Below are 115,343 nucleotides of genomic sequence, written 5' to 3' on the forward strand. Positions count from 1 at the left end.
TAATAATGCTTTCCCCAAAATGTTTCATTCCACGTTTTCCGGACATAACAAAACCTCCTATTGCAGTTTCTAATTCTACAATAGGAGGTCTTTTTCTTTCAATGTCCGTATTTAGGGGTTCAGTTCAGCACAAAGGCGACTTTTTTTTCTAGACTCTTTTCCAAGACGTCTCTGGCATTAACGTTCGCGGGCAGCTCTACCCAAGCAAATAATCCCCCTTGAGGTCTCGTAAAGGTTACACCATCTGGAAATTCCTTTTCCATAGCTTGAACCATTATAGTTTTCCGTCTCTTATAGACTTCACGTATTATAGCAATATGCTCGTCAATATCATACAACTCAAGGTATTTGGCAATTTCCCTTTGGGCAAGGGTATTGCTTTGCAAATCTGTCCCTTGTTTTACAAGGACATACTTCTCAATAACCGACTTTTCACCTGCAACCCAACCAATTCTATAGCCTGGGCAAAATGTTTTGGAAAATGTTCCATAACAAAGCACACTACCTGCCTGGTCGAAGGATTTAACAGATGGTAAATTTTCACCTTCAAACCTCAGTTCTCCATAAGGATTGTCTTCAATAATCATAACATTGTGCTTTGTTGCCGCTTCAACTAGATATTTTCTTCTCTCAAGACTCCAGGTTCTTCCCGTTGGATTTTGAAAGTCAGGAATGATGTAAATTAATTTCACTCGTTTAGTGTTTTCCAGAATCCGATCCAATTCTTCCGGTACCATTCCCTCATCATCTGTAGGAACCTCTACAAACTCGCAGCCATAAGCTCTGAAGGCACTTATAGCAGCAAGGTATGTCGGGCTTTCACATAATACAATATCTCCTTCATCAAGAAAGACTTTACCCGTAAGGTCAAGAGCCTGCTGAGAACCGTGGGTTATAAGTATATTTTCGGAATCGAAGCTAGTTCCTAATCGTTGATTCATTCTTTGCGCTATCCATTGCCTGAGCGGGTCATATCCTTCCGTGGCTGAATATTGTAACGCTTTTGCACCTTCTTCCTCAAGCACAATTCTGCATACTTCTTTGATTTCTTCTACAGGGAAAAGCTCTGGTGCAGGCAAACCGCCGGCAAATGAAATATACTCCGGTCTCTCAGCAACCTTTAAAATCTCTCTGATCTCGGACGCCTTTATGTATTCCATTCTCTTTGCATACTTAAAATCCATACTAACTCCTCCTTCATCTCGCCTAAAATGAAAACCATCTATCTTAAACGATAGGATTGATCTCCAGTGCGGGATATACGTCGCAATGATTTTGCTCATCTATCAACTCTTTCATAGCCGCACACAATCTTTGAATCCCATCCGTGATATCTTTAAGTTCTTCAAAGGTAAAATTTAAACGTATAAAATCGTCACCCTGCCCCGAGGTAAAAAAAGGAGTTCCCGGGACGAAAACTACCTTGCGTTCTGCTGCCCTGATAATTAGTTTTGATGCTGAAACTCCACACGGAAGCTTACACCAAATGTAGTAGCCTCCTCTAGGCATATTCCATAGTAAATCTGCCGGAGCATTTTTGGTCAGCGCATCATACATTGCATTTCTTTTTTCCCGATAGTCTTTACAAAGCCTGGGAATATGCGCTTCAAGTCCCCCGCTTCTAATAAACTGTTCAATAATCCACTGTGATAAACTGCTGGAATGTAGATCCATGATTTGTTTCGCAGCTGCAAACTTTTTTATGACCTTTTTATGCGCCGTCATCCAGCCCAATCTCAAACCTGAATAAACAGTTTTGGAAAAGGTACTTAAGTAAATTACATATCCGTCATTATCCATTGCTTTCAGCAAAGGAAGTGAATGACCTTCATAACAAAGGCCCCCATAGGCATCGTCCTCAATAATCAGAACCTTGTATTTATAGGCCAGTTCAATCAGTCGTTTTCTCCGTTCCAGCTCCATTTCAGTCCCTGTAGGATTGTGAAATGTTGGTATTGTATAAATCAATTTGGGCCTGTACCTTTGTAATAGCTGTTCAAGTAAGTCAACTCTCATACCCTTTTCGTCCATCGGAATTCCCATAACTCTGGCACCGATAGATTTGAAAACTTGTATCGCGGGGAAAAATGATGGTTCTTCCACGACAACGATATCCCCTGGATCAAGTATTATCCTTGCTGCCACATCCAGACCTTGTTGTGAACCCGAAAGAAGCATGATTTCATCATAGCTGCAATATACTCCTCGTTTATGCATCAAACCAGAAATGGCTTCACGCAAGGATGTGAAGCCTTCTGTGGGAGAATGCTGCAAAGGCTTATTATTTCTGCTTACAATTAATTCTTTCTCGATACCGAGAAAAGCATTTAAAGGACCATTTTCCGGAGAAGCCATTCCTGTCGCAAAAGAAATCACGTCTTTTCTGCTTGCTAAGGTTAACAAGTCCTTTAGAAAGTAGGAATCAAAATCATTTGCATGATGGCTAAAAATTTGGTTCCAAGCAGGTTCCTGTGAAGTGAAGTTACGCAAATCCGACTCATCCTGAAGACAGGAAAGTACTACAGTTCCATTCCCAACATGAGAACCAACCAGACCTTCAGCTTTTAACTCGCGATAAGCGTTCAAGATTGTCGTTCTATTGACGCCAAGACTTTGAGCCAACTTCCTTTCAGGAGGAAGTCTGAAACCGGGTGAAAGCTCCCCGGATATAATCATCCGACGTATTTGCTCAAAAATTTGAATATAAACAGGTGTATGATTTCCTCTATCAACGACAAGCCTCATACCAAATCACCTCATTGGATTCATCCAATTAAATTATTAACCCAAAACGCGCCCAAATCAACTACCAATACCTTAGTTTTTTATTCAGCCAATTGATAATAATGCACTTCGATGGTTCTGCATCGAAGTGCCAAGGTTGGAAATATTTAAAAATATAATTGTTTATAGAAAAACTTAGGCCTTAAATAAAAGTTTAAGTTAGGACTGGATCTCCTAATTCTTAATACACTTTCATCTATGTCCTAAGCTTTGATCTATTCTGCGTCATCATCATTCTTTAATGTATCGAACAGAATACATAGATAATTACGCCTTCGATATAACACTCGGTCATGTATGTGCCTCGATTGACTTGTCAAGATAGGACAAAGCATAGATAGCTATTTAAGTCAGAAAGTTTTCCTACTCAAATTCAATCTTATCTTTCTTTCTGTATACAATACCATTAAACCTAGCAATAATTTCCTTATTCTCATCAAATACATCAACATTATAATTCCCGATTTTCTTACTTGATGAAACCTCTTTGGCTTCAGCGATAATTATACATCCTTTGGGTGGCCGAAAATATGATATAGTAGCATTTATTCCAAGGGAAACTTGACCATATGAATTAGACGCAGCCGCAAATGCAAAATCTGCAAGTGTAAATATCGCTCCTCCATGGACAATATTAACAGCGTTTAAGTGCTTATCGGTGATCTCCATGTTAGCTTTTGCATATCCAGGTTTCACTTCGACTAGTTTGATTCCTGCCAGAGCTGCAAACCGGTCATGTTCTAGGTAACTCATAATGTTTTCGTTCATTACGTCCTCCTGACAATACATATTTATGACCTCTATTTCCCTTTTTTGAGGCTTAAATCATGAAATTTCCGAAGTGTGACTAGGGAGAAAACCGAGCCGCATAAAGCGAAGAACATATCCCACTGGGTATCCCATACATCTCCTTGAGTTCCGAGAAAAGCATCCGCCGCAGTTCCTGTAACCTCTGCTACACCCCACTCAATTAGCTCATATGAAGCACTAATCGCAAGACAAATACAAATTACCAGGAAAGACAAAAGTTTACCTCTCCTTATTGGTGACTTTCGCAGCAATATTTCCCTGGAAATAATTGCAGGAACAAAACCCTGGGCAAAATGGCCTAAGCGGTCATAATAATTCCTTGCCAAGTGAAAATGATCCCGCACCCAATTGAAAAATGGCATTTCAGCATACGTGTAATGTCCACCAATAACGAGAATTAAAGAGTGCAATAATATTAATACATAGACTAAATTAGTCAGCCGAAACCGAGGATATGTAATAACGATAACTGCCAACCCTATGATGGCTGGTAATACCTCTAAAAACCAAGTAAAAAGATCCTTTGGTTTGATGACAGACCAAATGAGGGCAAATAGAAAAATCAATAACAAACCGACATGAAGCGGTTCAATAGTCTTTAATCTTTGTACAAGACTCACCTAACTTCCCCCCAATACTCCCAGTAAGTAATTAGTCAACTCGTTCAGTTAAAGCTGAAGATCGGGACTTCGGTGACGAAAGCGCCTAGCCCATAACAAATGCTATCGCGCTGAAGGATTGACTCTACCCCTACCGAAGAAATCAATAAATTCAGAGCTGGCCTTTGTAAGACGCTCAAGTTTTAGTTCCAAGTGTCTTCCCTCCTACTTATTCCATCATTATCTTATATTTCCTGCATAAAGTCAGCAATAAAAGTAATAGGAGTGCTCATTTGCTCTGGTATCGATTGTTCATTTAAACATCTTCTCTGAAAAATCTACGTTTTCAATCTGACAAATGGCTAGATACTTTTTTAGCAAAAAAAGAACACTTAGATTCCGGAAAATTGGTCCCGGAGTCTAAGTGATTCTATTTCTTTTCCCCTCTCCTCGCCTAGAGAAATTTAGCAAATTTAACTAACCGTTATACAGCAATACGCTGACAAAATTCTTTGCATTTTGATCTGTTACCTCATTTTACATCAATAAACACTGGATTAGAATAAAACCAAAGATCACTATAGGCTTTAGTAGAGTCATTAGTTCCTACCAAAGAATCACTTAAGGGGTTGCCGTCATGATCCGTCTGATTTTGTACATCTACGCCTAAATTGGTACCTCTTAGGCGAAAATATTGATTACTGTCTATGTTCTTAAGGGTATACTGAATTGTATACCACCCATCTGCATATTTCCAGTCGTTACTGGTAAATTGGGCAATTACCTTTGTACTGTTGTTATTATCATTATTGAATTCTTGAGTACCTGGTTCAGCTTTAGCTGTCACGTCACCAGCAATTAGATCAATATGATTCACTGAAACCAGATCACCATTGTTATTTGTTTTTGGACTTTTAAATTTGATAGTAATTTGAGCATCCTTGCCTTTATTGATCACAAGAGTTTGACCCATCGTAGCAGTGTTGCCACTTTTTATTTTAAAATCCAGACCATTTATTAAGTCACCTAAAGCTATAAACGAATTTCCAGAACGCATGCCATCAATAAGATATTGGTAATTATTATTATTGACATCTAAGCTTTTGCCTTTTCCAGCTTCTTGGACGTTACTATTAATCCACGTATAAGATTTTGAGTATTCTCCAGGCCAGAAGTCGCCAGCGGTTGAATGAAAATCAGAATTAGCAAACATCCAAATTTTTCGACCTTCACCAAGTAAAGAATCCCACAAGCCACCAACTTTGGCCAGCATGTAATCTGCCCCTCCGTAAGTTTGTGCTTTAGGATCAGTGGACTCATATCCACCACGGGATGATTCTTTCTGATGACCAGGGATACCTTCGAGACCAATGAAGACATTCGGTGCCGCATTGTTAAAGTCACGGATGTCCGCAGCTGTGAATTTCAGTTGTCTGGATGGGTGATTAAGTAGCAAATAACTGGTCGTAGGATAATTTTTCTCCAACCATTTAGCACCATCAATAGCACCGGTATGACTTGTATTGTCCTTAACAACTCCTTCGGCCGCTCGGCTGCTATCTGTATCACTAGCGTCAAACTTGTATTCAAAATCGCTGATGGAGTTTGGTTCATCGCTTACAATTCCAACGCTGGCATGCTCATGGGTCGGAACATTCCATTCGACTCCCTGCACCAATAATTTACTCGGGTATTGCGCGCGTAAATTTTGGATAATCGGATATGACAAATCTCTTAAAGTAATCCAGCGCCAAGTTGGATAGGTAAGATTGTTTCCTAAAGGGTCGCGTTTTGAGGTCCCACCATGTTCGGAATTTGCCATCCAATCCAAGCCATACTTTGTGAAAGCATTGTTGAGTACATCTACCTCAGTATTACTTCCGTCTGTCAAGTAGGTATGGGTATGAAAATCTCCGGTTACCCACCGCCCATTGTTGGTTTGCTCCCTCGCTATTGCTGGAAGAGCAATACTGCTCAAAATTAGAGATGATGTCAGAACTATTGCTGCAATCTTGCTTTTGTTTTTAGTTCTCATTCTACAACCTCCCTCTTTCGATTAAAAATTACTACTGACAGATTATAGCATTGTATTGTAAATTTGGATTTAATTGGTTATTAATTATTGGTAAAAAAAAACAGCATTGAAATGCTGCAGTGGAAAAAGGCTTAACCTTGACCAAGGTCATCGATCAGCCATGGACCTTTGCTATATAGAGAATTATTTTTAATTTAACTCACATTTTCAAGCAAGTCTTCTTTATGGATAGCATTTTTCTTTTCCTTCAATAGTCCAAAACCGTATACCAATATAAAAAGAACCATAAAGATATCAGAAAATCGATACATTAGAGCATAACTCTTAATTCCCGCAACGAGGCTTAATACTATTGAACCAATTGTAAAGCTTAAGTCCATTGAGGATAGGAACGTTCCATTTGCCGCACCTATACGCTCAACTGGTGATCTGTTTATTGCCCAAGCCTGTAATGATGGCTGAACAGCACCATATCCAAACCCATAAAATAGTGACGAAATGACCAAAGTAGTAACAGAATGTACGTAGGAGAGTATTATGAGCCCTATGATCATTGATATTGCTCCGGGTATAATTACTACAGCATGACCTTTTCTATCAAATAACTTTCCAACAAAAGACCTTGTCACTAAAATCATTGAGACATGCCCAATAAAATATACCCAAATGTTAGATAGCTTTATTTCTTGACCATATAACATTATATAACTCATAATTCCACACAATGGAATTACCAATAAAAAACAAAGAAACGATGGGAACAACGCTCTCTTTTCAAATAAATCTCTCAATACAATGACATTTCCTTTTTTATGCCCTAACCTTTGGACCTTATTGTGAGGAACTGTTAATAATTGTAATACTAGTATTGCTACACCAACTAGTATTATAGAAAACACAGCTACTACATTGAACTTATAATTATTCATAACCATAATTGCTATAATTGGGGCTAAAGACATCGAAATTATCATAGATAGTGAATAATATCCCATTCCTTCGCCTCGAAGTTTACCAGGAACCATTTCCGAAACTACGGCAGCAATAGCTGTAGATGACATTCCCCAACCAACCCCTTGAAGGATGCGTACTACTATAACTGCCGATATTGGAAGGAACATGTAAGAAAGAGTACATAAAGCTAAAATAAAGAGTCCAATTACTAAAAGCGGCTTCCTATCAACTTTATCAGCTAGATATCCGGTAACTGCCCTACATATAAGTGAAGATATAGAAAATCCACTAACTACTAAACTGGCTTGTAAATTACTCCCGCCGATCTGTTTTGCAAACGCAGGTAAAGTTGGTACCAATAAATAAAAAGCTATATAAACAAATAAATTTATGATTAAAATCAATGTATAACTCTTTGTCCAAAGTCTGTCCGAATAATTCAAATTTAGTCCTTTCAATTATTTCTCCACCTTTTCTTGTATATTTATATTTCTTTTTATTTTCAAGAGAACACGTTTATAAGTTTCTATTTCCTCACCTGAAATTCCCACGACTATTGTTTCAAACAAATTTTCAAGAAGAGGTGTCACTTGTTTCTTTAGGTATATTCCTTTCTCAGTCATATGTACTTTAAATGCTCTTCTATCCTTTTCATTAGGTTTTCGTTCAACAAGTTTTTTCCTTTCTAAAATATCCAATATCCTTGCCAAAGTAGGTTGATCCTTATCTACATTTTCAGCTAACTGCTTCTGTGTGATTTTATCTTGCTGTGATAGTTTCGATAATACAATCCACTGCTCAAGAGTAATATCATACAATTCAAGTTTTGAGTTTAAATAGCGCATTATTATTTTATTAGTTTGATTTGTCAATTGTCCTATCGATTCATCGTACGATGTATACATGTGCCTATACCCTCGCTTACTTGTTTAAACAATTATTGTTATGCTAATTATATTTTCGAGAATAAGAAATGTCAACAAACATATACAGACAGATTTGATATGTTTTCAATCTAGAAGTGATCTCGTTCAGCTAAAGCTGAACACCGGGCTTCAGATACAATAATGTCCAGTGGACATTATTGCCGAGCCGCCTTTCCCAATAGGAATACTTAGCGGCGAAGGAGGACTCTTCCCCACCTGAAGTTAACGGAGGGCCCACCCCCACTTATTGAAGTGGGGGTCTAAAAACTGGATAAATCATGGCCCTGCTTTAAGGTATAAGTTTCCTCAAAAGCAGGGCCGTTTTTTTGGGGTGCACCAATTTAGTTCGTTCAATAATCATACCACAACCTAGCCAAGACAAAATTGAAAAATATTGTAACACCCGAAGCTGCTCATGTGTATATTTTTGGCTTCTTCTGCCCGAAGAAGTGAATTATCCTATAGGTAGACATTTTAAGCAGTTATCTGACTCATTTACAATTTCCCATAGATTAGAATTTACAACTATTCCTTTTACATCATCTGGAATCATATGCATCATATCAATGAATAAAGTGCCATTCTTTTTGATGAGTCTGTGTAATTCTTTTAAGACTACATTTGGATCCTGAACCATATGAAACATATCTATCGCAATTATTATATCTGCAATGTTGGCATCTATTCTATTTATATTCTTAACAAGGACAGGCTCAACATTTTTTAGTTGATACTTATCGATTTTCCTTTTAACAGCTTCAAGTGCCATATCATAAATATCAACAGCATAAACTTTTCCATTATCTCCAATCAATTCAGAGACTTTTTTCGTATAACCTCCAGAACCACATCCATAATCGATGACAATGTCTCCCTTTTTTATGCCGAATTTATCACATTCTTCATTAATAGGCGAAGTGATGTCTCTTTCTTCTAACATGGATATCATACGCTCAACAGTGAACTCTTTATTATTCATAAATTCAACCCCCAATATATATATTTAAGATATATAATATCTATAATATACTCAGCAAAAAATAGTTAAAGGCGATTTCTTAAAAATTATCTTCTTTTGCAATTTCGTAGAGCTTCTTATCTTCTAAGTATTTTTCCATCAAACTCTCGGCTTCGATCATAACTTTATGAATTGAGCAATTGCTTTCTTGAAATTCGCATTTGAAAAAAGCGCTATTTCCTTCAATTGCCAAGATTATGTCCAAAAAAGAAATATCTTCTCTTTTTTTACTTAGGATATAGCCGCCCTTTACACCTGAAGATGACTCAATTAAATCTGCCTTAACTAACTGAGTTAAGATTTTCGAAAGATATGTAGTTGATACTTTAAAGTGATCAGCAAGCTTTTGTACACTTAGTTTTTCACTTTGTTTATGCTCCATCATGTAAACAATCGTATGTAAAGCGTAGTTTGTTGCTTTCGAATATTTCAAAAGGCAGCCTCCCTATATCGCAGATATAACATATCCATAATATAGGTCTTTTTTACATAATTGTCAACCTATCAATTTATATTTAATTCCCTCACCCAATTGTTTCCGCAACTTATGTACTCCCCCATGAGTACTGCCATACATAGAACGATTAATGACAATACCGGAATGAGTTGTCCAGATTGGACAATGTACCTAACTTACAAATCCACCGGGATTGGCTGATGTCCAGTATAAGGCAAAAACTTTGTGAGAAGGTCTGACGTCTTAATCTTTAAACTAGAAGTATTAACACAAGGATGACATCCCACATATTCGCTCTGCAAAACATCCTTATCAATAAGCAATTGTACAGATTGACTTATGTCATTCACAAGGCCTAATACACTAACTGATCCCGGTTTGATATTCAATAGTTTTTCCATATCTTCCGCCTCGGCAAACGATAATCTGGATGAATCAATCTGTCTGGATAAATCCTTTGTCCTAAACTTCTTTCGGCCTGGCATCATTAGCAGATAAAAGCTTGTTCTTTGTGAGTTGCAAAGAAACAAATTTTTACATATTTCAATACCCAATAGTTTTTCAACCTCATCACACAACTCAATGGATGGGGTTTCATCATGGTCGAGCCTGAAATATGGAATATCGAGTATTTCCAATAAATCGTAAATATCCATTTCCTTTTTTGCCCGGTTTGCTTTGTCCGGTTTGGTCTTATAAATCGTGTGATCTATATTAATATTTTGCATGGTTTACCTCCTGTTTTCTATCTACGCCTAACCAGCAGAAAGGAGTGCGCATAGGTATATAACATCTATGATAATGTCGGGATGCTGAAGCATCCCGACATTACTTACCGATCATATCCTAATATTTCCGCTGCTAACTGCTTTGGCTGCCCAAAAGCTTATCTTGCCTTGCCGTTGAAGGAGATGATTTTTTTACCATATTATAACACATTATCAGCGGAGCTATAAAGAGCAAGATGTCTGCCTTAATGCAGATTTATAGTTTTGCAAGCCATAGCGCCAATTTGTATGATCTGTATTTAACTCTTTTAGGCCTGCCGATACCCATCCAGAAAATCGCCTAGGCGGTCACAGGCAATTTTTAATTCCTCAATTTTGGGCAAATATACGATACGGAAATGATCAGGCATGAGCCAGTTGAATCCACGCCCATGAACCATGAGGATGTGTTTTTCATGAAGAAAGTCCAGGACAAATTTTTCATCATCAGTGATATGGAACCGTTTGGTATCAATCCGGGGGAAGACATAGAAAGCAGCTTTAGGTTTTACCGCCTGAAGACCAGGAATATTGTTTAAAGCATTGACTATATATTCACGCTGCTCATAGATCCGTCCTCCGGGCAAAAGAGTGTCGTCGCATTTATGGATGTCAGAAAGGGCTGACTTAATGACGTACTGCGATTGTACGTTTGAACACAACCGCATTGATGACAGAATGTTTAACCCGGCAATATAACCGCGGGCATGTGACTTGTCTCCGCTTAAGCACATCCATCCGCAGCGGAATCCGGCGATCTTATGGGATTTTGAAAGGCCGTTCAGAGTTACAACAAATAAATCCGGAGCCAATGAAGCAATAGATGTGTGCTGAAAGCCGTCCATCATAAGACGGTCATATATTTCGTCAGAGAAAATAATAAGACCATGCTGCCGGGCAAGTTCTACAATCTGTTCCAATATTTCGGCTGGATAGACCGCACCGGTCGGATTGTTCGGATTGATAATAACAATGCCTTTCGTTTTAGGGGTTATTTTTCTGCTTAAATCTTGTATATCCGGATACCATTCGGATTGCTCATCACAGATGTAATGGACGGCTTTTCCGCCCGCCAATGTGACGGCCGCCGTCCACAGCGGATAATCGGGCGCAGGAACGAGAATCTCATCTCCGTTATCGAGAAGGCCCTGCATAGCCATCACAATTAATTCGCTGACACCATTGCCGGTATAGACATCATCTACCCCAACATGGGGTATTTTTTTAAATTCACAGTAATTTACAATTGCTTCGCGAGCTGAGAGAATACCCTTTGAGTCCGAATATCCTTCAGCATTATGCAGATTTTCAGTCATCTCATAAATTATTTCTCCCGGAGCATCAAACCCAAATGGAGCAGGGTTGCCGATATTTAAACGCAAAATATCGATACCTTGACTACGCATGCGCTCCGCTTCCTCAAGCACAGGCCCACGGACATCATAACAGACATAATCTAGTTTCTTTGACATATTGAATGTTCTCATAACAAATCACTCTTTCACAATATTTTTCGCAATCACCTAATGGATCGATGCATTTACGTTTATGATACTAAAGCCCAAAATAAAAAGCCCTAAGCTGTTTTAATCAGCTTAGGGCGAAATAGCATATCCGTGTTACCACCTAAATTCAGAGGTTACTCTGCACTCTGTCGGCACAAAATGCCGCTTCCGTTATAACGGTCGGAACTCCGGTAAAGCTTACTGGATAAATATCATTCGGCTAAACAGCTCGGAAATGGCTTCCCCGTTTTCTTCACGAAGATTTTCACCAACCATCTTCTCTCTGCGCATATTTAAACAGGTACTATTTTTCGTCACAGCTTTGTGTATTTAATTTTTGCCATTATAGTTCATGCGTTTAAAAAAGTCAATACAATCAATAGTTTTTATCAGCGTAACCGACCCAGCCCTCTTCTTTAACTAGGGTTTTGTCAAACTCGCCTACTTTAAAATCTATTTCTTCTGACTGGTCTGATGAAGTTACAATAATCTTATCGTTATCAATGTCAATGGTTATTGAAGTGTCTTTGCCTGCATAGTTCTCAAAAAGATATTCGATCTTATCCTTTGGTAATTCGATAGCAAACATGCCGCAATTGTACATGTTCTGTCTGAATATCCTTGCAAAATTTTCAGCAATCACTACATTGATTCCATTGACTTCAAAAGCCCAAGGAGCATGTTCTCTGGAAGAGCCACAACCAAAATTAGCCCTTGACACAATGACTGCTTTGTCCTTGACATCTTCTTTATTTTTAAATCCGGTAAGAGACAAATCCTCTAATAAATAAGGTTTTAAGGCCTCTTTAGTGATTTCAGTAAGGTACTTTGCTGGAATTATTTCATCGGTATTGATATCACATCGATCCAAGAATAGGACTTTTCCGCTAAATTGTTTCATTGTTCCCTCCATTACTCACGCTTTACATAATTGTGAATTTGTTATTTTTCCTTCGAGCGCTGAAGCCGCAGCTGTAGCAGGGCTCATTAGATGAACGGTACCGCCCTTGCCCATTCTGCCATTAAAGTTTCGATTGGTCGTCGAAGCACAGACCTCACCATCAGCAAGAACCCCATTGCTCATGCCAAGACATGCACCACAGGTTGGGTTTGTAACACAAAAACCAGCGTTTTGGAAAATCTCAATTAATCCTTCTTTTAAGGCCATCGAATAAATAGCCGGAGTTGCAGGGCTTACAACGGCACGCACGTCATCACTGATTTTTTTGTCCTTAAGAATACTTGCAGCAATTCTCAGATCTTCGATACGGCCATTGGTGCAGCTTCCTATATAAACCTGATCAATTTTCGTCTCTGACATTTCCTTAACGGTTTTTACTTGGTCCGGTTTGTAACCAAACGTAACCATCGGTTCTAAAGTCGTAACATCATATTCATAGATTTTTTCATAAGAAGCATCCTCATCAGAAACCCATTTGGTGTATTCTTTCAAGGCGTCTTCCTTCGTTTTAAATTCGTCTTTTATGAATTCCCACAAATACTCGACAGTTGTCATATCCGGGTAACAAATGCCACAAGTGCCTCCGGCTTCAATGGCCATATTACAGAGGGTCATACGTGATTCCATGGACATGGCATTGATGACCGGTCCTGTAAATTCTATGACCATGTTTGTAGCACCGTTTACGGTCAATTCTTTAATAAGAAAAAGTATTAAGTCTTTGGCATAAACGCCGGGCTTTAAAGTACCCTTAAGCACAAATTTAATGGTCTTCGGAAAGTGGAATGCACAAACACCCTTAAGAATTCCTACTTCCAAGTCGGTCGTACCGACACCTGCAGCAAAAGCTCCAAAGGCCCCATGAGTACAGGTGTGTGAATCCCCCATAATCACAGTATAACCAGGTCTTACGAATCCCTTTTCCGGAAATATGGCATGACAAACACCATTTCTTCCGATGTCAAAAAAGTCTTTGATACCATGCCTTTTAGCCCAATCCCGCAGTATCTTTCCCTGTTCAGCCGTTTTAGAATCTTTGGCGGGTGTTACATGGTCTATGACTGCTTTAATTTTTGTTGGGTCAAAGACTCTGTCCATTCCCCTTGCCATAAGATCCGTGATGGCAATCGGCGTGGTAATTTCATGACAAAACACCCTATCCAATTTTAAAACATGCGTATCTGGAAAAGGCATGTTTACCCTGTGTGCATCAAATATTTTCTCTGCTATTGTTTTACCCATTTTCTTCTCCTTGTTTTTCATAATCTAAAATTGACTGGTTGTATCAAATTCATATACTCATTTTACAACAAATTGTTATAGTATAAAAGTCAAATTTTGCTTTCTGTTTATAAAGAACTATTTTACAATTGTACATTTCATAGAAGTCCACTACTCGATATTTTCAATAGGCAACGGTTACTGTCACATTAAAGACCAAATACAGCAATGTATAATGTTAGTATTGCCGTAGTAATCTGAGAACAATCTCCCAAACTCCTGGAAAAGAAATGGGGAGCATCGCTCACTACTTTAAAAAGTAGTTTTGCTACACTCCCGCGCCACACAAGACTCGGCACTTAACCTCATGGATATCGTCAACATTGAGCGTTTTAGCCGATTTTTCATTCAGTCAACCTAGTTAACTGATTCTAAACTTTCAGCTCAACCAGCCCATCAAGCTTCGAAAATGCCATCTATTGTGTCTGCTATTTTTTGTCCTTTGCCTGTTCATCGACAACGTTCTGTATTTCCTCTGTTGGGAATGCGCTAGCACTTCCCCAGAAGTAGAAAATAACTGCTCCTATCATCGCGACAACTTGATCCATGGGATATTTTATTATGTCTTTGCCTCCGAACTTAGAGCTCCCAAGGTAGCTGATGGCGATCATGAATAACATATAAACCACAAGCCAGATGCCAGCTTTAATATGCTTACTAATATTTATCCGTAAATCAGGCCGAACTACCAGAAAACCGACAAATAGTATGAGACCAAAGAGATTGGCAAGCATTACAACAGAATCGGTTGACCAACCACTCCAATAGATGATCATAGTGCTAACGATAAAAGCAATACCAGCCACAAAGCTGAAGCCTTTAAGAACAAAAGGACGGTGAAGTCCGGGAGCAGTTCGACGAAGGGCTACGAGGCTAATTGGGCCAATCATATACGTGAAGACAACTGCTCCAGATACAACTCCGACTAATTTTCCCCACGAAGGGAAAGGGGCTGTCCAAACCAAGGCTAGCACAATAGTCAGCCAGAGAGCAGGCCGTGGAACCCCTGATTTAGCATGTACTTTCTTAAATACTTTCCACCAGAAACCATTTTCCGACTGAGCCATGATCAAGCGTGAGGTGGTCCCCATGTAAATGTTACCAGTCCCGGCAGGAGAGATAACCGCATCTGCAAAGAGGATTGCGGCGAGCCAGTTAAAGTTAAGAAGCATAGCTAACTGGGCAAAAGGAGAACGAAAATTAATATGCCCCCAACCTTTAGCCAGTTCACTCGCAGGTAAAGCCCCAATAAAGACAGTTTGTAAAAGAATGTATAAAATGATACCTAAGCCAATCGCGAGACCAATCGCTAAAGGGACATCACGCTGAGGATTTTTAGCTTCTCCAGCCATTACAACTGCTTGCCGAAAGCCAAAATACGAGAAAATAATCCCACCGGAAGAAATAGCTGTAAACACTCCTGGTACGCCAAAGGGAGCAAAACCACCCGCTGCCATATTCCCAGCATGGAACTGGGTTAAAAGGACAATGACAGTTAAAGCAGGAGTTAGGAATTTTAAAGCGGTTATGATGGTATTACTTTTAGCAAAAGCCTTTGCACTAAGATAATTGAGGAAGAAAAATATGACGATTAAAATTGCTGCTAAACACCATCCGACAGCCGTCATCGCACCTGCAGTATTATTATAAAGAGATGGCACATAATAACTAGCATACTGAACAACCGCTTCTGCTTCGATGGCAATAACCGTTGAATCTGCAAGTATGAGGGCAAAAGCCATCATGTAGCTGACGAAACTTCCATGGGAGTACTGGCAATAACGTACAAGTCCCCCGGATTCGGGAAGCATGGCACCTAATTCGGCATACACTAAGGCGATAAACATAACCGCGATACCACCGCCAAGCCAAGCGAAAATTGCGGATGGGCCAGCGAGATTACCCGCCTTCTGCGCAGCGTACAACCATCCGGAACCGATTATGGCCCCCAATCCCATCATTGTTAAATCAAGCAAACCAAGTTCTCGTTTTAGCCCTTGCCTCATACAGCCGCTTTGTCCTGATTTTTACGGACAAAGCAATTCACCTCTTTTCTCTCTACTTTAATTTCAATAAAAGTTTAATTATGATGAAATACTTTTAATGATTTAAAACTATTATACAACTGAAATCAAAAACAAAGAAATATGTTCGTAATTATATTTTTTTATAGTTATTAATAGTTTAAATTTTAATTATAATTCAAATGATGGCAATTAATATTCCATACAATGGGTTTATATCAAATTTTAGCAAAGACATAGTTCGAAATAGATTATAATTTTAAGAATCTTATATATAACACGATGTGTTTTGCAATTTTAATTACAATACAAAGTAATTATTTGGATATATTTAGATTGGACACCTACAAAAGATATCATTAGTTATTTAATAATTAAATTGACTATCAAAAAAAACCTAAACTATAGAACAATTGTCGCCACAAAATACATGTATTTGCCTGAATTAACAATCCCTTTTGCTCAAGAAATTTTACATATTTCTTTCTGTGAATATCTCGCCCATTTTTTTCTCCCTCTTCTAATTCAAAGAAATATAGATATCTATTTCGGTATTCTCCATATCACCATCACCTTGATATTCTTGTTTGGGTACAGCAAAGAAACCTCGATACAATCGTACCAGGGATCAGGCATCAAAAAATAACTTAGAATTAAGTAAATGAAAGAACAATGCAGATTTAATACGCATAACTAATTATGATAAAAGTACGCCTGAAAAATAAGCTTGTTAGGAGTATTTTCACTGTATTTACTCCAATATGGTGCTATATATTCTGGAATTAAAGGATTAATATTATTAACAGTTGAATAAACAATCGCTGAATTCTCAGGAAGCGGGGGAACCATAAACGGGCTATTGATTAGCCCAATGGGGTGAATCACAGAATGTGACGGGTTATTTCTTTCGACCCGAACCCGGCAGCTAACCTCGTAGGCGTTGAAAGGGGGATGAAAAACAAACCATACGAATTGGTTTGTTTAAAACTTTTAACACTAACCCCAAACAGGGGTTTTTCTTTTGTTAAGGAGCAGGCTAATGTTCCGCAATATTAATTTGTAAAATATAGCTAAACTATAAAGTGATATGAAGGGATACATAATGGAAAAGGGATTGAATTTCTGTAAAGAACGACCATTAACCACAGCAGGTATGCTCGTGACCCTCGGTGTTGTTTATGGTGATATTGGGACATCACCATTATATGTAATGAAAGCGTTAGTTGAAGGAAATGGACAATTAAGCTCAATTACCAACGAGTTTATATACGGTTCCATTTCCCTTATATTCTGGACCATTACATTACTTACCACGATTAAGTACGTCCTCATCACACTCAAAGCAGACAATCATGGGGAAGGCGGCATCCTTGCTCTATATTCGCTAATTCGAAGAAAGGGTGCCTGGTTTATTGTTCCGGCTATGATCGGGGCGGCAACCCTTTTAGCGGACGGTATTTTAACTCCGGCAGTTACCGTCACAAGTGCCGTAGAAGGATTAAAATGGATTCCCGCCTATATCAATAATTTCGGTTCAAATCAATCCACTGTGATTATAATTACCATTGTTATTCTTTGTGTTTTATTCCTCCTGCAACGTTCCGGAACTGAGATATTAGGACGATTATTCGGCCCGATTATGCTTTTATGGTTTCTCATGTTAGCCTTTCTAGGCATAATTCATATTTTTGGGAACCTGAATATACTGAACTCACTATCTCCATACTATGGAATTAAATTGTTGTTTAGTGATCAAAATAAAGCTGGTTTTGCGATCTTGGGCAGTGTATTCTTGGCCACAACAGGTGCTGAAGCATTATATTCCGATTTAGGACATGTCGGACGAAAAAACATTTACGGCACTTGGCCGTTCGTTAAAATCTGCCTGCTTCTAAACTATTTCGGTCAAGGGGCTTGGGTGCTGCAGATTAAGGATAATCCCGGAATACAACATATGGCCGATTTTAATCCATTTTTCGAACTAATTCCTGGTAACTTCCGTATTTTTGGTGTCATATTAGCGACTCTTGCAGCAATTATTGCTTCTCAAGCCTTAATTAGTGGGTCCTATACACTCGTTTCAGAAGCAATTAAATTAGATTTATTGCCAAGATTAAAAATTTACTATCCAGCTATGTCCAAAGGCCAAATGTACATTCCAATCGTCAATCACCTTTTGATGTTTTCTTGTATCGGAGTAGTTCTCTACTTCAAAACTTCATCGCACATGGAAGCAGCTTATGGATTAGCTATTACAATTACGATGTTGATGACTACAATCTTGTTGTTCAATTGGCTTATTAAGAAAAGGGTGTCGAGGCTACTCTCACTTCTCGTGCCTATCATTTTTGGGACTTTGGAAATTGGTTTTTTCATTTCAAGTGCAGCGAAATTTTTTCGCGGCGGATTTATAACAGTGTTTATTGCTGCTCTGATTTTAATACTAATGATGTTATGGTATAAAGCAACAATTTTTGAACAAATCGTGACAAAAGAGGTATCATTGGAAGATTATATTGATACGCTTGGGCTGCTTAGAAATGATGAACATCTTCCGGTATACGCTACAAATTTAGTTTATTTAACAAGCAAATCTAAACCTGGAAAAGTAGACAAGGAAATTATTTATTCGATTTTAGATAAACGGCCAAAAAGAGCGGAAGTTTATTGGTTTATCAATGTTCAGGTAACCGATGAACCAAGGTCTATGTCCTATACTGTTGAAAATTTCGGAACTGATTATGTTTTTAAGATTCAACTTCGTTTGGGATTTAGGGTTGAACAAAAAGTCAGTAGATATTTAAGGCAAATTGTGACCGACCTTATGAAGTCCAACGAAATAAAAGAACAATTCCAATTATATGCTACAAATAATATCAATCGTAACATTGGGGATTTTTGTTTTGTTTTAGTACGTGAAGAACTGGCTAATGATACCAACCTCGCTTTATATAAACAACTAATTATGCAATTTAAACTTCGCTTAAAGAAAATTACTGTTTCTCCAATAAGTTGGTTTGGACTTGAACATACTGATGTTAAAGTTGAGCATGTTCCTTTGCGTTTAGGGACCCCCGGGCAAATTAAGCTTAAAAGAGAACCCATCTAAGACAAAGTTATAGTTCAACCAAGCAGTTACGTTTCTATCCTGTCAGTAAAACTATTATCTTAAGAAAAAACTAAAGCACAGGCAGAACTGGCCTGTGCTTTTAGAGTGGTTAACTCTTCCATCAGAAAGCTTATGCAAACTTCGTTAATTAAAGTATTTTACTTAAAAACAGTTTTGTTCTTTCTTCCTTAGGGTTGTTGAAAATTTCATCCGGGGTATTTTCTTCAACTATTATTCCATCATCCATAAATAAAACTCTATCACCCACTTCGCGAGCAAAGCCCATTTCGTGTGTAACCACTGCCATAGTCATTCCCTCTCTAGCTAAATCCTTCATGACAGCGAGCACTTCTCCGACCATTTCCGGGTCTAACGCTGAGGTGGGTTCATCAAATAACATGACTATTGGATTCATAGCTAGAGCCCTTGCAATAGCCACTCTCTGTTGTTGACCTCCTGAGAGTTGATCTGGATAAGCTCCTGCTTTCTCACGTAAACCCACTTTTTCCAATAATGCAAAGGCTCTTTTCTCAGCTTCTTCCTGAGAAACTTTCAAAACTTTGCGCGGTCCAATCGTTATATTTTCCAGTACAGATAAATGATGAAATAGGTTAAATCTCTGGAATACCATGCCAACTTCTTTACGAACATGACTTAAATTTGTTTTGCTATGCGTTATTTCTTTATTATTTACAAAGATTTGCCCATCAGAAACTTTTTCCAAACCATTCAGACAACGTAAAAAAGTACTTTTACCTGATCCTGAAGGGCCAATGATCACGACTACTTCTTGTGGCTTGATCTCTAAAGAAATATTATTTAGAACCCTATGTTGACCAAAATGTTTGGTAATATTTTTAACGCTTATCAATTTGCCACCTTCTTTCTAAGTATCCTGAGAGACCTGTTAACAGAAGGATGATGGCTAAATAGACGACGGCAATTGCTGTCCAAATCTGTAAAGAGGCAAAGTTTGTGGAAATAATAATCTGTCCGCTTCGTGTCAATTCAGTCACGGATATAGCTGATAATAAAGACGTATCTTTTATTGTTTGGATAAATTGATTGACCAAAGGCGGTACCATGCGTTTAAATGCTTGAGGCAAAATTATAAATCTCATCGTCTGAGGACCTGTCATACCAATACTTAAAGCAGCCTCTGATTGGCCGCGGTCTACTGCTAAAATTCCTGCACGAATAATTTCTGTAATATAGGCACCTTCATTTAATGCTAAGGCTATAATCCCAGCAATTGGTGTAAAATAGGGATCAAACCATTTATGCAAAGGTAAAATCATAGGGATAGCGAAATAAATATAAAAAATTTCCACTAAAAGAGGCAAACCGCGGAAAATATGCACATACACTTCACCAATTCGGCGTGAAATCTTATAATGAGATAATTTAAGCAAGGCAAAAACAAGGCCCAAAACAGTAGCCAAAATAATTGACGCTATTGAAAACCAAACAGTTAATTTAGCCCCCTGTAACAACTGGGGCATAGCTGCTGATACTATTTGAAAAAAGTTCACTTATGCCTCATTTCCTCCCTGATGATTTTAAATGAGCGCAGCACTAGCTGCGCTCAACGCATTTGATTCTTCAACTAAGCCATTTTGGAGTCGTTTTATTTATTAACTAAGCCATTGTTATCTGATTTGAAATATTGTCTGTAAAGTTTTTCGTACTGTCCGTTGGCTTTCAATTTATCCAGTCCATCATTAATCTTTTGCAGGAGTTGAGAATTTTGTTTGGTAACTGCTATGCCATAATCTTCTCCTGTCAGAAGGCTGCCCACTACTTTAACATTGTTGTGTCCAGTGTTGATATAATTTAAGTTAACAGGATTATCGAAGACAACCGCTTGGGCTCCGCCATTTTGTAATTCATTATATGCATCATCAATATTATTAAATCGCTTCATGTTAATTCCTTGATCTTTAGAAAGCATGATATCAGCCGTTGTACCTAATTTAACAGCCACCGTCTTGCCTTTGAGATCGGCAACGCCATTGATCGTACTATCATTCTTAACTAAAATTGACAAGCCCGAATGATAATAGGGTTTAGAAAAGTTGACTTGCTGCTCACGAGCTGATGTAATAGTGATGCCGGCTACAGCAACATCAATCGTTCCGGTTTGAATTGCAGGTATCAGGCCTTGGAAATCCATGGTTTGAATAGGATCAGCAATTTTTAAATTTTCTTGAGCTGCAATAGCTTTGATCAAGTCGATATCAAAGCCAGTCACCTTACCATCTTTCATCATCTCAAACGGGGGAAACGTAACATCAGCACCTAACTTAATGACTTCCTGTTGACTCGCGTTATTCCCTGCTGAACTTGATGAACCAGTCGTGCCAGATGTACCACAACCAACAAGTAATGCCCCCGCCATGATAGCGGCCATTAATACCTTTACTTTGCGCAAAAATAACTCCTCCTTAATGATTCCCCATAATTTATAATATGTTTCTTATTCGCCACTCTTTTTAGACTATCTTTGAAAATTTCTACATCTTTTTGATAGCTTAAAGAATAGCAACTTTTATATATAGTATTTCGTTATGCCTTTTCGATTCCCTTCTGTTTTTTATCAATTAAGCATGTATACATGCAATATAACTTGTATAATGTATACATGTTATATTTTATTTACAAATCGTTAATATCATTGAAGGGATTTTTTTAGCAAGCGCAAATAATTGTGGCATAAAATTGAATGAGCCGTTAATGATAATAATTTACAATTAAGGTATTCAAAAATTGCTCCTTTTGCAAATTAATTTTTATATGAAGCAACTCAAATTCAGCAAACTTTCAGGAGATCTTCAATTTAACCTCAGGTTATACCCCCAGACTTATGCATGAACGTATCCAACGCTGGACAGCCTCATTATATACAGTAATATAATTTTAACTTATAACACTAAAGGGACATGCTGAATAGTTCTTGTGACTATGTATTCCACTTCTCAACGTAATTCCTGAGCTTTAATGACTGACCGGATCGCGTCTACAAACCGGTTCCTACATTCTGCATCTTTAACAATTCTGCTTCTCAAAGCATAACTAATTTCTAACTGTACGCCTTTTCCAGTACGTCCTCTATTACAAATATTAGTTGCCCGCTCCCCACGATATTTCTGTTCACAGTCTTTAACAATAAAACCTCGATTTTGTATTTCTATCCGTAACAAAGTTGTAAATCCTGAATCTAACCCGCCAATCATTAGGAATTCCTCGGTTGAGTTTTTAAGGCCATGAATTGTTAACACGATATACGCTTCATGAAGGGCTTGAAGCAAAGTTGGTTCATCAAAATTGTGGCTCGTAATATGCAGCTTCCTGACTTCTATATCTCTTATTCCCTCAAATAAATACCATGCAAAATCTTCTTTTGCTATCCACTGTGCAATTTCAGAAGTATAAGGCTCAATATTTCCTCCATGTGGAGCAACGACTAACACTTGATGCCAATTTGCGCTAACCTTTATCCGATAGTCCCGATCTTTTTGCTCATGCAGCTTTAACTCCCGGAAATTCGAATAAGTATCTAACATTGTTTCCCTCCGGCGTTTTATTTCTAGTATTAGACATATAAGGGATAACTTTCCCAAGCCAAAGTAATTAATCTATTGAAAATTCCTTATTGTCAACATGATGCTCAATATCTATTCAAGTTGATTATAGCTAGACCTTTTACTCGCTTAACAAATTCCCTTTACGAAAAAAGGTTCCTGTACCCTTGGCGATGATCTGACCTTTTTCGTCTTCCAAACTTGCTTCAGCAAAAAAAGTCGTTTTACCTGACCTAATAACCTGGCCAACAGCAATGATCTTATTGCTGGCTCTTCCAGGAGATAGGTAGGATATATTGATGTTACCAGTTACAACTGTAACTCCCTTTGTAAAACAAGCCATTCCCATACACACATCGATCAGGGTGGCAGTTGCACCACCATGTAAAGTTCCAATCACGTTTGAATTATTTTTATCCACGACCATTTCGGCAATAAATTTTCCTTGTCCAATGGCTACGATTTTAATACCTGTTAAACGCGCATAATGGTTATCCTGATATAACTCTAAGATTTTAGCAAAAATGTCCGGATCTAATCCCAAGTTTTCAACCTTTAAGTTCATTCGCGTTTGTGAAATGCTCATTTATTTACCTCTCTCAATCTATTCTTCCTTGAAAACTTTACAACCTGAATAATCCGAAGAGTATTTGTCACCTTTTACAAACCTAGTATTTAGTTTTTTGACATTATTTCTTGATCAAGCAAAGCTTTAATAGCCCATTCCGCTAATTGTTCTCTGTTTTCCAAAACATCAACAGGAACTTCCCGGTACATTGAGCGCCTTTGGATAGGTAAGGACACTCGAACCCTCACACAATTATCCCATACCATCCAAAAATAAGGAACAATCTGGCGATTACTGTTTTCTATATCGTCACAGTCTTAAGGCCCCCTCGACACTGTGGTACTTTTTTCAGACACTTTACCACAAAAACGTCCATTTCACCTCGAACATGTACCCCTGAATGTTGCTAGAAACATTGCGCCTGTTTTTGGTTCAATTCCGAATATTTTCGAACCATACAACCGGCCTGTGATGCGGGTTTGGATTGTCTGTTTTCTTAATCGAACCACGGTCTCAACGTGGGTTGACTGTGTACAAAGTCTTAATATGTCTCGACAAAAACAAAAAGCCAGATCTCAAACATCTGGCCGAAAACTACTCATAGTTGATTTCATTCATAATAAGCTATTGTTCAAATCACTATATATTTGTTATTTGTTAAAAACCATAAATCTGCCGCTGGCAACAGTCATGCCATTCTTATTTTTCCAGCTCCTCAGCTATGGTTCTTAAGTTTTCAATAATACCAATATGCTGAGGACAGACCCGCTCGCAGTTTCCGCAGGCAACACAGTCCGAGGCTTTACCGTTAAACCTGGTTTCAAGTCCATAGCGGCTCTTCGCGCTGGCCAAATCATTATAAACCAACTTGCGGTTATATGTTGCAAATACATTGGGAATAAGTATACCCTGCGGACAGCCCTTTACACAGTATTGACAGGCCGTACAGGGAATACTGGGAATTTCACTGATCGCTTTCCGCGCCTTCTCAATTACAGCTAGCTCGTCTTGATCAAGCGGTTTAAACTGTTCCATAAAAGATACGTTGTCCCGCACCTGGTCTATTGTCGACATTCCACTCAGCACCGTGATGATATTATCCAAAGAGGCCGCATATCGTATAGCCCATGATGCCAGCGAAACACTTGGATTGGCTTCTTCAAATATTTTTCGGACGCTTGTAGCAGGGTTCGCCAAAAGGCCGCCCTTAACCGGTTCCATCACGATGATCGGCTTGTGATGCTTGAGGGCCACTTCATAGCATTTTCGAGCCTGAATGGTGGGGCTCTCCCAGTCATCGTAATTCAGCTGGAATTGGACAAACTCCATCTCCGGATGCTCGGTCAAAATTTTATCCAGCGCGTCAGCATTGTCATGGATTGAAAACCCGATATGCCGCACCAGGCCTTTTTCTTTAAGTTTATGGACAAAATCCCACATCTCAAAATCATCAAAGCTTTGGGTGCGGCTGTCTCCCAGATTATGCAGCAAATAGAAATCGATATATCCCGCCCCAGTGCGCTTTAATGAAGTCCAGATCATATTCTCGGCTTCTTCTTTCGTTTTCACAATCCAAACGGGGCACTTTGTCGCAATTTGAAAGCTCTCGCGTGGATAACGGTCAACGATTGCGGCTTTCATCGCCTCTTCAGATTTTCCGCCATTATAGGCCCAGGAGGAATCAAAATAGCTGAAACCTTTGGACATAAACAGATCGACCATTTCCTTTGTCTGCTCGATATCAATTTTCTCACCGTTCATCGGAAGCCGCATAAACCCAAAACCAAGTTTCGGGATGTTTTCACCTAAATATGACATACGATACCATCCTCCAGTACTTAACATCTCTGACTACAGATTTGTACTTTTTACCAAACACATTATATTGGTAAGATTATTTTAAAACTTCGAGTATACTCTATGTCAACAACAAATTGATGATCAAAAGTGTAAAATGAAAGACAAAGGCATCAGGATTTCAATGTTCCTCTACCTTTGTCTATATCTAAGAAGTGAGCAGCAAGCGCCAAAGACAACGGTGGCCTTATCGGTTATCAGCCTTGCACCGCCCTTGGCACATGCTGTGTTGAGCTTCTTTCTATTATGAAAATGTATTGTAGAATACGGTTTCTTCAATCGGTTTTCTATGGCAATGCATCTGTTCGTTTGGAGCCGCATCCTCTGCCGGGTAACCTAGCGGCAACAGGGCAACCGGGACATAATGTTCCGGTAGTGAAAATTCTTGTCTGATAGTGGCTGGATTAAAATGTGCAACCCAAGTGCTCCCCAGCCCAAGTTCGGCTATTTGCAGCATCAGATGTGTTGCGACAATACTAGCGTCTGCTTCTCCGGTATTATAGTTGTCATAGTTGCGTTTAGCGGAGGCAGTCTCATCATAACAGACAAGCATAGCCATGGGAGCATTAAAGTGGCAAGGTGTGCATCTCTTTAATTTTTCCAATGCCTCGCTGCTTTCGATGACAAGGATACGCTGCGGCTGAAAATTTGCGGCAGTCGGTGCAAGCTGGCCTGCTCTGAGTACAAGATCAACCTTTTCTTTTTCCACCGGTCTTGAACTGAATTTACGAAGGGAATACCGGTCTTCTGCAAGTTTTACAAAGTTCATTTTAATCTTTCCAGCTTTCTCAATTCAAATTCATTTCATTATTCGGGCCAATTTCAACAAATTCGAGGAAATATATCTTCTAATTAAGTTTTGCTAACTTGAATTTATAAGCTTGCCTACTAGGCTGTTCATTGGCGATTTTTCAAAATCGATCCTAATATTTTGCCAATTCGTTCGGCATGGTATTTTTCTGTTGCATGTTCTTGGAAATCCTGAGGAATCTGTTCAGGTTCTATCTTATCGAGAAAACCATGTTTTCTAACAACATAACCAACTCCACATTCATGACCGTAACCACAGGTATAACATTGGGAATATCCATGTCCCTCCATAGAGTCGACTATGGCCATTTTATTTCTTAACATAAGATCTTCTATTTCCGGCCTTACAAAATCATTGTTTTCGTATTCCACACTAACAATGACTCCCAGCTTACCTGCCAAACTAAAAACTTCTCTATGCCTGAAACTAAAGGTCCTCTCCCAACATGCATGTCCTAATGCGTTCATCCTTCCGAAATAATTGGGCGCTCCGAAAACAATTGCATCTGCTTCAAGCATCTTTTCTCCTATAGCATTCCAATCATCCTGCACTTTACATTTGTTATCAGAAGCACAGAGCGTACAGCCAATACAACCATTGATTCGTTTTCCTGCAAGCAAAATATACTCGTTTTCTGGCCCTGCAGCTTCTAAAATCGCTTTAATAATCTTACTTGTCACACCGTCTTTTCTACCGCTTGCACTAATTCCTAAAATCATATAGTACCCCTTTCTAAATTGCCAAGAGCAACTATGTTAAAGGCCTATAAAAATATCTATGATTCAGAGACTAGTTTACCTGCTTTAGCCAGATCGGTTTTCTGAATGTCGTTAAATATTACGGACACAGCCTCTGGCTGACAGTTTGTAATCTTAACGAAAGCTTCTGTGATAGCTTTAGCAAGTGCTGCTTTTTGTTCAACCGTTCTTCCCGCCAGCATCTGAACATTAACGAAGGGCATACTTTTCACTCCCTCTTCTCGTTTACTTATTCTTCCAGCAAGATATTTACTCTCACCCGCTGTGAACATTTCTTTCGCGTTAAAATTTAATCATTTAGAACTTCAAAATATAGATCTCTAGTTTTATAAAATTTGATGATAACTGAACTTCTTCTTGATCCTCAAATTAGAAAAACTTCCATGCTCATCATGTTTTATAGAGAATCCTTTTTTCTATACTCGTCACGCATACAATATACGATCACTGGTTTAGCACGGTGAAACTGAACGCATTCGTAACATTTCCCATGCCTTTCACAGTTGGTTTTTGGGCAAGGACAATTCGTCGCTTCTTGGGAGCTTTTTATCATGATAATTCCTCTTTCTTTTAACAACTGTTATTTTCTCAAAAATCGTCATTCAAGTTCATTTACGACCTCGTTCTTATGATGGGAATTCCTATACGCCCGTCAACAAGTCAGCCATCGCAGTGAAATTTGGTCTGACAACGACACTGACAGTAAGTCGCTTGGAAATTGTTTATTGCAGTATTTCCATGACTCTTACCCGAAGTATCATGATAGTTGAAATAAGCTCACTTATCCAAATAATTCTCTCCATAGATTTCTTTTTCGGAAAACAGGCTTTTTAAAAAGTAATCAATTTGGCGTCCCGTTTTAATATTTGAGTAAGCGGTTGCCCCATATATTTCACTTCAATGCCCAGTTTCTCTAAGGTATCGGTAATCCCATAACTGTCCGTACAAGCCTTACAAGCAACAACCTCTACGCCAGCTTCGAGCATCTTGGCCATATAAGCCTGAAGTTCTTGGTCTTCAGATAAAAGTTTGCTTGAAGGACCCCAAACTATCAGACAGACATCTTCCCACCATCCTTTAGTTTTTGCATTAAATGTATACATAAATACCATTTTCAATGCAACTTCACGGTCCGCACTGGTCCAGAGCACAACCAGTTCGTTTGCTTCCTGTGGATTTACTGTTGAATTTTCCACAATAGATTACTCCTTTCTTTCTTGGCAATCACCGGATTTTCCATAGATACTAACTAACTCGACAGATGGCAATATCCTTCATGCAGCAGAGTGATCTTGTACAAAAGAATTAACCAAATACCTAACCAAATCCGTCACGTCAATTAGAACTTTGATATCTTGCTGACTTTTCATCATAAGAATTCCGCCTTCGAGCATAGCTACAATCCCATGTGCCAACTTGTCAAGCTCTTCGGGCTTTGGTTGAGACGACTCTTTAATCATTCCTGCCAGCACCGGTTTCAATTTATCCACCCAAGTATCAAAAACTGCTTTTATTTTTAGCCGGAACTTTTCATCATGTTCACTCATTTCAATAGCAAGGTTTCCAAACACACATCCGCATTTAGCCTGGTTAGATATATGATTCTGAACCACCCATTCCAGCATCTCATCGAACTTAATTTTCGGATCTTTTTCAGAGCCTAGGATTTCTCCCAACAGGCGCCGATTCCAATTATCAAAAAAATAATCAATAACTGCCAGACCAAACTCGTGTTTCGAGGAAAAATAGTGGTAAAACTGACCTTTACCAATCTGGGCCGCCTCTAGAATATCGCTGAGTTTAGTGTTTTCATACCCTTTTGAGTGCATCAGAGCTGCCGTTGCTTCAACAATCTCTTGACGTTTGCCTATCAACTTCATCGCCTCCTGTACCTACCAGTTGGTACAGGATTTATGATACAATATCACTAGTGCTGAGTCAAGATTTCGTCAAAATCTTATTTCCAAAATCATTGGCGAAATCAAAAATGAACTATTCGTTAAAGTTATCGAAAAACAGTTGCGGTTACTGTTCCAAGTCAAATTTATCCTTTCTATCCAATGCAAAGATCATAACTTTTCATAGGTTTTCTTAAGCAACAATGCATCCTTCTCAACCATAGGACCTTCCGATATTATACAGCCTCTTACGTTAAAGTCCTTAATAGCTTTAAGACAATCCACGTAATTGAAGTCACTTTGCTGTAACGGGAGGTGATTTCGCTCTCCTTTTTCATTATAATTCACCCCTCCCATGTGAATATGCATGTCTTCCAGAGCCGATTTCCCGAGCTCGTCAGTAATATACTGAAGTATTTTTGCAAAATCATTGTACCCTTTTAATTTGCCGTTATATCTCGCGTGGATATGAGAAAAATCAACACACAATTTACACTTGCTTATTTCTTTACATAAGGATACTAACTCCTCAAGGGTGCCAAATTGTGTTCCCTTGCCTGTAGTCTCTAGTCTAAAATCCACCTCATTTAATGGAAGGTGCAATAAATTGTCCCTTATAGTATTATAAGCTTTTTTTTTGGAGTCTCCCAAATAATAGCCGGGATGAAAGATAAGGCTGCGGCCCTCAACTTTGGACAATGCTTCCCGAGCCTTAATAATTCTTTCGATAGACTGTTTCTGTTTATCCAACTCGTTTGCATTTAAGTTTATATAGTGCGAACCATGTGCAGACAAGTAGAAATTATTCCTCAACTTAGCTTCAAGTATAATTTCTTTGTTATTATCCGTAACATTTACGCTCCTGACAAAAAGAAGCTCCATTGCATCTAGCCCAATTGATTTAGCATAATCTATCCCTTTCGCATAATTAAATTTTATAGAATCATTCCCCAGTGGTAGGCCGGATATTCCAAATAAAAGTCCATCCATAAGTATCATCCTTCTTGATTATATCCCAATTAACTTAAAAGCCCGATATTCGAAGCTATAGTTCTTCAACTTGCTCTCCCTTAGTCACCACATCACACGTTACAAATCCAATATTATCTCTTTTACAGCAAAACACCTGTCATTTCGCGGTGCGAATATCGAGAGGATAGTTCGTTTTATAGTTGCTACCAGCTTTCACGGTGGATTATTTCTTCAATTTTCTTTCTAGGACGATCTTTCGGTGATTCACTCGCATAACCAAGAGTAAGGATACATACAACATATTTGTCAGAAGGAATATTCAAAATGGGCCGGATTTCTTCTTGAGTAAACCATGCTACCCAGCAAGTCCCTAAACCTAAATTATTTGCTTCGAGCACAATATGTTCTATTGCAATCGATGTATCTCTTATAATTTGTTTAAGTTCTAACTGAGGACTAGTTTCATTTAACGATAATTCGATATTATTAGCTACTCTAGAGCGAATATCTGCAACACAGACAATAAAAACCGGTGCCGAGAGCATCCATTTTTGTTTATTAGATACTTCGGTTAATTTTTGTCTAATTTCCTCAGATTTTACTATAATAAAATGCCAAGGTTGTGTATTATCACCAGATGGAGCTAGTCTTGCGCTCCCAAGTAATTGAATAATTTTATTATCCTCCACTGGTATATCGAGATATCTTCTTATACTTCTACGATTTTTTATCTGCTCAATCATTACTAGCACTCCTTATATAGTAATATTCACTAACTAAACATCTCATCTAGTTAAGTCAAAGCGCAATAATATCTTTACCATTTCCTCGTCTTTCCTTCCCAGATCGTAAAGTTTAAACCGTTCCAAAATAAATTGAAATACCCTTCCAAAGAGAATCTGAAGGGTATTTCAAAAATCATAAGACTTAACAATTAATTTCTAAAAACTCAAGAGCTAGATTGTCAAATTCTCTGCTATTACTGAACATGGCCGGATGTGAACCAGTTGGGTAGAAAACCAATTTCGAATTTTTCAACCTATTAGAAAGTGTTTCCATACGAAATTCCATATCCTTAATTAATTCATCTTTAAGACTTCCGGTTATTAATACCGGCACAGTTATTTCAGATAAATCACCACAATAGAATCCCTTTCTGGTTAAACTCGACAGTTCAATCATTTTTGTATCAGCATCTACTACTTTCTTCCACCTCAAACCATGCATCAGAAACCAAAATAGTACTGAACTAATACTACCCTTCGCTTTTTTACGCTGGTCTCTCAGGGTAACAATATCTTCACAGTTTTGAGACTCACCCGGAAAGCTATCCGCAATGATTTTGCCGACGAGCAATGGTTCTATTAGAACCATGTTTAAGGCGACAATGGCTCCACCACTCGTACCGATTAAGTTTACTTTATTACATTTCAACGTTTGACATAACTTAATAGCAACCCTGGCATTATAGCACCAATAATCTACTGGAAACTCCTGCAACATTTCAGATTTACCATGCCCAGGATAATCTATTAAAATAACCCGGAATCGTTCGGCGTAGAATTTAACTTTTGGTTTAAACATTTTCGAAGAAGCAGTATTACCGTGCAAGAACAGCAAAGGTGTGTTACCCTTCCCAACTACTTTGTAATAAACATTGACACCCTCGTATCTAAAAAAGGGCATAAGTATCCCCTCTTCACTATCAAATTTAAAAAAATCCATTTTTACCAGTGAAGACGGTTTACCAAATCCCCATTCCGAAGCCTCCTTCATTATCTGCTATCCATATTGGATAAGGCAAATTATCACATAACAGTCTAATTTAAGTATTCCACATGTTTTTGATAATTCCTCTTAATATTCTTAAACCCAGCCTCAACGCTCCTTAGTAGCTTTTAGGGCTTGGCGGCATAGACATTGCCGGCAGAAACGTCGGATAATTATTGCCGGATGAGAAACAGACGAATAGAGTAGATTTCTTAATCAAACCCTGCATTGAATCTACACCTTAAACTGGTTTAATTAAGAGGACGGTTTGAGCAATCAAATCTGTTAATTCAATTAGAGGTGTAAAAAATCAATGTAAAATTCTAAAATACCTATGTTATGTATAGAAGGAAAAACAAACAAAATTCTAGAATAAAAGGAGAATGATAACTCTATGAAATTAATCCGCAATAAACTCTTGCTAATTACTGGAACAGCAATTCTTACAGGCACTTTGTTTGCAAGTACCGCCCTGGCCTCAAGCGGCATGGTCAATGCTCAGACTACGAGTAATCCTAATGGGCCTCAAAAAATGATCCGTTTGCAATTGAAAAATGGAACAGACAGCCCTCTCAAACTGACTGCTGCTTCTCCGGAAGATCTGACAGCACAAGTCAACTCCTTATTAGAAACAGGCTTTGACGCTGACAAGCAGGAAATTCAAATCATCTTGAAGGATAACGGCAAGGGGATACCTGAAGAAGAGTTACCTTTTATCTTTGATCGATTCCGCCGGGGAATTGACACCCAAGCAATACCGGGTTCCGGCCTGGGACTGGCAATTGTTCATGAAACTCTGAAACGGATAAACGGAACGATTTCAGTTGAAAGCAAGGTAGATATAGGCACCCGGTTCATTATTCGACTGCAGCCAATTCAACGTTAGCTTTAATGGCAAAAGCCTGCGGCGTCAGTCATGCGGTCTTACAGGTTTTTAAGAACAAATACGATCTTAGTTATAGAGCTCAAGGCTAATTGATCGTGCCATCTCACGAATTTTTTCATTTTCATCATCACAGGCAGCTGTGATGTAAGGTTTATATGCTTCTTGGTAGTTATTTCTCATAAAACACAATGTATTAACTTTCCATTTCCAAAGCTCATCGGGCGACAAGTAAAAAAACTTCGGTTGTACTCGCTCCCTATAAAAATCCAAATGCATATTCATGATGTTTTCAGGCGTAAGTTTAGGAGCAAGATTAGACAAGCCTGGAAAATCCTCATTCTCCTGCCATTTTCCTTTGTTCATGGGACAGACATCTTGACAAATATCACAGCCGTAAATGCAATTTGCCAAATGTTTATTGAGAGGTTCATGAGGCAGATCGCGGCCGCCAAAGGTCGTCAAAAAAGAAATACAGGCAGTTGGAAGCATAGTATAGTCTGCAGACAGCGAATGAGTTGGGCACGACTCCATACATCGTTTACAACCCTTGGGGCACTGGGGAAGACTGGGAGTTTCGATCAACTCCATTTCCTTGTCCGTTAGCCATGCTTTCAAACCCACCCACGAACCAGACTGAGTGTAAAAAAAATTGTTACGGCGTATGATTCCAAGTCCTGCTTGCATGGCAGCCCACCGCATCCCAACAATACCAAATTTCGAGTTAGTTTCGATTCGCAGGCCCAGTTCCTGCATGTATTTTTCTATGTCCTGATTAGCCTGATACTCTTTTGTATTGGTGTCAACACGAGCATCAAATAAAAACGATTTTGCGATATGACCTTTCACCGACGGTGGTATTTTATACTTACCATAACGTGACACAACAACTACTACTGACTTAGCCCACGGATATTCAGCACGAGGATCAACCAGACGGCGTTGTCTTTGGTAAAATGGCTCTGAAGCTGGAACTTTCTGAATGCGTTCCTCAAACCTTTCAGCATATCCCTCCATCGCCTTGAGTGGAATAATACCATACTTTTCATAACCTAATTCGTAAGCCTTACTTTGAATCATTTGTTCCATTTTACCTAACATCTGATCACCCCTACTCAATATTTTCCGCATGTTTTCCTCTCCTTCAGGCAAAATAAATAATTTTTGTCAAACCTTAAATTAGTTAATTAATATGTGTATATGCACATATTAATTAACTAATTTTTCAAATCTGACCACTTTTCATCGATCTTACTAAACTAATGATTCTAGTTTTGATAGTAATTGTTCAAAATAATCTAATTCCGCCGCTCCAAAATATTCCTCCAGTGATGCTTGGGCTTCTCTCCATAATACCATAGCGTCAGTCAGTGCAGCTTTGCCAGCTTCGGTGAGTGTTACCAACCTAGAGCGCGAATCTTTACCGATGGTAACCTTTATTAAGCCGACATTAATCAGAGGTTTCATATTCCTATTCAAAGTAGTTCTGTCAATGTTCATGTTCCGAGCTAGCTCGCTAATAGTCAAAGCCTCAGCCATTTTCAAATTTTGCAATAGTGAATACTGGGTAACTTTAAGCCCGCTTGGTTCCAATACCTTGTCATAAAATTGGGTTACAGCCCGGGACGCTCGTCTTAAGTTCAAACAGTGACAAGGACTTTTAGCTTTGGGCATGCGTTTATCAATTTGATTCATTTGACCTATCGCCTTTCAGAATTGAGAATTTTCAAAGAGTGTATATGCACGTAAATTATTATAATAATATACCGAACCTCAAATCCTGTCAATGTTCAGCATGAATAGGCAGCTTTCTTCTAAACCTGCATTTGGATTGGCTTCTTCAAATATTTTTCGGACGCTTGTAGCTGGGGCCATCGCATAACGAATATCTATCCGTTTTTATAAATAAAGCCCTGCATATTAGTGGATTTGTGAATTGAACCACTATTTATGCAGGGCTTTGTTTAATGAGGGGCTTTTTGCACTTTGCAACACCCCCTTCGTTAACCTTTCGCAGTAAATAAACAGTTTTATATCTTAGGACTGGTTTGCTTTAGCAGAAGCATTCTGATAACCAGAACCGGCCCGGTTCTTAATTGCAGAATCCAGGTTCGGCCCTTGAAGGACGGTCCAGTAATATTTTGCTGCAATTGCGTAGGAAGTAGCATTATTCTCTAACACCAAAGCATCCGCTGAGTCTAAGAGTTTGTTATAGGTGTTAAGGATTTTCTGAGAGACCGTCGTCTTATCCTCTGACGAGACCAATGGGCTCTCATAAAGAGTATTGTAAAATGCTAAAGCCTGTACATAGTAATCGCCCCTGGGCTGCTGAGGAATTACATAATTATACCAGTAATCTCCGTTCGTCATCAATGATTGAGGATCAAACGCCAGGTCCCCGCTGTGCATAGGAGTGGGAGTACTCCAGCAGCTGGAGAGAGTCGGTGGATCGGTAAGCGGTAACAGAGATTTGGGAAGAATTGTGGCACCTGGAGCGAAGGTAATAGCACTGTTGTATTTTTGACCGAGAAGGCCAAATACTTTATCCTGATAGGCGTCTTGACCCGTATAGTAATTCGGGTTATTTTCTTTAGTCCAAGCATTATAGGCCCATACGGCAAAGTACCAATTTTCTAAGACATTGCGATTCCCGTCTCCAATCTTGGGGTATGCCCGGAACTTGTTATTGAGGATTTTGCAGCCCACGTCAATATTATAATCGAGATCACTTTTCAGCCTGGCCACATCGTATTCGGGATAATTAGCCGGAGAAATCTGCATAATTCCTATGCCGCCGTCGGCAGATATGAACGGTTGATCGGTTAAAGGCTGTCCCGTTGCTGGGTCTAATTTGTATTGTTTCCATCCACTCTCCATCCAAGCAATGGCTTTAACCAGCGCGGGCGGAATATCATTTTGATTAGCTATTTCCTCTATTTTTTGGGCAATTATTGCGTTTTGTACACTTGTATCTGTTGTATTTACAAGATTACGTTGACTCTCTGTAACTACTGCTTCACCTCCAAGTGCAGTGACAACACTGTTAAGGGACATCTTGCTCTTCACGAAAACACCCGCCGCGGGAGACTTAACGCCGTCAGTAAGGACTATCGCAGACTTAGTTTGAGCAGCCAGCGGTGCACCGGAAAGAGCATCAATCCCTGTAACTCCATTGGCCAGATATACCCGGTCAAACAAGAGGGAACCGACGAAGTCTTTAATGACTTGATCATTCGTATCATAAGCTGTGATTCCTGAATGGCGAGTAGGCTTTGGCAGTTGATTTAATACCGTACTATTAATGACACCGGTTCCGCCAATGACATCTGAAGTCGTGATACCAGGATTTTCTTTCAGGAATTCTTGGACAATATCAGGAAGTCTAGCGCTGTTCGTTAAAAGAATCGGTTGACCCGCCTGGGAAGCAATAGCAGCAATTGAGAGCGCGTCTTGGGTTAACCAGCCGTAGGCAACCGCAACCTTCGTTACCGGTGCGCCGAGGGTAACCATCAGTTGAGCGATCTTAACCGAGGTTTCAAAACGGTCAACTCCACCTAGGAGCACAACCGTAATATTCATTGCTTTCAACTCATCGAGGACTCCTTGCCTGATCACCGCCGTTCCGCTGGTCACATAAACCTTCGTAACGGCGAGTTTAACAAGTTCGTCTTTGGTAGCAGAGTCAAGAGAATTTCCAGCTCCGGTCAGAAGGATAGGCGCCTTTAAATAGTAGGCCAGCGGGCCCGAGGTTAGAGCATCAACCATACCATACGAAGTTGAGGAAGCAAGGATTGCGGTTCCGGTCCAAACTGTTTGATCCGCAATCCTGACTGCGGTTTGTTCAGCATTTGTACCTGCCAATCGGGTTGGAACCGTGTCTGAAGCAAATACGTTAAGAGGGACCATTGTCAATACCATACCGGCCATAACTAGAGCAGCTAAGGCTTTTTTAATTTTACTCACGTTATTGTTTTTTCTCCTCACGTCTCTTTAGATTTCTTTTTACCCATCGCTTTTGAAACATCTTACTGCCTCAATTTTAGACTTAAGTAAATTTGACCGGATGATCAATATTAAGGCTTCCTTATTAGTATTCGCCTGCGTGACGAACTTTCCTTCTGGTAATATTTGTGAGTATTTGAACTGCGTTTATCCAGTTCTTAAGACCCCCACTTCTATAAGTGGGGGTGGGTCCTTCGTTAACTTCAGGTAGGGTAGAGTCCTCCTTCGCCGCTAAGTATTCCTTTCGGAAAAGGCGGCTCGGTAATAATGTCCGCTGGACATTATTGTATCTGAAGCCCCGATGTTCAGCTTTAGCTGAACGAGTTCACTCCCTCCTCATATAGCGTAATTTTTCTGTTTGCTCTTGATCAATGCCCTTATCTGTTAAGATTACTCCATAATCTTGTCTGGCCTTAAGTAAGGAAATAATTCCATCTTGAACATCCTGTCGAACCAACTCAGGATCTCTCTGATAAGGGTCTCCCCACCCGCCGCCACCTGAAGAAATAATTGTGAGAACTTCCCCATTTGGCAACGAACGAGCTCCTTCTTTGCTTTTTAGGTAAATAGTTTGTTCCTCTATTGAGGTTAATTCAACCTGATTCAAACTTCCCGGTTTACCCGTAGAAGAGCCAAAAGGTGGTATTTTCATTCCATCGCCAAACATGACGATATTTGTATTATCGCCATAAAATTTGAGGCTATATCGGATACCTGGTCCTCCGCGCCACATTCCTGAACCTGCGCTATCCATTTCAAGTTCATGACACAAGGTCAGATGGGGATATTGGATCTCATTGACCTCAATATTGGGCGCGCGCACACCTCCATAGTTTGAAAGCGGCGCCATGTAAGGATTGCCGTCCCGGCCTTCTATTCCTCCTCCGGAACCCAACGCACAGAAAGCAAAACCTACGTAGAATTCATGATTCCTCGGATCGATGCCATAGAAAGACGGACCGCAATAACGTCCAAAGCCAGCTGGCAGTTGTTCACAGGCTACAGATTGCAAGGCTTGAAAAATAGCGCTGATGATCTCACTTGCGGGAGTCAACGTACTCAAGGTCACCGGAGCCGGATCAGCGGGATTTAGGAGGCTTCCCTTAGGCAAGAATACATGTATTGCTCTAAAAGCCCCGCTATTCCGTGGAATATGAGAACCCAAGGCCCATAGAGCACCAATCCAAGCGGCAGATGTACTTGTCACCAAGGCAGAGTTGACGAAACCCAGGACTTGGGAATCAGTTCCGGAAAAGTCGAGAGTCATCTTTTCCTCTACAACCTTAACCGTAACCTTAATTTTAATCGGATCAGCTTGAAAGCCGTCGTCGTCTACCCATTCTTCGCCAAAATATTCTCCATCCGGGATTCGTTTTATAGCTTGGAGCGTGAGTTCCTCCGCATGATTCAAAAGGTATTCCACCGTTTCTTTGATTCGATCCCCAGAGTAGTGGTTCAATAATTCTCTTAAACGAGCAATTCCGATATTGTTTGCGCCAATTTGCGACCACAAATCACTTTGAAGCATTTGCGGATTTCTGACATTGCGCAGGATCAACTCCTGAACCTCAGTGATTATCTGGCCCTGACTTATTAATTTGATAGGTGGTATGCGTAAACCTTCCTGGAAAATCTCAGTTGCTTTAGGATTATAACTACCGGCGACAGAACCTCCGATATCCCCATGGTGAGCTCTGCTGACACAATAAAAGAGAATCTCTCCATTTTCAATTAACGGTGTAATAATTCCTATATCCGGCAGATGGTTTCCACCTTGATAAGGATCATTGATAATAAAGACATCACCGTCATGAATCTGCCCAGAGTACTTCTTAATGACTTCCTGGACACTAAAAGTTCCTGCTGCGGCCAAAATTGGGATGCCGTTGATCTGGGAAACTAACTCTCCTTTGCCATTGCATATACCACAGGCAAAATCGCATGCCTCAGCAAAAATCGGGGATCTTGATGACTTTTCCAACGCATAGCCCATTTCTTTAGTGATCGTATCCAAGCGATTCGCAATTACAGAACGCTCAATAACCTCATCCACTTTGGCATTCATTTCGAGCATCCCTTCCTAAATAAATTAACAAGTTTCCGAACTGATCGATATAAGCCTGACAATCATGCTCTAATATAACAGTTGTGTACTCTTTTTTAATGACTGCAGGTCCCTTTAAGCACATCCCTGGCTTTAAGTTTTTCCAACGATAACTCTTGAGGGATTGAAACTTCCCGTTTAGATACACTGAACACATGCCATCGTTTGGCGTTTCCAAAATTATACAACGCTCTGTTTGGACCGACGGAATTTTTTCTATCTCTTTGACAAGCAGTTTCAAATTCACCAAGGTTAATGATTTCTCAGTCTGACAATAACCGTAAAGCCTTTGATGTTGGGCGTGGAATTCCTGACCCAACTTTTGCCAAACCGGAAAGTCCGCTCCGTCGCAAGGCAATTCGATACTGATTTCATGATGCTGATCAGAATATTTTAAATCTGCTGACCAGACATAATTACGCTGATCCTGAGTAATACCAAGACGAGACATTTCCTGATCCGCCTGATCCTTAAGTTTACGCTGGGTTTGCTGCAAATTAGAGTTAACGCATTCACCTAAAGGTTCAAAGATGGCACTCGATACCTCAACTTGAAAAGGAGCATAATGTAACCCTTGAGCACAAAAAACCGGAGCCATTTCGGGGACCACGACCTTGTTTATGCCAATCCCAGCCGCCAATGCTGTTGCAAATAAGGGCAGAGCACCTCCAACTGCTGCCAAAGAGAACAAACGGGGATCATATCCTTTTTTGACAGTCATGAGATAGACCGCATCAATCATGAGCGAGAGGGCTACTTTATAAATGGCGTAGGCTGCTTCGGGGACTGATAACCCTAACGGAGAAGCAATTTTTGTTTCAATGGCCTTAAACGCTTGCTCCACATCTAATATCATTCGTCCACCCAAGAAATCATGAGCATCAATTAAACCCATCACGAGGGCAGCATCAGTAATCGTCGGTTCTGCCCCTCCTAAACCATAACAAGCCGGTCCGGGATTAGCCCCTGCAGAATGGGGGCCAACTCGAAGCATCCCTCCTTGATCCAGCCAGGCAACACTTCCCCCGCCCGCACCTATAGTATGAATATCTAACATTGGTAATTGAAGCGGGTATCCGGCAACCTCTGACTGAGGGGTTATTTCCATTTTACCCCGGCGGATGAGGGAAACATCAAAACTGGTTCCCCCCATATCTGTTACGACCAATTCTGAGAGTGACAACTCATGGGCTAAGGCCCAGCCCCCTTTTACTCCCCCGGCCGGGCCGGAAAAAAGGGTAGAAACTGCTTTCTTTCTTGCTTGGAACAGATCTGTCAGCCCGCCATTATTCTGGGCGATTGATATAGGTACTTGCAGGCCGAAATCCCGCAGATGATTACTTATTTCCAGTAAATAATTGCTTAACAACGGGCTGAGCCGGGCATTTAAGACTGTTGTAGAGGTTCGTTCATATTCCCCTACCTGTGAGGAAAGTTCTGATGACAATGATATAAAAACGTCAGGCAGGAGAGCCTGTAATAGACACTTAAATTCTTTTTCATGTGCAGGATTACGGCAGGCAAACGGCAAACATACGGCAACAGATTCTATCTTTTCTTGTGTTAAAAACTCTGCGATTTCCGCTATTTGCGCTTGATCAATACTGATTAGCGGCACTCCTCGATAATCCATCCTCTCCCGCAAACCAATCCGCAGATACCTGGGAATTAAAACGGGAGGTAATGGCAGGCCGAAATCCCATTGTTCCGATAGTTGGGAGCGCCGTAATTCTATGGCATCGCGAAAACCTTCAGTAGTAATCAAAGCAGTCTTTGCTCCCTGCCCCTGAAGCAACGCGTTAACTCCCACAGTTGTACCATGAACAAATTTATCAATTTGCGGCATGAATTCTTTGAGTTGAAGGCCTAATTTTTGAGCCAAGTCATTTAATCCTGAGATTATGGTTTCTTTGGGGTCTTCCCGCTTAGAAGGAATCTTTGCTGTCAACGCGCACCCTTGTTTGTCCCTCGCAACAAAATCAGCAAATGTCCCTCCGATGTCTACAGCGATTTCGTACATTCCCTGCCTCCTCTATAAACCAAAAGATCCCATGAACCGACGAATCTGTTGTTGAACTTCTGCTGACATTTCAACGGTCGGTGCAAACCCTGAGAGAGGTTTCGTCGCATCTATACCCATTTTTGAGGTGCGGCTTAACTCATCGGATGACGGATCCAGGGTACAGCCCATACCCATATGCTGTGGTACAATCGTCACACCCCGATCGGCTTGCAGTCGGGTAGCCATGGCCCAGAGAACCTGACGTTCATCAAAGACATCCACATCCTCATCGACAACAACCACCATTTTCAGATTATGATCAACCGAAAAGGCCGTAAAAATTGCTTGCTGGGCTTGCCCCTCGGCGATCTTTTTCAGGGAAATATAGCAGTGAAATAACCCGCAGGCCGAAACCGGAGCATGGACATTTTTGACATTAGGAAGAGTCCTGTTCAGTGCATTTAAGACGTCTCCTTCTCTTTGGACCGCAACAATGGTAATATGTTCAGAACTCATTCCCGGTGTAATGTCTTGAAAGAGAGGTTTCGTTCGATATTGGATTGCCTTTACCCGGAAAACATTTTCCGTACTGCGATAACAAGCATAATTCGTAAACTCTGCAAATGGCCCTTCCGATTCCCGCTCTCCGGCGACAATTTCTCCCTCAATGACGATCTCAGCAAATGCAGGAACCATTAGATCGACGGTTTGGCAGCGGGCGACTTTCAAAGGAGCGCCGAATAATCCTCCCATCGCCGCATATTTACCGAGATGATAAGGGACTAAGGCCATAGAACCCATCGATATGTTGGGATGGATGCCCAGAACTACCGCTGCTTCGAGAGATTTCCCCAGTTCTTCCGAACGACGGAAATACTCCCAAAGACGTTGACGGGAATGAAGACTTATCCCTAATTTATCCTTCCCTTTTAGCTGCATCCGATGATATCCGGCCGTTTCAACTCCTGTTTCCGGATCTTTGGCAATGACTAAGCCCGCAGTGATATAAGGTCCGGCATCAATCGGAAAGTGAGTTAAAATTGGTAATTTAGATAGGTCTGCCTCGGAACCAATCAAGACATTCTCCCGGAAAGATGCTTCATCTACCTCCACAGGGTCAATTCGCTGATTAATACGTTTGGAATATTCAGCTGCCAGTTCATGAGGTGCAACCTCCAGCGCTAAAGCCAGACGTTCACGAGGAGCCAGAACATTGGCAACCACAGAAATATCATGACCTTTTATGTTATCAAAAATCGTTAACGGGTTGCGGCGGGCTTTCTCCAGTTCCATGATCAACGTACTTATCTCATACTTAGGGTCTATCTCCTCTTGAACGTGGATAACCTCCGACGGAATCTGAGATTTAACCCGTTCAATGAACCCTCTCAAATCCTGTTCCAACTAAAATGCCTCCTTTAGTTTCGAATGTTTGTTGACCTTTTTCTCTTCGAAATCTACTTTGAATTAGTTTTTAGAGTAATGCTGATTTCTGTAAAGAACCATAAACACTCTTGGTCAGGCTTCCTGCGACGATGGTTCCTACTAAAGCTGTCAGCGCAGAAGACAAAAAGGCAATTTTCCAATCAAGATGGATAACATAAATCAAGCCGATCGTAACGCATAAGTTGCCGATAACATTACAGCCCAACATAGCTACAAGGTGGTGGCTTAATTTCGTCATCGATAACTTAACAGCAATCAAGGAGTAAACAATGGAACCGATCGTATTGGCAAATAAGAAGAAAAAGGCTAAAGGGGAATAGGCTGTTGCCATGGCTACAATAGCTTCCACTAATCCTGCAATAATACCCGCTGGTTGTTTGTACATTAAAACAATAAGGCCCGTAAAGAATGCCCAACATGTACCATTAAGCAGTAAAAGAGTGGGATCTAAAATACCGTCGATTCGTCCCGTTATCTGCTCCATGATTACAAATACAATCCCGATAATGACAGCTCCTACAAGTGCTTTGGTGTCAGTCCTAAACAATTTTTCTTTCACGTTATTCTCCTCCTAAATCATTAATTATGGTCTTATATTAATGGCAACAGCCTTGTTGTTATGCTGAGGCTTATTACCAAGAACATCGAGGCAATTATTACAACATCATAAGACTTCAGGGCTATATCCGATGAAAACGTTCGATTTTTACTCCGCCCGTAACCTCTTAACTCCATAGCTAAGGCTATTTCCGTTGAGCGACGAACTGCACGATATAAAAAAGGCAGGAAGGTTGGAATAATTGCTTTCAGATCATCCCAAACGCTATCCATTTTGAGGCCCCTGGTTCGCTGGCTGTCGATGATCGACTGATATTCTTCTTTCATAAGGGGTAAAAAACGTACGCCTAGACCCACCAGCATGGCAAAACGATAGGGAATTTTAAATTTTACAAGCATCAGGGTAAAGTCTTGAGCTGAGGCGGAGGTAAAGAACTGTAGACTGGCATAGAAAATAAGTGTCGCTTTCAGTATGCCGGTAATCGCCAGCGGCAGAGCGTCGCTGTAGATTTTAATGATGCCCCATTGATAAATCAAAGTACCCTCCCGGCAAAACAGTAACTGAATAATCAAGATCTGAAGCCCCAAAAGCAAAAGAATGATTACCATAGCCTTAGAGTGTTTAAATGAACCACTTAGAATTAACGAGGACGTAATACACACCAGTAACGTAATTCCTAATTGAGCAGCAGTTTGACTGAGCAGTGCAAAGTAAATCATCAAAATATACCAGACAAGCTTAGTGCGGGGATCAAATTTCGGAAGTGCCAGTGTCATCATAACCCTCCTTGAAAGTATCAGTGTTTGGGAAATCCAGACCAATCGCCTTCAGTTCCTCACGATGCCGCTCTATGTCTTTTGTCTCAATATCCAGCCTGATGCGATGCTTATATAGGGCAACTAAGCGGTTTGAATAGTCTTTTGCCATGGCCAGATCATGGGTAATCAACAGAATGGTTTTGCCGTTGTTCGATAAGTCATAGAGTTTCTCCATAATCATATAGCCTTGGTTCTCATCCAGGCCAGAGGTGGGCTCATCAGCAATAATGAACTCCGGATCACCGGCAAGTATCGATGCTAATGCCAGAAGTTGACGCTGACCACGGCTTAGACGCTGGGGATGCATTTCCTTGTAATCCGCCAGTCCTACGAATTGCAAACATTCATCAACTTTCTGATTTAGAAAATCATTTCGTTCACCCCTTAGCTTTAAGGAAAAACCCACCTCTTCCTCCAAAGTGCTAGCAAAAATCTGATGGTCTGGGTTTTGAAATAAAAATCCGACACGAGCCAATATCGTTCTCAGGTTTCCTTTTTTAATGATCTGATCAAACAAGCGAATTTCACCCTTGGCAGGCTTGAGTAAACCAATAAGTAATTTCGCCAAGGTTGATTTTCCTGAACCATTCAAACCGACAACTGACAAAAAATCACCTTTAAATACTTCTAAATTAATATTTTCACAACCCGGTAATTGATTATTATATTGATAGGAAACATCACTGATTTTAGCTATGCTCTCCCTGGGTTTATTACTGTCAACATAAAAATGCCTGCCATTTCTGAGCATTTCTTTCCGGTACTTGATTTGGTACCAGTAATATTCCCTGGGTGAGTATTCCTTTTTAAGTTCACCGTCTTCAAGAATCAAAACTCTGTTAGCGTAGTTAAGCACTTCTTCAATTCGGTCCATAACCAAAACTATCGTGAGATTCTGAGTTTGATTTAACTCCCCAAGCCGCTTATAGATCTCCTGGCGGCCTTGTGGGTCCAGTTCGGCAGTGGGTTGATCAAGAATTAGAATCGGAACTTTGAGGGCTAATACTCCTGCTAAAACAACGCGCTGGGCCTGCCCACCTGAAAGAGACGAAGTTTGTCTCTTTTCGTAACCACGCAAACCCACAAACTCCAGCGTATTTTTAACAACCTGATCAATTTGTTCATAAGGAAGCTCTTGATTTTCGAGTCCGAAGGCAACGTTCTCATAGACATTTAAACTAATGATTTGATTATCGGGTTCCTGCATCATGTATCCCATATAATCCAACATTCTATTGAGAGGTATTTCTTTAATGTCTTGTCCCATAATTGTTACTGTTCCTGTTAATTCTGCGTTATGGTAATGAGGAATCGCACCTGTTAGGACATGTAATAATGCTGATTTTCCCGAGGCCACCCCCCCGGTAATGACGATGAAATCTCCTTGATTAATTTCTAAATTGATGTTTTTAAGTACCGTCTTCTCATTATTCGGGAACTTGAGTTTTTCAATTCTAATTTTGGCAATTACATTCATGGCAATCTCCCTGTAATGTTGACTAAGAACAAAAAAGTTCTAGCTTAAAAAAAGCTAGAACTTTACCTTTGTCCTCTTTGCATTATTTTATAGGCAGGTCTCCTGACTTATAGACTCCAATGAACGCCTTCCCAGTTACCCAGTGGCATATGTACATTTTCAACGTCTAACTACAGTGGTGGGTCCGTCCAGGATTTTTACCTGGTTCCCTATTATCCCCAATTAGGGGCACCTATAAAAAATTGTATTTAATTTGTTAACTACTAAAATAATAGAATAGTTTGTTTAGTTTGTCAAATAAATTTCTACATCATACGCCTGACTTCCAGATGCCTCAATTAGACAATTCACTTCGCAAAAAGAATGATTTATTATCAATCGCTCTCATCGTAGCCAAGATCCCGTCGAGGTGGTCATACTCATGTTGTAACAGTTCCGACAAATCTCCTTCCAACATCATTTTTTGAGGTTTCCATTGCAGGTCTAAATAGTTGATCGTACATCTTCTATACCTCTTTACCCTAACCAGGAGTTGCGGAAAGCTCATACAATCGTCAATAATCTCCATCATTTCAGCATCGATAAACTCTAACGTTGGATTGATGAAAATGACAGGTTCATCAATATACATATATAAAAGTCGTTTAAATATGCCTATCTGAGGAGACGCAATAGCTCTACCTGCGCCATATTTATTTCTAAAATCGATCAGTGTATCATGCAAATCATTAACAATCGGCGCTAACTCTTCGAGTTCGCTTTCTTGTACTGTTTCACTAACTTTATATAACTTGGGATTACCGAGTAGTAGAATCTCTCTGATTGCCATCCCTAAATTTTCACCTTTCTTTCAGTCTGCCAACATTTAATCTTTGCAACGCAATCCAGGTACGAATTTCCCACTTCGAAACTAAACTACCACCAAGACTTTATCCCAGCGGTCATTCTTTCTTGAATATAAAGTCTTCTTCTGTATAAACCCTAATACCGTTTTCCAATAATAATTCAGCAGTGAATCCATAGCCATTTAACAGAGTTCCGCTAAACGTCCCATCATAAATCAGACCAGATCCACATGAGGGACTCCTTGCTTTTAAGATGGCGGTATTTATTCCGATGGTTTTGGCAATAGTTAATGTTTGCTGTGCACCACGTTTATAAACTTCAGTAAAATCTTCATTGCTTCTACTGATAACCTTTTTCTCACCATCATCAGTAACTAAAATTTCACAACTATCTCTTGGAATACATAGACCTGCAATTACTTCCGGACATATTGGGATCGCTTTGCCATCTTTAACGAGTTTTACTATCTCTTCAATTTTCGTGTTTTTGCCATCATATCTACAATTAATTCCCGCAAGGCAGGCACTAACTAAAAGCAAACTTTACCCCCCATTTTTGATAATATTTTCTAAAGCCTAAGACGATTGCCCGAGTCCCGAGACGCAAAAGCCCTCATCAAACGCCCCCCAACTTGAAAACCGCCTCCGATGCCCCTGACCCTACACAATACTCCTCACTGGAGCATCAGCTAACCTTTATCGAGACGGTTACTTCGTCTTAAAGTTAACGGTGCGCTGATATAGCATGGGGTGAGTGATAATTGAAGAAAGTATGGAAAATTTAACTACTAATTAAGCTTATGTTTTTTGCTAATCCTAAAGATAATTCGTAATCTAGTCAGACAAGCAACTGCACATTAAATTTTCAAGGGGGGCTCCATGACGACAAATAGCAAAATTAATCCTAAGGTTGAGGAATTTTTGAGTAAAGCCCAAAAGTGGCAAGATGAATATGGGAAGTTGAGAAATATCGTTCTTAGCTGTGGGTTGACCGAAGAATTTAAGTGGATGCATCCTTGTTACACATTTGAGGGAAAGAACATAGTTTTAATCCATGGATTTAAAGAATACTGTGCTCTTCTGTTTACCAAAGGTGCCTTGTTAAAAGATCCAAATGGGATCCTAATCCAACAAACGGAAAATGTTCAGCAGGGGCGCCAGATTCGCTTCAACAATGTTCAGGAAATAGTCGCCTTGGAAGCCATCTTGAAAGCCTATATTTATGAAGCTATTGAGGTGGAAAAGGCCGGTTTGAAGGTGATTAAAAAAGAGACTTCAGATTTCACTATTCCTGAAGAATTCCAAAAAAAATTAGATGAAAATCCCGCCTTAAAAACTGCTTTTGAAACATTGACCCCCGGACGGCAAAGGGCATACATTTTTTACTTTGCTCAGCCTAAACAATCTAAAACTCGGGAGTCAAGAGTTGAAAAATATATCCCCCAAATTCTCGAAGGAAAGGGATTAAATGATTAGTACTTTGAAAAGTAATGAACTAATTTGCTCAGTTATTATCCGAAATGACTTGATTTATGATTTTATGATAGCGTTTCGCCTTTTCTTCCATAAATTCAACTCTTCTTATTGCCTCCTCCAATTGCTCCCGTGCAATCTCCTTGTATTTTAAGATAATTTCATAACGGAGAGGAATTGAAGAATCTCCTTCTAGGTACAGATCAACAAAGTGTTTGATGTCCTTTATCGACATACCACAATCCTTAAGATACTTAACCCTTATTAGCCAATTAAGTGATTCTTCGTCAAAAAGGCGATTGTTATATTTATCGCGTTGTATGTTCGGTACCAAACCCTTGTCAGTATAATATCTGATGGTATGCTCTGTTAGATTTGTTTTCTGAGCAATTTCTTTGACTGTGTACATTGCTCTGCCTCCTCTATGAAAAAAGCCTTGACTTCGTGTTACTCGAAGGCACTATAGTAACCATATCAAGAAAGGGAGACGAAGTAAAGTACCCAACGACCCTCGAATATTTGAGTACTTCTACCTTATTCATTTGGTGGAGGGAAACTTTCAAAAGTCAGAGACTGTTCCCACAATAATGGGAACTAATAAGAGGAGGAAATCAATGACAATGCGTATCATTACTCTCGAAGAACATTTTGCCTTTCCGGGATTTATGGACAGAATTGGCCAACAATCCTTTCATAACAAAGGTGAAGAGCTGTGCGACCTCAACGAACGTCGGATCACCGAAATGGACGCCGCCGGTATTGACATGCAGGTGCTCTCACTGACATCTCCCGGTACGGAGTCGTTAACTGGTGAGGAAGCCGTGAAAATGGCCATCAACGCCAATGAAATCCTGGCATCGGCGATAGAACGTCATCCCAGTCGCTTCGCGGGCTTTGCTGCCCTTCCGACAGCTGCTCCCGACCTAGCCGCTACTGAACTGGAACGCATGGTTTGCCAACATGGTTTCAAGGGTGCGGTGATCAATGGTCACATTCAGGGCCGCTACCTTGACGACAGATTCTTTTGGCCCATCATGGAACGGGCAGAAGCGCTTCAAGTGCCGATCCACCTGCATCCAGCGCCACCGCCGCAGTCGGTAATCGACGCCTACTACACCGGCAACTTCTCATCGGAGGTGACCAGTATACTTTCGACGGCAGGGTGGGGATGGCACATCGAAACTGCTGTCCATATCCTGCGTCTTATTCTCAGCGGAGTATTCGACCGTTATCCCAAACTGCAGATCATTATTGGCCACTTAGGCGAAGCTTTGCCTTTCATGTTGCCAAGGATCAATCAAGTTCTGCAGCCGAATCTAACCAAATTGCAGCGCCCGATGGCATCCTACCTCAGAGAGAATATCCATTACACGTTCAGTGGCTTTAATTTTACCGCTGCTTTCCTTGATCTGTTGTTGGAAGTCGGCAGCGACCGCATTATGTTCTCAGTAGACTATCCTTACGGCTCAATGGAAAAGGGGCAAGCTTTCCTTTCTCAGTTGCCGGTCAGCAATTCTGACAGGGAAAAGATCGCTCACGGCAATGCCGAACTACTCCTACGTTTGTAAATCGGAACCGGCGTTTTATCACCATCTAGCAGAGTTTTGCCAATAACATACCTTTGAAAATTGTGACAGCATTCCCTCTTAATAATACCCGATCTTCTAACACTTCTATATTTATTTCTCCGCCACGTTCAGAACACTGGTACGCTTTGAATTTGGCTATACCTAATTTGTCACTCCAAAATGGGGCCAGAACACAATGTGCCGAGCCAGTTACTGGATCTTCAGGAACTCCAACTTCGGGCGCAAAAAATCTCGATACAAAATCATACTTACCTGAACTTTTAGCTGTTACAATGACTCCGTGCATCTCACATTCTAACAGTTTGGAAAGGTCAATTCGGATACCTCTAACTTCTTCTTCGGTTGCAACTTCAATTAAATAGTTTTCTCTCGATTTACCTTTGAACGTCGGTATTATTCCTCCTAAACCGTCTATTAGTAAACTCGGAACTTCATTCACCTCTGAATACTCTAGACGAGGAAAATCCATTTCGATTAAATCGTCATTTATAAGATTAACAGTAAGCTTTCCACTTTGAGTATTGAATATAATAGGTCTCTCTTTTTCCCAAAATCCTTCTGTCCATAAGATATGGGCTGTTGCTAAAGTAGCATGTCCGCATAGATCTATCTCAAATGAAGGAGTGAACCACCTAAGTTTAAACTCAGAGTTATCTCTTACCACAAAAGCAGTCTCAGATAAGTTCATCTCCCTAGCCATATTAACCATACTTTTAGCATCAGGAAATTTATCTAAAACGCAAACACCTGCTGGATTGCCCTTGAATCGTTCAGTAGTAAAAGAGTCTACTTGGTAAATATCAACCATAATTAACCTCCATTATTAACGAAATCGAAATATTGGTGAGGCTATGAGTTTCCTCTTGACATCATACTTCGCAACGTAGTTAGAAACTCTTCTATACCATTATTATCGGGGAATGCTCTTTTAGGAATTATGAATGCGGAAGCTACTCCAACATATATAAATATATGTTCTTCACCTTCTATGATTTTTTCAATTCCATCCCATCTAGTCTTAGATTCACTATATGAATTGGTCGTTACAATCCCATCTTCTAACAGTTTGATGCTCCAAGGCCCGAGAAAATATGCATTTTTCCCTTCATTCAGTATTTTTCCGATCCTTCTCTTCATTCGTGATCTAAATCCTTTCGGAAAAAAGAACATTATTAATGACCAGATGACAGCAAAGTAAATATATCCGATAACATTACCTTGCTTAACTAATGCTAGTGTCATGATTAGAATAATGACCGAAAGTAGTACTCTGACTGCTATTAAGGATTTTTTGATGGTAGTTGAATTATTAAGATTATATAAGTTAAAATCGATATAATCCTTACTATTTAATTCAAAATCGAATGATTTCATCCCGTCTCCTATTCAAATGATTTATATAGCGCATTTTTTATCTTTAAATACTAACGTGTAGTCGTATTCAAGGTAAAATTGCTCTTAAAAAACTCTTACGCCTTTAATTATCAGTCAAGTATATTCTAGTTAATTTCCACACATTTTCGTAAATTCCTTCCAGAATTGCATATATAGTCCACAAAACACAAAAGGGCTGCATTAAATTATTAATCAGCTGTTGTGACAGAGCCTCCTAAACCCTTCCTTTCTCCCTGGCCATTCTTATGAATTTTTCCCGTGTGTTCCGAGGGGGAACATGCAAAACCGGTCGTCGGCTCATGGTTAATGCGCCTGTTGGGCAGCCGGAGGCACATACGCCGCATCCTATACAAATCTCTTTATTTACAACTGGAATTTCCGTTCCATTTCCGTCATCCTGCATGGTAATAGCTTCAATAGGACAGCGGCTGGTGCAGGTACCGCAGCCCACACAATTTTCAGATTCTAATGCAGGAATAAAATTGCTGGGGTGCGTGACATATGTTCCGAATTCTTTAATGCCAGTCAGAATCACGCAGCAGCAGCTACAGCAGTGGCACATATAAGCAGGCTTATTCATTACATTATCGCAATTATGGACCAACCCAAGCTTTTCTGTTTCATCAAGCACCCGCAGCAAATCGTCCACTGTGGCTGGTTTTCCCATACCTCTGCGTATGACCCACTCTGCGGCGCTGCCCATGGAAGTACATACCTCCAAGGGAGCCTCACAGGCTTTACCAAGATGAGCTGCCTTATGACGGCAGGGGCATATGGAGATAGCTCCTCCACCGGACTGCCGAATAATTTCTCCGGCCCTTTCGTAGGTTAATACCTCGGTTTCCACAGCTAACGGTATAAGGCGCTCATATACTACTGTCCTCATCATCTTGGTGTCAGACCTAGAGATTTCATCCCTGACTTCCTTGTCATGAAAGTAAGATTGAAAAAGTTCCGCTAAATCCTTCATATTTACATTATCCCGCACCCGCATGAAGGTATATTCAAAGAATCCAATGACCACCGGAGCCAACATATAATACACGATGTCCTTCCGTGGGATGTCCAGCACCAATCCTTTATCAGCCATACCGTCCAGTACAGTCTTCAATTGCTCTCCCTTAATCCCGGTAATGCCTGTAATTTGTTCCAGAGTCATGGGAAGCAAAGGAAATTTACTGCCTACCTGGGCTTCGCTCTCAGTAAAGAGACGATGAAGAATTTCCATCAGGTTTTCGTTTATCGGCGCCCCTTCTGGACTCCTGCTAATGCGCTCCGCCAGCAATCTGTAAACCTCGTCTTTGTCATGAGTTAAGTGTCCCATAAAATATCCTCCTTTAAAATATTTTAGCTCCCATCATTAACTGTCATTGACGAAAAATTAAGACGACTACTCTATAATTGACATGTGAACTATATAGCCTAACAAAAACTACTTATAGTATTCCTGTATCTTCTTTACAAAGGACATGACTCCATTCCGCATCATTTAAGGTTAATTTCAGGCTATCATTGAGATCTTGAGAAATGGGAAGTATTTGTTCAGCAAGATTTCTGCCTTTTAGAGTAAGGTTTATCTAAAAAAATAGACAAAGCAAACATAAGAATTGCCGCAAGACACGATATCACAAAAATAATTTGCCATACTGAATTTATTCCCCTTGAACCAATGTATACACCCATTAGTAAAGTTCCAAGTGATCCACCTATTGCATTGCTTATGTTACTTAAAGCACTAAATCGAGCTCTATAATTTCTCGGACTATTATTAGCAACGTAAGTACCAAAATTTGTTGCCATAAGAATTTCTCCAAATGTCCATAAAATAGTAGATATGATGAAGAGGAAAAACGTATGGATTTCTCCTATCATGCCAAAGCCTATGGCATATAGAACGCCAGCTAAAACAAGATTTTTTATAGGCTTAACCCTTTTTGTCATAGTTGTAATCCACATCGTTGAGGTAATAACTGTTAAAGCATTGATACTCATAAGCCAGCCGAATTTTTCCGGGCCTTGAGCTAAAAATGTATTATCTAACATTATTGGCAGAGAAAATCTATGCTGCGTATAAACGGCACTATAGATTATATAAATCATTAAGAGAATTATAATATGCGGTCTCTTATAAAGAGCCTTAAAAATATTCTCGGACTCATCCTTTTCTTCTTCAGTTACAGCTGCTTCGGCGGAAATAGAGTTAACTTCGCTGACATACCTTACAACAAGGATAACCGCAATAAATGACGTTAGAGCATCGCCTAAAAAAAGTAAGGGCAGAGAATGGTTAAATAGAAATCCTGCCACAATCGGACCTAAAGCCACTCCAACATTAATCCCTAAATAGTTTAAGGAATAGCCTAACTGTCTCTTATAAGGCGGTAATATATCTGCAATGATCGAATTAATCGAAGGCCTTACCGCTCCATTAAAAAAAGTAGCTAATAGAATACACAGTATATTAATAGATGAATTATTTTGAAGAGCACAAGGTACAAGTAAAACACCGGCAATTGTTTGAGCTAATACATAAACTTTTTTTCTGCCCAGAAGGTCTGCAAATTTTCCGCCAAAAAGAGAACCCGGAATTCTTACTAAAGATGCAACCATAACTATTACACCGGTAACTTCAAATGACAAACCCAGCTTTTGGGTTAAATACAAGGTTAAAAACGGAAATACAAAATCTCCAAATCTGTTTACTATTTGAACTATAAAAAAAATATATATACTTTTAGGTAACCCTCTATAAGCATTTATCAAACTCTTACTGACACCTCTTTCAAGTAACGCTTCTTTAAGCATGAAAATGGCCCCGTAAGTTTTTTAACTGTTACGGCGCCATTGCCTTATAATGCAATGTTGATTTTGTATTTCCCATTTGTCAATTGATGTAGTGTTCTAGATTGTCGCTCTCTCGTAAGACATGTGAAATAGAAGGAGAACTTACGTGCTTATCGTTATTTGAACGAAATAGTCGTTTTCGTGAAAGATACCTCCGGAAATTCTGATCTCGGGAACCCAGGATTGTTGTTAGAAAGCTCTTTACGTTTTGAAAGTAATAAACAAATTTGCTCATCTATCTGGGCTAACTCTTCGCAATAATAATCAGTAGGTGGGCGAAATGGCATTCTCATCAAATTAATAACCTTCTCTCCGCTTAATTATTTGAATATTCCCCTCTCTACTATCTCCCGACGTGGCGGTTATACGAACATTGGATCATCTTACATAATTCCACAATTACCCTCTGTTTCCTGCAATATGAATGAACTAAAAGAGCGTTCTGTTTTACAGTTGCGATTAAACGGGACGCGGGTGGGCAGCGGGTATTATAGTATAAATGGAGCGATTGGAATAAGAGTCAGAATACGAATTCAGGGATGTTATTATTGAAAATGGTTGTTAGACTGCCGATGTAACTTAATCAGTTCATCCATCTTCTGTATCATCAACTTATCATTTTCACCTTTGCGTTTTATATATCGTACAATATTTACTATCAAATAAGTAATAAGTGCAAAAAACAGAATTGGAAATATTACGATAAAGAGAGCAGTATAATCAAATTGAATCGGGTTACCACCCATATAACGGTTCCTCCCATCTAAATTTAATTTAATTTAACTCACTTTATTTATCTAAGAGCCACTTCCCTGCTTGCTTTATAATATCTCATTAATATCTTATTAAGATTTCATTACGTTGATTTTTCCCGTTCTCATTAAACCCTAAAGATTTATAAACTGACATAATACAGTAAAGCCTTCAAATCCGACAAGCTTATCCTTTGGTTCGATTGGATAGCCTTCAATGATCTCCGCCCCTTGTGAAAAAGCATAATCCATTGCCCTTAGAATTAATAGTTTCATCAATCCTTTATGCCTGTGGGCATCCAAAATATTAGTTCAGAGCAGTATTCTGTTTCCAAGCTTCTAATAATTTACTATAAAGTTGATCTGTTTCTCTTGGTTCCTCAGTATTCACGATCCTTAACCCGGACTTAACATTTATGAAAATGAAGGGGGGCTTTTGTGTATCGACAAATAATTTTGCTTGCCCAATCCCCTTTATTTTGAAATAGCCTTTCAATTTGCTTCCTAAACCGGAACCATTTGTTTTAAGCTGAATTTCAGGAATCTGGTCTTTTTTCGAGATACCAACGATATCTGAGAGTTTAATCTCTTCCCCATATTCTCCACTAATCTTTATACTGCCATCCTGGATGGTATACTCAGCTGGCTTGCTGCTAAAATACAGGAGTGTACCTACACCACTCAAAGTTAAAACTGTGATAACAGTAACTAATCCAATGAACAATGTTTTTCTTGTCTTTCCTGAACCATCTCCTTTTGTGTTATTACCGTTTATTATCACTGTTGGGTACTTGCTAACTATTAAGTTTATAAATCCTTCTTTATCTTGTGGCGAAATTATTACTATTTTGCCCGCCCCGTGTTTAATCTGCAACCTGTCTAGTGAAAGGGCTGGTGACGATATTGGATTTCTTGTACCTTTTATTTCAGTTATTTCATTTAAAGCAATCGTCTGACGAATAGGACCGCATCTAATCTTTAACTCATCGTCCGTCAATCGATATCCTGTTCCAAACCAAAGCCATGCGATAAATGCTACAATTAGTATATAGATAAATGTACCAGTTGGATCATATTGACCATTTGTTAATGGTATCCATGTGGTTAGAGCAAGTCCGGTAATTATTGGTAACCATAGCAGTAAACCAAGCCACATATCACGTTTAGATGAAAAGTACATCTTTGATCTCCCTCTACTATTTCTCCAATGGATGAGCTTCCAGTTAGCGCCGAGCATAGTTTAATCCTCCAATAAGTGCAATGCGCATCCATAGAATTTTGGATAGGATAAACCATTTCTAGTAAACAATTATAGCAAATTGATAAAAATATTAGCTGTTATTAAGTTCATTTCATTTCGACTCAACATTACTTTTGAGTATTTTTTTTATTTCCTTTACATCGTCTGCAATTCGAAATACTTTATAATAAATTATGAATAAAATAATCATTGGTACAACAAAAACGGCGATGTCGTTACCCATGGGAATTCCCCCCTTCAAATACTTTAGATTATCCTAATATGGGTCACGAATAAGAATTAGGGGAACTTGACTTGTGACGTTATATTCATAATGTTGCGAACTAACTTTCTCTTTAATATAATCCCTAAATTATTATAAGAAACCAATATCTTTAATCTCATTTTATAATTTCGAATTTAATCATGCCATTTATCGAGGCAATAATAGCTTCTTCATTATTAGCAATCGGCTTCCAACCTAAAATTTTCTTAGCTTTTGTATTACTCACATTGCGGTTCACCTTCATTAGTAACGCTGTTGTTTCCGCCTGTTTGTTAGAAGAAGCGTTTGAATATATAACCGAATCAGGTAATGTCTCGACGGGAACCTTTCCTGTAATGCTTGGATATTTATTTTTCAACAATGCTGCAATTTCAGGCAAAGATATTTGACCGTCTGCCGATGCTATAAAACGTTGTCCATTTGCGTTAGGATTTGTCATGGCACGAATGTGTAAATCAGCCACGTCCCGAACATCAACAATGTTTAAAGGAATATTTGGAATAGCTTTCATCGACCCGTCTAATAAATGTTCTAGAAGCCCAAAACTACCTGAAATGTGAGCACTTAAAGAAGGTCCTAAAATAGCAACTGGGTTGATGGTGGCAAATTCTAAATTGCCACCGTCTTTCTTAATAAAATCCCAAGCTGCACGTTCTGCTAATAATTTTGATTTTTCATAAGCCGATAAACCTTTTTCATTTGGGTCAGTCCAATCTTCTTCTGTTGTAGTAGTATTCGGATTTTTATTGCTAAATCCAACTGCACCAAAATTAGAAGTCATTACAACACGTTTTACATTTGCATTTCGAGCAGCTTTTAGCACACGAATTATGCCCTCCACGGCAGGGCGCATTGCTTCAGTTTCATCTTTTTGGGACATCGCAGAAAAGATAGGTGATGCGACGCTAAATACATAGTCACAACCTTTCATGGCTTCATCCCAGTTATCATCTTTTAACAAATCTGCTTCAACAAATGTAAGGTTGTCAAAGGTGGTAATACCGTTAGATTTTAGTGTATCAATTACATTGTTTTTACTGCTAATGGAGCGAAGTGTGGTTTTTACACTGTAACCTTTTTGTAATAATTGAAGAATTATTTGCACACCGAGAAATCCTGTGCCACCAGTGACTAAAACATTATTTTGCATATTTAATGCCTCCATAAATATTTATCAATTCCTTGATAATTGATTTTCTACAATTTATACTCATGTTAACACCTAGAGTTATCTCTAGGTCAAACTTTTTTAACTTTAACGTATTAATGTAAAGGAGATTTAAAATTGATTTATTCTATCAAAGATGTTGCAAAAATAACGGGTCTTTCCATATTTACGCTTCGATTTTATGATAAAGAAGGACTACTACCATTTGCCTCAAGAAATAAGTCGGGAATCAGAGTGTTTACCGAATCAGATATAAATCAGATTAAGACTATTTGTTGTCTAAAGAATACTGGAATGCAAATTAAAGATATAAAAAAATATATTGATTTTTGTATGGAAGGTGCCGTTACTATAGATTCGAGGATAAAATTATTCGTGGAACACCGAAAGATAATTATAAACCAAATAAATGCTCTTAATGAAAATCTCAAGCTCATTGATTCAAAACTTGAAATTTATACTTCTCCCAATGCTGTCGAAATCATTAATAAACAAATAAGGAACGTAGATGACGAAAAACGTGAAAATTGTTTACTGAGTCCTTTTTCCGAAATTAAACGATAGTCATTTGAAGAATAGTCTAAGCTCTTTACATCAAAATAGAAGGCTAGCTATGGAACCTCAACTTCTAATTATCCTACTGATGCAGCAGTCAAAAATATTAGCCCGCCCCTGGTAGTATTATTTTTAAGGAATAAAATCACTTTCCTCATTAATTTGTCAACAATACTTAGAAAAAAGGAGAGTGATTTTTTATGCAATCAAACAAAACCTGTAAGCCGGTCGAACAGTATCTCGGGTATCTAGTTATTATAAAAGGCGTTCAGAAAACACGATTAAAGAATACCGTACTGACTTATTAATGTCAGCTGCCCTCTCGTGTTGAATATCTGTGGAGGACAGCTGTTTGAGTAGTTGGTAGGCTTAATAAGAATAATTAGCAGTTAATCAAAGGCTTATAAAGTAGCAACTAGAAGTTAGTTGATAATTAGGTTGTTACGGGCATTTGATAAACTCAAGCTCTATTGGGCTTGAGTTTATTACATTCTATAGATGCTTTGATTGGCCATTAAAGGTCTGTTTAGCTTGAAAGGCTTTTATGAAGGTTTCCTGTGCTAAGTCTTGAGCGATATGATAATCTCCTATCATACCGAAAATTAAGTTAATAATTTTGGCCTCGTTTTCTGAGATAATACTTTCAAATGAGAATTCGCTGCTTCTCTCATCAGGCCCATAAATATTTTCACGGATTTTCATTAATGTTCCCCCGTATTTTATTTGATCCATATATTTTTGACGATAAAAATATATAAAAGATAGTTTTTTATGCTATCTAAAATGGCATACCTTCGTCTAAAACAAAATAATAAAGGGTTTGTTTTATTATTGGAAAATGCTACAGGGTTTACAAAATCAAGTACTTTTAGAGCTTTTTCAAAAATGAATAAGGCTTGTTCTTCCGAATGTCAATGTTCATCACTGTGCCAATTATATATTACAAAAGAAATACTTAGTAGATCAGCGGATAGTGGTGAAAAAGTATCTACAGAAATCCCTAATGACATCCTGGTTATGTTTAAATCGCTACCAATAATACCAGAACGCTATAATCAAATTGATCTGCACGATGCATTTGAAGCAGTACAAAACATTTGTGATAATTGCCCAAGTGATCTACATAGTAAACACTGCGTTGTGAATGTTGTTTTAACGGGCTTGGGGGTTTTAGTTTACGGAAAGGAATTTATCACTGAAAAGGATCGACTAATTTCTTAACATTGATTATTTTTATACCTTAATTAATTAGTGTTTACAATAAAAAATTGCACACTTTACTGTGTGCAATTTTTTAATTATCGGGGAAGTATCATTAAAACCATTAGAGGTTTTCGTGAGCCCCGTCGCAATAAGGAGGGTTATTGGTATGTTTACAAGCACATAAATATGCAGTTCCATCTTTTTCGGCTGTGAATGCGGTTGGAGTAAAAGAAGTTCCTTCATGCGCTCCATTACAAAATGGCTGCTTATCGCTTTTCCCACAGGTACAGTAATAGTAAGTTTCCCCTTTCTTTAAATCAACAGGAATAGGTGATTTCTGAGCTATAACAGGTTTTTCCATCAATGCTCACTCCTTAATTGTATATACTAAAAACATATCTGCGCTCTTATCTTGTGCATATTTAAATAGATTAATGCTTTTTTATATAAAGCTTTTGGTAATTAAATAAGAACTTAATCACTAGGGGAGCTTATCACTCGGTGTGACAAGCTCCCTTACATGAAGATTTATTTTATTAAATGAGCATATAATGCTTTATTGCTTTCTACACAATTACCGCAACCCGTACCAACTTTCGTAACAGCCTGTACGTCTTCGAATGAACGAGCGCCTTTTTTTATTGCATTTATCATATCTTGAACAGTAACTTTCATACAGCCACAGATAATTTGATTTTCCTTAATTTTTTTACTTAATAATAGTTCATCCACAAGCTTTTTGTTGCTTTCAACGCAATTACCACAACCTGTACCTACTTTTGTAGCAGCTTGTACCTCATCAAATGAATTGGCACCGCTTTTAATAGCATTCTTTATATCTTGTTCAGTAACGTTCATACACCCACAAATTACTTTGGTTTGTTCTTTTGCTTTAAAAAAAGATAGTATTGAATTCAACATTTTTTACCCCTCACTTATATTTTGTTAGCATATTTTTAAATCAATTCATAGGTTAATAAAGAGTCAAGCTTTAAAGGCATTCTTTACTTCCGATCAGCTTGTTGTTCGTAAATGAGTCTATCAACCGATACCGGCCCCGCACCTTCCATTGCTAAAAAGAGAGTAATAACAAATAGAGTAAAAATATATTCAATGCCGTAATTAGCTCCATTAAGAAAGAAACCATTGGGCCAGTGGACTTTAAGCATTGCGACTAAGCTAACAATGGCAAGGCCAAGCGCTGCAGGGCGGGTTAATAATCCCAAAATGATTGCAATACTACCGAAAAACTCGATTAATATTGAAATTCCCGCTAATAATGGGGGAATATTTAATGTTTGAGAGAAGAATCCGATGGTGCCTGACCAACCATACATTATTCATATTAATATTTCCTTTCCGTTTTTAGTTAAAGTCGTGGCGCGCCAACCAACTACATACATTAAGACGGGAAACATTCATGAAGGATAGTTAAAAAGAGTTTGGGAATTAAATCCATTTATTTCAAAAAAATTTGAGTTCAAATATAAGAAGTGACAATGGCTTAAAAAGCTATTTGTCACCGTACAAAACTTCTTAACTAGAAAACACAACAAAATCACTTAAAACCACACATTAGTAAGATTTTTTTATTGTAAAAGATTGACGATGTGCATCTCTTGATGGAAAGCAATAGGGCAAACGGAAACATCATTGTTAGAATTCAACCCAGCTCTATCTTGATTTGCTTCCTGTAAACAGTGCAATATTCGGCTGTTTTGCGCCTTGCCACGGCTGTATCGACAATGCGATCCATTCGACGGCGGGTTTACAGTTGTGTCAGGAGTGTTACCAGCTAATGAAAGAGTAGGGTTTTGAAGAACCCACAGGTATTTGAGTATGTTTTTAGCCTCTTGATGATTGCTCTTTACTTGTTGGTTCGAGGGGCTGGGCCTATCTCCATTGATAAAGTAATCTATAACAAAGTGAGAAACAAATAAGATATTTCAAATCCTGTATTGCATTAAGTATTGATTAGAAAAAATAATTAAAATTAAACAAAACACACTATCCAAAACCCTCTTCGCTACGTCGTAATTATGTATCTAAAGACAAAACGAAGGGGGGGTTTTAAATGTTTGATGCAGTAAAAAAACAAACTGCGATTGAAGCACTTGCCGCATTGTGCCATCACTGTGGAGATAAACACACTGATGAATGTCCACTAGCCAAGGCAATGGCCGCTGCGAAAGCAATTCCAACCCAAGAATAAAAGTTCACTTTGAACCACATGGTTTGGACGGGCATAAAAACCTGTCCAAACCCCTCAATGTATTATTGAATTGTAAGCATGTCACCCTAGGATGTTGTTTTTATCCAAAGGTAAAACAGTTTGTTATAGACCGTCTCCTAAAATGAAATCCTTTATGAATTTTTACTTAATTTAATGATTGATATAGGTTTTAACGATTCAAAAGACATGAAACTGAAACATATAGGCGAAGCCTAGAATCATTCGAATTTGAAAGGACTGATAAAAATGAGCTATACAGCAAATTTAAGAAGACAACATGACGAATCTATATTTAGAATAAAGGAGATATTTACTTATTTAATCCCGGAATACCTAAAAGCTAATGCGCAACAAGTTAGAAACCTGCTTTCAACTTTTATAGGTAAGGCTAATATCCATCGAGCAACAGAAGATGAGTATCTTTATCCTAAATTACTCAAACATGAATCACCAGAATTAAGAAATCTTGCACAAAAATACTATGATGGATTTATTAGTAGTAAGGATGTACTTGGTAATTACTCTACTAAATGGGCAGCTTTTTCTAAAATAAAAGAAAACCCCAATGAATTTATAGATGATACCAAAATGGTTTTAACTAAAATCTTAGACAGGATTGATAAGGAAAATAACGAGCTATTCACATTAGTAGATAAACTCATGTAAAAATAAAATATGACCTATAAAACCCTGAGAAAGTCCACACGGCTTGAATTCCAGTTTATACCTTCAGTATTTCACTCATAGAGAGATTTGCCCGTTTTCCTTTATAATCTCCAAGGCTAATATCACTTTTAATTATATTGAAAATTGGTATGCTACCTTGTTTTGAAAATCAGACCTCCGAACTTTTTTCAGAATAACTAATTAAATATTCATTTGATATATAAAGAAGCTACAGCAATAATGATTGCTCCCCCCGTTAAAGCTATATTCTTCATAAAATGTTGCATTTGGTTATTTTTTTCTTTCTTATTCGGGGCGCTCCAAAATTTGTGGCCAAAATAGGTAGACGGTACTAGAAATAAAATTATTGCAATAGCTCCATATAGACAGTATGAGTGATATATGATTCCGCCACCACCGGCTAAAGCCATAATACTTGAACCCAAAGTCGAGAGTGTAGGGAAAGGGACCTTTAAAGAAGACATATATTTAACAGTTTCATTGAATTTTAGAAGTTGTGTAATGCCTGTAAATATAAATATCATTGAAAATAAAAAGCGACCAATTAGAAACAAAATAAGAATAGTCATTGTAGGAATCTCCCAAAGACTTGAGATTAACAAGCCTAAATTTATCTTTTCTATATAATTCCGCATTTTTTTAACAATATCCATATTCTCACTTTAACTTTTGATTAATAAGCCAGACTTACATATAATAACTAATTTTAGGTACAAAAAATAATCCTAATTTCACAATAAGTATAAACGGAACCTCAGACATTTAATCGATAGTAGCAAAAAATTAGCATAAAGCTAGCATGTAAATAGCATATTTTTAGCATTGGAATAGTAACACAAAAATAGCCGGATTTTAGCATTGCTCAAATCTCGGCTATTTTTTAGTCTTCTATGAACCCTAAAGGTAAATTGCCCTTCCCACAAAAATAACATGAAAATTAACTTCTAATTATCATTGAGCTAGAAATTTTCGTTTATTACCACATTATCCTGGTCATATAATCAGGGTTTAAGGATTTGAGGAAATTCTTATTTTTAGTCTATTTTGCAGTCCATCCTCCATCAACAAAAATTGTTTTACCCGTAACAAAATCTGATGCGGAAGATGCTAAATATAGAACCGTACCAATTAAATCATCTTTTGTTGCCACTCTTCCCATTGGAATCCGTTGTAGAATTTGATTCATTATTTCTTTGTCCACTATCCTTTGCCGTGAAGGGGTCATAACTGCGGTAGGCATTTCTTTCGCCAATGAAGCACCAATACCTTCGCTTGCTCTAGTGATAAGCACAATTTTGTCTTTCACACTAAATATTGCATTTTCCATAAATTCACCTTTCCTATAACCATTGAAAATAATAATTTTCAGGTTCCCATTATCCTACTAACTGTAATATATGGTAGGCTTACTATGAGATCATTAAATTGTTTGTTCCGATACAAAAATAACAAATCTCTTTGTTACCCCTTTTTGTGTTCGATAACGACTACTATGACAAGTTGAACGAACATCAACTGCTCAAAAAACACTGTCATGAGAAAATCGTACTCAATGGGTAATATTCCAGGCGATTTCATTTATATTTCGTTTTGACCTGAATTCCCTTGTAATTTGATCTTTTCATCAGTGTTGCACTATTATAACAAACAGACCGTTCATTGGAACCGATTTCTCAATGAACGGTCTGTTTAATTGTGAAGCTATAAAGAGATTATTTGCTGAAGGCTATTTTTCAGCTTCCATATTGATTTAATATTCAAAAACCTCAACCGCCACATCGAGTGCCGAGGTATCGCCGTCAATTACAATCTCTGAAACAGTCCAAACATTAGGAACGACATTATGTAAGTAGTATTTAGCTGATGCAACTTTACCTGTGTAGAAATTATAATCAAAGTGACTTGGTCCCACTTCCTTGGCCTTCTTGTCTGCCAAGATTGCCTGATCAAGAATTTGGCGACCACAAAATAGTTGTGCAGAGGCCGTAAGAATACGACGAGAATACAGAGGAATCATGCTCATATTTGTCTGTGAGTATTCGGCAACAGCCTTAAGCATAGCTTGATAAGAGTTTAGCGCCTTGCCTAGAATGGCAAACTCTTTTCTTAGAGCTTCGTTATCTTTGTTGGCTGAATAGAAATCGGCCATTTCCTTGAGCCAAGCAGCAAAGACAGAACCGCCCTTCATGTTCATCTTGCGGCCAAGCAAATCCATAGACTGGATATAGTTGGTGCCTTCCCAAATGGAGTAGATCTTTACGTCACGAGCAATTTGGGATAAAGGATATTCCTCACAGTACCCATACCCGCCATAGGATTGAAGCGCCTCTCCAATAAGCCACCAGGCTTCATCAGAAGGATAAGCCTTGCAAAGCGGAGTGCATATTTCAATGAGGTCACTGGCAGCTTTTCTTACTTCCGGATCTGGATCGCGGTGTCTCTCGTCAAAAGCAAGATAAACCCTATACATCATGGCACGCATTGCTTCAATATGAGCTTTCCCCATCATCAGAGTACGTTTAATATCTTCATGATTAATAATCGCAACCCGTCCCGCCTTGGGATTTGTCATGAGGCGCCCTTGAACTCTCTCTTTAGCATTATCACGGGCATTGGCAAAAGCGTTACTAATGCAAGAAAGGGCCATATGTCCGGTTTCCATTCGAGCCATGTTCATCATTTGGAACATTTGAGCCATACCTTCACCCTTGCCGTCATTTTCACGCGGGTCAACACCCAACAGCCAACCGCGGCAATTCCCATTTTCGCCAGCTGATAAAGCTGCCGTTACAGAACCGTGCAAACCCATCTTGTGTTCTACGCCAGTGTTAACAAAATCATTATCTTCCAGGCTGCCATCTTCGTTGAGCCAATACTTTGGCACGACAAAGAGAGAGATGCCGCTTGTGCCCGGCTTAGCACCCTCAATGCGAGCTAAATAAAGGTGAATAATATTTTCAGTAAAATCATTGTTTCCGCCGGTGATAAATATCTTATTCCCCTTGATCTTAAAGATTCTTGGATTTTCTGTTGGGTATGCCTTGGAAGTAATATCCCCTACATCAGAACCGGCACCAGGCTCGGTTAGACACATTGTTCCCGCCCAAGTTCCGTCCATCATCTTAGGAAGGAACATTGCCTTTAATTTTTCATCACCAAATGTTTGGATTAAGTTAGCTGCTCCGCTTGTCAACAGAATATAAGGCATAAAGGAAGGATTGGCAGCACAAATCAATTCCCAGGCAGCAGCATGCAGCATCTCCGGCAAAACCATGGCCTCAGATGATTCATCAATATTACTAGTCCCCCACCCCTCTTCCTGCAGCTTATGAAAAAGAGGTCCTAAGCCTGGCGGGGTCGTTACCTTGCCGTCAGCAAAGGTAACGGGATGGGTCTCGCATTCATCGTTGGTCGACTCTATGACTGCTTTACACATTTTTAAAACCGGCTCAAGAACTGATTTAATATCATCTTTGGAATAGTAGTCGGCAAACTGAGGGTAATTAAATATTTTTTCTGTTGGCAGCCATTCTTGGATGATAAATTCAAAATCTCTAATACTATTCACAGCGAAATTCGAAGACATTAAATTCCCTCCACCTCAAATTATTTATTTCTTTGACTTAGGCAATGTTATTCAAATATCTATCCTATTCGTAAAGCTAAAGGACCGGAAAATTCTATATATCTCTTGTCCACAGGGAAGCCATCGATGCTCCTCCACCTACACAAAGAGAAGCGCCTCCGCTTGTTTTCCCAAGTCTCTCTAGTTCATAGTAGAGGCTTACAATGATGCGCAATCCAGTAGCGCCTACAGGATGTCCCAAACCAATTCCAGAACCATTATTGTTAACGTTACCATCTTGTTCAAACGTACCTATGTTCACAGTGATGCCGGTATCTTCTTTGAGCTTCTTTTTAACGCCGATGACTTGAGCTGCAAAAGCCTCGTTAATTTCCCAGTAATCGACATCTTCATAGTTCATTCCGGCCTCTTTCAGGCATTTTGGTATTGCAACAGCTGGACCTAACCCCATTACACGAGCTTCCACCCCTTCATCGCAAATATTAATCAATTTCATGAGAGGTTTAATCCCCAGTTCTTGAGCTTTTTTCTTGGTCATCAATACCGCAGCGGCAGCAGCATCATTAAGCCCCGAAGAGTTACCCGCTGTGACAACTCCGTCTTTTACAAATGCTGGCCTTAGCTTTGCCAAGCTTTCCAGGCTTGCTCCCCGAATCGGATGCTCATCCTGGGTAAACACATATTCTTTTTTTCCTTTTTTAACGGGTACCGGAACAATCTCTCTCTCAAAACGGCCTTCATCAATAGCCCTTACTGCCCTCTTATGGCTGAGAAGTGCCAGCGTATCGCATTCCTCCCGTGTTATGCCATACAATTCAGCAACATTTTCGGCTGTTCCGCCCATGTGGGACCCAGCCAGTTGACATACCAACGCATCAGCAAGCAAGGCATCCTGTAATTTGACATCACCCATTCTGGCTCCCCATCTGGTTGTCGTTGAGATGTAGGGAATATTACTCATACTTTCTGTACCGGTTACCAGAGCAATATCGTATTTCCCCAGCTGCAATTTCATAGCTGCTATTTCCACGGCCCGCATTCCTGATGCGCAGTTTTGGTTGACCATAGTGGCACTCGATTTTGGATCCATACCTATTTGCATCGCCACAATTCGAGGTGGACATGAACCATTACCATGCCCTAAGCACATTCCTGCCACAATTTCATCAACTTGTTTAGGGCCAATACCCGCTCGTTTTATAGCCTCAGCAGCAGCAATCTTAGTCAACTCATTAGCCGCCACCGGTTGGAGAGAACCTCCATAATCACCAATAGGCGTTCGGCAGGCACTGACCATTACAACATCATTAAGTTCAATTGCCATCATAAATTCCCCCTCTATTATGTTAATGATATTCGATAATCGTTTCTCTTAAGATATCTTGCTCGATCTTACCCATATTTTTTGGGCATCAGCTTCTTTAATGAGTTCCTCACGCAAATCAGGATGAGCAATATTAATTAAGGCTTCAGCTCTTTGCCATGTACTTTTACCCTTAAGCATCGCTATACCGTATTCAGTAATCACATAATAATTAATACTTCTTGGTACTGTTACAGTTGATCCGGGCGTTAAAAAGGGTTTTATACGCGATTGCAGCTTGCCTTCTTTATCAACGTAGGTCGAGGTAAGACAGATCAGACCCTTACCACCTTTAGACTTATAGGACCCATAAATAAAATCCAACTGTCCTCCCGTTCCGGAAATTTGTCTCATGCCCGATGATTCTGAGGCAACTTGTCCATAGAGATCTACTTCCAGCGCATTATTAACACAAACCACCTTATCATTTTGGCAAATTGTATCAGGATCGTTTGTATAATCGACTGGATAACTTGCACAACTTGGATTGTTATTCAAGAAATCATAGAGTTTATTGGTTCCCATCGCAAAGGTGTAGACCATCTTACCTTTGTCAATCTGTTTTCGCACTCCCGTAATTCTTCCGGCATCGTACATATCCACGAAGGAGTCAACCAGCATTTCAGTGTGAACACCAAGGTTTTTTAAGTCCGATTGAGCGATCATTTCCCCAACTGCATTCGGCATAGCACCGATCCCTAACTGCAAACAGGCACCATCTTCAATTTGTTCGAGAACAATTTTGGCGATCGTTCTGTCAATATCGGATATAGGAACCTTGGGAAGTTGAAGAAGTGGACGATTATCGCCCTGAACAAAATAGTCAATTTCGGATACATGTAAGGCTTCTCTTGAGCCACCCAGACATCTTGGTACAGAATCATTGACTTCAGCGATTACTATTCTAGCCGCATCACACATGGCATGAGTCATGGAATTTGATGTTCCCAAGTTTACATAACCATGCTTATCAGGAGGAGTGACCTTAATCATAGCTACGTCAACAGGTACGTAACCGCGCTCAAAAAAACTTGGTGCCTCATGATACGTTAGAGAAATATAATTACACAAGTTTTTATCATGAAGCTTTCTGCTAGCCCCACTGAAGTGCCAATCATTATAGATAAAATGTTTTCTTTCAGGATCATTAATAACAGTTTGAGGTGTAAATGGGCAGCAAACAGTATTAATAACAACTCCGTTTAATTCATCTTTCCTCTTAGCTAAAGCTTCATCCAAAACATGAGACGCCATCATAAATTCACCGTAATGAACGACATCATCCGACCTAACAACCTTAACTGCTTCATCTACAGAGACAAATTTGCTCTCATACTCGCTCTTAATATCCAAGTCAATTCCCCCTTGTAATTTTCGAAGGTTTTGGCTATATCACTAGCGATGCAATGCTTAGCAACGGAGAATTCTGTCCCTCGAATCTCAAAGAACTATGCATCGCAAAACTCTGTTTTAGGAAATTAAGTTACATGTAATCATAAAAGCCTTTGCCTGTCTTCTTACCAAGATGCCCGGCACGTACTTTTTGTCTGAATGCCAATGAAGGACGGTATTTGGAATCTGCAAATTCTTTAAAGAAAAATTCACAGACTGCCAAGACAATATCGATCCCTACCATATCAGCCAGTGCTAAAGGGCCCATAGGCATTCCCGCGCCCAGTTTCATAGCCTTATCGATTTCCTCTGCTGAAGCAATACCTTCATAGAAAACGTTAGCAGCTTCATTCATATACGGAACTAAGATGCGGTTAACAATAAAACCGGGACTTTCTTTAGCCAGTACAGGCTCCTTGCCCATTTTCTTAGCCAATTCAATAACTGTCTGAGTAGTATCATCGGTTGTAACAACACCAGGAATTACTTCAACTAATTTCATAACAGGTACAGGATTAAAAAAATGCATTCCCAACACTTTGTCGGAGCGATTAGTAGCCGCAGCGATCTCAGTGATACTCAACGCTGAGGTATTGGTTGCTAAAATCGTATCCCCTTTACATAGTTCTCCGAGTTGTTTATGAACTTTTTTCTTAAAATCAATGTTTTCAACAATTGCTTCGATTACAATATCAACATCTCGAAACTCATTAATATCAGTGCCAAAGATTAGTCTGGCATTATAATCAGCCACATTTTCTGCCGACACTTTTCCTTTTTCCAGTGCTTTAGCCCAGGCCTTGTTTAAAGTCTTGCTTGCCCTATTCGCTATTTCTGGAACGACATCTATCAAAACTACGCTATATCCCGCTTCAACACTGACTTGAGCAATCCCGGCACCCATGATGCCAGCTCCCAATACTCCAACTTTCTTTATTTCCACGGTTATTCTCCTTTTTATCAAACTTGTAGCAAGTTACTAAATTAGAGCGACCTTTACATTGTTCTGTCGGTAATAAATTTTCTCGATCTGCATCTTCCTTAAACCAAACATAATTCATCGAAACTCCTTAAAATTCCCTCCTTTCAATAGGCTTAACATGCAAAAACAAATCCAACTTTTTCGACTTTTACAGTAAAATATTAGTAAATAAAAAAAGACTAGGAAAATCCTAGTCAGAACAACACTTCAAGGTCGCAGAAAATTCCTAACTATTATCAATTTTGAAAATATTCAGAAGTGATTTCTCTTATTCCAAAGATATTATGTCTCAAATTCAAGACATCATCTTCCAATTAATAGACACTATGTCTCAATTACAGGACAATGTATAGTTAGTATAATTCCCGTGACAAAGTCTCACGATCAAGCCCATGCTTGATTAGTTTCTTATACAGAACTGATCTGTGAATCCCAAGAATTTTGGCTGCTTTTACTTTGTTCCCCTTTGCCCGTCGCAAAGCGTCAAGCACCAAATCTTTTTCAGCCGAACTTAAGAACACATCCATCCTTTTTTGCCTTCTAACTTGATTTTCAACCGAACCCACAAAAGACTGCCTTAACTGGACAGGTAAATGTTCCGAATAAATGAATGGCTCGTCAACCACGTTCATCGTTCGTTCCAAGACACTTTCCAATTCTCGAACATTACCCGGCCAAGAATAGCTTTGAAGTATCTGTATAGCTTCACGAGAAATGCCCTTAACATTTGTCTCCAGTTTTTGGTTTAATTTGGTTACCATGAAATTAGCCAGTAATTCAATGTCATCCGGCCTTTCCCGTAAGCTTGGCAACTCAATGGCCATAACATTTAACCGATAGAAAAGGTCGTCACGAAACGTTCTTTCTTGCACCATATCATATAATTTGCGGTTAGTAGCTGTGATAATACGCACATCAATTTTGCGAGGCTGTGTTCCACCGACCCTTTCAATTTCAAGTTCTTGGATAACTCGCAGAAGCTTGGCCTGCATTGGCAGACTCATATCACCGATTTCGTCCAAAAAAATGGTACCATGATTGGCCAGTTCGAATTTACCTGGTTTGCCGCCTTTGCGAGCACCGGTAAAAGCTCCTTCGGCATAGCCAAATAATTCTGATTCTAATAGTTGTTCGGGAATTGCAGCACAATTAACCTTTATAAATGGGCCATGACATCGCGAACTACCGTTATGAATGGCATGGGCAAATAACTCTTTTCCGGTGCCGCTTTCCCCTGTTAACAGTACATTTGAGGTAGTACGAGCAGCTCGTTGCGCTAAATTAACCGTCGCAATGATTTTAGGGCCTTCACCAATAATATCTTCAAAATCATAGGAAGCCCTGTGAATTTTACGTAACTCTTCCTTGTAGAACTTCAGGTCATCTTCTAATTGGGTTAATTTTCTCGCAAAGACATGCGCCAAACCCATATCCTTGAATAGGGTTTTGCCGAGCGCACCGATGATTTTGCCATCTTTTTTAATAGGTGCACGGATAATCATGAATTCGCGGTCCCGTACTTTCCAGTGCTCTGCGAATTGGGCCTTTCCTGTCCGAACAATCTCAGGAAGTTCAGAATGTGGGGTAAGTTCATGAATATGCCGTCCTAAAGCTTCTTCTCTGGTAATCCCTAAAGCCTCCAAATAGAAATTATTAATCATAACCACATGGCTGTTTTCGTCTACGACGACAAGGCCTTCATATGGATTTTCCACGACCGTCTCTAAAGCAGCAATAAGCTTCTTAGCTTCGTTAAGTTCTTGATGAGACTCCCCCAGCATTCTTATCAGATAATCAAGCAGAGACCACAACTTTAGTACCCCAAGCATTCGTCCTTCCTCATCTGTGACTGGAACTTCATATGCTCCCTGTTTCAGAAAGAGGGAAAGCGCTTCTGCGATAGAACTCTGTAAGGCTAGGCATATAGGTACTTCGCCTATAAGTTCACCTGCGTGTTTTTGTAATGAATTGTGAACTTTTACTTGCATCATTGTTGCTTGATCTAAAATACCTAATAATTTACCATCGGAGCTTAAAACATAGATATAGTTATTCGCTTGACCGAATTCCAAATAAACCTCAGAGATTTTTTGATCCTTAAAAACCTTTGGAAAATTGAGTGTTATGATACTTTCTACTGTGTCTATCTCAGACCTGCAGATAATATTTGAGAAACTACCCAACCCAAATCCTCCTTTGTGTGTTCAAGTTAGTAAAAAGACATACTGATGATTGATTTTGTCTATGATTTTCTACTTTTTATAATTATAATCCTCTTAAGCACAAAAGGTCAGTATTAAAGATAATCAGATTCTAACTTAAAATTAAGCAAATGTACGTTTCTCCCAGATCGTTCGATCTGAAGCACAGTTAACTTTTTAACCAGTTTGTTGTCTTCACCTTTCACCATGTTCTAGAAAAAGAATCCCCTCTATGATTAATCAGAGCATAATCACAGGAGGGGATTTATACTTTATTGTTGGATTGAACAATATCACTTTAATCAATTTTTTCACATATAATATCCAAAAATCGAGGAGAATACATATGCAAATCCATGTTGTCCGACAGGGTGAAACATTAACTCAAATAGCGAGCACTTATGGCCTGAGCGCCTCGACTATTATGCAGCTTAACGGCCTCCCAAATCAGAACCTTACGACAGGTCTAGCTGTAGTTATCCCTTCCTCTTCCCAAAGCTACACAGTAAAATCCGGTGATACCCTATGGAAAATCGCTCAGCAATATGGGACAACGATTTCCGCCTTGGTTAACGCTAATAATATAACAAATCCATCCCTCATAAATCCCGGACAGGTTTTATTGGTTCCCACAATAACTCATACGGTCAAATCAGGCGAAACTCTCTGGCAAATCGCCCAGACTTATAGTGTCACCGTCCAAAGCATCATCAACGCCAACAACATTGCTAATCCAAATCTTATTTATCCGGGTACTGTTTTGCTAGTCCCGCATAGCATCTCGACGAGCAAAACAACCATTGAAGTAAATGCTTATACTTACCAGACCGGCGCAGCAGCAGTACAATCTGTGCAAAGCCATGGCCAATATCTCACCTATTTTAGCCCTTTCGCTTACGGCGTCCAAGCGAACGGCAGTCTGATTAATCTTGATGACACTTCCTCGGTTCAAGCGGCAATCTCCACAAAAACCGTGCCCATGATGTCCATTAACAATTTTACCGCCCAAACATTAGGGTCTGATATCGCCCATGCTATCCTTTCCAACACCGGAGTTCAAAATACCCTCCTGACCAATATAGCCAGTATCATGAAAGCGAAAGGCTATCGAGTGCTGAACATTGACTTCGAAGACGTGCTGCCCGCTGACCGGGATTTATACAGCAATTTTGTTCAAAAAGCTGTCAATTATTTGCATCCGCAAGGTTTTTTAGTCTCCACAGCTTTAGCCCCCAAAACAAGTGCAGAGCAATCAGGACTGTTGTATGAAGCTCATGATTATGCCGCCCATGGCCGGATAGTAGATTTTGTCGTGCTAATGACTTATGAATGGGGTTATAGGTTAGGGCCTCCACAGGCTATTTCTCCCCTGAATCAAATTAAACATGTTCTTGACTATGCTGTTAGTGTTATTCCCCGTAATAAAATCTTTATGGGCTTCGAAACTTATGCCCGTGATTGGACACTTCCTCATGTTCAGGGCCAGGATGCAGAAACGTTTAGCCCGCAGACCGCTGCCCTCCGGGCCATTCAGTATGGAGCAACGATTCAATACGATCAAACCGCAGAATCTCCTTTTTATAATTATACCGATGCCCAGGGAGTCAGCCATCGAGTTTGGTTTGAAGATGCCCGCAGTGCCCAAGCCAAATTCAATACCGTTAAAGCCTACAATTTAAGAGGAATAAGCTACTGGGTATTAGATACCTCTTATCCCCAGAACTGGACCCTGCTTGCTGACAATTTTAATATCCGCAAGAATTGGTGAACCAATTGGAGTTCCGAAACTCATTGGGTTTATAGTTAAAGAATCTCGTTAATTTCCGCTTTCTGGATTATATCTTAAAGCAACTGCAGATTTGCCCTACCATTTGAGGCTTATGATAGTTTTCTTATATTACTAAACCATTCAAGTGTTGCATTTTTTATTTCCTTCGGAAGTTTGTTATTATACACCTCATCATATAACCATGCCAATGTCTTATTACTTAAATAGTTCCTCATTTCATCTTCTGCTTCTAACATTACAACTTTTATTAAACAAGGACATTTTGTATACGTATCTGGTAAATTATCTTTGTCCAATAATATGGAATTTTGTCTTATTTCTGCACATTGGAAAAATGGTTCACTACCTTCCACTGCTTCAACTACATCCCAAAAAGTTATTTCCTTCGCATTACGAGCCAGCATATAACCACCTTTTACACCCGGTATTGATTTTATAATCCCTGACTTACTTAATTTTGCAAATACTTTTGATAAATAAGTTTCCGAAATGCCCTGAAATGTCGCTAAATCCCTAATTCCCACAGATTTACCTTCTTCTGTGTTTACCATATATAATAAGCAATGTATTGCATATTCCACTCCAACTGAAAATTTCATTTTTCGGCTCTCCTTTGATATTGTCGTTTATTTATTAAAAATAACCGATTATTTATACTTATTCAAGTTTTTCATAAAGCATAAGACTATATTTCTTTAAAGTAAAACATTTTTATTGACAAAAGGGGCAAAAAATTGTACTATCAATGCGGATAGTATTTATCGACGATAGCAATTATCCATTATCTTATGAAAGTAGGAATGCAACAATGTTTACAGAAAAATTCTTTGAAGTACTAAATCATGAAGGAGTAGTTTCTATTGTAACCTGTTCAAATAATGAAGCGCATATCTGTAACACATGGAACAGTTATCTAATTATTACAGAAGGAAATAAAATCTTAATTCCCGCAGCAGCCATGATTAAAACAGAGGAAAATATTAACGCTAACCCTAAAGTTAAATTAACTCTTGGAAGTAAGGAAGTCATGGGCTACAACTATATGGGAACTGGATTCTTAATCGAAGGAACTGCCAAATTTATCAAAGATGGAGACAACTTTGAGATGATGAAAGAAAAGTGTCCATTCCTTACAAGAACATTAGAAGTTACAGTTACTTCATGTAAGCAAACACTGTAATAGATGTAAGAGAATATTATGCCTAGAAAAATTACAAAATCAGATTGTGTAGGGTGCGGAACTTGCCAACGAGTCTGTATCATTGGATGTATCACAGAAGAGAACGATAGAAAACGAGTAATCAATGAATTGGGTTGTGTTGACTGCGGTGCATGTCAACTTGCATGTCCAAAAAAATGCATTACAAGAAATTAACTAAAAAGAGGGGGCTGTTACTAACTGCTTTGTGGCAGTCGTGCAACAGCCCCTTTCCTTTTCAACACAAATTCGATAATAATACTGATTTGTTAGATGTGAGATTGCTGATGATTTGGTAACCTGTTGGTCAGTCAGAGATTATTTCAAAGATTAAGATTATCTCTATTGACAAGAACACACTCCAACTTTAATATAAATATAACTAAATATAGGTAGTGTAGTAGGACAGTAGGGAATGGGCAAAGGCACTTCCTGCGGAAGTGTTTTTTATTGTCCAAAATAGGGAGGATGAAATTTATGAAAAGGTTTATGGCATTACTCAGTATTATTTCTCTCTTAACAGTGGTGCTGGCAGGCTGTGGAAGTACTGCGGCCACAACGGCCTCCAACAGTAGTGAAAAGACGGTCAAAGTAGGAATTATACAAATTGTCGAGCACCCTGCTCTTGACGCCGCGCGCAAAGGATTCCTGGAAACGTTGGCGGCAAACGGTTACACAGAAGGTAAAAATCTGACGGTTGATTACAAGAACGCCCAAGGCGATCAATCATCTCTCAATACCATTGCCCAACAATTTGCCTCAGAGAAGCCTAATTTAGTTTTAGCGATTGCTACCCCTTCGGCACAAGCAATTGCAGCTGCCAGCAGCACCATCCCGATTTTAATTACTGCAGTAACTGACCCTGTTGCTGCTAAATTAGTGACTAGCAACGAGAAACCAGGGACCAATATCACGGGTACTACGGACATGAACCCACTCAAACAACAGTTCGAACTTCTCAAGAAACTGGTGCCACAGGCGAAAAAAATTGGCGTCATTTACAACGCCGGTGAAGTTAATTCGCAGGTGCAGGTTAAAATGGCCAAGGATGTTGCTGCTGCGATGGGACTCCAGATAGTTGAGGCAACCATTGCTAGCACTGCTGACGTACAACAGGCAGCAGAATCATTAGTCGGTAAGGTCGACGTTGTGTACGTTCCAACAGACAACATGGTTGTTTCTGCAGCTCCAACTGTTCTTCAAGTTACTAATAAGGCTAAGATACCGGTAATTTCCGGTGAAAGCAGTGTAGTTGACAAGGGGGCTCTTGGCACTATCGGAATAAACTATGAGAACTTAGGCAAACAAACTGGCGAGATGGCTCTTAAAGTTCTTAAGGGGGCAAAACCTCAAGATATGGCTATAGAGAGCCAGAAGGATTTTGATACAGTAATTAATAAAACCAGTGCCGCTCTCCTCGGTATAACCATTCCGGATGACTTAAAGAATGCTAAGTTTGTCGAGACTAAATAACATTCAAGCCTAACAAACGACATGAGAGTCGTCAGGAAAAACCGGGCAGAACAGCAGAAATACAGACCGATGAGGTGTTATTTATGTCCTGGCAAGTATTTTCTGGAACATTCGAACAAGGTTTAATGTACGCGATCATGGTTCTTGGTGTTTACCTGACCTTTCGTGTTCTTGATTATGCAGATTTGACGGTTGATGGCAGCTTCACTCTTGGAGCTGCCATTGCCGCCCGTTTAATTTTCGCTGGCCAAAATCCATGGCTGGCCTCAGGACTAGCCTTCGTTGGAGGATTGGTGGCTGGGGCCTTTACAGGTCTGTTACACACGAAATTTAAGATTACGCCTTTGCTCTCCGGTATCTTGACCATGACTGCCCTTTACTCTGTTAACTTAAGGATCATGGGCAGACCTAATATTCCTCTTTTGCGCATGCGAACTATTTTCACGGACTTTGGCAAACTCCCCTTTATGGATCAATATGGAGTGTTGGTCCTGAGTTTGATCAGCGTATTGATCCTAGGACATCTCCTGTATCTTTTTATGGAAACAGAGATTGGTGTTGCCTTACGTGCTACTGGTGATAACGAAATGATGATTCGGAGTCAGGGCGTTAATACGGATCTGATGAAGATTCTTGGTCTCTCAATATCCAACGGCCTGGTCGCCTTTTCCGGCAGCTATGTCGCTCAAAACAATCAGTTTGCCGATGCCAGCATGGGGATTGGAATGATCATCGCCGGCCTTGCCTCAGTTATCATTGGGGAGGTATTGGTGGGAACATCTTCGGTAAGACGAACGATTCTGGCCGTGATTGTCGGAGCCATAGTTTATCGAGTTATAATTGCTTTGGTTTTGCAGTTAGGACTAGCTGCGACCGACTTAAAGTTAGTAACCGCTATCATTGTCATTATCGCCCTAACAACACCCGACATCAAAAAGAAGATTGATCCGCGTTCTGGCACTCGTGACAAAAAGGGGGTTACCCATGCTTAGAGTCCAAAATATCCTCAAAACATTTAATAAAGGGACTGTCAACGAAAAGCTGGCAATTAAAGGCATCACCTTAAACCTTGCTGCCGGGGATTTTGTCACAGTTATCGGCAGCAATGGCGCAGGCAAGTCGACGTTACTCAACTCTGTAGCAGGAGACTTTCCTGTAGATAATGGTGAAATCCACATTGGAGATCGTAAAATCACAGGATGGCCGCAGTATAGACGAGCGAGTCTTGTGAGCCGCGTCTTCCAAGACCCGATGCGGGGTACAGCTTCATCCATGACGATCGAGGAAAATATGGTTATGGCTTTGCGCCGCGGCCAGTCTCGTCGCTTGCGTCGGGCTATATCAACTAAAGAGCGGGCATATTTTAGAGAAGAGCTTACTAAGCTCAATTTGGGTTTGGAGAATCGCCTCACCAATAAGGTTAGCCTTTTGTCAGGCGGTCAGCGCCAGGCATTAACTTTGCTTATGGCTACATTACAAAAGCCCCAGCTCCTTCTGCTTGATGAACATACTGCGGCTTTAGACCCCAAAACAGCTGAAAAGGTCCTGGATTTAACCTGCCAGGTCACAGCAGAAAATAACCTTACAACTCTTATGATCACGCATAATCTCGATCATGCATTAAGTGTCGGCAACCGCACTATCATGATGCATGAGGGCCAGATCATCCTCGATCTCCGTGAAGGGGAACGGGAAAATGTGACAATAAATCATTTGCTGGAAATGTTTGAAAAGGCAAGCGGCTCCCATATTCACAATGACCGCATGATCTTAGCTTAAGACTAAAGAGAGGCCATACACAGATGTGTTGACCTCTCTTTCACTATAATTTAACATCGTTATTGCTCGCCCCGTTTGATCCTTTACTATGTAGGCTATGCTATTAACTACATAGTAGTATTTAGGCCAGAAAGAGCTAGCTCAAAGTTATCAAAGTACGTTTCACTGAACTTATGCAGCTTCTTTATAACTCAAGGATAACTTTTTAGGCTCAGAGTAAAGTTTCTTTTGCTTTATATCAGATCGACCCTTAAATAAGACAATTTTACTATCGGTAACTTTAGGTTGGTCTGCTAATAATATGTACTTTTTAGTTATAAAAATAATTCTTTCATCAGAGTTTTTTATCAAATACAGCTTCCCATATTCTTCATCTTCAATAAAATAGTTTTTACCCGAACTAATATTACTCATGATCCACATTGTAGTTGAGATCATTGCTACAGTAAGCAATAAGCTCATTATAAAGGTAAAACAATAAGCATACAAGTTTTCCAGTCTCGAGTCTTTCCCAAGATAAAGAACCAGAGAAATACCAAATACAAGAATAATAGCTCTTACAAAATCAATAAAACGCCCTTTTTCTCCATTCAGAATTCTACAATCAACTGTTTCAAATCGGGACATTAGATTAATTACTTCTATGACTAGAGTGCAAAGGCCAGTTATTATTGAATAGCAAATTAATTGTCCCATTACCAACCCTCCTCTGTTCTTAAAAAAGAGTTTTCTTTATCACAGAATCTTGATTTGCATCTTAAGTCTCATCCAAATAGGACTTAAGTACCATTGAAAACATTATACAATTATACAAAATAATATTCAGTATTTTGACAACATCTTAACATTTTTATTTATATAACTACAAATTACCACAAATGACAATGGCACTAGCATTCTATTCAAAGAATACTTAGTGCCATACCTTTATCCAATCAACTATTTCTTCTTAAGCTTAGCAAGTGCCTATCCATTAATGATGATGTCCACCGCAATTCTCTGTCCCATCGAAGTTTTTGATAATTTTTAAAGAATTCTTTTCCATTAAATCGAGAGCATTTTGAACTGAACTACCGGCACTAAAAAATCTTGTTACATTAGCATCCGCTAATATATTAAATGCTAAAGATTCTATTTTGCCTGTTATTAGAGCCTCACAATCATACTTTAACACTTCACTCGCCAGGCTTTCTGCAGAAGAGCATTCCAAGGATTTATTATTTTTAATAACAGTAATACTTAAATCGTTCATATTGACAATTAGAAGATATGAGCATCGTTCAAATTGTTCAGATACCTTACTGTCCAAACTTTTACCGTCTGTGGCTACCGCAATATTCATTATTATCCCTCACTTTATCTATATGTGAGAATTCGTGGTTAAATACAGACCCCTATTTCATCAATACCCTTCTGAAATTGATCCGGTGATCATTAACATACGTAATATTTCGGCTTTTATCGTACAACAATCAACCGTAAACTACTATTTATTATCTTCTTATTATCTTCTTATTATCTTCTTATTATCTTCTTCATTTAATTGCTAAATTCCTTTGACATACCGACATTTTCTTATTATTGCGGAGCTATATCATTTCCATTATCTTATCTGGGAGGATTTCGCTCAGAGAATACACTTCCCCTTGCTCTTTAATTATGGACCTTACTTAATAGTATTAGCGGCATTTTTCATCACGGTTACTAATTCATCTCTTTTTGTACCGCTAACGCAGACATCATAAAAACCCATGTCCTTTAGGATTTTAACATCATTCGGAGGGATAACTCCACCAATGACAAAGGATATAGTTTGATCAATGCCTTGTTGTTTGGCTAATTCCAGAAGGTGTTTTCCAGTACGCAAATGGGCTCCCGAAAGTGAGCTGACACCAATAATTTGAACATCTTCTTCTGTCGCAGCCTTCAGCGCATTTTCTCCAGTGGTGTTGCCCATATAGACAACTTCCATTCCTTCTTCTTTCAAAATGGTACTCACGACGATGATCCCGCGATTATGTGTCTCGGGCCCGAGACAACACATTAATACTTTTATTTTTTTATCTTCCAACGTTGTCCACCCCATTCAATTAAAATACACTTGGCCGTTTCCAAAGGCCAAATACTTCTTTAAAGATCTTCCATTGTTCACCAACTGTACAACCCGCTCGAGCACAATTCACTGTATACTCCATGACGTTCTTACCATCTCTGCAGGCTATTCTTAATTCATTAAGGGCTTTTTCAACCTCAGCACTATCCCTATTCCTTCTGTGCTCCTCAAGGCGTAGTAATTGTCTCGCCTCACATTCCTCAGGATAATGGAAGGCTTCAAAATCTTCTCCTTCACTACTTTTTTGGAAATTATGGCCAACAATTTTAATTTCCCCTTTTTCAATGCGCATTTGTTCTTTATACATGTATTGGTATATTTTCCGGCTGAGATAACCGTTAGAAATAGCTTCTACATAGCCGCCTTGGTTCTCAATCTCTGTGATTTCTGCTAAGATTTTCTCTTCCATCTGATTGGTCAAAGCTTCTACATAATAGGAGCCTCCCAATGGATCAACAACAGCGGTAACTCCTGTTTCATGTTCAATAATTTGTTGGGTCCGTAAAGAAAGAAGTGATGCTTCCTCAGAAGGAACCGATATTGCCTCATCATAAGAATCGACATGCAAAGACTGCACCCCGCCGAGAACAGCAGCCAGCGCCTCGAAAGCGGATCGAATAGCATTGTTGTAGGGTTCTTCTCTGACCAGACTTATACCAGAAGTCTGGAGATGACATCTCATCCAGGTTGACCGATCGCTCTTAGCATGGTACTTATACTTAAGAATTCTGTACCAAAGTCTCCTCATGGCCCGTAGTCTGGCTGCCTCCTCAAAGATATCCATCCCCCCAGACCAGAAGAAAGCTAATCGCTCAGCTACCCAATCCACGTCGTAGCCGCGTCGAATCATTTCATCCAAGATCGCCATCCCGTGAGTTGCTGCTACAGCCATCTCTGTAACACCGGATGTCCCAAATTCTCGGAAATTGTATCCATTAAGCGTAATGAAATTCCATTTTGGCACATTCTTGCGGATGAATTCAATATTGTCACACTCTATCCGGAAACAATCTTTGGGCGGTATATATTCGGAAGAATTACGCACGAGTTCTTCTAGGGTCAAATCATTTTGTGAACTGCCTTTAAGCCGATCCCAAGCTACGCCTCTTTTTTCGGCCATGACCAAATACATCGGAAAGAGGCAGGCGGTGTTGGAAGGGTAGTGTGTAACGATTGAGGAGGTTTCGTTAGCAATATCAATCCCTTCATAAAGCAATTCCCAGTCACTAACATGGTTAACGCTGACTCCGCAGGATCCGACGGAACCTTGTGCCATTGGGTCGTCACAATCATACATTTGAATTGTGGGCATATCAAAAAGCAGATTAATTCCTGTAGCTCCGTGATTCAGTAAATACTTGATTCGGGCGTTCGTATCCTCCGGGCCGCCAAAACCGACCAGTTGACGTTGGGTAAAGGTGCGGCCACGATACATGTTACTATGAATCCCCCTTGTAAACGGGGCTTCGCCTGGATTCCCCAGTTGATCACAATAATCCGTATTGGCAATATTCAAGGGAGTATAGATCATTTCCCGTGGAATTTCAGAACCCAGAACTGTTAAGGGAACATTTTCCCAAGTTTCGAGATCCTTGGGTTTAACCTTTTCTTTTTTCCATTGAACAAGCACTTCTTGAACCTTTGCAAGATACGTTGGATCATAGACTTGGTAATTTTTCGTTCGCTTCATAGCCTCATTGAGCATTTCTGATGTTGTTTTCTGTTGCTCACTTGCCATATTTCATTCACCTTCCTCAATGTGTATTGGTAAAAGCAGCTGCAGAATTTCATCCGCAGCATGATAAGGATTTAAACCCTCTTCTTGAACTTTTTTTAAAATTGTTTTGACTTCCTCAACTTCTAAAAATTTTTGACGCAAGTATTTCTTCAATCCCTCTTCTAGGGCATCGCAGCATGCATGTTTGCGCTGCAGCTTGGTCTGTCGTTCTTTTAATCCCGATTGACATAAAAATGTTCTGTGTCTTTGAATAGCTTCATAAAGGTCTGAGATCCCTCGATTATTGAGTCCTTCCGTTAATAAAATTTCCGGAGTCCAATCACTTTCTTTTCTTAAATAGAGCATCATTTTCAGGTCATCGGCTACATCCTGAGCACCTGAAAGATCGGCTTTATTGACGACTAGCACATCAGCAATTTCTAAGATCCCAGCTTTTAAGGCCTGCATCTGATCGCCCAGTCCCGGTACAGAAACAACAATCTTGGTGTCAGCGTAACGAATGATATCGGCTTCCATTTGACCAACACCTACGGTTTCAACGATGATAACCTCTTTCCCAAAAGCATCCATCAATTTAATAATTTCACTTACTCTAGGGGCCAAACCGCCTAGAGCACCACGTGTGGCTAAACTTCGTAAGAATACACCGTCATCTTGATAAGCCCATTCCATTCGCACTCGATCACCAAGAAAAGCTCCCCCACTAAAAATACTGCTAGGGTCTACGCAGAGGATACCGACACTTTGACCATTACTTCTAAAATTACAGATCAACTTATCAACTAAGGTGCTTTTTCCAGCTCCGGGGGGACCAGTGACTCCGAGAACATATGCTTTGCCTGTCAGAGGATAGATTGCCTTCATGATATCAAGCAATTGAGGACTATCGTTCTCGACCATGGTGATTAGCTTACTCAAAGCTATTCGATTCTTTTGAATTAAGCGTTCAATCAGTTTTTCCATCTCTGCATCTCCATTATTATACGTGTTGAATATGCCCACCTTTGAATGATCGTTAAATATAATATCCTCCATTGATATCGATAACCGCACCTGTCATGTAGGATGCAGAATCAGCTGCAACAAAAGCAACAACATCTGCAACTTCAGTCGGTTCCGCCAAACGTCCTGCAGGAATCTTGTCAATGAGCGCCTGAAGTTGTTCTTCAGGATATTTCAGCATCATATCCGTTTTAATATAACCTGGAGCCAGTGCATTACAGGTAATTCCTTTAGAAACATTCTCAGCAGCAGTAACTTTAGTTAAACCGATTAATCCCGACTTTGTTGAGGCGTAATACCCTGTCCCGAAGATACCAAGCCTAGCTGTAAGAGATGAAATATTGACAATTCGGCCATAATTATTTTGTCTCATACTAGGCAATACAGCTTTGGTACAGATAAAAGGACCGGTAAGATTAACATTCATTACGGCATTCCAATTCTGCAAATCCCCTTTGTGGATTAAACCATCACGATTAATACCGGCATTGTTAACAAGGATATCAATACGTCCGAAACGTATTAAGATTTGCTCAACCATCTTATTGACTTCACTTTCTTGAGTTACGTCCGCGAGGAAAGCCTCAGCGTCTGTCCCCATTTTACGAAGTTCTGAGACGGTCTCATGGACTTTAACTTCATTTAGGGAGATATCGTTAATGGCAAGTTTAGCACCCTCCTTTGCCAAAGCGAAAGCAATTGCTTTCCCTAATCCTTGACCGCTGCCAGTTACTAAAGCAACTCTATCGATAGTTTTCATGGATTACCTTCCTTTCCACTCTTTCAAATTACCTCAAACAATTTAAGACCTTAATCCACAACTTGTTTTCCAGAAACAAACAATGCACACACGAAGATTCCAATAATTGATAAGATGATCGCGACACTCAATGCATAGACCCAAGATCCTGTTGCATTGACGATAAATCCTGTAACGATCGGCGCAATAATACCAGCAATGGTCCCAAAGGTATTCATAAGACCGGATATTAAGCCCGCATTTTTAGGTCCAAGATCAATAGGGAGCGCCCAGAAAGAGGAAAAATTCATAGATAAGAAGGAAACCGCGAGAGTAATCCACAAAACAGCCATTCCACCAGTTTCCGCCATTGCTCCAAGGTAAAGGAATAAGGCGCTCCCTCCAAAGGCTGCGTACATAATGTACTTACGGGCACGGGTTACACCAATTTTAGGTATCATGCGATCTGAAATATATCCAGCCAGATTTGTTATTACAAAGGCTCCAAGATAAGGCAGCATCCCGTAAATACCCATTTTTAAGATGCTAAAATGACGGGCCATAACGAGGTATCCTGGAAGCCAAGTCAAATAAAGATACCAAGAGTAATTCTGAAAAAAATAATTTATAGCTAAAGCCCAAACGGGACCCGATTTTAGAACGGCACTCATGTCGTTTAAATGCTCTTTCTTAGCCCCATGCCCCTCACCAATTAGCACTAATTCCTCCTGATTAACTTTGGGGTGATCTGAAGGACGATCTTTGGCATACCATAACCAGAAAAGGGTCCAGATCAACCCTAACAGACCGGCAAAATAAAAGGCTGCCGACCACCCAAAGGTGCTAATTATCCAGGCACTGATTGGAACCGAAACAGCTAAGCTTAAGGCCATTCCTGATAAATTCAAAGCTTGTGAACGTGCCCTTTCTTTGGAAGGCACCCAATTGGAAGCTATAGCGGTTTCCGCAGGAAATGTTACAGCTTCGCCAAGCCCCATCAATGCTCTGACTATCCATAAACTGTTTAGACTTTTTGCAAAGGGTGTAACTGCAGTAAATATTGACCACCAGGCGACACCCGCTGCTAATACCCGTTTGCCGCCAATTTTATCCGCTATCCATCCAGCAGGGATTTGCAAAATAAGATAACCTACAAAAAAGGCTGAAAGAATTGAGCCCCATTGAGCAGTATTCCAGCCATGTTCTTTCATAATCGTCACAGAAGCTACGGAAAGGTTGGCTCTATCCATATAAGCAATGACAATACTTAAAAAGGTCAGGATAACAATATTAGTACGAACTCTAGTGGGTTTTGATCTGTTAGCTTTGATCTCAATACTCTTTGGATTACTGTTAATTGGTTTAAGAGGAATCTCATTCAAGTAACTTCACCCCCCAAATTTTTAGAGCGCACTCATTAAGATTTAGTTGCAAAACCCGTGCCAATATATTTTAAATATTCTGATAACTATACGGGGTTATATCCTCATTTTTTGAGGTATTTGTAATTAGATATAAAATTAGCGATGCTCTATTGCATCGCTTTAGCTCTTTTTACAGGAAACTCCTGATGCTTTAGTTAATCAGTGATGCTTCTTGGCATCACCGACTTTCTTTTTCATAAAATTTCAGCTTTCGTACTACGGTAGATTGATTAATACCTAACATCGAAGCAGCTTTTCTTGTACTTTTAGTTAAATGATAGGCCTGTAAGATCATTTTCCTCTCTGTTTCGGCTAAGGCATCCTTTAAATGACAAAGCGGAGGCGGATTTGAAACAGCTCTTTCTTTACTGCCATTAAATAAAGAAGAATCGATCCATTCGTCAGAGCTTAAAATTACCATTCGTTCAATGGTGTTTTCGAGTTCACGAATGTTTCCTGGCCAATCGTGTTCGGTAAAAGCTTGCATAAGGCAAGGAGAAATTTTACGATTAAGGTTATATTTCTTAGAGAATTTCCGAATGAAGTACTCCACTAACATAGGAATATCAGTGACACGTTCGCGGAGAGGCGGAACATAAATATTCACAACATTCAAACGATAAAAAAGATCCTGGCGAAACGTCCCCTCTTTGACCATTTGTTCTAAATTTCGGTTTGTTGCTGTAATCAGTCGCACATCAACAGGAATACTCTGCGTCCCACCCAGGCGAGTAATCTCCTTCTCTTGAATCACTCTTAATAACTTAACTTGAAGGTCAAGAGGAAGTTCTCCCACTTCATCGAGAAATAAGGTTCCGTTTAAAGCTAGTTCAAAGATTCCAGGTTTCCCCTTCTTTGAGGCCCCAGTGAAGGCTCCTTCTTCATAGCCAAATAATTCAGACTCTATCAAACTTGGTGAGAGAGCTCCACAATTGATTTTAATAAAAGGACCAGTCGATCGTTTGCTTGATTCGCGAATCATCCGAGTTATAATTTCCTTGCCTACGCCAGATTCCCCAGTGATTAGTACATTTGTATCCACTCGCGCCACACGAATAGATAATTCCACTACTTTTCGGATTTCAGGGCTGTTAAAGATAAAGCCGTCCTCAAGTGCTTTTATCTTTAAGCGTGATAGTTCGGAACGATAACTATCCATCTCCTGAGAGAATTTATGAAGATTTCGTCTTAGGGAATTTAGTTCAGTGAGGTCTCTTATATTAGCAATTACACGTACTATCTTTCCATTAGTATTAAAAACGGGGGTTCCCGTAAACAGAATTTCTCTGCCATTAATTTCTTGAATCATAGTAGCGGAGTTAAGAGTTTGGAGTACTTTTGAGGTGACAAGTTCTGATAAGTAACCTTTTGTGACGAGTTCTGTTACAGGTTGTTCTGTAAAATTCTCTTCAAGGGGAATGCCAAGCATTAATCGGTATGCCTTGTTCATGCGGATTATGAAGCCTTTACCATCTGTAATCACTAAACCATCAGCCGAAGAATCGATCAAGGCGCTTAGTTCGCTATACAGCTCTTGAACAGAATGTAATTGGTGAGAGACCAATTCCAGATCAGTAATATCTGTAAAAGAACCTACTGCTCCGGTTATTTGCCCATTAATTATAATGGGCGTGCGATTGGTTAATACTGTTTTGTCTCCGATCTGCATCTTAACCCCATATTGGGGCTTAGCACTATGTAAAACATCTTTGATCTTAGACAAAGGAATAAGTTCATTAACATCACGCCCAATAACTTCTTCCCCGCATCCCATAAACTTCTTGCCATTTTCGTTGATAAACGTTATTTTTCCATTTATGTCAACAGCGATAATTCCAGTATGGATTGAGTCAAGCACAGCCCGAAGTTCATTGATCAGAGTTCTTAGATTCTTGCACTCTGTACTTTCACTGCTCATTAAAGGTTCCCCCAATCGCTAAATATCGCATCTTTATTTGATTCAACAACACCTAAAATAGTCTAATTTTTAAACTGTAGTTTAAAGGTTCTTAATTCTCCTTCTTCAAAGAAGTTCTTAAACCCTTCAATATGTCAGAATATTTTTTCTTATGAAAAATCAGTTTCCACTAACCTACAACTAGGCAGTCATTTTAAGGGCCCTAATTTGCCGTTATATATTAATTTTTTACTTATGACTAAAATAAAACAAAGGCCTCAAGATTGTTCTCCTGATGCCTTTGTTTTTACTCGATAAATTTGTGTTTTCAAGGCCCTTCACATCACTGGTCTGCGGGTTCTGTTCGTAAAGCGAGACTTTTGGCAATCACCGATTGCACAACAGAAGAACATCAGCTGCCTGCAGGATTTTTAGTCAGACATTCACGTCCAGTATTAGCTCCCGTATGGTTTTTAATATCTTCCAATGAAGAACAACATTTAGCTACAGCCACATGATATAAGATTTCATCCTCCGTAACATTTGCACAATAACAAACTGGAACGGGAGGAGGACCTTCCTTAAACCAGATCTTGTTAATCAATTGTTCTTGAAGGATTGTTTTCCCGTCAGGAGTATAATAGGCAACATCGCATTCGGGAGTTCTACACAAGAAAAACTGTTCACCTTCAACTGTAAAACCCTGTTTTACCTGATGCTTGACTGTTACTCTGCGAACCTTCTGCCCTATCCCACGACAAATAGGACAAACAGGAACTAGTTTTATATTCGTTGTAAGTTCAATCATAGCGTATCATTTCCTTCTTTAAGCCTAAGTCGTCTCCTTCTAACTGACTTTTTATCAAATCGTAAGACTCCCTCTGCTACAAGTGAACAAGTGGGAGCAGTTATTATGCCTTGCTTCGGTAGGTAGAGTCCATCCTTCAGCGAGATAGTATTTGTTATAGGCTAGGCGCTTTCGGCGAAAGTGGACACTTTCGCCAGCGAAGCCCCAATGTTCAGCTTTAGCTGAACGAATTCACTCTAAAGGAAAGCTGTAATTGCATTTATTGCATTGTGGAAGTAAGTTTTCATGGTCATTATTTTGATAAGCACCTGACCATTTACAAATACTTTGAAGAATCGGAACGACTGAATTCCCTTTCTTCGTCAACGAATATTCCACCCTCGGCGGTATCTCATTAAACTGCTTTCTTACAACAATTCCATCTAAAATCAATTCTTTTAATGCCGCAGCCAAAACTGCGTCCGTGATATCGGTCATTTCTTTTCGTACTTGGCTATATCGAAGTATGTTTTTTTCAGCCAAAACACATATAATTCGCGACTTCCACTTGCCCCCAAAAATATCCAGGCCATATTCCAAAGGACAGCGAATATCCTTTTCTAATTTAGGTTTATATATGTTACTTCGCCTCCTTTATTTCAGTAGCTCATTATAGATAAATTACTTTATAAATGCAAGTCACTATTTAATTTATAAGTAACAGATAAATTTAATAGTGACTTATAAATTAATTGATATATTACGATTTCAAAGTTGTTCATATATACTAAAAGCAAGTTCACAGCGTGAGCAATACTACATTCAAGGAGGAATTTTTTATGGAAGTAAAAGCGTATCTGGAAATCACGATGAAAATTAAGGATACCAATCGTCCGGCTGCTGCAAAGGTCTATGCAGATTATCGGCAACCGTTTTTGCAAGAAATCAAAGGAGCAGTTACTAAAGAGCTTCTTATCCGTGACGAAGATGTACAGGTTCTTCATGGTTTTGACAGCGTTGAGAATGCAAAAGCTTATCTTGATAGCGAGATGTTCAAAAATGACGTATTTGTCGGGCTGAAACCTTTATGGAGCGCCGACCCTGATGTAAAAATCTATAGTCGTGCTTAAGCGGTGTACCCCACAAAAACCGTTGTGGGAGGAGAGTAGCTGCTCTTAGATAAGTCAATAATGCGAAACGGCGGTTTTTGAGAGAAATTCACATCAAAGCCGCCGTTTCGCATTATTGACTCAAGATACAAGTATCGTATGCAATGATGGTGAACTTGAATTAATTATTCCAACTTTATCGAAGCAACTATATCCAGTTTTGAAGATTTCAGGGCAGGGCTTATTGAAGCAAGCAACATTAGAGCCATACCTGACAAAACATAGATAAAATAAGAACTAACAGGGAAGTGGATATCCTGGGAGTTATTCGTTCCAGCTAAAACAACGATCATTAACGTACCAGCCATAACACCTAACAACCCGCCAATTATACCGCCTGTCAACGATTCAATAAAAATCATCTTGACGATTTGAACCTTGCTCATTCCTATTGAACGAAATACAGCCAAAGAACGGCGGCGGACCAGAAAACTTATCAGAAGATTGTTCAAGACACCAAATACTCCAATGATGATGGCCAGCACTGAAAAACCGGACATGAGTATAGTACTCTGCTGATTTTCATTCATATATTCTTCCTGGATTTTAGCTTTTGTCTGTAGATAAGGCGATGACCTGATAAATTTAGATTCAATCTTTTTCAGAACAACATCAGGATTTTGAGAAGTTTTAATATAGATACTTGAGTAGTACTTATCCTGATTGTCCGCTTTTAAAAATCTCTGGGATACCAAGCCAAGATATTTGTTTGAAGCGAAATTATCAAAGAAGCCTATTACTTTGTATTCTTTTTCCCCGCCTTTCAGCTTAAGTTTAAGTAAATCCCCTTCCTTTAACTTCAGTTTTTCCTTTAAAGCATTCGTCAGTAATATGTTGCGCCCTTCATCCAGCTGATTAAACTCCTTTTGAAGGTCCCCAGACATTGGAAAATTCCAGAAGTCAAAAACCTTCGTTGTATCAACCCCCTTGATCCGTGATATTTTGTCATTTTTACTAGCAATTTCTACGCCATAAGCTTCGTAATCCCCATAGACCTCTTGAACACCTTCAATGCTCAGCAACCTGTTTTCGACCGTCCGATCGGCTTTTTGTATGCCCATTTCAATATCATACAACACATTTTTGTATTGATCCGTTATACTCATGACACTATCGTAGCTGGCTGTGTTAATTAAAAGCAAACAGGCAATACCAATAGCCAGCATTGATATATTGTTAATAATATTTTGGTTTTCTCTTAAATTCTTGGCAGCTAGAATTCCTATATTGCCAAAAGAAAAAACATACAACTTTTCCAACAACTTAGCAAAAAGTGCCGTGAAATTAGGGACAAGCATGACGACAGCCAAGAGGGATAAGATCATCCCTACACTTCCCAAAATAGGCCTCAGATCATCCGAATTAATGAGCGAAAAAGCAAAGGCTATCATCATGAAAACTATCCCCAGCACCGGCCATAGCTTTCTTCGCCTTGTATCTTTTTGTACGATGTTTAAAACAATTTCCTTTATTGGGATTTTAGATACTCTTAAAATTGGAATTAGAGAGCTGACCAGGCAAAGAATCAAGGCCATGCCAAAAGCCATCAGAAAATTTATTCCTGAAAACTGAATGGTAGTATGAAACTCCATTCCCTCGGAACCATTGACCATCTTACTTAAAGCATAGGACATCAAATATAAGATACCTACTCCCACAACACACCCTAAAAGACCACCTATAATACCGTAAAAAAGGCTTTCCCCTAACAATAAATAATTGGTCATTCGTTTGGTTGCGCCTATACTGCGGAAAGTTCCTATTATTGGAAGCTTCTCCGTAGTAATCACCTTAAATGAGGAATATATGATAAATATGCTCATAAAAAAAACAATAGATGAGAGCATAAGAAAGACTGCCGATATCATAGACGTTTCCTGTTTTATTTCCTCCAAAGGAAAAAGCTCAAATACCTTATAGCTCTTATAATCGTCTGCTAACTGATCAATCATTTTCTGTTTGTCTTCCGAGTTTAATAGTTTAATATAAATAGCCCCTACCTTACCCTGAGCATTGCTATAAGTACTTAAAAAATCCGTCGGAACAAGAGCGGTAATTGATTTGCTGTCGCCCTTAAAAAAACCTGTAGCCGAACTGATCGCGCATATTTTGAACGTTTGTCTGGATACCTTGTTCTCGTATTCTAATTCCAATTCCAGACTATCCCCTACCTTCAATTGATACTTAGCGGCATCCGCCTGGCTTAAAACAATCTTCCTGCCCTCAAAAGGATATAAATTGGACTCCTGTTCGATAGTAAATGGGTTCATTTTTTGGATATCTTCAAGCTCAGCTCCCGTCAAGTTTACGGGAATCTTTTTATGTACCCCAGGTTGATAAATTGCATTATTCTGCAGCTCACCGATGATATATTCCGTACGATCGCGATACTTTTCTGCTCTTTGCATATAGAAAAAAGGAGATACCGATTTTTCAGTGGAAACGATTGTAATATCCGCATTTCCGACCGAAGCTTGAATTCCTTGGATAATCATTTCATTCAGGCTTCCGGAAATAGCTATTGAAGCAAAAAACACCCCGGAAGAAAGAACAATGGCTAGAATAATCAGAAATGTACGCAGCTTTTTTTCACCCATACTTTTAAAGATATACTTAGTGATCACACCCATCAAAACACTCCCTAAGCAGCTTCCCGGCCTTATAAGGACATGCTGCTTTGATTCTTATTTCTAATCCTGCTTCTTATTTTCTGCACTAATCGAAACATCGACGTTAAATTCAGGGAGCAAAAAACTATCTTTTTTTTCAATTGCTATTCGTACAGGAATAATGGTTTCATTGTCCTTTTGAACTGCTTTCTCGGCAATGGTAAGAACTTTTCCTTTATATGTCCGGGATTTGTCTGCTTGAGGGTTTATGGCAACCTCTGCTCCTATTTTCACATCCTTAATAAATTCTTCAGCCACGTCAGCCTCAACATAAAGGCTATCTTTATTTAGAATAGTGAGTAATTTTTTTCCTTGCTCAGTACTAATAATATCCCCTTGTGCGCACCCGATCTCACCCACAACCCCACTGGTTACATCGGCAATAATATCATTGCCTTTTAAATAGCTCTTGTTCATTTTTTCCTGCATCGTTTGAATATCAAATTCCAGGGAAGCTGCATTATTATTCTTCTCATCTCTGGACGTAATCAGATCGGCCAGCTCGTCTTGAATTTCCTTCCTGCTGCTTTCCTCAGAATAAACGGCATCTTCGACGGCTTTTTTCTTCTCATTTACTGTATCCCTAAAATGATTCAATTCTTCGAGAGAAAAGGCTCCTGCTTTATAGAGTTCTTCCCTCGCCGTCAGTTCCTTTACTGCACTGGTATATAATTCTTCCGCGTATTTTCTTTCATTAATATATTTCTTAATATTTGGATCGCTGCTATTATCCAAACTGCTCCGTTTCGCTTCATAATTCTCCTCTATGTCTGCTAATTCCAGCTGCAGGTTTCTTAATTCCAGCTGCTTGCTTCTGATCTGATCCTGATAATTCTCAGTATCCAAACGGATTAATGTCTCTCCCCTGTTTACTGTCTGCCCTTCTGCCACATTGACTTTAGTTACAACCGCAGGGATATCTAGATTAATCGTTTCTACCTCGCTAGATTTTACGACGCCAAAAGCTTCAACAACTTGCTTAGTCACAGGTTTTGCCGCATTTTGACCAGTTGTTTCGGCTTTTTTGCCGCAGCCGGACAGGCTAAAAAGTAATATTCCAATACTCCCTGCAATTAAGCTGCTCTTTAATAACCTTTTCACTGTTAGCATACCATCCCATCTTTTAAGTTTATGACCCTTAGGCCGTAATCTGCTGCTTCCCTAGAGTGAGTTACCTGAACAATGGTTCTCTTTTTTTCCGTATTGATTGCCTTCAACAGTTTCATTACTTCTGTCCCTGTTTTCGAATCTAAGTTACCTATCGGCTCATCCGCTAAAATAATCTCCGGCTCATTGATTAGAGCTCTGGCAATCGCTACTCTCTGCTGCTGCCCCCCCGATAATTCCCTGGGAGTGTGTTTTTTTCTGTCCGCAAGACCGACAATCTCTAATATTTCATCAAGTTTACTTCTGTAACTCTTTATTTTTTTCCCGTCAAGCAAAATCGGCAGGAAAACATTTTCTTCCACACTTAAATTCGGAATGAGATTGTAAAACTGAAAGACAAACCCTATATCCTTTCTGCGCATTGCACTTTCATCCCGATCCTTCATTTGAGAAATCTCTTTGCCATTGACTTTAATGCAGCCGGACGTTGGTTTATCCAATCCGCCAATTAGATATAAAAGAGTGCTTTTTCCAGAACCTGATGGACCCATTATGGAAACAAACTCGCTTTTGTGAATATGGACATTAATATTTTTTAATACCTCTACCTCAACCGTTCCCAGCTTATAGACCTTCCGCAGATCCTCTACTTCAATAACCGCTTCCATTTCTTCACCTCATAAAAACTCTGAAATTTATCAGATCTAAATTAACAGTACCTAGATCCTAGACGCATTTCTATCACAGCTAGAACCTTACGTTTCGCAGTACTATTTAATTGGACGTAAAATCTGCCTAAAACACTTCAAGTTCTTCCCAAAACTCTATGCCCATTTTAATTCTTAGGTCTTAATTTTTTCTAAACAACTTCTTAACAGTTTCTTAACAGACTTCTCATGGGGACCTCGGAGACGAGTTTTTGATTCCACCATCGCTATATCTTCAGAAAAGAAAGGAAAACCTCCGAAGACGATCTTCGAAGGTTTCTTCAAAAAGAAGGATATTTTGAAATATGCTCTATTTAATTTTGATTTCAAAAGCTTGATCTTTCAATATCGTTTTGTGATCCGAATTTTGTCTATACTCATGGTCTCCCACTTGCTGAGGTTTTCCGTAGTATATTGTAACTGGGGTGATTTTTAGTTTAGTGACCTTCTCATTCAAAGTTTCATAAATCCAAAAATTTGATTTCAGGCCAGTTGACCCCGAAACCCATTTTAACTCATTCCCGTTTTGGTCTTGCACAATAAACTGCATATCATAAGATTTATCCTTTGGGTCTTGTTCCTTCATGGTAAAATTCAGAACTGTTGATATTGGGGAGAGCTTAAGATTATCTACAGAAATCGTATTTCCCTGTCCTAAAAGGATCTCTTTATTTATCGTAATGGTTTTTACTTTGCCTGAAAGATTATCTTTACTGGTATAAAATTCGAAAGCCCAGTTTCCTTTCTTATGTGTATCTCCCCAAATTTCATTAAACTCAATTTTCATATCCAAATTCCCATTTTTTATGAAATCTTTAGTTAAGTGTATCGACGAAAGGAAACTACAAGTATTGTTATCTCTTACAATGGCTTTACAGGTTCCTCCGTTACTTGATAGTTCTTGGCCATTTATATATATATTAGGCATAACAGAGGAACTTTCAGCCCATTTGACTCCTTCAGCCTGAAAAGTGCTGCTTACTAGAATTTGATTATTATCGATTGCCACTTCATTCAAAGTAACAGCAACCCCATCCTGATTAATTGTTCTGTTGACAACCGTTTTATAATCTTGGAGGGTACTTGTTCGATAATGAATAAATTCTTCAATACTGATACCAAAGATATTTGCCAGGGCTTCCTTGCCAGCCATCGGCATTATCAATAGGGCAAATCCAATAATTAAGGTCATAGCAATAGCAATACCTATTTTATAACTTTTAGCGAGATTAAAGCGGCTTTTGCGAAAAGCCCTTTTCATCTGCTTTATTTCATGAGCACTTAATTCGTATTCCGGATAATTACTGAAATCTATGTCAACCTCATTTAATAGTTGATAAATATTATTCATGTTGGATACCTCTGCTTTCCTGGTTGGTCTTCATAAAACCTCGCAATTTGTTTTTGGCCCTTGATAAACGGTTGTATATGACCGAGGGTTTTAGATTCATTTCCTCGGAAAGTGCTTTAATATCTTTTTCCTGAACAAAATGATCAATAAATAATTTCTTATCTTCTGACTTTAAATGATTAAGTAATTGTTCGACGTCTTCATCTAATTCATTTTTGAGAAGTTCTCGATCTACATAAGCACTGCTTGCCAAAGAAAGATCTTCTATATTCTCTATCTCCAACTCCCGAAGATACTTTCTTTTATAGTCAATGCATTTATACGTAGAAACAGCTCCCAGCCAATTTTTAAAAGGTTTTTTCTTTTCATCAAAATCCTCAATGTGTAACCAAACCGCTAATAAGATATCGTTAATACATTCACCTTGAAGATTTTTAAGTCCATAGAGATTCTTTTTCACAATACTTTTAATCAGCCAACCATAATTACAAATGAGATAATCCAGTGCTTTCTCTTCTCTTTTCTTTAGAAGAACAATAAAATTTGTTTCATCAATTTTCATTCTAATTCCTTTCGAAAATTTTTTTGATGAGAGCTCCCATAAATTATTTCGTAAAAAGAATTCATTTTCTATCATGATGCCTATTATTTTTCGAAGCCAACTAAGGCTACTGACAAATATTTGCCAAAACGTGAAATTCGCTTAGATTTTAATAGCCGTAATCCAAGCGAATTTTTCTGATTGCATTTACTTCCATAACAATCACTAACCTTAAAAGGGCTTGAAATCAAGTTTAATATGAGAATACCTGAATAATCCGGGTGCAAAAACCCCCGGCACTATACTGTTGGCTAGTCTTTAACGAGGCGGCATCTTGAACTTAGAAAGATGCAAGACGGGGTTATTTGGCATTGATATCTTCTGTGCTTGTATTCACTATCTGTTCTAACCTTTACTATCTGATCAAAATATTTCCATAGACTCGAATATTTGCCCATCTATGCTGATTATTTCATCAATGGGGATCACTGTGCCATCGATCATAACGACAACTCGTTCATATTCGTCTATCTTTTTAGCCGTACTGATAGCAGTAACATAGGCACCACCATTCTTCTTCGCATCCGGCTGAAAGTAGGTAATTGCGATTTCAGGATGCTCTTTTAATCCGATCTGCTATGATTTGCAGCCTATCACTCAAAGCGTCCTTCATGTATTCGTCCAATTTTACTTTCTCGTCAGTCAGCCTTGCGGTTTCTTTAATGGCGGTATCATAGCCGGTCAGTGCGGCGAAAGGGGAAAACTGAGCTGCCCGGTCAATGGCAGTCATATGAGGGCGTGTCGTAGAGACATGGTGAGGTAGATTAATGATGTCGTCATATGTCCTCGTCATGATTTATGCCCTCCAATCTGCCTGTTCCGGTCTACAGTCGTTGCTCCTTCCTCCAGATTCATACCCTTTAGAATGGCGTTCTTGCCGTATTTCTTTTTTATTTCCAGCATTGCTTGCTGCATCTTTTTTTCTCGTGCAAGCTCAGCTTCTTCATCTTCTTTTTTTGCCTGCGCAGCCGCGTAATCCGTAAAGAGATCAAGCTGTTCAAAGTTGCTTATCTTATGAACAGTTGCCTCATCAACAACATGATTCGCTGTGATGTTGACTCTTCTGATCAGAAGATTTTTGTCAACGATGCGTTCAAACAGCTCTGTGACGGCGTCCATGATTGGCTTTGTAGAGGAGGTCTGTCTGCCAAGATTTACTGAACAATTCACTTTAATCATTCATATACCCATTATTAGCTTAACTTAAATATAGATAATGGGAACCAGTCCATTTAAAAAAAGTGTCCTAACGCTTAATCTAAAGTATGCGAACTACCAATCTCTCCCTTACCGCCCAAAAGATCAAGAGCACTCACTTTCAGAGTGTCCGTTTTCTTAAACTAGTCACGGTCTCAACGTGCTCCGTTCGTGGGTACATGTTCCAAAAATAACGTTTTCTAGCCCCGAGCACAATGTCGAAGACCACATTATCACAATCATCTGTCCTCTTTTATCCTCGTAAATATTCATAGTTTCTATAAGGCAGTAAATAATTCGTGATATACAGCCACAGTTTCTAGGTGTAAGCCCACCGACAAACTTGAAATAGTAACTAATTTACCCACGAAATATGTTCAGTTAATAATTTCGCCCTTGTTTTTGGCTAAATTATCGCGCCATTCACGTCGCTCCGTAATTGTCAGTTTTGCCCACTCTGTTTCTTCACCAATAATTCTTAAAGGTTCTTGTGAGCGATAAGAACGTGTTAAGTTACCAGGGAATTTTTTGTCAGTAACATTTGGGTCGTTTTCAAATTCACCTGTTGGTTCTATTATATAAACGCGTTCTCTTCCATCTCCATTAGCTAATGCTGCTGCCAGTCCTGCGCCATTGATATTAGCAGTGAAATAAATGTGGTTCATTTTAAGCCCAGGTTTGTAATTTGAATTTCCACCCGCTGTCAGTAGATCACCAACCTGCAAATCTGCCTTTGTCCCATGATAAAATGGTCCTTCATCAGAAGGTGCACCTTTATATGAATTTGACAATTCATAATTTCTTTTTGCATTATCAGAGTCACACAACTCCTCATAATATTTGGCAATGTTTAAATATAACGTTGAGTATGCACTCTTAACATTATCATCATTTATTTTTAATGCACACTGTAAAGATGTTTCCATCCATTTCAATTTATCAGTAATACTCTTTTGTTGACGAGCTAAATGATAAGCTGCAATAAATCTTTCATAGTCGTCTGTTGCTTCGTGCCATGCTTTATGAAACATCGTGATTGCATCTTCAATGTCTCCACTATCTTCCAATCTCATCCCACTCATACATAATTTAATAACTATGTTATTTGGATCAAATTTTATATTCATTCTAATCTTACCTCCAAATTAATTGATTACTATTATGAGTAACCCAGAAATTCAACTTCTCAAAATCTTCTCCATTGGCTTTCCTTTTGCCAATTCGTCCACCAGTTTGTCAAGCCACCTGATTTTCTGCATGAGAGGGTCTGGGATTTCCTCGACGCGATGCCCGCAAATCAAACCTGAAATTTTAGCAGCGTTTGGATTTATTTGCGGGGCTTGACTAAAAAAAGTTTCATAATCAATATTCTTCATTATTTGCTCTTGCAAACCAGAATCGTCATACCCCGTAAGCCAACAAATCACAACATCAACCTCGGATTTGGTGCGCCCTTTGCGCTCCGCCTTTTGGACGAGTAACGGGTAGACGCTCGAAAACGCCATCTTATACACGCGTTCGTTTGTCATATATGTCACTCCTTTCGATTTCCACTTTATTCACCATTCGCACAATACTGGTGATTTCTATTTGATAATCACCCATCGGTGACTTACCAATAGCAAAGCGGCATGTAATAATGTCTGTTCATCCAATGCACACAATAATCCTGTGAAGGCTATCCATTTCTTTTTCGCTGCCCTACTCCGACACCCCCATTCGTTCATACTTTATCAATGTCGGAATCAAATTCCAGAATTGAAAGTGATCTAGACTTTTAGCAAGCCGCGGAATACCCTTCCGGCATAGTAGCATTCTGCTCCATTGTGGTACACAAACACAGTGTCGTAACGACGATCACAAAAGATGGCTCCGCCAAGTTCTCTAATAGTAGCAGGTGTTTTTACCCAGCTCGATGATTTCGTATCAAATTTTCCAAGTTTCTGCAGTTCCCGGTATTGTTCTTCTGTTAAAAGTTCAATGCCCATGGCAGCAGCCATATCAATAGCGTTATTTTCTGGTTTATGTTCTTTCCATTTCATTCAGTGAACACAGCTTTTCTGGATTAGCTTCCAGCATTGCTTGAATTTTAGTCCATTCAAGACCTTTATGACGATTAATGTTTTTCTCAAAACGGGCTTGCAATGCTCCAAATAGTTCTATCTTTTCCATAGTTAGAGTTCCCCCTTATAGGTTCTCTAAGTGCTTTGATTAAACCATTTTTCCTCTAATCTATTATCCAAATAATTTCTGAATTTAATTCGCATTTTCAGACATTGGTCCTGAATTGACCCTACTATATTGCATTACTTAACTTCGGCGCACGGCATTCATTGTTATATGTATTATTTATATTAAAAACTAATGGCCGGGCAGTTTGATGCCACGCCATTCGTTTACATCGCATTGGCCACATTCATTATCACCCACAGCAACCACTGTACCATCCGACTTAAGGCCGAGAGTATGAGCGCAACCCGCAGCAACCGCTACAATATCGCACAAGTCACTTACATTGCATTGACCATAGTCATTCCAACCCACTGCCGCCACGGTACCGTCCGATTTAAGTCCGATGGTATGAGCATTACCCGTATTCGTCGCCATATGAACATTACCAGCTGCGACTGCCACAATATCGCACCAACCGTTTACATCACATTGGCCATAATTATTATCACCCACAGCCGTAACAGTGCCGTCCAATTTAAGACCAATTGTATGACGACGACCCGCAGCTATAGTATCTTTGTCTTTATTTAAGTCCATTCCACTACCTCCAGTGCGCTTGGATGAAAAAATGCATAAATAATGTTTCCCCACACTTACATTGCAGTACGAGGAAACACATCATTTCGGGACCGAAACCACAACATATAGTGGCTCTATCACTGGATTTACGCCCTATATTGTGAATGAAACATATTTTTCTATAAAAACTTACAATAAAGTAACATCAATGTGTGTCTGGGCATGACAGTGATACTGAATACTTAAATCATTTGTCCTCTTTTATGAGTATTCCCTTCAATTCGGCCTACTATTTTATCCGATTCAGACGCAAATCCCTCTTTGTTCAGGAATTAGTATCTCCATCCACGATACAAAAATGAGGACATTCCCTCTAGTGCTTCTCGGCTGAATACTCATACTTTTTCAAAACGATCACTGCATTGTGCCCCCCGAAACCAAACGAATTTGACAACCCTATCCTCATATTTTTTCTACGAGCAATATTAGGTACATAATCTAAATCACATTGCTCATCGGACTTTTCTTGGTTAATTGTGGGAGGTATGATTCCTTCTTGCAAACTTTTTGCTAGTGCAATGGCCTCTACTCCACCCGCAGCGCCTAACATATGACCTGTCATAGACTTATTTGCTGTTATGGGAATCTTATATGCCTGTATTCCGAAAACCCTCTTGATTGCAATTGTCTCGGATAAATCACCTGGCAATGTACTTGTTGCATGGGCACTTATAACATCCACTTGTTCAATGGAAATACCTGCATCTTTCATAGCCTTATTCATCGCAAGAAATGCTCCATTACCTTCTGGATGTGAAGCAACCATGTTATAGGCATCGGAACTTAGACCGTATCCGATGACCTCAGCATAAATCCGTGCATCTCTGGCTTTGGCATGTGATAAAGCCTCAAGTATTAAGATCCCTGCACCTTCGGCCATGACAAATCCATCCCGATTAGCATCAAACGGACGACTAGCTTTAATTGGTTCATTATTCCTTGAAGACAGTGCCTTTGCATTCGCAAAACTAGCTATTGCCAAATCAGTGATCGCTGCTTCGGCACCTCCGGCAAATATGACATCTGCTTCACCATACCTAATTAGTCTAAACGCTTCACCAATTGCGGTATTTCCGATTGCACATGCGGAAACCGGTGACATTGTAGGCCCCATCGCACCCCATTTAATACTGATTTGTGCTGTAGCAGCATTTGAAATCATTGCGGGTACCAAGGTTGGACTTACTCTCCCTGGTCCTTTTTCTCGAAGAATATCCACATTGTCAAGCAAGGTGTTAATTCCACCGATTCCAGACCCTACATAAACGCCAAGACGTTCCAAGGTAATTTGTTTTATTTCCAGCTTTGAATCTGACCATGCTTGATCGGCTGCAGCCAAGGCAAATTGACAAAATCTGTCCATATGCCTTGCATCCTTACGACCAAATATCTCTTCCGGGTTAAAATCACGAATAATACCAGCGATTTTTGTTTTCATATTGCTAACATCAAATAAATCATTAGTAGAAATTCCTGACTTACCTGCAATTAAACCTTGCCAAAATTCTTCCACATTGTTTCCCAACGGTGAAACGATTCCCATTCCTGTGATAACTACACGTTCCAATGTTGATCCCCCCTAATAGATAGGTTTTTCTATATTCTTACACGTTGGTTATCCTATTACAAGTTATAGTTTATCATAGTATAATTAACACTATGAATATACTTAGGGGGGCTCAATATTGAATGATAAATCAAGATTAGAAGCATTGTCTGCATTTCTAAAATCAAGGCGCGCTAAAATTCAAGCATGTTCCGTCGGATTACTAACTGGTACTCGGAGAAGAACTCCTGGTCTTAGGAGAGAAGAAGTTGCTCAATTAGCAGGAGTGAGCACCACTTGGTACACCTGGTTAGAACAAGGTCGAGATATCAAAGTTTCTTCATCCGTGTTAGATTCAATTGCAAAAGCTTTACAACTAAATATTGATGAACGTAAGTACCTGTATGATCTTGCTTTTGAATCGAATACAAAAGTTTATGAGCCTGAGGTCATGCAGTCTAAGATTCCTTCTTCTTTAGAAAGAATTTTAGCTGAACTTAAATATTGTCCAACATTTATCACTGACCGGCATTTTCAAATTGTCGGTTGGAATCCTTTAGCGGCCCTTGTTTTTCTGGATTTCGAACTAATTCTACCCGAGCAACGCAACATGATTCGTTTGGTATTTTCAAGGAAAGAATTAAGATCGTTAGCTGTTAATTGGCGACATTTTGTCAAAGGATTTCTAGCCATTTTTCGAGCTTACTATGGTCAATATGTAAATGATGAGTGGTACAATCAATTTCTTCAAGAAATGTCGGATCTTTACCCAGACTTTCTGTCTTTGTGGCAAGAAAGTCAAGTGAGTATGGCTCCGGAAGTAATCATTGAATTTAGACATGCAAAAGCGGGAAGAATGCTCTTCAATATGACTTCTCTTCAAGTTCAAGGTGATATGGATTTACGATTCAATATATATACCCCAGTGGAGGATTCATTAACTGAGGTAAAACTGAAACAATTAATAGACAAACATATCAAATAATCACGCCACTTTTGCCTACTCATTATTTAGCCTACTTATTAATACCCTCTATACCTGTTGATTCCTTTATATAAACTATCGTCGTTGCTGGGTATTTGAATAATGTTTCATTGGCTACATGCCCTGTTTATACTTCACGTAAATTCCTTTGTTCCTGAATTTCCTCCGCCAGTAGTTTTCAAAGACGAGTCCAACCGTAACATAAAATAAAAAAGGCATACCTCTCTTTGAATATACGCCTTAACTAAATATTACAATGAAGTAACATCAACGTGGGTTGAGGCACATCATGCAATGCTTTAAATTTACCGAATTTTTTTTGCAACCTTTTTACTTTTACAATTTCCTCCATATAGATGAAACTCCTTCTTAAATCTCAATTGTAAAATATAACATTCAAAACTATCATACGCTTGATAATTCAAAACTATTCTTTAATATCTTTGGCTTGACAAGAGCATATTGTTGACTTCCTACAACTAATTGTAGTTGATGTAAGCTTAGGTGCTATGGACTAATTCAAAAAATCCATACTTACATCTACTATTTGTCATTATTACGCACACAAAACGTGCTGGGTTCATGGAAATATATTCTCTAAAAATTGCTATCAAGTAACATCAACGTGCGTTAACGTAATGGTATTGAGTCACCATAAAGTAATGTAACTTGCCTTAAAGATACACAAGAGGAACCGCTAAAGCCTTATGGGCGGCTTGTGAAGTCATGACTTCTATGGCTTCTTATCGCGGACTTATCCAGCGCAAACCTATTGACAAAAGTTCATCGCTTCGTTAATTTACAGCATTCTTCTACCTGCCCCCAAAAATCCTCAAACAGTTTCAAAGATTAATGAACAATGATAACCAGATACTTTCTGAGAATTATTAACCATCACTTAGCCTGATTGGACATTTAGTTGAGAAGTATTTATCATATCTCCTTAAATTAAAACATGGCCCCGCTTCAAGGTTACATTTCCTTGTAGGCAAGGCCATTTTTATTTAGAGTGCATTTTAGTTTATTCATTACAATTACTTTATACGGTGTTAAATGCAATGTTTCGTCAGATTCTCCGGCCCTATTTGTGGTACTAATAGCCCGGTTTTATATATAGTTATCTTGTGAAGTAAGCAATTAACAAAGATGCCCTTGACATTATTGTTTGTCAACAGGGAAAAGAACTTTAAAAAAGCCCCTTTTCAATACTGGGTGTTTTGAAACAAGTTTCTCCATAAAGAGCCGGTCGATGCCTATCGTATAAACGGCGGCCCCAATTAATAAAATTATTAGCTGAAAAATTACTAGTTGCGGATTTACTGAAACAGTTCCGGTTAATAAGTAGGAGAAGTTCATAATTATTCCAAAGAAAGCCGCAAGTGCTGAAAAACACCCGAGGATTAGGCCTAGGCCAACAAAAAATTCACCATACTTTACAATGAAGGCAAATAGTGGTGAGGAAGGAATGAAAATATTACTTATAAACCAGGCCCAAACGTCACTGACATTGGCATGAGCAGCGGCTTCTGCCCCCTTACTAGCTAATAAAGCACCGTGTGTCTGTGCAAGGCCACTTTTTAGAAATCCTGTTACTGCTACGCCATTAAAGCCTGAAACGATTTTTTCCCATCCGGCAGTTAAAAACTCATAACCGACATATAGTCGAAGGATAAGACCGAATATGGATTTAATCAGATGTTTCATTCTAAAGTCACTCCTTTATTTGGATAGTTGCATAAAAGCATATTCTGTGAACTGTATTCTGAGCGATAAAGAAGCTTATGGATGCCCGAACCCGTGGTCAACCTTATATTGGTTAAAAGGAGCAGTGTTTCTTCTTACTTTTGGGTAGGGATTAATTTCGCTGCGGAAATAGCTTTGGCTAGTGGGCATTCGTCTGTGTGGTTATCTCCGCATTGGTGGCACATCGCAACAAGTGCCTCAATAGCTGTTTGTTTTTTCACAACATCAAACATATTTATACCTCCTCTTCATTTTTACCGAGTTACATCATTGAGACGTAATAAAGAAGGATTTGGATAGTATTTCTGTAGAATTAATTTTGACTTTTTTCGCGGTTAATCCCAATTTATCGAACCAATATTTCTGCAGATATTTATATCTTCCAAAGACTTCTAGTAGATATATTAAGGTCTTTGCCAATTTACAAAGTATCTTTGTCTGTCTGCCCTGTACTTAACACACTCTTTGATAGAATTTGTCCCATAAGGAATCGGGATCAAAACTTTGACTATGGTATACTAGATATTCCATATTTCGAACAATTTATAGTTTCAACTCTCTGGTACATATGTTACAATATATCGCTCACGCAGATTGTTTTTTGAGTCCCATATAAAACTTACAAGGATTGTCTATTAGAAACTAATGTAAAAACACTAAGACATGTTAAATAAGTCAAATCCGACTCCAACTCCAACTTAAAGTATCTCTTACAACTATCTATTCATAATGAATTACGTCTAATAAAGAAATACTGAACTTAATAACCATCAAATGTGAAGGACTGATAAAATGAAAGCGAATGTGTACCAAGCAGGATTAACGGATACCAATATCTCCTTTGAACAATTAGTTGAAAAAAACCAGGATAAAATTCTAAACCTTATCTATGGAATGATCGGTGATTACCATTTAGCTCAAGATCTAACCCAAGAAGTCTTTTTAAAAGCATTTCAGGCATTATGCACATTTCATGGCAAATCAAAATATTCTACATGGCTTTACAAAATTGCGGTCAATCATACGATTGATCATCAACGAAAAGCTTGTGTACGCCATGAAAGTCCTGAATCCGATGACCAATTTGAAAAGACCCCGGCAAGTACTGACCCTGACTCGTCCTGTCAGAAAACAGCGATTCGAAATATCCTTTTTAAATCAATTGCTGAACTGCCTGATCAACAAAAAGAGGTCTATATTCTGCGAGAAATCAACGGTTGTACCACGAAAGAGGTCGCCGAAATTCTTGATTGTTCCAACGAGTTAGTAAAATGGCGATTACACAAAGCAAGATCATTATTAAGGAAAATCCTCTCTTCTAAAAATCAATATGGAAGCACTGGAACATTTACTCTCACTGCCAAAGGCCTTGAGTAAAAAAACTTTTGGAACCACTATCTTTTTCCCTCACTACCTCGTCATATAAATGAAGTCGTTGTTGAGGGGAGGAATTTTAATGTTTGACGCTTCCAAAAAGGAAAAGGCTCTTGCGGCTCTTATCGAACTTTGCCATCATTGCGGAGAAAATCATTCTGATGAATGTCCGTTAGCAAAAGCTATGGTTGCAGTAAAAGCTATTCCCACTGAATAATTAGATTCGTATGAAACATTCTGAAATGACTCACCCGCTTTAACTAACGGGCGAGTCTTTCCACTTTATAAAGGCTTATACGAATAAATGATCATATGAATTGATTCAAGGACAGTGATAATAAAGTATTACCAACTAAAACCATTGACATTATCAGGATTAATATGTATCTTTTTAACTGAGAATAGTTATCACATTCAATTGCAAAAAAGGAGGTACATAATGACTCGGACAATCAAGACAATATTACTCATTGCAGCCATTGTGGTTACGTTAAGCCCAAGCAAAGTTTGGGCGGCATCTACTCAAGCTTCTGATAATATGACTCGAGCCGAAGTCTTTATCGATCATGCATTAACGGCGTCGGCTCAAGGGCACTTGTCCGAAGCGAAACAAGATTATCAACACTTCCATGATATCTGGGGGCAAATCGAAGATAGTGTAAAACGGGAATCAGGAGAAGCGTACAAAGAAGTTGAGTCCAACATGGGTCAAGTGGATTATGCGTTTATGCAAAAGAAACAAGATGCCATTACGCAGGCGTTACAAGGACTTGAAACCGTTAATTTGAAGGTAATCCATGGCAATTTTCCCAAGGGACAACAGTTTAAACAAGAATCTATCTCATTAAGTGATTTCATCGTTCTTTTACAACAAACGAAGCTCAAAGCTAAGAATCAGCAACAACAAGAGGCGCTTGCTGAAATTTCTAAAGTAAGAGATTCCTGGCTCAGTGTGGAAGGAAATGTCGTTGCACAGTCTGCATCTGTCTATGCCGATTCGGAAAGGGATATGGTCACGGTCAATGCAATGCTTTCGGCAACTCCGCCAAATTATCAAAGCTCGATTCAATTACTGAATCAAATGATCAACTATTTAAGCCCACTAGCGGGCAAATCTGGGTATACGTTTTGGGATGCTGCTATGATCCTAATCCGCGAAGGTCTTGAAGCTCTATTAGTGATCGCTGCTTTACTAGCCTTTGTAAAGAAGTCGGGGCAAACCAAGGGGAGCGCCTGGGTTTGGCTAGGAGTTATAGGGGGACTCTTACTTAGTATTTTGGTGGCTATTATCGTTAAGTTTGTTTTCTCTTCAGGTGCATTTGGTAACAACAATGCTTTGATCAATGGTTGGACGGGTATCTTTGCGGCTTTGATGCTCTTATACATGAGCTATTGGCTTCATACTCAATCCAATGTTTCTGATTGGCAGAAGTACATTAGGGAACAAAGCACGTCCGCTCTGGATACCGGAAAAATGGTTTCGCTAGGGATTCTCTCGTTTCTGGCCGTCTTTCGCGAAGGAACTGAAACGGTCTTGTTCTTTATAGGAATGGTAAATCAAATAAGCATGAAAGAACTCATTCTAGGCTTAGTCCTTGGATTTGGTTTTCTTGGCGCTCTGGCTTATTTGATGATTCGTTTAGGATTGAAGCTTCCCATTCGACCCTTTTTCATGGTATCTAGTGTCATTGTATTTTACCTATGTATTAAGTTCACTGGAATGGGGATTCATGGGTTACAACTCGCTGGTGCGATACCATCCACAACGTCTTCAAGTATACCCAATCTGGACTTCATAGCACTTTATCCATCATGGCAAAGTGCAATACCTCAGATGGCTCTTATTGTCATTGCTCTTCTCGTGATCCTATGGAAACGTTTAAAACCCATAGGAAACTAGCTCAAATACGAAATTGCAGGAGGAATATTTCTATGAAATCAACACGATTATTATTAGCATCAACTCTAGTTATCAGTTTAACTGTTATTGCTGGATGTGCAAACAGCACTTCGTCCTCGACACAAAGCCCTACCTCTCAATCAACATCAAATCACACAGCAACACCATCGGCAATTCATTCAGGTGTAACAAAAATGCTCAGCATTACAGATACTTTAAAGTCAGCTATTAATTCTGGAGATGAAGTAACCGTCAAGAAAACTGGACCCCAGTTAGAAGATGCATGGAGCCCCTTTGAAGACAGTGTAAAACAGAAATATCCTGATCTCTATAAAAAAATCGAAGACTATCTTGATCCAACGATAGCAGGCTCTAAAGCAAGCCCAATGGACAAAAAAACTCTCAGAACATTGAATGGAGAATTGACTCAAACCTTGAAAGAATTGTCAACTAAGGAATAGTAACAAAGAATTATAACAACAGAAACCAATTACCCAAAACTCTTATCCTCCCTAAGAATCCCGTTTAGCTTTTCTAGGCGGGGTTCTTTAATCTAAAAATTTCGGGGTAACCTATTTCGTGTAACTTGTACAGATCTATATTCCCACCCAGTTAATGATAAATACATATCCAATCGATCTGCTCGTTTTACCACTTCCCCAACTTCATACGCCGGAACTTACTTCTGCAATTCCAGCAGAACACCTTTCCGGAAAAAGCATAGTCACTCTTGAACTTGCTCATCCACTTTTAGAAAACCCCCGTAAGTTTATTCGTCTTTCAAATTCCATCCAAGAAACTTATTATGGTTAACTAAGATCTTCCCCTTCAGAGCGGTAGGGAATTTCCATCTTAGTATCCAGGATAAATTTGAGCTCTTTTCTGCCTCGCGTTGCTTAATTTGTCCATTTAGAAAACACGTTGAGTTAACTTTAGAGTCTTAATCCTAACGTCCCTCCTACAATAATTTGAAGGTGGTTAGGATCATGAAAAAACAGAGCTTCTGGAGTCACGACCACGGTATTGTTACTCATACTTCATGTGATGATAACCATTCCCATAATGTATTGATATTACTGGCCCAGCAGTCGTTACCACGATTCCGTTTGGATCACAAAAGTCTTTGCGGAAATAAAAAAGCGACCTACGGAGAGATCGCTTTTTTATAAAGTGTAAATTACATTTTGATACAAATTGTTTTCCGTCTTGCTAACTAAATTACTCTGGAGTAAAAGTAGTGCAGTCCGTCATATCAGAGGTCTTAGCATTTGGGGATTGAACCTCAATCTTATCGGCATAGCAGTGATCGCCTTGACCATAATAATGGCAGGTATTAACAACACATTTTATTCCACCATTGGGTTGTGACATTTTTTGAGCTCGTCCAGTCATGTAAAATTCCTCCTTCAATTTAGAATTCCTTACTATTATTTCTCTTAAAAACGTTTTTATTATCTCCATTTATTTACATTACCATCGGCACAATTTAAAGTAATTAATCCAGACTTGATAATATCATTCTAATTTGCATATCTTATCCTATAAAGCAATGAGCCCCCCCATAAAACAGCCAAAAATATGAATAACCCTCCATAAGCTGCATAAACTCAGCCAAGTTCGGAAACTTTTGTATAGTAGGGATGATACCGTAAATAACAAGAATGATTCCCCCAAGAATACCAAACCAGATTGGCTTAGATTCCCTAAGCCAAAGCCAGACCAAGTAACCTCCCCCTATTTCGGCTAATCCTGCAATAACAAATAGCATAATTGCATTCATACAAACCAATTCCCTTTGATATTAACTAATCTATTAATTCTACTCGACTTTGACTTAACATACGCAAACCACTGATTATGACGGTAATTGTGCTACCTTCGTGTCCAATTACCCCTAAAGGCAAATTTACATAACCAACAAAATTGGATATCACAAGGACCAGTATAACACCGATCGCAAAGGTTACGTTTTGCTTAATTACCCTAGTGCTGCGTCGGCCTAAGGAAATTGCATAGGATACTTTAGATAAATCATCCGCCATTAATACCACATTGGCCGTTTCTAACGCTATATCCGTGTCAACAGATTTTCTGGCTTGTGCCCGCAGGGTGTCCTGAACAGCTAATAGTCCGATAACTTCGTTCTCCACCTTTACAAAAATGACCGTTTTGCCTTGTTGTTCCAAATCAGTAAATGTTGATTTTTCCTTTACAGACAGCGTCAGTCCTTCTATTAAATCTACTTTCCCAATTATACATTCTCGTCCATCAACTGACCCATGTACTCCCAAACCAGGAATTGCTTCCAGTTTAGTGGTAGGTAGAAGCTCAATATTTCTTTCTTTAGCCAAGCTAGTAATAGCCTTGGCAATGGGGTGTTCTGACCAAGTTTCCAGGGAAGCTGCAATACTTAATAGTTCCGTTTCAGTGTACTTACCATAGGCAGTTATATCTGTGACCTTCGGTACCCCTTCAGTAAGAGTGCCCGTTTTATCAAAAGCAACAACATCAAGGCTGCCGATAGTTTCGAGGTAGGCTCCGCCCTTAAATAAAATGCCATTACGCGCTCCATTTGCGATGCCTGATAAAACGGCTGGCATTATCGAAGAAACCAGGGCACAAGGTGAGGCAACAACCAGAAAAATCATTGCCCTATAGATCGTCTGATTCCAGGTCCAGCCTAAGAAAATAGGCGGTAAAGCAGCCATAAATATCGCACCGGCAACCACTATTTTGGCATATGTCCGTTCAAAACGTTCCACGAATAATTGGCTTGGCGGTCTTTCACTTTGGGCTTCCTGGACCAAATGAATGATCTTGGCAAGTAATGTCGCCTCAGCAGGTTTTGTAACTTGGATGACCAACGCTCCTTGACCGTTCATGGTTCCGGCAAAAACCTCGTCGCCAGGGCTTTATCCGCAGGTATTGATTCACCCGTAATGGAAGCTTGGTTGACCGCGGAAAATCCTTCTTTCACAAACCCATCTGCTGCGATTCTTTCTCCGGGCTTTACTAAAAGGAGATCACCCGGCTTCAGATCTTCAACTCTGACACATCTTTCTTTGTTGTTGCAGATAACAACTGCCTCTTCGGGCCGTAATTTCATAATGGATTCGATAGCATTATTCGTACGTTCCATCGTATAAACTTCTAAAGCACCACTAAGCGAAAAGATAAAGATTAGAATTGCTCCGTCTCTCCAATAACCAATACTGGCTGCCCCGATTGCCGCGACAACCATTAATAAATCAACATCCAATTCTTTTTCATTAATAAGAGTCTGGAATCCCTCCCAGGCTTTGCGATAACCCCCGATGGCATATGCCAATAGATATAAAGTAATTACTAATCCACTGTTACCGTCCTGTCCGCCATACCATGCTAAAACAATCAATATTAGGCAAAGGACGGCGATAAGACCGTGACTTTATCTATAACCGCAATCCAAAGATCTTCATCAAACTCTTTCAAAACAGAATCCTGCCGCATCAACTTGCCTAGAAAGATACTGGCGGGTCAACTCCGTAACCGCTGCAATCTCATCTTTCTGCATGAGAAGAGTCCTATAATGAGTCTTACGTCAAGTTAATATCACACCGAAACCTCAAAAAACACCAAATTCAGGCCTGAGGGGCCGATTTTGGTGTTTCAAACTAAGCATTTTTGTGTTTTTGATTAAACCCATGATCTCCCAAATACTCGTGATTCCTTTAATTCTCTATGCTGTTCTATAGTTCAATATTAGCAGTTTAAGACCCCTGTCTATTACAGACGGACTTCAAAAAGTGTTGTTTCTTTTGCCTTTAGCACAATTATACTGATATAATCTTGCTATATTATAAAAATATTTAAAAGGCAGGGTCACAACATGAGTAAAATTGTTGCATTTATCGGTAGTCCAAGAAAAAACGGATATACCTCTAAACTAATTCAGGAAGTAATCAAAGGAGCTCAATCAAAAGGCGCTGAAGTAAAAATCTACGACCTTAACGATGAAGGTATCAAGGGCTGTCAAGGCTGTTTCTATTGTAGGAGTCATGAAGGCTGCGCTACTAAAGATTACTTACAACCAATGTATGAGGATATAAAAAATGCTGACGGTGTTATTTTCGGCTCACCCATTTATTTCATGCAAATCTCAGGACAAGCCAAGCAGTGGCTTGATAGAATGTACCCTATGCTTGAAGGCACTGGATTCCCATTCCAAGCCCGTTATCCTGGAAAAAAAGCGGTTACAATTTTCTCACAAGGAAACGTGAATAAAGATGCGTTTCAAGCTACTATCCAGTTCGTCAATGGCGCCTTCTCCGCGTTTGGTTGGGAGCTTACAGATAGTTTGCTTTGTTCACATACAGGTTCGCCTGATTTCAGGCTCTCGGATGAATTATTAGAACAGGCATTTACTGCAGGAGAGTTACTTACTAAATAAGGAATACAAATTTTTATTTCTACTTAAAACCAATTCCATCACCGAAATTAGATTCAGTTCTTAATCTAATTTCGGTGGTTTTTTTTGAATGTACCTAACCAGCGGTTTTATAAGATTTGAATGAAAGCTCTGGCGTTTTCAAGGTTTCAACATTCATTCAAATCTTATACAAAAACCACTTACAACTACTCAATTCGTACTTCAGCTGAAATTGCTTCATTAGCCCGTGAACCTCGCTCTGACACTCATAGACCTTCATACGGTTTCCAGCAAGCTTTTCTTCAGAGATTCTAATAATCATCTCAACCTTAACAATATTGCCTTCATGCCGGAAGCGAATCGGACGCGGAGTACCGGGAATATCAAACCATGCTATCATTTCAATGGGAGTCATAACAACCTTCATCTTAACCACACTTTGCCCAATCACCCGTGATACACTCGGTGCATCCCCCGATATGTAACAGTTTGTTCCGGCGCACTGGGCATTGATCCTTACAAACGTCTCTCATAGCTATCGCCTCTCAGTACATGTATTTGGCACCAATCGAACTTGTGTTCCATTATATCCATATACTAAGGGAATATCAATGGAAAATCTTTTCTTCTATAATTTTATCAGCTCTCGAAGACAAAACGTTGCGGGCCGAACTAACGCTTTTGTACCGTCGGTATAATTATTGACATGGTGACTCTTTTAGTATAAAAATAAAACGCTCGCAAGGAAGCAACCTAACCCTGCGAGCGCTTTATACGTGGATTTAACGACTTGATTACCGTACCATCCCTAAAGGTAAACTGAATATTTTCGGAAGTATAGACCGTTACCTTATCTAGGACCGCATACCATAGGGTTTCATCAAACTCTGTCAAAATAGAATCTAATCAGATGCTTCAACATATCCTACCTTTTTCAAAAACGTTCAACTTCCTAAAAAATAACCCCACCAATTAAACCTCCTAGTCCCTATAAACTACTACATCGCTTTTTTTAAACTTTTCTCCATTACAATTATCTTCTGTAAGTATTCATTTTCCTTTGAAGACAGATCTTCCCTTGTACTCATTGCTTCTATATATTCCTCGTAGTCATCGATAAGCTTTTCATACTCTACTTTCTGTGATTCGAAATCTTTGGTCTGTTTCAAGAATTCTTCAGCTTGCCTTAAGAGTTTATCTTCATACTGAAAAGATGCTTCTACATATCCTTCCTTTTTTCCTTCATACTTTCCGGCATTATAAGCATGACTAATCCCCGGTGTATCTTCTAAGAAATCTTCGCGAATTTTTTCTTTAACACCGTCAACTAAACCATGTTTATATATTTTCTTTGCTGTATCGACATAATTATACCCGGGAATTAAAGTCTTTATTAAAAACCTTTTAAAACCCATTTTGCTATTACCCTCCTCAAAAAGTATATTTTTCGCCCTTTATCATTTTGTTGAAGCCGCCAAAAACAAATTCTTCCTTCACCTGCTGTATGAATTTCACATCTTTTATAAGACGATAGATCGTAACTATCAAACCACCCAGATCAAGTTTCTTTAGTGTATTCTTATCTCCCAAATAAGAACTCGCGGCTACATAAATAACGTTGCTTGCGGAGGCTATTAAATTTGAATAACTCAAGATTTTCCTTGTTTTCACTTCGTAAATCTCCCGATCTGAATACTTAGATTTATCATAAAATAAGCCATGTATAGCAGCAATTAAGGCATTAATTAATATTGAGATTGTGGCGCTACGCGTTACAGAATAAAGATCAATATGACTTTTAATTAATTCCGAATTAAAATCCGGAGAAACATTATTAAGTATTGGTAAGGGCAATCCTTTCTTCGTAAATACATCACTCGCATAATGGATGGCTTGTTTGGCTACTGCAGCAATAAGTATTTTATAATCTTGCTGAAACGCCACTATACTTTGTGATAACAAAAAAGGAAAGTTGCTTATGCTCTCAATATCTTTCCCACTTATGATATATGAACTTAATAATAAATCTTTTTTAGTTAACGAATCTGTCATTATATTAATAGTCCCGAAAATCCATCCAAACAAGGGGTCATGACCCAACGTTAACTCCCTATGGTTTTGTACATTTATACCCGTATTCCATATTCTTGAGGGTATAATGTCATATGGAACAGACCCAAGCAAGATTTCTTTATAATCTTTTTTAATATTAACCGTGTTGGATATTTCTCGAAGTGGCTTTTCGATTAATTTATCAGCATCACTTGCCTTATTAAATCGAAAAGATTCATTAGATAAAACATATTGCCTAATACACTGAAGTGCTGTTGCAAAGAAAAGAAATGATACATCCACTCCTATTAACCCAGTTTGACTCTCAAACTCCGATTCTAGATTGTCAATAATTGCTTTAGAGTTATGAGCAACTTCCGCTACCCTCTCAGATTCTTTTGCGATTGTATACATGTTATCAAGAGTTCTGGAAGATTGTTGATTAAGATTCTTTCTTCTTTTTCTCAATTCTTCAAGTTCCACTAAATTTACCTCTTGTCTAATTAATCTTTTATAACCATTAATTATCAAATTCTTCGTATCATTTGTTATCCGATGTTGCACCCACTGATTCATTTATATGCTTGCGTGCGACTGAGCAGAAAGTGGTTGTGGACCATGTTATTGGACATTCATCACCGATTAACGTAGATAGCCATTCACGAACGTTCCCCGTAGTTGTCTATCATTCGCAGCAGTGTATCCTTCATCTCTTGCCTAAAATCATCAGGCTTTATTACTTCGAGAAACTCTGCCTGACTAAGTAGCCACATCTTGATACCATTACCAAATATCTCAGCTTCAACAATAGCATTATTTTCTTCCCATCCTATTACATGTGCTGTTGGTAAACGGTCGAGTACAGCATCCAATGACGGGCCCCAGAATCGAAAAGTAATTCGCATCAATTTACCAGCACGCATGAATTGTACTCTTTTGCGAAACTCACCTTCCTCAAATCTATCCGCTTCTGGAATATGAAAGTGTTGATTGGTAATTAAATAGGACTGTATTCGATCCAATCGATATGTAGCAGGAAATTCATAACTCAAATCTTTAATATATGCTATGAGGTAGAAGTAATACTCTGAAAAAATTAGGCCGCGAGGTTCCAATGTCCTTGATACCACAGCTGATGCGTCTGGTTTCAGATAATTTATTTCCAACAATCGCCGCTCTCGAATAGCCAAGCTTATGTCCCATATTTTATTTATAAGGGATTGACCATGAGCAACAGGCAAATAGTGATATAGTTCATTTCGAATATTCTCGGTTACATTCTTTCGGGAACCTGGCAGACACTGAACAATAAGTTTTTCTAAGAGTAGATTGATTTCTGCTTTAGAAAATGCTCTGCTTTCCAATAAGATTTTAGCAATTGCTAATACCTCTTCCTGAGTTAGCCAATTACTTCCCCGGATCATTTCGTATCCCTTTTTAGCTCGATTGTAATTTATAGATATATCGCAGCCTTCTCCATTTAAACTCTGGTCATCAAGATAAGCCCTTAAATCATTAATGTCACGTTGAATTGCTTTCTCACTTACAGAAAAGTCGATTGCAGCGCGCCGTTTGTTAACGATATTGCCTCTGCACAAAGTGTCATATAAGGAAAGTATACGAATTAATTTCGTTTGACTTTCGGGCTCATTCGCATCTTGCCAATCCTGATTCAAGTACTTCTCCTCCGCTATTAGAAGATACTTCATTAGCATTATTTAGTTTTTATATCCTCTAACTATTTCAATAACTATTTCAACTTTTAAAAACATTATCCTGCAAAAATCGATAGCCTTAATCATTTTCTGAGTCGTTTTTAATGCTGATTTCAGTTTGTTTTTCATTAATGTTCATCGCCTTCTCTTTTGTTAAATCGCAATTACAGTAAGGGCATAGCCATATTCGGTGTTCACTTGCGCTGTATGAATTTTTTCCGCAAGCCTTGCATTTCTTTCTTAACAAAATCACATCAGCTCCTGTTTTTATATAAACAGCATAGCAAAAGGCATGGACACTCTTTGTCCATGCCAAAATAAAACGAACCTTACGTTAAGTAAATACACAACGAAACCTCAAAAAACACCAAATTCAGGCTTGATTTTGGTGTTTTCTTATCTATCTATTACTGTTGTTTTGATATAAAATACCATCTCCCGAATACTCGTTATTGCTTTAATTATCTAGGCAAGACAGAATTTGAATTTAGGGAATAATTTATATCATGTCGACTCCTTGTGGACACTCAAATGAGGACTGCTCTATTTACAAAATCAACAATCAGTTTCTAATGGTATTTTAAGAATAATGGTTTATGCTTATGTTTGTGTTTGAATCATATTTAGAAGGAGATGAAAAAGTAGACTCATGAATGAAACATTAACTGTTAAAAATCATCGCGAAAAACTATTTATGAAGGTACCTGAAATTACAATCTATTTCTGGATTGTTAAATTGCTGACGACCGCTTTTGGTGAAGCGCTTTCTGATTTCATGGTAACCAATATGAACCCTTATTTGGCTGTTATTATTGGAGCGGTTGGCTTTGTCGTTGCGCTACTGTTGCAGTTTTTAACCCGCAAATATATCGCAAGAGTCTATTGGTTTTTAGTCGCTATGGTTGCTGTTTTCGGTACCATGTGCGCGGACGTAATACACATAGTATTAGGAGTTCCGTATTCTCTTTCAACTATCGCTTTTGCCATTTTCCTTGCTCTCGTGTTCATTATTTGGCATAAAATTGAAGGGACATTATCGATACACAGCATTTATACACGCCGACGTGAGCTATTTTACTGGCTGGCGGTATTAGCAACTTTTGCAATGGGTACCGCAACTGGTGATATGACAGCTGTAACCTTGCATTTAGGATATTTAGCATCAGGAATTTTATTTGCGGTGTTGTTTATACTCCCTTGGCTTAGCCAGTACCTGTTTGGACTTAATGAAGTTTTCGCATTTTGGTTCGCCTATATAATGACACGTCCACTTGGTGCATCACTTGCTGATTGGTTCGGAGTCTCCAAGAATGTAGGTGGACTTGGATATGGAAGAGGCTCAGTAAGTGCTATCTTAGCTGCTCTTATTATTATCTTTGTCGTTTATTTAACGGCGACAAAAAAAGATGTTCAACTTAGACCGTTGTTATAATAGGTAGATCCTTAAAACTCAATATTTCTGTTAAATCAGAAGCCAAGGCGATGATAGTAACCTATCTTGTCTTGGTTTTCTTATTCGCTGTGAAGGGCCTAAATCTT

General features: G+C 39.1%; 111 protein-coding genes, 4 pseudogenes, 2 riboswitches and 1 other annotated feature. Of the genes and pseudogenes, 23 read left to right on the forward strand and 92 right to left on the reverse strand.

What is annotated here, in order from left to right; translation table 11 throughout:
- Positions 1–119: 119 nt before the first annotated feature.
- The 14 genes from ACPUYX_RS17055 to ACPUYX_RS17120 all read right to left on the reverse strand — a co-directional run bounded on the left by ACPUYX_RS17055 (position 120) and on the right by ACPUYX_RS17120 (position 16,103).
- Positions 120–1,184 (reverse strand): PLP-dependent aminotransferase family protein, encoded by a 1,065-nt coding sequence (locus tag ACPUYX_RS17055; protein ID WP_426380832.1) that lies wholly within the window; start codon positions 1,182–1,184, stop codon positions 120–122.
- A gap of 43 nt (positions 1,185–1,227) precedes the next feature.
- A complete protein-coding gene (locus ACPUYX_RS17060) occupies positions 1,228–2,745 on the reverse strand; it encodes a PLP-dependent aminotransferase family protein (RefSeq protein ID WP_426380833.1) in 1,518 nt (505 codons plus the stop codon).
- A 402-nt stretch (positions 2,746–3,147) separates the two neighbouring features.
- Positions 3,148–3,552, reverse strand: coding sequence for a PaaI family thioesterase (locus ACPUYX_RS17065; protein ID WP_426380834.1), 405 nt, complete (start codon positions 3,550–3,552; stop codon positions 3,148–3,150).
- Positions 3,553–3,584: 32 nt separating this feature from the next.
- The gene (locus tag ACPUYX_RS17070) at positions 3,585–4,214 is read right to left on the reverse strand and encodes a DUF2238 domain-containing protein (protein WP_426380835.1); all 630 of its coding nucleotides are present in this window, start codon (positions 4,212–4,214) and stop codon (positions 3,585–3,587) included.
- Positions 4,215–4,725: 511 nt separating this feature from the next.
- Complete coding sequence (locus ACPUYX_RS17075; protein ID WP_426380836.1) at positions 4,726–6,228, reverse strand: hypothetical protein; 1,503 nt, start codon at positions 6,226–6,228, stop codon at positions 4,726–4,728.
- 194 nt (positions 6,229–6,422) lie between these two features.
- A complete protein-coding gene (locus tag ACPUYX_RS17080; protein ID WP_426380837.1) occupies positions 6,423–7,640 on the reverse strand; it encodes an MFS transporter in 1,218 nt (405 codons plus the stop codon).
- Positions 7,641–8,087, reverse strand: coding sequence for a MarR family winged helix-turn-helix transcriptional regulator (locus tag ACPUYX_RS17085; protein WP_426380838.1), 447 nt, complete (start codon positions 8,085–8,087; stop codon positions 7,641–7,643).
- 475 nt (positions 8,088–8,562) lie between these two features.
- Entirely contained in the window at positions 8,563–9,087 is a 525-nt protein-coding gene (locus tag ACPUYX_RS17090) for a class I SAM-dependent methyltransferase (protein WP_426380839.1), read from the reverse strand.
- A gap of 79 nt (positions 9,088–9,166) precedes the next feature.
- On the reverse strand, positions 9,167–9,559 hold the full coding sequence (locus ACPUYX_RS17095) for an RrF2 family transcriptional regulator (RefSeq protein ID WP_426380840.1): 393 nt from the start codon (positions 9,557–9,559) through the stop codon (positions 9,167–9,169).
- Between the two features lie 200 nt (positions 9,560–9,759).
- Positions 9,760–10,311 carry a prolyl-tRNA synthetase associated domain-containing protein gene (locus ACPUYX_RS17100; protein WP_426380841.1) on the reverse strand — a complete coding sequence of 184 codons (552 nt, stop codon included), beginning with the start codon at positions 10,309–10,311 and terminating at the stop codon, positions 9,760–9,762.
- Between the two features lie 308 nt (positions 10,312–10,619).
- Entirely contained in the window at positions 10,620–11,837 is a 1,218-nt protein-coding gene (locus ACPUYX_RS17105) for an aminotransferase class I/II-fold pyridoxal phosphate-dependent enzyme (protein WP_088227340.1), read from the reverse strand.
- 106 nt (positions 11,838–11,943) lie between these two features.
- Positions 11,944–12,182, reverse strand: a binding site (T-box leader).
- Between the two features lie 49 nt (positions 12,183–12,231).
- Entirely contained in the window at positions 12,232–12,756 is a 525-nt protein-coding gene (locus tag ACPUYX_RS17110; RefSeq protein ID WP_426380842.1) for a 3-isopropylmalate dehydratase small subunit, read from the reverse strand.
- 15 nt (positions 12,757–12,771) lie between these two features.
- Positions 12,772–14,058: a 3-isopropylmalate dehydratase large subunit gene (locus ACPUYX_RS17115; protein WP_426380843.1), complete on the reverse strand. Its 1,287-nt coding sequence runs from the start codon at positions 14,056–14,058 to the stop codon at positions 12,772–12,774.
- 467 nt (positions 14,059–14,525) lie between these two features.
- Positions 14,526–16,103 carry an APC family permease gene (locus ACPUYX_RS17120; protein WP_426380844.1) on the reverse strand — a complete coding sequence of 526 codons (1,578 nt, stop codon included), beginning with the start codon at positions 16,101–16,103 and terminating at the stop codon, positions 14,526–14,528.
- Positions 16,104–16,930: 827 nt separating this feature from the next.
- Positions 16,931–17,076: riboswitch (cyclic di-AMP (ydaO/yuaA leader) on the forward strand.
- Positions 17,077–17,223: 147 nt separating this feature from the next.
- Here ACPUYX_RS17120 and ACPUYX_RS17125 point away from each other — a divergent pair.
- Complete coding sequence (locus ACPUYX_RS17125; protein WP_426380845.1) at positions 17,224–19,230, forward strand: KUP/HAK/KT family potassium transporter; 2,007 nt, start codon at positions 17,224–17,226, stop codon at positions 19,228–19,230.
- Positions 19,231–19,378: 148 nt separating this feature from the next.
- Here the strand turns inward: ACPUYX_RS17125 and ACPUYX_RS17130 are convergent, their stop codons facing one another.
- From ACPUYX_RS17130 to ACPUYX_RS17200, 15 genes are all read right to left on the reverse strand, one after another.
- Complete coding sequence (locus ACPUYX_RS17130) at positions 19,379–20,101, reverse strand: amino acid ABC transporter ATP-binding protein (RefSeq protein ID WP_426380846.1); 723 nt, start codon at positions 20,099–20,101, stop codon at positions 19,379–19,381.
- A complete protein-coding gene (locus tag ACPUYX_RS17135) occupies positions 20,088–20,762 on the reverse strand; it encodes an amino acid ABC transporter permease (protein ID WP_426380847.1) in 675 nt (224 codons plus the stop codon). Before ACPUYX_RS17135 ends, ACPUYX_RS17130 begins: the two co-directional genes overlap by 14 nt.
- 95 nt (positions 20,763–20,857) lie before the next feature.
- Positions 20,858–21,661, reverse strand: coding sequence for a basic amino acid ABC transporter substrate-binding protein (locus ACPUYX_RS17140; protein ID WP_426380848.1), 804 nt, complete (start codon positions 21,659–21,661; stop codon positions 20,858–20,860).
- A gap of 544 nt (positions 21,662–22,205) precedes the next feature.
- Positions 22,206–22,793: a poly-gamma-glutamate hydrolase family protein gene (locus tag ACPUYX_RS17145; RefSeq protein WP_426380849.1), complete on the reverse strand. Its 588-nt coding sequence runs from the start codon at positions 22,791–22,793 to the stop codon at positions 22,206–22,208.
- Positions 22,794–22,932: 139 nt separating this feature from the next.
- Complete coding sequence (locus tag ACPUYX_RS17150) at positions 22,933–23,397, reverse strand: PaaI family thioesterase (RefSeq protein WP_426380850.1); 465 nt, start codon at positions 23,395–23,397, stop codon at positions 22,933–22,935.
- An 89-nt stretch (positions 23,398–23,486) separates the two neighbouring features.
- A complete protein-coding gene (locus ACPUYX_RS17155) occupies positions 23,487–23,615 on the reverse strand; it encodes a hypothetical protein (protein WP_426380851.1) in 129 nt (42 codons plus the stop codon).
- A gap of 463 nt (positions 23,616–24,078) precedes the next feature.
- On the reverse strand, positions 24,079–25,197 hold the full coding sequence (locus tag ACPUYX_RS17160; RefSeq protein ID WP_426380971.1) for an aldo/keto reductase: 1,119 nt from the start codon (positions 25,195–25,197) through the stop codon (positions 24,079–24,081).
- A gap of 283 nt (positions 25,198–25,480) precedes the next feature.
- Positions 25,481–26,005 (reverse strand): nitroreductase family protein, encoded by a 525-nt coding sequence (locus ACPUYX_RS17165; RefSeq protein ID WP_426380852.1) that lies wholly within the window; start codon positions 26,003–26,005, stop codon positions 25,481–25,483.
- A gap of 128 nt (positions 26,006–26,133) precedes the next feature.
- Positions 26,134–26,766 (reverse strand): flavodoxin family protein, encoded by a 633-nt coding sequence (locus ACPUYX_RS17170; RefSeq protein ID WP_426380853.1) that lies wholly within the window; start codon positions 26,764–26,766, stop codon positions 26,134–26,136.
- 56 nt (positions 26,767–26,822) lie between these two features.
- On the reverse strand, positions 26,823–27,008 hold the full coding sequence (locus tag ACPUYX_RS17175) for a 2-hydroxymuconate tautomerase (RefSeq protein WP_426380854.1): 186 nt from the start codon (positions 27,006–27,008) through the stop codon (positions 26,823–26,825).
- 627 nt (positions 27,009–27,635) lie between these two features.
- On the reverse strand, positions 27,636–28,001 hold the full coding sequence (locus ACPUYX_RS17180) for a DsrE family protein (RefSeq protein ID WP_426380855.1): 366 nt from the start codon (positions 27,999–28,001) through the stop codon (positions 27,636–27,638).
- Positions 28,002–28,079: 78 nt separating this feature from the next.
- Positions 28,080–28,679, reverse strand: coding sequence for a TetR/AcrR family transcriptional regulator (locus ACPUYX_RS17185; protein WP_426380856.1), 600 nt, complete (start codon positions 28,677–28,679; stop codon positions 28,080–28,082).
- 195 nt (positions 28,680–28,874) lie between these two features.
- Positions 28,875–29,693, reverse strand: a complete 819-nt coding sequence (locus ACPUYX_RS17190) for a TIM barrel protein (protein ID WP_426380857.1) — start codon at positions 29,691–29,693, stop codon at positions 28,875–28,877.
- 185 nt (positions 29,694–29,878) lie between these two features.
- A complete protein-coding gene (locus ACPUYX_RS17195) occupies positions 29,879–30,418 on the reverse strand; it encodes a nitroreductase family protein (RefSeq protein ID WP_426380858.1) in 540 nt (179 codons plus the stop codon).
- A 184-nt stretch (positions 30,419–30,602) separates the two neighbouring features.
- Entirely contained in the window at positions 30,603–31,451 is an 849-nt protein-coding gene (locus ACPUYX_RS17200) for an alpha/beta fold hydrolase (RefSeq protein WP_426380859.1), read from the reverse strand.
- A gap of 388 nt (positions 31,452–31,839) precedes the next feature.
- On the opposite strand from ACPUYX_RS17200, the gene ACPUYX_RS17205 reads away from it, so the two are divergent.
- Positions 31,840–32,331 carry a sensor histidine kinase gene (locus ACPUYX_RS17205; RefSeq protein ID WP_426380860.1) on the forward strand — a complete coding sequence of 164 codons (492 nt, stop codon included), beginning with the start codon at positions 31,840–31,842 and terminating at the stop codon, positions 32,329–32,331.
- Between the two features lie 66 nt (positions 32,332–32,397).
- On the opposite strand, the gene ACPUYX_RS17210 is transcribed toward ACPUYX_RS17205, so the two are convergent.
- The 11 genes from ACPUYX_RS17210 to ACPUYX_RS17260 form a co-directional block, all read right to left on the reverse strand.
- Positions 32,398–33,459, reverse strand: a complete 1,062-nt coding sequence (locus ACPUYX_RS17210; protein ID WP_426380861.1) for an epoxyqueuosine reductase — start codon at positions 33,457–33,459, stop codon at positions 32,398–32,400.
- A 123-nt stretch (positions 33,460–33,582) separates the two neighbouring features.
- Complete coding sequence (locus ACPUYX_RS17215; RefSeq protein ID WP_426380862.1) at positions 33,583–34,023, reverse strand: MarR family winged helix-turn-helix transcriptional regulator; 441 nt, start codon at positions 34,021–34,023, stop codon at positions 33,583–33,585.
- A 342-nt stretch (positions 34,024–34,365) separates the two neighbouring features.
- Entirely contained in the window at positions 34,366–36,291 is a 1,926-nt protein-coding gene (locus ACPUYX_RS17220) for a cell wall-binding repeat-containing protein (RefSeq protein WP_426380863.1), read from the reverse strand.
- Between the two features lie 364 nt (positions 36,292–36,655).
- Positions 36,656–38,395, reverse strand: a complete 1,740-nt coding sequence (locus ACPUYX_RS17225) for a hydantoinase B/oxoprolinase family protein (RefSeq protein ID WP_426380864.1) — start codon at positions 38,393–38,395, stop codon at positions 36,656–36,658.
- Positions 38,376–40,454: a hydantoinase/oxoprolinase family protein gene (locus ACPUYX_RS17230; protein WP_426380865.1), complete on the reverse strand. Its 2,079-nt coding sequence runs from the start codon at positions 40,452–40,454 to the stop codon at positions 38,376–38,378. The genes ACPUYX_RS17225 and ACPUYX_RS17230 overlap by 20 nt, the downstream gene beginning before the upstream one ends.
- Positions 40,455–40,466: 12 nt before the next feature.
- On the reverse strand, positions 40,467–41,840 hold the full coding sequence (locus ACPUYX_RS17235) for a UbiD family decarboxylase (protein WP_426380866.1): 1,374 nt from the start codon (positions 41,838–41,840) through the stop codon (positions 40,467–40,469).
- Positions 41,841–41,910: 70 nt separating this feature from the next.
- Positions 41,911–42,441: a hypothetical protein gene (locus ACPUYX_RS17240; protein ID WP_088227445.1), complete on the reverse strand. Its 531-nt coding sequence runs from the start codon at positions 42,439–42,441 to the stop codon at positions 41,911–41,913.
- Between the two features lie 32 nt (positions 42,442–42,473).
- The gene (locus ACPUYX_RS17245; protein ID WP_426380867.1) at positions 42,474–43,217 is read right to left on the reverse strand and encodes an energy-coupling factor transporter transmembrane component T family protein; all 744 of its coding nucleotides are present in this window, start codon (positions 43,215–43,217) and stop codon (positions 42,474–42,476) included.
- Positions 43,192–44,736, reverse strand: coding sequence for an ABC transporter ATP-binding protein (locus tag ACPUYX_RS17250; RefSeq protein WP_426380868.1), 1,545 nt, complete (start codon positions 44,734–44,736; stop codon positions 43,192–43,194). The genes ACPUYX_RS17245 and ACPUYX_RS17250 overlap by 26 nt, the downstream gene beginning before the upstream one ends.
- A gap of 75 nt (positions 44,737–44,811) precedes the next feature.
- Positions 44,812–44,987, reverse strand: a riboswitch (cobalamin riboswitch).
- A gap of 83 nt (positions 44,988–45,070) precedes the next feature.
- On the reverse strand, positions 45,071–45,565 hold the full coding sequence (locus ACPUYX_RS17255) for a peptide deformylase (RefSeq protein ID WP_426380869.1): 495 nt from the start codon (positions 45,563–45,565) through the stop codon (positions 45,071–45,073).
- A gap of 112 nt (positions 45,566–45,677) precedes the next feature.
- Positions 45,678–46,121, reverse strand: coding sequence for a DUF523 domain-containing protein (locus ACPUYX_RS17260; RefSeq protein ID WP_426380870.1), 444 nt, complete (start codon positions 46,119–46,121; stop codon positions 45,678–45,680).
- A 339-nt stretch (positions 46,122–46,460) separates the two neighbouring features.
- Here ACPUYX_RS17260 and ACPUYX_RS17265 point away from each other — a divergent pair, with 339 nt between their 5' ends.
- On the forward strand, positions 46,461–47,057 hold the full coding sequence (locus tag ACPUYX_RS17265; protein ID WP_426380871.1) for a YdeI/OmpD-associated family protein: 597 nt from the start codon (positions 46,461–46,463) through the stop codon (positions 47,055–47,057).
- Between the two features lie 28 nt (positions 47,058–47,085).
- Here the strand turns inward: ACPUYX_RS17265 and ACPUYX_RS17270 are convergent, their stop codons facing one another.
- Positions 47,086–47,463: a MerR family transcriptional regulator gene (locus ACPUYX_RS17270; RefSeq protein WP_426380872.1), complete on the reverse strand. Its 378-nt coding sequence runs from the start codon at positions 47,461–47,463 to the stop codon at positions 47,086–47,088.
- Between the two features lie 205 nt (positions 47,464–47,668).
- Here ACPUYX_RS17270 and ACPUYX_RS17275 point away from each other — a divergent pair, with 205 nt between their 5' ends.
- Complete coding sequence (locus ACPUYX_RS17275; protein ID WP_426380873.1) at positions 47,669–48,622, forward strand: amidohydrolase family protein; 954 nt, start codon at positions 47,669–47,671, stop codon at positions 48,620–48,622.
- A gap of 25 nt (positions 48,623–48,647) precedes the next feature.
- Here ACPUYX_RS17275 and ACPUYX_RS17280 read toward each other — a convergent pair whose 3' ends face one another.
- The 7 genes from ACPUYX_RS17280 to ACPUYX_RS17310 all read right to left on the reverse strand — a co-directional run bounded on the left by ACPUYX_RS17280 (position 48,648) and on the right by ACPUYX_RS17310 (position 56,310).
- On the reverse strand, positions 48,648–49,451 hold the full coding sequence (locus ACPUYX_RS17280) for a PhzF family phenazine biosynthesis protein (protein WP_426380874.1): 804 nt from the start codon (positions 49,449–49,451) through the stop codon (positions 48,648–48,650).
- A 41-nt stretch (positions 49,452–49,492) separates the two neighbouring features.
- A complete protein-coding gene (locus ACPUYX_RS17285) occupies positions 49,493–50,017 on the reverse strand; it encodes a YcxB family protein (protein WP_426380875.1) in 525 nt (174 codons plus the stop codon).
- Between the two features lie 235 nt (positions 50,018–50,252).
- On the reverse strand, positions 50,253–51,362 hold the full coding sequence (locus ACPUYX_RS17290) for an ATP-binding protein (RefSeq protein WP_426380876.1): 1,110 nt from the start codon (positions 51,360–51,362) through the stop codon (positions 50,253–50,255).
- A 218-nt stretch (positions 51,363–51,580) separates the two neighbouring features.
- Entirely contained in the window at positions 51,581–52,843 is a 1,263-nt protein-coding gene (locus ACPUYX_RS17295; protein WP_426380877.1) for an MDR family MFS transporter, read from the reverse strand.
- Positions 52,844–53,769: 926 nt separating this feature from the next.
- Complete coding sequence (locus tag ACPUYX_RS17300) at positions 53,770–53,910, reverse strand: hypothetical protein (RefSeq protein WP_426380878.1); 141 nt, start codon at positions 53,908–53,910, stop codon at positions 53,770–53,772.
- Positions 53,911–53,941: 31 nt separating this feature from the next.
- Positions 53,942–54,871: a PH domain-containing protein gene (locus ACPUYX_RS17305; RefSeq protein WP_426380879.1), complete on the reverse strand. Its 930-nt coding sequence runs from the start codon at positions 54,869–54,871 to the stop codon at positions 53,942–53,944.
- Between the two features lie 404 nt (positions 54,872–55,275).
- Positions 55,276–56,310, reverse strand: a complete 1,035-nt coding sequence (locus tag ACPUYX_RS17310; protein ID WP_426380880.1) for an SDR family oxidoreductase — start codon at positions 56,308–56,310, stop codon at positions 55,276–55,278.
- 135 nt (positions 56,311–56,445) lie between these two features.
- On the opposite strand from ACPUYX_RS17310, the gene ACPUYX_RS17315 reads away from it, so the two are divergent.
- Positions 56,446–56,892, forward strand: a complete 447-nt coding sequence (locus ACPUYX_RS17315) for a MerR family transcriptional regulator (protein WP_426380881.1) — start codon at positions 56,446–56,448, stop codon at positions 56,890–56,892.
- A gap of 483 nt (positions 56,893–57,375) precedes the next feature.
- Here ACPUYX_RS17315 and ACPUYX_RS17320 read toward each other — a convergent pair whose 3' ends face one another.
- The gene (locus ACPUYX_RS17320) at positions 57,376–57,585 is read right to left on the reverse strand and encodes an RNA polymerase sigma factor (RefSeq protein WP_426380882.1); all 210 of its coding nucleotides are present in this window, start codon (positions 57,583–57,585) and stop codon (positions 57,376–57,378) included.
- A 69-nt stretch (positions 57,586–57,654) separates the two neighbouring features.
- Between ACPUYX_RS17320 and ACPUYX_RS17325 the strand changes: the two genes are divergently transcribed.
- Complete coding sequence (locus ACPUYX_RS17325; protein WP_426380883.1) at positions 57,655–58,104, forward strand: nitrite reductase; 450 nt, start codon at positions 57,655–57,657, stop codon at positions 58,102–58,104.
- Between the two features lie 103 nt (positions 58,105–58,207).
- Here ACPUYX_RS17325 and ACPUYX_RS17330 read toward each other — a convergent pair whose 3' ends face one another.
- From ACPUYX_RS17330 to ACPUYX_RS17340, 3 genes are all read right to left on the reverse strand, one after another.
- The gene (locus tag ACPUYX_RS17330; RefSeq protein ID WP_426380884.1) at positions 58,208–58,447 is read right to left on the reverse strand and encodes a CDGSH iron-sulfur domain-containing protein; all 240 of its coding nucleotides are present in this window, start codon (positions 58,445–58,447) and stop codon (positions 58,208–58,210) included.
- A 167-nt stretch (positions 58,448–58,614) separates the two neighbouring features.
- Positions 58,615–59,007: a (2Fe-2S)-binding protein gene (locus ACPUYX_RS17335; protein WP_426380885.1), complete on the reverse strand. Its 393-nt coding sequence runs from the start codon at positions 59,005–59,007 to the stop codon at positions 58,615–58,617.
- Positions 59,008–59,090: 83 nt separating this feature from the next.
- Positions 59,091–59,423, reverse strand: coding sequence for a DoxX family protein (locus ACPUYX_RS17340; protein WP_426380886.1), 333 nt, complete (start codon positions 59,421–59,423; stop codon positions 59,091–59,093).
- A gap of 737 nt (positions 59,424–60,160) precedes the next feature.
- Here ACPUYX_RS17340 and ACPUYX_RS17345 point away from each other — a divergent pair.
- Positions 60,161–60,298, forward strand: coding sequence for a hypothetical protein (locus ACPUYX_RS17345; protein ID WP_426380887.1), 138 nt, complete (start codon positions 60,161–60,163; stop codon positions 60,296–60,298).
- Between the two features lie 267 nt (positions 60,299–60,565).
- Positions 60,566–60,985: a hemerythrin domain-containing protein gene (locus tag ACPUYX_RS17350; protein WP_426380888.1), complete on the forward strand. Its 420-nt coding sequence runs from the start codon at positions 60,566–60,568 to the stop codon at positions 60,983–60,985.
- Between the two features lie 209 nt (positions 60,986–61,194).
- Here the strand turns inward: ACPUYX_RS17350 and ACPUYX_RS17355 are convergent, their stop codons facing one another.
- From ACPUYX_RS17355 to ACPUYX_RS17385, 7 genes are all read right to left on the reverse strand, one after another.
- Entirely contained in the window at positions 61,195–61,575 is a 381-nt protein-coding gene (locus ACPUYX_RS17355) for a DoxX family protein (RefSeq protein ID WP_426380889.1), read from the reverse strand.
- Positions 61,576–62,045: 470 nt separating this feature from the next.
- Positions 62,046–62,333, reverse strand: a complete 288-nt coding sequence (locus ACPUYX_RS17360) for an SDR family oxidoreductase (protein ID WP_426380890.1) — start codon at positions 62,331–62,333, stop codon at positions 62,046–62,048.
- A gap of 423 nt (positions 62,334–62,756) precedes the next feature.
- The gene (locus ACPUYX_RS17365; RefSeq protein ID WP_426380891.1) at positions 62,757–64,592 is read right to left on the reverse strand and encodes an acyl-CoA dehydrogenase; all 1,836 of its coding nucleotides are present in this window, start codon (positions 64,590–64,592) and stop codon (positions 62,757–62,759) included.
- Positions 64,593–64,686: 94 nt separating this feature from the next.
- Positions 64,687–65,916, reverse strand: a complete 1,230-nt coding sequence (locus ACPUYX_RS17370; RefSeq protein WP_426380972.1) for a thiolase family protein — start codon at positions 65,914–65,916, stop codon at positions 64,687–64,689.
- 48 nt (positions 65,917–65,964) lie between these two features.
- Positions 65,965–67,308 (reverse strand): acetyl-CoA hydrolase/transferase family protein, encoded by a 1,344-nt coding sequence (locus ACPUYX_RS17375; RefSeq protein ID WP_426380892.1) that lies wholly within the window; start codon positions 67,306–67,308, stop codon positions 65,965–65,967.
- Between the two features lie 130 nt (positions 67,309–67,438).
- Entirely contained in the window at positions 67,439–68,290 is an 852-nt protein-coding gene (locus tag ACPUYX_RS17380) for a 3-hydroxyacyl-CoA dehydrogenase family protein (protein WP_426380893.1), read from the reverse strand.
- Between the two features lie 392 nt (positions 68,291–68,682).
- Positions 68,683–70,512 carry a sigma 54-interacting transcriptional regulator gene (locus tag ACPUYX_RS17385; protein ID WP_426380894.1) on the reverse strand — a complete coding sequence of 610 codons (1,830 nt, stop codon included), beginning with the start codon at positions 70,510–70,512 and terminating at the stop codon, positions 68,683–68,685.
- Between the two features lie 364 nt (positions 70,513–70,876).
- Between ACPUYX_RS17385 and ACPUYX_RS17390 the strand changes: the two genes are divergently transcribed.
- Positions 70,877–72,298: a LysM peptidoglycan-binding domain-containing protein gene (locus tag ACPUYX_RS17390; protein WP_426380895.1), complete on the forward strand. Its 1,422-nt coding sequence runs from the start codon at positions 70,877–70,879 to the stop codon at positions 72,296–72,298.
- Positions 72,299–72,408: 110 nt separating this feature from the next.
- Here the strand turns inward: ACPUYX_RS17390 and ACPUYX_RS17395 are convergent, their stop codons facing one another.
- Positions 72,409–72,918, reverse strand: a complete 510-nt coding sequence (locus ACPUYX_RS17395) for an RrF2 family transcriptional regulator (RefSeq protein ID WP_426380896.1) — start codon at positions 72,916–72,918, stop codon at positions 72,409–72,411.
- A 209-nt stretch (positions 72,919–73,127) separates the two neighbouring features.
- Here ACPUYX_RS17395 and ACPUYX_RS17400 point away from each other — a divergent pair, with 209 nt between their 5' ends.
- The 5 genes from ACPUYX_RS17400 (at position 73,128) to ACPUYX_RS17420 (ending at position 76,769) form a co-directional block, all read left to right on the forward strand.
- Complete coding sequence (locus ACPUYX_RS17400) at positions 73,128–73,499, forward strand: pyridoxamine 5'-phosphate oxidase family protein (RefSeq protein WP_426380897.1); 372 nt, start codon at positions 73,128–73,130, stop codon at positions 73,497–73,499.
- 18 nt (positions 73,500–73,517) lie between these two features.
- The gene (locus tag ACPUYX_RS17405; protein ID WP_426380898.1) at positions 73,518–73,694 is read left to right on the forward strand and encodes a 4Fe-4S binding protein; all 177 of its coding nucleotides are present in this window, start codon (positions 73,518–73,520) and stop codon (positions 73,692–73,694) included.
- Positions 73,695–73,994: 300 nt separating this feature from the next.
- Positions 73,995–74,990, forward strand: a complete 996-nt coding sequence (locus ACPUYX_RS17410; RefSeq protein WP_426380899.1) for an ABC transporter substrate-binding protein — start codon at positions 73,995–73,997, stop codon at positions 74,988–74,990.
- Positions 74,991–75,073: 83 nt separating this feature from the next.
- On the forward strand, positions 75,074–75,982 hold the full coding sequence (locus tag ACPUYX_RS17415; protein ID WP_088227479.1) for an ABC transporter permease: 909 nt from the start codon (positions 75,074–75,076) through the stop codon (positions 75,980–75,982).
- Positions 75,975–76,769, forward strand: a complete 795-nt coding sequence (locus ACPUYX_RS17420; RefSeq protein ID WP_426380900.1) for an ABC transporter ATP-binding protein — start codon at positions 75,975–75,977, stop codon at positions 76,767–76,769. Before ACPUYX_RS17415 ends, ACPUYX_RS17420 begins: the two co-directional genes overlap by 8 nt.
- A 171-nt stretch (positions 76,770–76,940) precedes the next feature.
- On the opposite strand, the gene ACPUYX_RS17425 is transcribed toward ACPUYX_RS17420, so the two are convergent.
- The 10 genes from ACPUYX_RS17425 to ACPUYX_RS17470 form a co-directional block, all read right to left on the reverse strand.
- Positions 76,941–77,465, reverse strand: a complete 525-nt coding sequence (locus ACPUYX_RS17425; protein ID WP_426380901.1) for a hypothetical protein — start codon at positions 77,463–77,465, stop codon at positions 76,941–76,943.
- Positions 77,466–77,742: 277 nt separating this feature from the next.
- The gene (locus ACPUYX_RS17430) at positions 77,743–78,111 is read right to left on the reverse strand and encodes a NifB/NifX family molybdenum-iron cluster-binding protein (RefSeq protein WP_426380902.1); all 369 of its coding nucleotides are present in this window, start codon (positions 78,109–78,111) and stop codon (positions 77,743–77,745) included.
- Positions 78,112–78,435: 324 nt separating this feature from the next.
- Positions 78,436–78,840 carry a cobalamin B12-binding domain-containing protein gene (locus ACPUYX_RS17435; protein ID WP_426380903.1) on the reverse strand — a complete coding sequence of 135 codons (405 nt, stop codon included), beginning with the start codon at positions 78,838–78,840 and terminating at the stop codon, positions 78,436–78,438.
- A gap of 19 nt (positions 78,841–78,859) precedes the next feature.
- The gene (locus tag ACPUYX_RS17440) at positions 78,860–80,620 is read right to left on the reverse strand and encodes an acyl-CoA mutase large subunit family protein (protein ID WP_426380904.1); all 1,761 of its coding nucleotides are present in this window, start codon (positions 80,618–80,620) and stop codon (positions 78,860–78,862) included.
- 3 nt (positions 80,621–80,623) lie between these two features.
- Complete coding sequence (meaB, locus tag ACPUYX_RS17445) at positions 80,624–81,583, reverse strand: methylmalonyl Co-A mutase-associated GTPase MeaB (protein WP_426380905.1); 960 nt, start codon at positions 81,581–81,583, stop codon at positions 80,624–80,626.
- A 52-nt stretch (positions 81,584–81,635) separates the two neighbouring features.
- Positions 81,636–82,382 carry a 3-oxoacyl-ACP reductase FabG gene (gene fabG, locus ACPUYX_RS17450; protein ID WP_426380906.1) on the reverse strand — a complete coding sequence of 249 codons (747 nt, stop codon included), beginning with the start codon at positions 82,380–82,382 and terminating at the stop codon, positions 81,636–81,638.
- A gap of 50 nt (positions 82,383–82,432) precedes the next feature.
- On the reverse strand, positions 82,433–83,743 hold the full coding sequence (locus tag ACPUYX_RS17455) for an MFS transporter (RefSeq protein ID WP_426380907.1): 1,311 nt from the start codon (positions 83,741–83,743) through the stop codon (positions 82,433–82,435).
- A gap of 220 nt (positions 83,744–83,963) precedes the next feature.
- Positions 83,964–85,703, reverse strand: coding sequence for a sigma 54-interacting transcriptional regulator (locus tag ACPUYX_RS17460; protein ID WP_426380908.1), 1,740 nt, complete (start codon positions 85,701–85,703; stop codon positions 83,964–83,966).
- A 322-nt stretch (positions 85,704–86,025) separates the two neighbouring features.
- Entirely contained in the window at positions 86,026–86,490 is a 465-nt protein-coding gene (locus ACPUYX_RS17465) for a (2Fe-2S)-binding protein (protein ID WP_426380909.1), read from the reverse strand.
- A gap of 231 nt (positions 86,491–86,721) precedes the next feature.
- The gene (locus ACPUYX_RS17470) at positions 86,722–87,108 is read right to left on the reverse strand and encodes a winged helix-turn-helix transcriptional regulator (RefSeq protein WP_426380973.1); all 387 of its coding nucleotides are present in this window, start codon (positions 87,106–87,108) and stop codon (positions 86,722–86,724) included.
- A 200-nt stretch (positions 87,109–87,308) separates the two neighbouring features.
- On the opposite strand from ACPUYX_RS17470, the gene ACPUYX_RS17475 reads away from it, so the two are divergent.
- Positions 87,309–87,599 (forward strand): hypothetical protein, encoded by a 291-nt coding sequence (locus ACPUYX_RS17475; RefSeq protein ID WP_426380910.1) that lies wholly within the window; start codon positions 87,309–87,311, stop codon positions 87,597–87,599.
- Between the two features lie 164 nt (positions 87,600–87,763).
- Here ACPUYX_RS17475 and ACPUYX_RS17480 read toward each other — a convergent pair whose 3' ends face one another.
- From ACPUYX_RS17480 to fabF, 12 genes and pseudogenes are all read right to left on the reverse strand, one after another.
- Positions 87,764–90,268, reverse strand: coding sequence for an ABC transporter permease (locus tag ACPUYX_RS17480; protein ID WP_426380911.1), 2,505 nt, complete (start codon positions 90,266–90,268; stop codon positions 87,764–87,766).
- Positions 90,269–90,328: 60 nt separating this feature from the next.
- Positions 90,329–91,417, reverse strand: coding sequence for an HlyD family secretion protein (locus ACPUYX_RS17485; RefSeq protein ID WP_426380912.1), 1,089 nt, complete (start codon positions 91,415–91,417; stop codon positions 90,329–90,331).
- Positions 91,411–92,082 (reverse strand): ABC transporter ATP-binding protein, encoded by a 672-nt coding sequence (locus ACPUYX_RS17490; protein ID WP_426380913.1) that lies wholly within the window; start codon positions 92,080–92,082, stop codon positions 91,411–91,413. Before ACPUYX_RS17490 ends, ACPUYX_RS17485 begins: the two co-directional genes overlap by 7 nt.
- Before the next feature lie 349 nt (positions 92,083–92,431).
- Positions 92,432–93,472 carry a DUF4179 domain-containing protein gene (locus ACPUYX_RS17495; protein WP_426380914.1) on the reverse strand — a complete coding sequence of 347 codons (1,041 nt, stop codon included), beginning with the start codon at positions 93,470–93,472 and terminating at the stop codon, positions 92,432–92,434.
- Complete coding sequence (locus ACPUYX_RS17500; RefSeq protein WP_426380915.1) at positions 93,465–94,034, reverse strand: sigma-70 family RNA polymerase sigma factor; 570 nt, start codon at positions 94,032–94,034, stop codon at positions 93,465–93,467. Before ACPUYX_RS17500 ends, ACPUYX_RS17495 begins: the two co-directional genes overlap by 8 nt.
- A 402-nt stretch (positions 94,035–94,436) precedes the next feature.
- Positions 94,437–94,866 (reverse strand): annotated as a pseudogene (locus tag ACPUYX_RS17505) (hypothetical protein).
- Positions 94,863–95,234 (reverse strand): annotated as a pseudogene (locus tag ACPUYX_RS17510) (DNA methylase); the annotation flags it as partial. The pseudogenes ACPUYX_RS17510 and ACPUYX_RS17505, both read right to left, overlap by 4 nt.
- Positions 95,235–95,647: 413 nt before the next feature.
- Positions 95,648–96,397, reverse strand: coding sequence for an NAD(+)--rifampin ADP-ribosyltransferase (arr, locus tag ACPUYX_RS17515; RefSeq protein WP_426380916.1), 750 nt, complete (start codon positions 96,395–96,397; stop codon positions 95,648–95,650).
- Between the two features lie 51 nt (positions 96,398–96,448).
- Positions 96,449–96,799, reverse strand: a complete 351-nt coding sequence (locus ACPUYX_RS17520; RefSeq protein WP_426380917.1) for a DUF2200 domain-containing protein — start codon at positions 96,797–96,799, stop codon at positions 96,449–96,451.
- Between the two features lie 240 nt (positions 96,800–97,039).
- Positions 97,040–97,442: pseudogene (locus ACPUYX_RS17525) on the reverse strand (DUF4256 domain-containing protein).
- A gap of 189 nt (positions 97,443–97,631) precedes the next feature.
- Positions 97,632–98,039, reverse strand: a complete 408-nt coding sequence (locus tag ACPUYX_RS17530) for a hypothetical protein (protein ID WP_426380918.1) — start codon at positions 98,037–98,039, stop codon at positions 97,632–97,634.
- Between the two features lie 355 nt (positions 98,040–98,394).
- Positions 98,395–99,648, reverse strand: coding sequence for a beta-ketoacyl-ACP synthase II (gene fabF / locus ACPUYX_RS17535; RefSeq protein WP_426380919.1), 1,254 nt, complete (start codon positions 99,646–99,648; stop codon positions 98,395–98,397).
- A gap of 118 nt (positions 99,649–99,766) precedes the next feature.
- On the opposite strand from fabF, the gene ACPUYX_RS17540 reads away from it, so the two are divergent.
- Complete coding sequence (locus tag ACPUYX_RS17540) at positions 99,767–100,612, forward strand: helix-turn-helix transcriptional regulator (protein WP_426380920.1); 846 nt, start codon at positions 99,767–99,769, stop codon at positions 100,610–100,612.
- Positions 100,613–101,770: 1,158 nt separating this feature from the next.
- On the opposite strand, the gene ACPUYX_RS17545 is transcribed toward ACPUYX_RS17540, so the two are convergent.
- Both ACPUYX_RS17545 and ACPUYX_RS17550 read right to left on the reverse strand, forming a co-directional pair.
- Complete coding sequence (locus ACPUYX_RS17545) at positions 101,771–102,316, reverse strand: DoxX family membrane protein (RefSeq protein ID WP_426380921.1); 546 nt, start codon at positions 102,314–102,316, stop codon at positions 101,771–101,773.
- A gap of 134 nt (positions 102,317–102,450) precedes the next feature.
- Positions 102,451–102,588 carry a hypothetical protein gene (locus ACPUYX_RS17550; protein WP_426380922.1) on the reverse strand — a complete coding sequence of 46 codons (138 nt, stop codon included), beginning with the start codon at positions 102,586–102,588 and terminating at the stop codon, positions 102,451–102,453.
- 559 nt (positions 102,589–103,147) lie between these two features.
- Here ACPUYX_RS17550 and ACPUYX_RS17555 point away from each other — a divergent pair.
- From ACPUYX_RS17555 to ACPUYX_RS17575, 5 genes are all read left to right on the forward strand, one after another.
- Entirely contained in the window at positions 103,148–103,732 is a 585-nt protein-coding gene (locus ACPUYX_RS17555) for an RNA polymerase sigma factor (protein WP_426380923.1), read from the forward strand.
- 79 nt (positions 103,733–103,811) lie between these two features.
- Positions 103,812–103,946 carry a hypothetical protein gene (locus ACPUYX_RS17560; protein WP_426380924.1) on the forward strand — a complete coding sequence of 45 codons (135 nt, stop codon included), beginning with the start codon at positions 103,812–103,814 and terminating at the stop codon, positions 103,944–103,946.
- A 222-nt stretch (positions 103,947–104,168) separates the two neighbouring features.
- Complete coding sequence (locus ACPUYX_RS17565; RefSeq protein WP_426380925.1) at positions 104,169–105,629, forward strand: FTR1 family iron permease; 1,461 nt, start codon at positions 104,169–104,171, stop codon at positions 105,627–105,629.
- A 32-nt stretch (positions 105,630–105,661) separates the two neighbouring features.
- A complete protein-coding gene (locus ACPUYX_RS17570; RefSeq protein ID WP_426380926.1) occupies positions 105,662–106,090 on the forward strand; it encodes a hypothetical protein in 429 nt (142 codons plus the stop codon).
- 525 nt (positions 106,091–106,615) lie between these two features.
- Complete coding sequence (locus ACPUYX_RS17575) at positions 106,616–106,798, forward strand: hypothetical protein (protein ID WP_426380927.1); 183 nt, start codon at positions 106,616–106,618, stop codon at positions 106,796–106,798.
- 49 nt (positions 106,799–106,847) lie between these two features.
- Here the strand turns inward: ACPUYX_RS17575 and ACPUYX_RS17580 are convergent, their stop codons facing one another.
- The 4 genes and pseudogenes from ACPUYX_RS17580 to ACPUYX_RS17595 form a co-directional block, all read right to left on the reverse strand.
- The gene (locus tag ACPUYX_RS17580) at positions 106,848–107,021 is read right to left on the reverse strand and encodes a DUF1540 domain-containing protein (RefSeq protein WP_426380928.1); all 174 of its coding nucleotides are present in this window, start codon (positions 107,019–107,021) and stop codon (positions 106,848–106,850) included.
- Positions 107,022–107,185: 164 nt separating this feature from the next.
- A pseudogene (locus tag ACPUYX_RS17585) lies at positions 107,186–107,409 on the reverse strand (YnfA family protein); the annotation flags it as partial.
- Positions 107,410–107,434: 25 nt separating this feature from the next.
- Entirely contained in the window at positions 107,435–108,511 is a 1,077-nt protein-coding gene (locus ACPUYX_RS17590) for an HAD-IC family P-type ATPase (protein ID WP_426380929.1), read from the reverse strand.
- Positions 108,508–109,023 carry a hypothetical protein gene (locus ACPUYX_RS17595; protein ID WP_426380930.1) on the reverse strand — a complete coding sequence of 172 codons (516 nt, stop codon included), beginning with the start codon at positions 109,021–109,023 and terminating at the stop codon, positions 108,508–108,510. The genes ACPUYX_RS17590 and ACPUYX_RS17595 overlap by 4 nt, the downstream gene beginning before the upstream one ends.
- A gap of 474 nt (positions 109,024–109,497) precedes the next feature.
- Here ACPUYX_RS17595 and ACPUYX_RS17600 point away from each other — a divergent pair, with 474 nt between their 5' ends.
- Positions 109,498–110,058 carry a flavodoxin family protein gene (locus ACPUYX_RS17600; RefSeq protein WP_426380931.1) on the forward strand — a complete coding sequence of 187 codons (561 nt, stop codon included), beginning with the start codon at positions 109,498–109,500 and terminating at the stop codon, positions 110,056–110,058.
- A gap of 157 nt (positions 110,059–110,215) precedes the next feature.
- Here ACPUYX_RS17600 and ACPUYX_RS17605 read toward each other — a convergent pair whose 3' ends face one another.
- The 4 genes from ACPUYX_RS17605 to ACPUYX_RS17620 form a co-directional block, all read right to left on the reverse strand.
- Positions 110,216–110,464, reverse strand: coding sequence for a hypothetical protein (locus tag ACPUYX_RS17605; RefSeq protein ID WP_426380974.1), 249 nt, complete (start codon positions 110,462–110,464; stop codon positions 110,216–110,218).
- 571 nt (positions 110,465–111,035) lie between these two features.
- Positions 111,036–111,452 (reverse strand): hypothetical protein, encoded by a 417-nt coding sequence (locus tag ACPUYX_RS17610; protein ID WP_426380932.1) that lies wholly within the window; start codon positions 111,450–111,452, stop codon positions 111,036–111,038.
- 16 nt (positions 111,453–111,468) lie between these two features.
- Positions 111,469–112,572, reverse strand: a complete 1,104-nt coding sequence (locus ACPUYX_RS17615; protein ID WP_426380933.1) for a hypothetical protein — start codon at positions 112,570–112,572, stop codon at positions 111,469–111,471.
- 176 nt (positions 112,573–112,748) lie between these two features.
- The gene (locus tag ACPUYX_RS17620; protein WP_426380934.1) at positions 112,749–113,765 is read right to left on the reverse strand and encodes a helix-turn-helix transcriptional regulator; all 1,017 of its coding nucleotides are present in this window, start codon (positions 113,763–113,765) and stop codon (positions 112,749–112,751) included.
- Between the two features lie 688 nt (positions 113,766–114,453).
- On the opposite strand from ACPUYX_RS17620, the gene ACPUYX_RS17625 reads away from it, so the two are divergent.
- Entirely contained in the window at positions 114,454–115,236 is a 783-nt protein-coding gene (locus ACPUYX_RS17625) for a hypothetical protein (protein ID WP_426380935.1), read from the forward strand.
- The last annotated feature ends 107 nt before the right edge of the window (positions 115,237–115,343 follow it).

This window comes from Desulfosporosinus sp. SYSU MS00001 (genome assembly GCF_049943955.1).
Lineage (GTDB): Bacteria > Bacillota > Desulfitobacteriia > Desulfitobacteriales > Desulfitobacteriaceae > Desulfosporosinus.

Bases quoted from the DNA above. Each gene is read 5' to 3' on its own strand.
- meaB (WP_426380905.1), bottom strand. From the start codon at position 81,583: ATGGAAAAACTGATTGAACGCTTAATTCAAAAGAATCGAATAGCTTTG.
- ACPUYX_RS17065 (WP_426380834.1), bottom strand. From the start codon at position 3,552: ATGAACGAAAACATTATGAGTTACCTAGAACATGACCGGTTTGCAGCT.
- ACPUYX_RS17400 (WP_426380897.1), top strand. From the start codon at position 73,128: ATGTTTACAGAAAAATTCTTTGAAGTACTAAATCATGAAGGAGTAGTT.
- ACPUYX_RS17190 (WP_426380857.1), bottom strand. From the start codon at position 29,693: ATGGATGGACTTTTATTTGGAATATCCGGCCTACCACTGGGGAATGAT.
- ACPUYX_RS17530 (WP_426380918.1), bottom strand. From the start codon at position 98,039: ATGGACTTAAATAAAGACAAAGATACTATAGCTGCGGGTCGTCGTCAT.
- ACPUYX_RS17340 (WP_426380886.1), bottom strand. From the start codon at position 59,423: ATGTATGGTTGGTCAGGCACCATCGGATTCTTCTCTCAAACATTAAAT.
- ACPUYX_RS17245 (WP_426380867.1), bottom strand. From the start codon at position 43,217: ATGACACTGGCACTTCCGAAATTTGATCCCCGCACTAAGCTTGTCTGG.
- ACPUYX_RS17600 (WP_426380931.1), top strand. From the start codon at position 109,498: ATGAGTAAAATTGTTGCATTTATCGGTAGTCCAAGAAAAAACGGATAT.
- ACPUYX_RS17215 (WP_426380862.1), bottom strand. From the start codon at position 34,023: ATGAATCAAATTGATAAACGCATGCCCAAAGCTAAAAGTCCTTGTCAC.
- ACPUYX_RS17370 (WP_426380972.1), bottom strand. From the start codon at position 65,916: ATGGCAATTGAACTTAATGATGTTGTAATGGTCAGTGCCTGCCGAACG.
- ACPUYX_RS17405 (WP_426380898.1), top strand. From the start codon at position 73,518: ATGCCTAGAAAAATTACAAAATCAGATTGTGTAGGGTGCGGAACTTGC.
- ACPUYX_RS17210 (WP_426380861.1), bottom strand. From the start codon at position 33,459: ATGCGGAAAATATTGAGTAGGGGTGATCAGATGTTAGGTAAAATGGAA.
- ACPUYX_RS17545 (WP_426380921.1), bottom strand. From the start codon at position 102,316: ATGAAACATCTGATTAAATCCATATTCGGTCTTATCCTTCGACTATAT.
- ACPUYX_RS17355 (WP_426380889.1), bottom strand. From the start codon at position 61,575: ATGACTATTCTTATTTTGTTTCTAATTGGTCGCTTTTTATTTTCAATG.
- ACPUYX_RS17605 (WP_426380974.1), bottom strand. From the start codon at position 110,464: ATGAAGGTTGTTATGACTCCCATTGAAATGATAGCATGGTTTGATATT.
- ACPUYX_RS17360 (WP_426380890.1), bottom strand. From the start codon at position 62,333: ATGGAAAATGCAATATTTAGTGTGAAAGACAAAATTGTGCTTATCACT.
- ACPUYX_RS17075 (WP_426380836.1), bottom strand. From the start codon at position 6,228: ATGAGAACTAAAAACAAAAGCAAGATTGCAGCAATAGTTCTGACATCA.
- ACPUYX_RS17350 (WP_426380888.1), top strand. From the start codon at position 60,566: ATGAGCTATACAGCAAATTTAAGAAGACAACATGACGAATCTATATTT.
- ACPUYX_RS17570 (WP_426380926.1), top strand. From the start codon at position 105,662: ATGAAATCAACACGATTATTATTAGCATCAACTCTAGTTATCAGTTTA.
- ACPUYX_RS17295 (WP_426380877.1), bottom strand. From the start codon at position 52,843: ATGCTTAAAGAAGCGTTACTTGAAAGAGGTGTCAGTAAGAGTTTGATA.
- ACPUYX_RS17270 (WP_426380872.1), bottom strand. From the start codon at position 47,463: ATGTACACAGTCAAAGAAATTGCTCAGAAAACAAATCTAACAGAGCAT.
- ACPUYX_RS17120 (WP_426380844.1), bottom strand. From the start codon at position 16,103: ATGAGGCAAGGGCTAAAACGAGAACTTGGTTTGCTTGATTTAACAATG.
- ACPUYX_RS17105 (WP_088227340.1), bottom strand. From the start codon at position 11,837: ATGAGAACATTCAATATGTCAAAGAAACTAGATTATGTCTGTTATGAT.
- ACPUYX_RS17565 (WP_426380925.1), top strand. From the start codon at position 104,169: ATGACTCGGACAATCAAGACAATATTACTCATTGCAGCCATTGTGGTT.
- ACPUYX_RS17195 (WP_426380858.1), bottom strand. From the start codon at position 30,418: ATGATTGAGCAGATAAAAAATCGTAGAAGTATAAGAAGATATCTCGAT.
- arr (WP_426380916.1), bottom strand. From the start codon at position 96,397: ATGAATATAAAATTTGATCCAAATAACATAGTTATTAAATTATGTATG.
- ACPUYX_RS17055 (WP_426380832.1), bottom strand. From the start codon at position 1,184: ATGGATTTTAAGTATGCAAAGAGAATGGAATACATAAAGGCGTCCGAG.
- ACPUYX_RS17520 (WP_426380917.1), bottom strand. From the start codon at position 96,799: ATGACAAACGAACGCGTGTATAAGATGGCGTTTTCGAGCGTCTACCCG.
- ACPUYX_RS17590 (WP_426380929.1), bottom strand. From the start codon at position 108,511: ATGAACGGTCAAGGAGCGTTGGTCATCCAAGTTACAAAACCTGCTGAG.
- ACPUYX_RS17300 (WP_426380878.1), bottom strand. From the start codon at position 53,910: ATGAAACTATTAATTCTAAGGGCAATGGATTATGCTTTTTCACAAGGG.
- ACPUYX_RS17335 (WP_426380885.1), bottom strand. From the start codon at position 59,007: ATGTTGAATTCAATACTATCTTTTTTTAAAGCAAAAGAACAAACCAAA.
- ACPUYX_RS17310 (WP_426380880.1), bottom strand. From the start codon at position 56,310: ATGCAAAATAATGTTTTAGTCACTGGTGGCACAGGATTTCTCGGTGTG.
- ACPUYX_RS17290 (WP_426380876.1), bottom strand. From the start codon at position 51,362: ATGGGACACTTAACTCATGACAAAGACGAGGTTTACAGATTGCTGGCG.
- ACPUYX_RS17255 (WP_426380869.1), bottom strand. From the start codon at position 45,565: ATGGCAATCAGAGAGATTCTACTACTCGGTAATCCCAAGTTATATAAA.
- ACPUYX_RS17060 (WP_426380833.1), bottom strand. From the start codon at position 2,745: ATGAGGCTTGTCGTTGATAGAGGAAATCATACACCTGTTTATATTCAA.
- ACPUYX_RS17410 (WP_426380899.1), top strand. From the start codon at position 73,995: ATGAAAAGGTTTATGGCATTACTCAGTATTATTTCTCTCTTAACAGTG.
- ACPUYX_RS17500 (WP_426380915.1), bottom strand. From the start codon at position 94,034: ATGAAAATTGATGAAACAAATTTTATTGTTCTTCTAAAGAAAAGAGAA.
- ACPUYX_RS17460 (WP_426380908.1), bottom strand. From the start codon at position 85,703: ATGAGCAGTGAAAGTACAGAGTGCAAGAATCTAAGAACTCTGATCAAT.
- ACPUYX_RS17115 (WP_426380843.1), bottom strand. From the start codon at position 14,058: ATGGGTAAAACAATAGCAGAGAAAATATTTGATGCACACAGGGTAAAC.
- ACPUYX_RS17425 (WP_426380901.1), bottom strand. From the start codon at position 77,465: ATGGGACAATTAATTTGCTATTCAATAATAACTGGCCTTTGCACTCTA.
- ACPUYX_RS17175 (WP_426380854.1), bottom strand. From the start codon at position 27,008: ATGCCCTTCGTTAATGTTCAGATGCTGGCGGGAAGAACGGTTGAACAA.
- ACPUYX_RS17100 (WP_426380841.1), bottom strand. From the start codon at position 10,311: ATGCAAAATATTAATATAGATCACACGATTTATAAGACCAAACCGGAC.
- ACPUYX_RS17330 (WP_426380884.1), bottom strand. From the start codon at position 58,447: ATGGAAAAACCTGTTATAGCTCAGAAATCACCTATTCCTGTTGATTTA.
- ACPUYX_RS17275 (WP_426380873.1), top strand. From the start codon at position 47,669: ATGACAATGCGTATCATTACTCTCGAAGAACATTTTGCCTTTCCGGGA.
- ACPUYX_RS17420 (WP_426380900.1), top strand. From the start codon at position 75,975: ATGCTTAGAGTCCAAAATATCCTCAAAACATTTAATAAAGGGACTGTC.
- ACPUYX_RS17495 (WP_426380914.1), bottom strand. From the start codon at position 93,472: ATGAATAATATTTATCAACTATTAAATGAGGTTGACATAGATTTCAGT.
- ACPUYX_RS17395 (WP_426380896.1), bottom strand. From the start codon at position 72,918: ATGAAATTTTCAGTTGGAGTGGAATATGCAATACATTGCTTATTATAT.
- ACPUYX_RS17325 (WP_426380883.1), top strand. From the start codon at position 57,655: ATGCTATCTAAAATGGCATACCTTCGTCTAAAACAAAATAATAAAGGG.
- ACPUYX_RS17475 (WP_426380910.1), top strand. From the start codon at position 87,309: ATGGAAGTAAAAGCGTATCTGGAAATCACGATGAAAATTAAGGATACC.
- ACPUYX_RS17170 (WP_426380853.1), bottom strand. From the start codon at position 26,766: ATGATTTTAGGAATTAGTGCAAGCGGTAGAAAAGACGGTGTGACAAGT.
- ACPUYX_RS17160 (WP_426380971.1), bottom strand. From the start codon at position 25,197: ATGTCATATTTAGGTGAAAACATCCCGAAACTTGGTTTTGGGTTTATG.
- ACPUYX_RS17285 (WP_426380875.1), bottom strand. From the start codon at position 50,017: ATGAAATCATTCGATTTTGAATTAAATAGTAAGGATTATATCGATTTT.
- ACPUYX_RS17230 (WP_426380865.1), bottom strand. From the start codon at position 40,454: ATGTACGAAATCGCTGTAGACATCGGAGGGACATTTGCTGATTTTGTT.
- ACPUYX_RS17610 (WP_426380932.1), bottom strand. From the start codon at position 111,452: ATGGGTTTTAAAAGGTTTTTAATAAAGACTTTAATTCCCGGGTATAAT.
- ACPUYX_RS17265 (WP_426380871.1), top strand. From the start codon at position 46,461: ATGACGACAAATAGCAAAATTAATCCTAAGGTTGAGGAATTTTTGAGT.
- ACPUYX_RS17085 (WP_426380838.1), bottom strand. From the start codon at position 8,087: ATGTATACATCGTACGATGAATCGATAGGACAATTGACAAATCAAACT.
- ACPUYX_RS17440 (WP_426380904.1), bottom strand. From the start codon at position 80,620: ATGGCAAGTGAGCAACAGAAAACAACATCAGAAATGCTCAATGAGGCT.
- ACPUYX_RS17480 (WP_426380911.1), bottom strand. From the start codon at position 90,268: ATGGGTGTGATCACTAAGTATATCTTTAAAAGTATGGGTGAAAAAAAG.
- ACPUYX_RS17490 (WP_426380913.1), bottom strand. From the start codon at position 92,082: ATGGAAGCGGTTATTGAAGTAGAGGATCTGCGGAAGGTCTATAAGCTG.
- ACPUYX_RS17110 (WP_426380842.1), bottom strand. From the start codon at position 12,756: ATGAAACAATTTAGCGGAAAAGTCCTATTCTTGGATCGATGTGATATC.
- ACPUYX_RS17415 (WP_088227479.1), top strand. From the start codon at position 75,074: ATGTCCTGGCAAGTATTTTCTGGAACATTCGAACAAGGTTTAATGTAC.
- fabG (WP_426380906.1), bottom strand. From the start codon at position 82,382: ATGAAAACTATCGATAGAGTTGCTTTAGTAACTGGCAGCGGTCAAGGA.
- ACPUYX_RS17125 (WP_426380845.1), top strand. From the start codon at position 17,224: ATGGAAAAGGGATTGAATTTCTGTAAAGAACGACCATTAACCACAGCA.
- ACPUYX_RS17430 (WP_426380902.1), bottom strand. From the start codon at position 78,111: ATGAATATTGCGGTAGCCACAGACGGTAAAAGTTTGGACAGTAAGGTA.
- ACPUYX_RS17200 (WP_426380859.1), bottom strand. From the start codon at position 31,451: ATGAAGGAGGCTTCGGAATGGGGATTTGGTAAACCGTCTTCACTGGTA.
- ACPUYX_RS17205 (WP_426380860.1), top strand. From the start codon at position 31,840: ATGAAATTAATCCGCAATAAACTCTTGCTAATTACTGGAACAGCAATT.
- ACPUYX_RS17145 (WP_426380849.1), bottom strand. From the start codon at position 22,793: ATGTTAGATACTTATTCGAATTTCCGGGAGTTAAAGCTGCATGAGCAA.
- ACPUYX_RS17485 (WP_426380912.1), bottom strand. From the start codon at position 91,417: ATGCTAACAGTGAAAAGGTTATTAAAGAGCAGCTTAATTGCAGGGAGT.
- ACPUYX_RS17580 (WP_426380928.1), bottom strand. From the start codon at position 107,021: ATGACTGGACGAGCTCAAAAAATGTCACAACCCAATGGTGGAATAAAA.
- ACPUYX_RS17560 (WP_426380924.1), top strand. From the start codon at position 103,812: ATGTTTGACGCTTCCAAAAAGGAAAAGGCTCTTGCGGCTCTTATCGAA.
- ACPUYX_RS17625 (WP_426380935.1), top strand. From the start codon at position 114,454: ATGAATGAAACATTAACTGTTAAAAATCATCGCGAAAAACTATTTATG.
- ACPUYX_RS17390 (WP_426380895.1), top strand. From the start codon at position 70,877: ATGCAAATCCATGTTGTCCGACAGGGTGAAACATTAACTCAAATAGCG.
- ACPUYX_RS17575 (WP_426380927.1), top strand. From the start codon at position 106,616: ATGAAAAAACAGAGCTTCTGGAGTCACGACCACGGTATTGTTACTCAT.
- ACPUYX_RS17345 (WP_426380887.1), top strand. From the start codon at position 60,161: ATGTTTGATGCAGTAAAAAAACAAACTGCGATTGAAGCACTTGCCGCA.
- ACPUYX_RS17090 (WP_426380839.1), bottom strand. From the start codon at position 9,087: ATGAATAATAAAGAGTTCACTGTTGAGCGTATGATATCCATGTTAGAA.
- ACPUYX_RS17250 (WP_426380868.1), bottom strand. From the start codon at position 44,736: ATGAATGTAATTGCCAAAATTAGAATTGAAAAACTCAAGTTCCCGAAT.
- ACPUYX_RS17320 (WP_426380882.1), bottom strand. From the start codon at position 57,585: ATGAAAATCCGTGAAAATATTTATGGGCCTGATGAGAGAAGCAGCGAA.
- ACPUYX_RS17305 (WP_426380879.1), bottom strand. From the start codon at position 54,871: ATGCTCGGCGCTAACTGGAAGCTCATCCATTGGAGAAATAGTAGAGGG.
- ACPUYX_RS17225 (WP_426380864.1), bottom strand. From the start codon at position 38,395: ATGAATGCCAAAGTGGATGAGGTTATTGAGCGTTCTGTAATTGCGAAT.
- ACPUYX_RS17280 (WP_426380874.1), bottom strand. From the start codon at position 49,451: ATGGTTGATATTTACCAAGTAGACTCTTTTACTACTGAACGATTCAAG.
- ACPUYX_RS17365 (WP_426380891.1), bottom strand. From the start codon at position 64,592: ATGTCTTCGAATTTCGCTGTGAATAGTATTAGAGATTTTGAATTTATC.
- ACPUYX_RS17165 (WP_426380852.1), bottom strand. From the start codon at position 26,005: ATGAACTTTGTAAAACTTGCAGAAGACCGGTATTCCCTTCGTAAATTC.
- ACPUYX_RS17555 (WP_426380923.1), top strand. From the start codon at position 103,148: ATGAAAGCGAATGTGTACCAAGCAGGATTAACGGATACCAATATCTCC.
- ACPUYX_RS17150 (WP_426380850.1), bottom strand. From the start codon at position 23,397: ATGAGCATTTCACAAACGCGAATGAACTTAAAGGTTGAAAACTTGGGA.
- ACPUYX_RS17550 (WP_426380922.1), bottom strand. From the start codon at position 102,588: ATGTTTGATGTTGTGAAAAAACAAACAGCTATTGAGGCACTTGTTGCG.